103 protein-coding genes, 1 tRNA gene and 4 pseudogenes (1 of these 108 only partly in view) are annotated in these 114709 nt (G+C 59.4%); 51 read left to right on the forward strand and 57 right to left on the reverse strand.

What is annotated here, in order from left to right:
* On the forward strand, nucleotides 1-734 hold a 734-nt coding region (locus BMS17_RS23640), incomplete at its 5' end, for a dipeptide ABC transporter ATP-binding protein (RefSeq protein WP_077431893.1).
* A gap of 568 nt (nucleotides 735-1302) precedes the next feature.
* On the opposite strand, the pseudogene BMS17_RS30785 reads toward BMS17_RS23640, so the two are convergent.
* The 5 genes and pseudogenes from BMS17_RS30785 to BMS17_RS23665 all read right to left on the reverse strand — a co-directional run.
* Nucleotides 1303-1759: pseudogene (locus BMS17_RS30785) on the reverse strand (transposase); the annotation flags it as partial.
* A 185-nt stretch (nucleotides 1760-1944) separates the two neighbouring features.
* Nucleotides 1945-3288 carry an OprD family outer membrane porin gene (locus BMS17_RS23650; RefSeq protein WP_077431894.1) on the reverse strand — a complete coding sequence of 448 codons (1344 nt, stop codon included), beginning with the start codon at nucleotides 3286-3288 and terminating at the stop codon, nucleotides 1945-1947.
* A gap of 141 nt (nucleotides 3289-3429) precedes the next feature.
* A complete protein-coding gene (locus BMS17_RS23655; RefSeq protein ID WP_077431895.1) occupies nucleotides 3430-4698 on the reverse strand; it encodes an MFS transporter in 1269 nt (422 codons plus the stop codon).
* Between the two features lie 119 nt (nucleotides 4699-4817).
* Complete coding sequence (locus tag BMS17_RS23660; RefSeq protein WP_223524964.1) at nucleotides 4818-5891, reverse strand: M14 family metallopeptidase; 1074 nt, start codon at nucleotides 5889-5891, stop codon at nucleotides 4818-4820.
* Nucleotides 5888-6712: a gamma-glutamyl-gamma-aminobutyrate hydrolase family protein gene (locus BMS17_RS23665; RefSeq protein WP_077431897.1), complete on the reverse strand. Its 825-nt coding sequence runs from the start codon at nucleotides 6710-6712 to the stop codon at nucleotides 5888-5890. The genes BMS17_RS23660 and BMS17_RS23665 overlap by 4 nt, the downstream gene beginning before the upstream one ends.
* Before the next feature lie 108 nt (nucleotides 6713-6820).
* On the opposite strand from BMS17_RS23665, the gene BMS17_RS23670 reads away from it, so the two are divergent.
* Nucleotides 6821-7750, forward strand: a complete 930-nt coding sequence (locus BMS17_RS23670; protein WP_158283928.1) for a LysR family transcriptional regulator — start codon at nucleotides 6821-6823, stop codon at nucleotides 7748-7750.
* Nucleotides 7751-7885: 135 nt separating this feature from the next.
* Nucleotides 7886-8134 carry a DUF2790 domain-containing protein gene (locus BMS17_RS23675; protein WP_223524968.1) on the forward strand — a complete coding sequence of 83 codons (249 nt, stop codon included), beginning with the start codon at nucleotides 7886-7888 and terminating at the stop codon, nucleotides 8132-8134.
* Between the two features lie 302 nt (nucleotides 8135-8436).
* On the opposite strand, the gene BMS17_RS23680 is transcribed toward BMS17_RS23675, so the two are convergent.
* From BMS17_RS23680 to BMS17_RS23705, 6 genes are all read right to left on the reverse strand, one after another.
* A complete protein-coding gene (locus BMS17_RS23680; RefSeq protein ID WP_046030566.1) occupies nucleotides 8437-9996 on the reverse strand; it encodes an amino acid permease in 1560 nt (519 codons plus the stop codon).
* Between the two features lie 139 nt (nucleotides 9997-10135).
* Nucleotides 10136-11296, reverse strand: a complete 1161-nt coding sequence (locus BMS17_RS23685; RefSeq protein WP_077431899.1) for an iron-containing alcohol dehydrogenase — start codon at nucleotides 11294-11296, stop codon at nucleotides 10136-10138.
* A 3-nt stretch (nucleotides 11297-11299) separates the two neighbouring features.
* Nucleotides 11300-12691 carry an aldehyde dehydrogenase family protein gene (locus BMS17_RS23690; RefSeq protein WP_077431900.1) on the reverse strand — a complete coding sequence of 464 codons (1392 nt, stop codon included), beginning with the start codon at nucleotides 12689-12691 and terminating at the stop codon, nucleotides 11300-11302.
* A 7-nt stretch (nucleotides 12692-12698) separates the two neighbouring features.
* Complete coding sequence (locus tag BMS17_RS23695) at nucleotides 12699-14072, reverse strand: glutamine synthetase family protein (protein WP_046030559.1); 1374 nt, start codon at nucleotides 14070-14072, stop codon at nucleotides 12699-12701.
* 115 nt (nucleotides 14073-14187) lie between these two features.
* On the reverse strand, nucleotides 14188-14712 hold the full coding sequence (gene mug / locus BMS17_RS23700; protein ID WP_046030556.1) for a G/U mismatch-specific DNA glycosylase: 525 nt from the start codon (nucleotides 14710-14712) through the stop codon (nucleotides 14188-14190).
* Between the two features lie 8 nt (nucleotides 14713-14720).
* Nucleotides 14721-15344, reverse strand: a complete 624-nt coding sequence (locus tag BMS17_RS23705; RefSeq protein ID WP_046030553.1) for a TetR/AcrR family transcriptional regulator — start codon at nucleotides 15342-15344, stop codon at nucleotides 14721-14723.
* Nucleotides 15345-15572: 228 nt separating this feature from the next.
* On the opposite strand from BMS17_RS23705, the gene BMS17_RS23710 reads away from it, so the two are divergent.
* The 5 genes from BMS17_RS23710 to BMS17_RS23730 all read left to right on the forward strand — a co-directional run bounded on the left by BMS17_RS23710 (nucleotide 15573) and on the right by BMS17_RS23730 (nucleotide 21683).
* Nucleotides 15573-16709 carry an HlyD family secretion protein gene (locus tag BMS17_RS23710; protein ID WP_077431901.1) on the forward strand — a complete coding sequence of 379 codons (1137 nt, stop codon included), beginning with the start codon at nucleotides 15573-15575 and terminating at the stop codon, nucleotides 16707-16709.
* The gene (locus BMS17_RS23715; RefSeq protein ID WP_046030548.1) at nucleotides 16709-18193 is read left to right on the forward strand and encodes a DHA2 family efflux MFS transporter permease subunit; all 1485 of its coding nucleotides are present in this window, start codon (nucleotides 16709-16711) and stop codon (nucleotides 18191-18193) included. Before BMS17_RS23710 ends, BMS17_RS23715 begins: the two co-directional genes overlap by 1 nt.
* Nucleotides 18194-18212: 19 nt before the next feature.
* On the forward strand, nucleotides 18213-19685 hold the full coding sequence (locus tag BMS17_RS23720) for an efflux transporter outer membrane subunit (protein ID WP_046030545.1): 1473 nt from the start codon (nucleotides 18213-18215) through the stop codon (nucleotides 19683-19685).
* A 31-nt stretch (nucleotides 19686-19716) separates the two neighbouring features.
* Complete coding sequence (locus BMS17_RS23725) at nucleotides 19717-20667, forward strand: aldo/keto reductase (protein WP_046030542.1); 951 nt, start codon at nucleotides 19717-19719, stop codon at nucleotides 20665-20667.
* A 77-nt stretch (nucleotides 20668-20744) separates the two neighbouring features.
* Entirely contained in the window at nucleotides 20745-21683 is a 939-nt protein-coding gene (locus BMS17_RS23730; RefSeq protein ID WP_077431902.1) for a LysR family transcriptional regulator, read from the forward strand.
* Between the two features lie 51 nt (nucleotides 21684-21734).
* Here BMS17_RS23730 and BMS17_RS23735 read toward each other — a convergent pair whose 3' ends face one another.
* A complete protein-coding gene (locus tag BMS17_RS23735; protein ID WP_077431903.1) occupies nucleotides 21735-21998 on the reverse strand; it encodes a DUF2790 domain-containing protein in 264 nt (87 codons plus the stop codon).
* A gap of 226 nt (nucleotides 21999-22224) precedes the next feature.
* Between BMS17_RS23735 and BMS17_RS23740 the strand changes: the two genes are divergently transcribed.
* The 3 genes from BMS17_RS23740 (at nucleotide 22225) to BMS17_RS23750 (ending at nucleotide 26923) form a co-directional block, all read left to right on the forward strand.
* Nucleotides 22225-23235: a helix-turn-helix transcriptional regulator gene (locus BMS17_RS23740; RefSeq protein ID WP_046030534.1), complete on the forward strand. Its 1011-nt coding sequence runs from the start codon at nucleotides 22225-22227 to the stop codon at nucleotides 23233-23235.
* Nucleotides 23236-23389: 154 nt separating this feature from the next.
* The gene (locus tag BMS17_RS23745; protein WP_077431904.1) at nucleotides 23390-25237 is read left to right on the forward strand and encodes an amidohydrolase; all 1848 of its coding nucleotides are present in this window, start codon (nucleotides 23390-23392) and stop codon (nucleotides 25235-25237) included.
* Nucleotides 25238-25510: 273 nt separating this feature from the next.
* Nucleotides 25511-26923 carry a cytosine permease gene (locus BMS17_RS23750; RefSeq protein ID WP_077431905.1) on the forward strand — a complete coding sequence of 471 codons (1413 nt, stop codon included), beginning with the start codon at nucleotides 25511-25513 and terminating at the stop codon, nucleotides 26921-26923.
* A gap of 96 nt (nucleotides 26924-27019) precedes the next feature.
* On the opposite strand, the gene BMS17_RS23755 is transcribed toward BMS17_RS23750, so the two are convergent.
* The 3 genes from BMS17_RS23755 to BMS17_RS23765 form a co-directional block, all read right to left on the reverse strand.
* Nucleotides 27020-27421, reverse strand: coding sequence for a GFA family protein (locus tag BMS17_RS23755; RefSeq protein WP_077431906.1), 402 nt, complete (start codon nucleotides 27419-27421; stop codon nucleotides 27020-27022).
* Between the two features lie 161 nt (nucleotides 27422-27582).
* Entirely contained in the window at nucleotides 27583-28440 is an 858-nt protein-coding gene (locus BMS17_RS23760) for a TauD/TfdA family dioxygenase (protein WP_077431907.1), read from the reverse strand.
* A 249-nt stretch (nucleotides 28441-28689) separates the two neighbouring features.
* A complete protein-coding gene (locus BMS17_RS23765) occupies nucleotides 28690-29715 on the reverse strand; it encodes an AraC family transcriptional regulator (protein WP_077431908.1) in 1026 nt (341 codons plus the stop codon).
* 109 nt (nucleotides 29716-29824) lie between these two features.
* Between BMS17_RS23765 and BMS17_RS23770 the strand changes: the two genes are divergently transcribed.
* Complete coding sequence (locus tag BMS17_RS23770) at nucleotides 29825-30862, forward strand: alpha/beta fold hydrolase (RefSeq protein WP_218191600.1); 1038 nt, start codon at nucleotides 29825-29827, stop codon at nucleotides 30860-30862.
* Nucleotides 30863-30925: 63 nt separating this feature from the next.
* Here the strand turns inward: BMS17_RS23770 and BMS17_RS23775 are convergent, their stop codons facing one another.
* The gene (locus tag BMS17_RS23775; protein ID WP_046030525.1) at nucleotides 30926-31405 is read right to left on the reverse strand and encodes a 2,4'-dihydroxyacetophenone dioxygenase family protein; all 480 of its coding nucleotides are present in this window, start codon (nucleotides 31403-31405) and stop codon (nucleotides 30926-30928) included.
* Between the two features lie 107 nt (nucleotides 31406-31512).
* Complete coding sequence (locus tag BMS17_RS23780; RefSeq protein WP_218191607.1) at nucleotides 31513-32385, reverse strand: TauD/TfdA family dioxygenase; 873 nt, start codon at nucleotides 32383-32385, stop codon at nucleotides 31513-31515.
* Between the two features lie 502 nt (nucleotides 32386-32887).
* On the opposite strand from BMS17_RS23780, the gene BMS17_RS23785 reads away from it, so the two are divergent.
* From BMS17_RS23785 to BMS17_RS23795, 3 genes are all read left to right on the forward strand, one after another.
* Nucleotides 32888-33547: a hypothetical protein gene (locus BMS17_RS23785; RefSeq protein ID WP_046030522.1), complete on the forward strand. Its 660-nt coding sequence runs from the start codon at nucleotides 32888-32890 to the stop codon at nucleotides 33545-33547.
* Nucleotides 33548-33624: 77 nt separating this feature from the next.
* Nucleotides 33625-35415, forward strand: coding sequence for a SulP family inorganic anion transporter (locus BMS17_RS23790; RefSeq protein WP_046030520.1), 1791 nt, complete (start codon nucleotides 33625-33627; stop codon nucleotides 35413-35415).
* Between the two features lie 202 nt (nucleotides 35416-35617).
* Nucleotides 35618-35881 carry a hypothetical protein gene (locus BMS17_RS23795; RefSeq protein WP_052961888.1) on the forward strand — a complete coding sequence of 88 codons (264 nt, stop codon included), beginning with the start codon at nucleotides 35618-35620 and terminating at the stop codon, nucleotides 35879-35881.
* A gap of 128 nt (nucleotides 35882-36009) precedes the next feature.
* Here the strand turns inward: BMS17_RS23795 and BMS17_RS23800 are convergent, their stop codons facing one another.
* The 3 genes from BMS17_RS23800 to BMS17_RS23810 all read right to left on the reverse strand — a co-directional run bounded on the left by BMS17_RS23800 (nucleotide 36010) and on the right by BMS17_RS23810 (nucleotide 39263).
* Nucleotides 36010-37305 (reverse strand): OprD family porin, encoded by a 1296-nt coding sequence (locus BMS17_RS23800; protein ID WP_139348119.1) that lies wholly within the window; start codon nucleotides 37303-37305, stop codon nucleotides 36010-36012.
* Nucleotides 37306-37451: 146 nt separating this feature from the next.
* Entirely contained in the window at nucleotides 37452-37892 is a 441-nt protein-coding gene (locus BMS17_RS23805; protein WP_046030519.1) for a type II 3-dehydroquinate dehydratase, read from the reverse strand.
* A gap of 15 nt (nucleotides 37893-37907) precedes the next feature.
* Entirely contained in the window at nucleotides 37908-39263 is a 1356-nt protein-coding gene (locus BMS17_RS23810; protein WP_046030518.1) for an MFS transporter, read from the reverse strand.
* A gap of 179 nt (nucleotides 39264-39442) precedes the next feature.
* Between BMS17_RS23810 and BMS17_RS23815 the strand changes: the two genes are divergently transcribed.
* Both BMS17_RS23815 and BMS17_RS23820 read left to right on the forward strand, forming a co-directional pair.
* Nucleotides 39443-40327 carry a LysR family transcriptional regulator gene (locus BMS17_RS23815; protein ID WP_046030516.1) on the forward strand — a complete coding sequence of 295 codons (885 nt, stop codon included), beginning with the start codon at nucleotides 39443-39445 and terminating at the stop codon, nucleotides 40325-40327.
* Nucleotides 40328-40409: 82 nt separating this feature from the next.
* A complete protein-coding gene (locus tag BMS17_RS23820) occupies nucleotides 40410-41801 on the forward strand; it encodes an MFS transporter (protein ID WP_077431910.1) in 1392 nt (463 codons plus the stop codon).
* Between the two features lie 57 nt (nucleotides 41802-41858).
* Here the strand turns inward: BMS17_RS23820 and pcaG are convergent, their stop codons facing one another.
* The 4 genes from pcaG to BMS17_RS23840 form a co-directional block, all read right to left on the reverse strand.
* Nucleotides 41859-42461: a protocatechuate 3,4-dioxygenase subunit alpha gene (gene pcaG, locus BMS17_RS23825; protein ID WP_077431911.1), complete on the reverse strand. Its 603-nt coding sequence runs from the start codon at nucleotides 42459-42461 to the stop codon at nucleotides 41859-41861.
* 12 nt (nucleotides 42462-42473) lie between these two features.
* Nucleotides 42474-43193: a protocatechuate 3,4-dioxygenase subunit beta gene (gene pcaH / locus BMS17_RS23830; RefSeq protein ID WP_077431912.1), complete on the reverse strand. Its 720-nt coding sequence runs from the start codon at nucleotides 43191-43193 to the stop codon at nucleotides 42474-42476.
* A 122-nt stretch (nucleotides 43194-43315) separates the two neighbouring features.
* Nucleotides 43316-44245 carry a pca operon transcription factor PcaQ gene (gene pcaQ, locus BMS17_RS23835; protein ID WP_077431913.1) on the reverse strand — a complete coding sequence of 310 codons (930 nt, stop codon included), beginning with the start codon at nucleotides 44243-44245 and terminating at the stop codon, nucleotides 43316-43318.
* Between the two features lie 91 nt (nucleotides 44246-44336).
* Entirely contained in the window at nucleotides 44337-44600 is a 264-nt protein-coding gene (locus BMS17_RS23840) for a hypothetical protein (protein WP_046030602.1), read from the reverse strand.
* A gap of 258 nt (nucleotides 44601-44858) precedes the next feature.
* On the opposite strand from BMS17_RS23840, the gene BMS17_RS23845 reads away from it, so the two are divergent.
* Nucleotides 44859-45200 (forward strand): hypothetical protein, encoded by a 342-nt coding sequence (locus BMS17_RS23845; RefSeq protein ID WP_046030500.1) that lies wholly within the window; start codon nucleotides 44859-44861, stop codon nucleotides 45198-45200.
* A gap of 247 nt (nucleotides 45201-45447) precedes the next feature.
* Here the strand turns inward: BMS17_RS23845 and BMS17_RS23850 are convergent, their stop codons facing one another.
* A complete protein-coding gene (locus BMS17_RS23850; RefSeq protein WP_046030499.1) occupies nucleotides 45448-46107 on the reverse strand; it encodes a MarC family protein in 660 nt (219 codons plus the stop codon).
* A 320-nt stretch (nucleotides 46108-46427) separates the two neighbouring features.
* Between BMS17_RS23850 and BMS17_RS23855 the strand changes: the two genes are divergently transcribed.
* Nucleotides 46428-47423, forward strand: coding sequence for a metallophosphoesterase (locus BMS17_RS23855; RefSeq protein ID WP_256577221.1), 996 nt, complete (start codon nucleotides 46428-46430; stop codon nucleotides 47421-47423).
* A gap of 51 nt (nucleotides 47424-47474) precedes the next feature.
* On the opposite strand, the gene BMS17_RS23860 is transcribed toward BMS17_RS23855, so the two are convergent.
* Nucleotides 47475-48335, reverse strand: coding sequence for a LysR substrate-binding domain-containing protein (locus BMS17_RS23860; RefSeq protein WP_046030494.1), 861 nt, complete (start codon nucleotides 48333-48335; stop codon nucleotides 47475-47477).
* 132 nt (nucleotides 48336-48467) lie between these two features.
* On the opposite strand from BMS17_RS23860, the gene BMS17_RS23865 reads away from it, so the two are divergent.
* The 5 genes from BMS17_RS23865 (at nucleotide 48468) to BMS17_RS23885 (ending at nucleotide 52941) form a co-directional block, all read left to right on the forward strand.
* On the forward strand, nucleotides 48468-49520 hold the full coding sequence (locus tag BMS17_RS23865; protein WP_077431914.1) for an agmatine/peptidylarginine deiminase: 1053 nt from the start codon (nucleotides 48468-48470) through the stop codon (nucleotides 49518-49520).
* A 4-nt stretch (nucleotides 49521-49524) separates the two neighbouring features.
* Nucleotides 49525-50433, forward strand: a complete 909-nt coding sequence (gene aguB / locus BMS17_RS23870; RefSeq protein ID WP_046030489.1) for an N-carbamoylputrescine amidase — start codon at nucleotides 49525-49527, stop codon at nucleotides 50431-50433.
* Between the two features lies 1 nt (nucleotide 50434).
* Nucleotides 50435-51538, forward strand: coding sequence for an extracellular solute-binding protein (locus tag BMS17_RS23875; RefSeq protein WP_077431915.1), 1104 nt, complete (start codon nucleotides 50435-50437; stop codon nucleotides 51536-51538).
* 70 nt (nucleotides 51539-51608) lie between these two features.
* Entirely contained in the window at nucleotides 51609-52733 is a 1125-nt protein-coding gene (locus tag BMS17_RS23880) for an agmatine/peptidylarginine deiminase (RefSeq protein ID WP_077431916.1), read from the forward strand.
* Nucleotides 52734-52866: 133 nt separating this feature from the next.
* Nucleotides 52867-52941: transfer RNA gene (locus BMS17_RS23885), tRNA-Gln, on the forward strand.
* Between the two features lie 74 nt (nucleotides 52942-53015).
* Here BMS17_RS23885 and lipA read toward each other — a convergent pair.
* From lipA to BMS17_RS23915, 5 genes are all read right to left on the reverse strand, one after another.
* On the reverse strand, nucleotides 53016-54002 hold the full coding sequence (lipA, locus tag BMS17_RS23890) for a lipoyl synthase (RefSeq protein WP_077431917.1): 987 nt from the start codon (nucleotides 54000-54002) through the stop codon (nucleotides 53016-53018).
* Nucleotides 54003-54054: 52 nt separating this feature from the next.
* Nucleotides 54055-55311, reverse strand: coding sequence for a serine hydroxymethyltransferase (glyA, locus tag BMS17_RS23895; RefSeq protein WP_046030478.1), 1257 nt, complete (start codon nucleotides 55309-55311; stop codon nucleotides 54055-54057).
* Nucleotides 55312-55353: 42 nt separating this feature from the next.
* Nucleotides 55354-55737: a glycine cleavage system protein GcvH gene (gcvH, locus tag BMS17_RS23900; RefSeq protein WP_007942957.1), complete on the reverse strand. Its 384-nt coding sequence runs from the start codon at nucleotides 55735-55737 to the stop codon at nucleotides 55354-55356.
* 407 nt (nucleotides 55738-56144) lie between these two features.
* The gene (locus tag BMS17_RS23910) at nucleotides 56145-57653 is read right to left on the reverse strand and encodes a sigma-54-dependent transcriptional regulator (RefSeq protein ID WP_046030474.1); all 1509 of its coding nucleotides are present in this window, start codon (nucleotides 57651-57653) and stop codon (nucleotides 56145-56147) included.
* Between the two features lie 79 nt (nucleotides 57654-57732).
* Nucleotides 57733-58647, reverse strand: coding sequence for a LysR family transcriptional regulator (locus BMS17_RS23915; protein ID WP_046030472.1), 915 nt, complete (start codon nucleotides 58645-58647; stop codon nucleotides 57733-57735).
* Between the two features lie 151 nt (nucleotides 58648-58798).
* Between BMS17_RS23915 and speB the strand changes: the two genes are divergently transcribed.
* From speB to BMS17_RS23955, 8 genes are all read left to right on the forward strand, one after another.
* A complete protein-coding gene (speB, locus tag BMS17_RS23920; protein WP_046030470.1) occupies nucleotides 58799-59797 on the forward strand; it encodes an agmatinase in 999 nt (332 codons plus the stop codon).
* Between the two features lie 67 nt (nucleotides 59798-59864).
* Entirely contained in the window at nucleotides 59865-61373 is a 1509-nt protein-coding gene (locus BMS17_RS23925; protein ID WP_077431919.1) for an aldehyde dehydrogenase, read from the forward strand.
* Between the two features lie 285 nt (nucleotides 61374-61658).
* Nucleotides 61659-63227, forward strand: a complete 1569-nt coding sequence (locus tag BMS17_RS23930) for a cytosine permease (RefSeq protein WP_077431920.1) — start codon at nucleotides 61659-61661, stop codon at nucleotides 63225-63227.
* 2 nt (nucleotides 63228-63229) lie between these two features.
* Complete coding sequence (gene betA / locus BMS17_RS23935; RefSeq protein ID WP_077431921.1) at nucleotides 63230-64918, forward strand: choline dehydrogenase; 1689 nt, start codon at nucleotides 63230-63232, stop codon at nucleotides 64916-64918.
* 218 nt (nucleotides 64919-65136) lie between these two features.
* Nucleotides 65137-65790, forward strand: coding sequence for a peroxiredoxin (locus tag BMS17_RS23940; RefSeq protein WP_046030465.1), 654 nt, complete (start codon nucleotides 65137-65139; stop codon nucleotides 65788-65790).
* 22 nt (nucleotides 65791-65812) lie between these two features.
* Complete coding sequence (locus BMS17_RS23945) at nucleotides 65813-66271, forward strand: N-acetyltransferase (RefSeq protein WP_046030464.1); 459 nt, start codon at nucleotides 65813-65815, stop codon at nucleotides 66269-66271.
* A 270-nt stretch (nucleotides 66272-66541) separates the two neighbouring features.
* Nucleotides 66542-66733: a hypothetical protein gene (locus tag BMS17_RS23950; protein WP_046030461.1), complete on the forward strand. Its 192-nt coding sequence runs from the start codon at nucleotides 66542-66544 to the stop codon at nucleotides 66731-66733.
* Entirely contained in the window at nucleotides 66723-66992 is a 270-nt protein-coding gene (locus BMS17_RS23955) for a type II toxin-antitoxin system RelE/ParE family toxin (RefSeq protein ID WP_077431922.1), read from the forward strand. Before BMS17_RS23950 ends, BMS17_RS23955 begins: the two co-directional genes overlap by 11 nt.
* Nucleotides 66993-67109: 117 nt before the next feature.
* Here the strand turns inward: BMS17_RS23955 and BMS17_RS23960 are convergent, their stop codons facing one another.
* The gene (locus BMS17_RS23960; RefSeq protein WP_256577263.1) at nucleotides 67110-68468 is read right to left on the reverse strand and encodes a M15 family metallopeptidase; all 1359 of its coding nucleotides are present in this window, start codon (nucleotides 68466-68468) and stop codon (nucleotides 67110-67112) included.
* A gap of 209 nt (nucleotides 68469-68677) precedes the next feature.
* Here BMS17_RS23960 and BMS17_RS23965 point away from each other — a divergent pair, with 209 nt between their 5' ends.
* The 5 genes from BMS17_RS23965 (at nucleotide 68678) to BMS17_RS23985 (ending at nucleotide 72724) form a co-directional block, all read left to right on the forward strand.
* Complete coding sequence (locus BMS17_RS23965) at nucleotides 68678-69655, forward strand: NAD-dependent epimerase (RefSeq protein WP_046030458.1); 978 nt, start codon at nucleotides 68678-68680, stop codon at nucleotides 69653-69655.
* A gap of 43 nt (nucleotides 69656-69698) precedes the next feature.
* Nucleotides 69699-70439 (forward strand): glycosyltransferase family 2 protein, encoded by a 741-nt coding sequence (locus BMS17_RS23970; protein ID WP_046030456.1) that lies wholly within the window; start codon nucleotides 69699-69701, stop codon nucleotides 70437-70439.
* Nucleotides 70436-70714 (forward strand): lipid-A-disaccharide synthase N-terminal domain-containing protein, encoded by a 279-nt coding sequence (locus BMS17_RS23975; RefSeq protein WP_046030454.1) that lies wholly within the window; start codon nucleotides 70436-70438, stop codon nucleotides 70712-70714. Before BMS17_RS23970 ends, BMS17_RS23975 begins: the two co-directional genes overlap by 4 nt.
* Before the next feature lie 3 nt (nucleotides 70715-70717).
* Complete coding sequence (locus BMS17_RS23980; RefSeq protein ID WP_046030453.1) at nucleotides 70718-72259, forward strand: glycosyltransferase family 39 protein; 1542 nt, start codon at nucleotides 70718-70720, stop codon at nucleotides 72257-72259.
* Nucleotides 72260-72394: 135 nt separating this feature from the next.
* The gene (locus BMS17_RS23985) at nucleotides 72395-72724 is read left to right on the forward strand and encodes a hypothetical protein (RefSeq protein ID WP_046030600.1); all 330 of its coding nucleotides are present in this window, start codon (nucleotides 72395-72397) and stop codon (nucleotides 72722-72724) included.
* 165 nt (nucleotides 72725-72889) lie between these two features.
* On the opposite strand, the gene BMS17_RS23990 is transcribed toward BMS17_RS23985, so the two are convergent.
* From BMS17_RS23990 to BMS17_RS24010, 5 genes are all read right to left on the reverse strand, one after another.
* Entirely contained in the window at nucleotides 72890-73291 is a 402-nt protein-coding gene (locus BMS17_RS23990; protein ID WP_046030451.1) for a heme-binding protein, read from the reverse strand.
* A 21-nt stretch (nucleotides 73292-73312) separates the two neighbouring features.
* A complete protein-coding gene (gene glcF / locus BMS17_RS23995) occupies nucleotides 73313-74530 on the reverse strand; it encodes a glycolate oxidase subunit GlcF (protein WP_077431924.1) in 1218 nt (405 codons plus the stop codon).
* 3 nt (nucleotides 74531-74533) lie between these two features.
* Nucleotides 74534-75598, reverse strand: a complete 1065-nt coding sequence (glcE, locus tag BMS17_RS24000; RefSeq protein WP_077431925.1) for a glycolate oxidase subunit GlcE — start codon at nucleotides 75596-75598, stop codon at nucleotides 74534-74536.
* Nucleotides 75598-77097, reverse strand: a complete 1500-nt coding sequence (glcD, locus tag BMS17_RS24005; protein WP_046030448.1) for a glycolate oxidase subunit GlcD — start codon at nucleotides 77095-77097, stop codon at nucleotides 75598-75600. The genes glcE and glcD overlap by 1 nt, the downstream gene beginning before the upstream one ends.
* Before the next feature lie 174 nt (nucleotides 77098-77271).
* Nucleotides 77272-79026 carry a caspase family protein gene (locus BMS17_RS24010; RefSeq protein ID WP_175648995.1) on the reverse strand — a complete coding sequence of 585 codons (1755 nt, stop codon included), beginning with the start codon at nucleotides 79024-79026 and terminating at the stop codon, nucleotides 77272-77274.
* Between the two features lie 619 nt (nucleotides 79027-79645).
* Between BMS17_RS24010 and BMS17_RS30875 the strand changes: the two genes are divergently transcribed.
* The 5 genes from BMS17_RS30875 (at nucleotide 79646) to BMS17_RS24035 (ending at nucleotide 85016) form a co-directional block, all read left to right on the forward strand.
* A complete protein-coding gene (locus BMS17_RS30875) occupies nucleotides 79646-81649 on the forward strand; it encodes an aminotransferase class I/II-fold pyridoxal phosphate-dependent enzyme (protein ID WP_046030440.1) in 2004 nt (667 codons plus the stop codon).
* Nucleotides 81650-81676: 27 nt separating this feature from the next.
* Complete coding sequence (locus BMS17_RS24020) at nucleotides 81677-82459, forward strand: transporter substrate-binding domain-containing protein (protein WP_046030438.1); 783 nt, start codon at nucleotides 81677-81679, stop codon at nucleotides 82457-82459.
* A gap of 132 nt (nucleotides 82460-82591) precedes the next feature.
* Nucleotides 82592-83305: an ABC transporter permease gene (locus tag BMS17_RS24025; protein ID WP_046030435.1), complete on the forward strand. Its 714-nt coding sequence runs from the start codon at nucleotides 82592-82594 to the stop codon at nucleotides 83303-83305.
* A gap of 5 nt (nucleotides 83306-83310) precedes the next feature.
* A complete protein-coding gene (locus tag BMS17_RS24030) occupies nucleotides 83311-84009 on the forward strand; it encodes an ABC transporter permease subunit (protein ID WP_046030434.1) in 699 nt (232 codons plus the stop codon).
* Nucleotides 84009-85016, forward strand: a complete 1008-nt coding sequence (locus BMS17_RS24035; protein WP_052961887.1) for a DMT family transporter — start codon at nucleotides 84009-84011, stop codon at nucleotides 85014-85016. Before BMS17_RS24030 ends, BMS17_RS24035 begins: the two co-directional genes overlap by 1 nt.
* Here BMS17_RS24035 and BMS17_RS30800 read toward each other — a convergent pair.
* Nucleotides 84972-85457: pseudogene (locus BMS17_RS30800) on the reverse strand (TetR/AcrR family transcriptional regulator); the annotation flags it as partial. The gene BMS17_RS24035 and the pseudogene BMS17_RS30800 overlap by 45 nt on opposite strands.
* A 173-nt stretch (nucleotides 85458-85630) precedes the next feature.
* Between BMS17_RS30800 and BMS17_RS24045 the strand changes: the two are divergent.
* Nucleotides 85631-86647: a succinylglutamate desuccinylase/aspartoacylase family protein gene (locus tag BMS17_RS24045; protein WP_077431927.1), complete on the forward strand. Its 1017-nt coding sequence runs from the start codon at nucleotides 85631-85633 to the stop codon at nucleotides 86645-86647.
* Between the two features lie 131 nt (nucleotides 86648-86778).
* Nucleotides 86779-87159 (forward strand): RidA family protein, encoded by a 381-nt coding sequence (locus BMS17_RS24050; RefSeq protein WP_077431928.1) that lies wholly within the window; start codon nucleotides 86779-86781, stop codon nucleotides 87157-87159.
* A 65-nt stretch (nucleotides 87160-87224) separates the two neighbouring features.
* Here BMS17_RS24050 and BMS17_RS24055 read toward each other — a convergent pair whose 3' ends face one another.
* A complete protein-coding gene (locus BMS17_RS24055; protein ID WP_046030430.1) occupies nucleotides 87225-88937 on the reverse strand; it encodes an amidase in 1713 nt (570 codons plus the stop codon).
* A 214-nt stretch (nucleotides 88938-89151) separates the two neighbouring features.
* Here BMS17_RS24055 and BMS17_RS24060 point away from each other — a divergent pair, with 214 nt between their 5' ends.
* Together BMS17_RS24060 and BMS17_RS24065 are read left to right on the forward strand one after the other, a co-directional pair.
* Nucleotides 89152-89583: a DUF1801 domain-containing protein gene (locus BMS17_RS24060; protein ID WP_218191601.1), complete on the forward strand. Its 432-nt coding sequence runs from the start codon at nucleotides 89152-89154 to the stop codon at nucleotides 89581-89583.
* A 115-nt stretch (nucleotides 89584-89698) separates the two neighbouring features.
* Nucleotides 89699-90034 carry a hypothetical protein gene (locus tag BMS17_RS24065; RefSeq protein WP_046030429.1) on the forward strand — a complete coding sequence of 112 codons (336 nt, stop codon included), beginning with the start codon at nucleotides 89699-89701 and terminating at the stop codon, nucleotides 90032-90034.
* 106 nt (nucleotides 90035-90140) lie between these two features.
* Here BMS17_RS24065 and BMS17_RS24070 read toward each other — a convergent pair whose 3' ends face one another.
* Complete coding sequence (locus BMS17_RS24070) at nucleotides 90141-90437, reverse strand: hypothetical protein (RefSeq protein ID WP_046030428.1); 297 nt, start codon at nucleotides 90435-90437, stop codon at nucleotides 90141-90143.
* A 92-nt stretch (nucleotides 90438-90529) separates the two neighbouring features.
* Nucleotides 90530-91099 (reverse strand): thioesterase family protein, encoded by a 570-nt coding sequence (locus BMS17_RS24075; protein WP_046030427.1) that lies wholly within the window; start codon nucleotides 91097-91099, stop codon nucleotides 90530-90532.
* A 105-nt stretch (nucleotides 91100-91204) separates the two neighbouring features.
* Between BMS17_RS24075 and BMS17_RS24080 the strand changes: the two genes are divergently transcribed.
* Together BMS17_RS24080 and BMS17_RS24085 are read left to right on the forward strand one after the other, a co-directional pair.
* Entirely contained in the window at nucleotides 91205-92170 is a 966-nt protein-coding gene (locus BMS17_RS24080) for a GlxA family transcriptional regulator (RefSeq protein WP_046030425.1), read from the forward strand.
* 36 nt (nucleotides 92171-92206) lie between these two features.
* Entirely contained in the window at nucleotides 92207-92596 is a 390-nt protein-coding gene (locus BMS17_RS24085; protein WP_077431929.1) for a cytochrome c family protein, read from the forward strand.
* A 20-nt stretch (nucleotides 92597-92616) separates the two neighbouring features.
* Here the strand turns inward: BMS17_RS24085 and BMS17_RS24090 are convergent, their stop codons facing one another.
* The 12 genes and pseudogenes from BMS17_RS24090 to BMS17_RS24140 form a co-directional block, all read right to left on the reverse strand.
* Entirely contained in the window at nucleotides 92617-93423 is an 807-nt protein-coding gene (locus BMS17_RS24090; RefSeq protein ID WP_077431930.1) for an alpha/beta fold hydrolase, read from the reverse strand.
* A gap of 118 nt (nucleotides 93424-93541) precedes the next feature.
* On the reverse strand, nucleotides 93542-94807 hold the full coding sequence (locus BMS17_RS24095) for a nitrate/nitrite transporter (RefSeq protein WP_046030414.1): 1266 nt from the start codon (nucleotides 94805-94807) through the stop codon (nucleotides 93542-93544).
* A 32-nt stretch (nucleotides 94808-94839) separates the two neighbouring features.
* Nucleotides 94840-95913, reverse strand: a complete 1074-nt coding sequence (locus BMS17_RS24100) for a sugar phosphate isomerase/epimerase (protein ID WP_046030412.1) — start codon at nucleotides 95911-95913, stop codon at nucleotides 94840-94842.
* 112 nt (nucleotides 95914-96025) lie between these two features.
* A complete protein-coding gene (locus tag BMS17_RS24105) occupies nucleotides 96026-97534 on the reverse strand; it encodes a PLP-dependent aminotransferase family protein (RefSeq protein WP_077431931.1) in 1509 nt (502 codons plus the stop codon).
* A 172-nt stretch (nucleotides 97535-97706) separates the two neighbouring features.
* The gene (gltS, locus tag BMS17_RS24110; protein ID WP_046030407.1) at nucleotides 97707-98921 is read right to left on the reverse strand and encodes a sodium/glutamate symporter; all 1215 of its coding nucleotides are present in this window, start codon (nucleotides 98919-98921) and stop codon (nucleotides 97707-97709) included.
* 272 nt (nucleotides 98922-99193) lie between these two features.
* Nucleotides 99194-100168: pseudogene (locus BMS17_RS31065) on the reverse strand (methyl-accepting chemotaxis protein); the annotation flags it as partial.
* A gap of 288 nt (nucleotides 100169-100456) precedes the next feature.
* Nucleotides 100457-100957 (reverse strand): annotated as a pseudogene (locus BMS17_RS31070) (PAS domain-containing protein); the annotation flags it as partial.
* Between the two features lie 49 nt (nucleotides 100958-101006).
* Nucleotides 101007-101303 carry a hypothetical protein gene (locus tag BMS17_RS24120; protein ID WP_077431932.1) on the reverse strand — a complete coding sequence of 99 codons (297 nt, stop codon included), beginning with the start codon at nucleotides 101301-101303 and terminating at the stop codon, nucleotides 101007-101009.
* A 108-nt stretch (nucleotides 101304-101411) separates the two neighbouring features.
* The gene (locus BMS17_RS24125) at nucleotides 101412-101912 is read right to left on the reverse strand and encodes a hypothetical protein (protein ID WP_077431933.1); all 501 of its coding nucleotides are present in this window, start codon (nucleotides 101910-101912) and stop codon (nucleotides 101412-101414) included.
* Nucleotides 101905-102789, reverse strand: a complete 885-nt coding sequence (locus BMS17_RS24130; protein ID WP_077431934.1) for a transcriptional regulator — start codon at nucleotides 102787-102789, stop codon at nucleotides 101905-101907. Before BMS17_RS24130 ends, BMS17_RS24125 begins: the two co-directional genes overlap by 8 nt.
* Before the next feature lie 133 nt (nucleotides 102790-102922).
* Nucleotides 102923-104047: a two-component system response regulator gene (locus BMS17_RS24135; protein WP_046030393.1), complete on the reverse strand. Its 1125-nt coding sequence runs from the start codon at nucleotides 104045-104047 to the stop codon at nucleotides 102923-102925.
* Nucleotides 104048-104231: 184 nt separating this feature from the next.
* Nucleotides 104232-107981, reverse strand: coding sequence for a response regulator (locus BMS17_RS24140; protein WP_077431936.1), 3750 nt, complete (start codon nucleotides 107979-107981; stop codon nucleotides 104232-104234).
* Between the two features lie 207 nt (nucleotides 107982-108188).
* Here BMS17_RS24140 and BMS17_RS24145 point away from each other — a divergent pair, with 207 nt between their 5' ends.
* The gene (locus BMS17_RS24145) at nucleotides 108189-108581 is read left to right on the forward strand and encodes a GFA family protein (protein ID WP_077431937.1); all 393 of its coding nucleotides are present in this window, start codon (nucleotides 108189-108191) and stop codon (nucleotides 108579-108581) included.
* 60 nt (nucleotides 108582-108641) lie between these two features.
* On the opposite strand, the gene BMS17_RS24150 is transcribed toward BMS17_RS24145, so the two are convergent.
* Entirely contained in the window at nucleotides 108642-109526 is an 885-nt protein-coding gene (locus BMS17_RS24150) for a ChaN family lipoprotein (protein WP_077431938.1), read from the reverse strand.
* A gap of 275 nt (nucleotides 109527-109801) precedes the next feature.
* Here BMS17_RS24150 and BMS17_RS24155 point away from each other — a divergent pair, with 275 nt between their 5' ends.
* Nucleotides 109802-110617 carry a hypothetical protein gene (locus tag BMS17_RS24155; RefSeq protein ID WP_077431939.1) on the forward strand — a complete coding sequence of 272 codons (816 nt, stop codon included), beginning with the start codon at nucleotides 109802-109804 and terminating at the stop codon, nucleotides 110615-110617.
* A gap of 48 nt (nucleotides 110618-110665) precedes the next feature.
* Here BMS17_RS24155 and BMS17_RS24160 read toward each other — a convergent pair whose 3' ends face one another.
* The 3 genes from BMS17_RS24160 to BMS17_RS24170 all read right to left on the reverse strand — a co-directional run bounded on the left by BMS17_RS24160 (nucleotide 110666) and on the right by BMS17_RS24170 (nucleotide 114170).
* A complete protein-coding gene (locus BMS17_RS24160; protein WP_046030386.1) occupies nucleotides 110666-112324 on the reverse strand; it encodes an arylsulfatase in 1659 nt (552 codons plus the stop codon).
* Nucleotides 112325-112610: 286 nt separating this feature from the next.
* On the reverse strand, nucleotides 112611-113060 hold the full coding sequence (locus tag BMS17_RS24165; protein ID WP_046030385.1) for a hypothetical protein: 450 nt from the start codon (nucleotides 113058-113060) through the stop codon (nucleotides 112611-112613).
* 159 nt (nucleotides 113061-113219) lie between these two features.
* Nucleotides 113220-114170: a LysR family transcriptional regulator gene (locus BMS17_RS24170; protein ID WP_046030383.1), complete on the reverse strand. Its 951-nt coding sequence runs from the start codon at nucleotides 114168-114170 to the stop codon at nucleotides 113220-113222.
* A gap of 168 nt (nucleotides 114171-114338) precedes the next feature.
* Here BMS17_RS24170 and BMS17_RS24175 point away from each other — a divergent pair, with 168 nt between their 5' ends.
* Nucleotides 114339-114709, forward strand: partial view of an alkyl/aryl-sulfatase gene (locus tag BMS17_RS24175; protein WP_077431940.1) — the 5' end (the start) only. It continues 1666 nt past the right edge of the window; only the first 371 of its 2037 coding nucleotides appear in the window; its start codon is at nucleotides 114339-114341; the stop codon falls past the right edge of the window.

The raw sequence follows: 114709 nt of genomic DNA on the forward strand, positions 1-114709 counted from the left end.
GTGCCGACAAGGCCCAGCGCAAGCAACTGCGCAAAGACGTGCAGATGGTGTTCCAGAGCCCGTACGCGTCGCTCAACCCTCGGCAAAAAGTCGGTGATCAGCTCGGTGAACCGCTGCTGATCAACACCAACCTGAGTGCGTCCGAACGTCGCGAGAAAGTCCAGGCGATGATGAAGCAGGTGGGCTTGCGTCCCGAGCATTACCAGCGTTATCCGCACATGTTCTCCGGCGGTCAGCGCCAGCGGATTGCCCTGGCCCGCGCGATGATGTTGCAGCCTAAAGTGCTGGTGGCGGACGAGCCGACCTCGGCATTGGACGTGTCGATCCAGGCGCAGGTGCTGAACCTGTTCATGGATTTGCAGCAAGAGTTCAACACCGCCTACGTGTTCATCTCGCACAACCTGGCCGTGGTGCAACACGTGGCTGATGACGTGATGGTGATGTACCTCGGTCGCCCGGTGGAAATGGGTCCGAAGAACGACATCTACGAGCGTCCGCTGCACCCGTACACCCAGGCGCTGCTGTCGGCCACACCGACCATTCACCCGGACCCGAACAAGCCGAAAATCAAAATCGTCGGCGAGTTGCCCAACCCGCTGAACCCACCGTCCGGCTGCGCCTTCCACAAGCGCTGCCCGTATGCCACCGAGCGCTGCAGCACCGAAGAGCCAGCCCTGCGCCCTCTCGATAACCGCCAGGTGGCTTGCCACTACGCGGAAGACATCAGCGACTGAGCCACCGGGGTTGACAGGCCGCGTCCTTGTCCACCCCCCCACGCCAGCCGACGGACTGAGCGCCCCGGGTTTCCTGGACAAATCTGACGGACAACCCTGCGAAAGGAGACCTCCGTCAACGTCCGCTATTGGCCCAGAGTGTGTAAAAACGCTCATGGCCTCATCGCTTTCGATCATCGACGTTCGTTGGCTGAGCGATTGCGCAGTCAACGCCGTGGGTCGCATAAGTCTCGACCTAGAACACGTCAACGCTGTTTTTACAGCCTCAGGGATGGGCCAAAACCAGCCTTTTTTATGCCAACAGCACCTTCATCAAACCGTGAGCACCGTTGATTTTCATGACCCGTTTCAGGTTGTAGGCGAGCACATTCAAACTCATCACCGCGCTCACCCCGGCCCGTTTTCGGGTCAGGGAGTGCGCCGCACCAGATCAGCGCCTCTCCAGCCGGGCAGATGTATTGGTTTTTTCCGCGTCATAGATGAACGCATCGTTATTAAAACGCCCGTCAGCCTTGGCTCCAGAGGTCATCGGTTTGGGCACATAGGCGGTGATGCCGGCATCGTGACAAGCGACCAGATTTTCTCCGAACAGTCCCAACTGCTGACACAGCACAACGAACTGGCGACAGAAGCCTCGGATGGCCTTGCTGTTGTCTTTTCGGAAGTTGGCGATGGTCTTGAAATCGGGTGCAAAACGCCCGATCAGCCACATTGGTTCGACGTTGCGCTGGGCTTCTCGCTCCAAACGTCGGCATCGACTGGATGCGGTTGAGATAGCCATAGATGTAGATCTTCAGCATGATCGCGGGGTGGTAAGCGGGCCGGCCAGTATCGGCTGGAACGGCACCTTCAAAACCCAGATTGACCAGATCAAGTTCGTCGACAAAGACGTCGACTACGCGCACCGGATTGGTATCGCTGATGTAGTCGTCGAGGCTCTCTGGAAGTAAGGTGCCTTGGCCTCGATGTTCACCTCGGATAAAGCGCTCATGGGCGATCCCTGCGATGAAATCCTCAGAAATCATAGCAAGGGTTCGCGAAGGCGTTTTGACACACTCTGGGCCGATTGCTGCCCTTGGCGAGAGACAGAAAACGGCCAAAAGCAGTGAGTGCTTTTGAATCAAAAGCTACCCTGTTTATACAAAACCAGAATAAGTCCGTACGCGCCTTATTCTCCTCCAGTATTGCTGATTACTGGCATTTGCTCGGGTTACAGAATTTTGAAGGGAACGTTGATAATCAAGCGGAACTCTTCGATATTGTTTTCCAGCTGGAGTGGGCTGGACCGGTGCCAGACATAGCCGCTCATCACACTCGCACCCTTGAAATTACCAGACTGCAAGGTGTAGCTGGCCAGCGTGCCGACTTCATACTCGTTTTCGTTGTCCTGTTTTTTAAAGTCGGCATACATTCCGTTTGAGCCACCATTGTAGTGGGTAGCATCGATGCCCCAGCCCTTGATGTACCAAATAGAGGTCTTCAAGCCTGGCAGGCCGTAAGCGGCAAAGTCGGTCATATAATTAACCTGGAACGACTTTTCGTTTGGCCCGTTATAGTTCGAGAGCCCGAGGTTGGGCAGGTTGATCGCATTCGACTCACCGACAAAGTCGAAGAATTCGTCGCCATCGATTTTCTGCAGTCCAAACTTCAGCGTATGGTTTTTCCAGGTCGGGGCGACGCTCAGGCCGTAGGCCTGCTGGTCGATATAACCCCCTTTCTCGGCTCCACTCGACTGAGTGTTATAGACATCCAACTGCATGTCGGTACTGATCGGGCCCCACTGGTATTTCTTGCCCAGACCGAAGTATTCACGGTCCCAGATATCGTCGAAGCGCGACAGGTAGGCACTGGCGCGCCATCCGCCTTTGGTCACGTAGTCTGCGCCACCGTAGGCAATGAAATCGCCGGTGACGTGCCTGTACGTATAGGTCGGGGTCAGATCCTGAGTGCCCGCGCCGGTCCTGGGGGATGCTCTGTCAAAGTACCCGGACTTGACCGTCAGACCGTCGATATCATGGCTTTCCAGCGAAACACCGTCGAAGGAAGCAGGCAGAGTCCGGGTGTCTGCGTAACCCATGACCGGCGTTCTGGACATCTGCTGCCGACCGACTTTGAGCGTTGTCTGCGCGAGTTTTACCTTCAACGCCGCCACGCCGATTTTGCTCCAGTCGTCGACCACATTGCCGTCCTTGTCCACCAGCACGCGGTTGCTGCCGCCAGCCGTTGCCAGCTGGCTGCGCTCCAGCGCCACTGCCGAATAGGTTGAGACGTCGAGACCAAACCCCAGGGGGCCTTGAGTGAAACCGGATATGTAATCCAGCTTGAAACCCTGCACCCAGGCAGTACGGTCTCGCACCGCGCGGGGGCCTTCATTGGTCTGTGCGCGGAAGTGCACAGCCTTGCTGCCGATTTCATGGGAATACCACTGACGGGTATTGAGCGTCAGGGTGCTGTCTTTGGCAAACCCATGTTCCTCTGCATAAACCGGCGACGCTGAAATAACAGCCGCGAGCATACCCGCCGACCATACTGGCAACTTTTCTGTGCGGTACATTGACTGTGCCTATAACTGTGGTGTTAACAGACAAACGTCTGAAATTATTGTTGTTGTTTTATAGGGAGGCCGAAGGCGCTTTTTGAGCGCTTTTCAAACTCCCTCTTCGCAAAAATTCAATCTTCCACGGGGTGCCAGCGGTTATTCCTGAACGTTGGTGTCACGTGATTCAGGCAGCATCCGCATGGCAATAAGGCTAACTATGCTGATACCGACCAAGTACCAGGCGGGGGCCATGGGGCTGCCGGTTGCAGCAATTAGCCAAGTGACGATGAATTGGGTACTGCCACCAAATATCGCGGCACCAATGGCATAGGTAATTGACAGGCCGGTGCTGCGCACAGCGATCGGCAACAGCTCCGGTACCTGGACGATACCCGCCGCGCCAAACATGGCAGTCAGGGCTGCAAGTACCGCATTAACGGTTAGCAACGTGACCAGGCTTGGTGAACCCGTGAGCCACAGGAACAGCGGGACGATCAGCAAGGTCAGCGCGACCCGAGGCAAAATGTTGGTCAGGCGCCGTCCGTAACGATCACTCAGGTGCCCACCAATCAGGGAAAAGGCAAAGGTCACAATCCCACCGATCAGCACGCTGCTTTGAGCAACCGCTGCCGGCAGCTTCAGGACCTGTACCGCGTAGCTCACCATGTAGTTGCCAATCTGCGATGCGACCGCGATCGAGGCGAACAGCATCATGCCGAGGATCAAAATCTTTTTGTGGTTACGCAGCACCTCGCCGACTATCGCGCTACCGCTGCGTTCTTGCGTGTCCTGATGGGTTTCGGGCAGGGACTTGCGCATGTACACCACCAGAGGGATCAGCACCAGGCTCAGCAGGAACGGAATCCGCCAGCCCCAACTCGCCAATTGCTCAGTGCTCAGGCTCAGGGACAGCACCACCCCGAGCATGCCACCCACGGCAACGGCCAAGCCTTGGCTGGCGACTTGCCAACTGGCGTAGAAGCCACGGCGGCCGGGGGGTGCAGCTTCAATCAACAGTGAGGTCGCAGGACCCAGCTCGCCGCCCAGGGCCAGGCCCTGCAGCAGACGGCAAAAAACCACGAAGATGGGGGCCGCGATACCGATCGCTTCGTAGCTCGGCGTGATGGCGACGCCCAGCGTGCCGAGGGTGATCAGGGCCGCTGTCAGGATCATTGCCGGTTTGCGCCCGGCCTTGTCGGCAAAGGTGCCGATCAGCACACCGCCCAGTGGCCGCGCGAGAAAGCCGACGCCAAAGGTCGCTGCCGCTGCCATCAGGCTGCCGTACTCGCCTGACACCGGGAAAAAGGCTTTGCCGATGTAGATTGCGAAATACGCATAGATGACAAAGTCATAGAACTCGAGCGCATTACCAGCCACCGCGGCGGCAACTGATTTCTTGCTGAGGGTGGGGTGTGGAATTGCCATTTCAGGACTTTCCTCACTCGGGTTCTCAGTGATCGATACTGTCGAGTAGTTCATAGATCAAGATCTCTGTATTTATTAGAATTAATCTTAAACAAGTCCCTGTTTTCCGATGTTTGCCCTTACCAGTTTTCCAGCCCTTGTAGTGCCTGAGTCACGACATGGCTGGCTTGCGTCCAAACGGGTGTTTTCCAGTCCGCGTGGTTGGGGTAGAACAAATCCTTGAGTCGTTGGGTGATCTCGCTGCTTTGCGCCGTGTTCTGCTTGCCGTGACGGAAAACCCAGTGATCGGCCCGCAGCGTCGTGATTATTTGCTCAATCGGGTAGGTACCAAACTCCAGGCAAATGCCGATGTGTTTGGCCGCTGGGCATTCCTGCGAAATGGCCACCTGAATGGGGCCGCTCATCGGCACGCTGGTAGAGCTGCCGGCATGTACGTCGGTGATCTCACCCCACCAGTTCCTGGCTTTCTCCAGGGTGCAGATGTCGCGGGTGGCGAATATTTTTTCCCCGTAGCCATAGGGGCCGAGTCCGGTATGGACGTCCACAGAAGCGATGACCGTGGCGTTTGCCGCATAGGTACGCAGGATCTGCCGGAAGGTGGTGTTGCTCCAGGTCGGCGTCAGTCCACCAAAGAACATGCCATCCGGGTAATGGTACTGGCCCAGGGAGATGGCGCACTGGAACTTCTTGTCACCGTGGGTCATACGGTATTGCTGCAATACCTGATCATCCTCGGGGGGCCATTGCGCAGGAAGCAGGGCCTCATGAATTTCGTGGTAACCCTCGTTTTCCGGAAGCGGACCGTCGAACTGAATAAAGTTACGGTTCAGGTCTACGTTTTCCTGGGTCACTCGGCGCAGGTGGGAAAAGCCGTGCGGGTTAATCGCGTGAACATAGAGAATCGCCGTGTCGTCCGGCTTGGGCGGATCGAGCTGTAGTGCGCCAGTCTGCACGGCCGATCCAGGGAAACCTTCCACGCCATGGACGCCACTGAGCACGATCAGCACCTTGGAAGCGTCCCTTGGACCGTCGAACACGACATCCGTTGCCAGCGTTTCGTCCCTGCCACCCTTGAGATTCAGCTCATAGCTGTCGATCGACAGGCTTCGCTGGTTGGCAGCCGCAAAAAACTTTTCGCGTGCTTGTGCATACGAATCACTGAATAGATCGTCGATGTGTTCTGCGTTCATCATGAAGTCAAAGTCTCGACGTGTGCAGCGTGTACGATTGAACGCAGGCGCGTTTCGCGGCGGCGTCGGCAGGCATCACCAAATGCCTCGAATATGTCGCGGGACAGTCGGTCATCGTGCACGCGCATCTCCGGATGCCACTGCACCGCCAGGGCGAAGCTGCTGGCGCCAGTGACCGAAAACGCCTCAATCAGCCCGTCCGGTGCGGTGGCCTCGACAGTCAGGCCAGTCCCAAGCCTTGCGATGCCTTGATGGTGCAAGGAGTTGACTTGCGCATCATCCGCGGCATGCAGTCGGGACAGTAGTCCACCCGCAGCAACCTTGATGCCGTGACTGTACTGATACCACTCGACAATGGGTCTGGAATGGTCACCTTCGCGGTGGTCAATGGCCCCGGGGCGCTGATGAACGGCACTGTCCAGCGTGCCACCCCAGGCAACATTCATCTCCTGGAAGCCGCGGCATATGCCCAATACCGGGACCCCTGCATCCACCAGCCTTCTGACGAGCGGTAGAACCGTTGCGTCTCTGGCCAGGTCCAGCGTCGATATGTCCGGCGTAGCGGTGCCGCCATAACGCAGAGGCGAAATATTTGACGGGCTGCCGGTGAGCACCAGCCCATCGACGTTGGCCAGCAGGCTGTCGAAGTCGATGGCATCGGGATCAGCGGGCAGCGCCAAGGGCAATGCGCGAGCTGTACTCGCCACTGCGTCCACGTAGCCGTGCAGCAAGGTATGCGCAGGATGGCCATAGCGATCCACGCGATCGGTGGCGATGGCAACAAGTGGTCTGGCACCGTCCGCGAATAGTGGCGATCTGGTCATGGTCAAGTCCCGTAGGGGTAAACGAGAACCCAGTCTATGAGATGGTTAAATCATGGTAAATTGCATAATAAATTCAGATTTCATGCATTAACTGCAAGTGAGAAACCCATGAACACCCGACAGTTGCAGCACTTTCTTGCCCTGATGAACACCGGATCGCTCAGCGCTGCGGCTGATGCGGTGCACCTGAGTCAACCGGCGCTCTCCAGAAGCATCAAGGCGCTGGAGGACGAACTGCGGGTGTCGCTCTTTGACCGGACTAATCGTCGCTTGCATCCCACGCCATTCGCGATGGAATACCTCGAGCGGGCAAAGCGCATCGTTTTCGAAGAGCGTGACGGGGCGCGAACGCTGAATCTGATGAAGAATGGGGCCTATGGTCCGCTCGCGTTCGGCTTGGGCTCCTCGGTTGCCCTTGACTTCCTGGCCTCGCTAATCCGGCAACTGCTTGCTACGGGCCCGGGCTTGAAGATCCAGGCTCAGGTACACAGTACCGATGTGCTGCTGGACGCCCTGCAAAAGGAAAAGCTCGACTTCTTCATTGGTGATGTTGGTGCGGCAGCCCGCTACCCGGAGCTAATGGCCGAGCCTTTGTACACATGCAGTTTTGGCTGGTTCGCCCGGGCCGGGCACCCACTGGCCGGGCGCAAGGGCCTGACCATGGATGACCTCAAAGAGTACCCGCTGATCGGCTCGGGATACATCAGTGAGATGTTGGCACTGAAGATGGCCCATCTCTATGGCATGCAGTTGCCCATCGAGACCAACTTTGCCGCGAGCATCAATAACATCGAGACGGCGCACGACCTGATTCTCAGTACCGACGTGCTTTTTCCCACCACCTTCCTCGCCATGATCAAACTGCTCAGGGAAAAGTCCGTCGCAATCCTTAATGTGCAGCCACCCTTTGAACTAGACCTGACCCTGGGCATCGTAACGATCCGGCATCGGACACTGACACCCGCTGCGAAGCAGTCGTTCAGTATCATCCGTTCGTACTTCCAGGAGGCGGAGCAGGAGATCGCGGCTTATCTATAGTCGCGCCTGATGGGGCGCGTTACCCATCACGGGTCCATACTGGTTGATTGCATCGACCACAAAAGTGACTCAGGCAGTCACTCGATCAACTGGACAGGGAATGCGAAGCGCTACAGAAATACTGAGGAAACGAAAATGAAAAAAACATTGTGTTTCGTCATGCTGGTGCTGACTACAGGTCCGGTGCTGGCCGTCAGCCCGTCACCTGTCGCCGACACTCAGTATAAGTATGGGATGCACCTGGATATCGCCGAGGTGGTCTCGGTGACGGCAACACCCGTCGAGGATGCAGTTTATCCGGTGACCATGGAATACATTGACCATCAAGGCCAGACGCAACGGCTTGCGTACATCGTGACGGACACCACCTGGGGTGGTAAGTAGTTCCAGTCAGGGCGCGCGTCGCGATTGATGCCGGGTGTGTGGAGTTGATCGGCAAGGTCGCGGCCGCTTTCTGCCCGTGCTGACCGGCAGCAATTGACCGGCAGCCGGCTGATACAGAGACCACGTCACCACCACCCTTGCGACGTTGCCTACGGGTACGCCAGAATCCGCCGGCTTTGCTAGCTTCCCCGGTCGACTAACCTGCGTACAGCTGCCTCCCTCTCGTTTAGTCATTGATCTATTTACTCGCATAAAAAACGGGACGTTCAGCGTCCCGTTTTTTATGGCGAAGGCGATCAGCTTCAAGCGCGCTTGTTCAACGCCGCCTCAGCTGCTGCAATTTCTGCCTGGCGCTTGACGATCATGTCGCCCACCGGCGGCCCCTGGAAGCGGCGGGCTTCAAAGCCGAACCAGACGATGGCCGTCAGCACCAGGAAACCAATAGTGATGTACAGCGCCCAATCGTTCGGTGGCTGGATACCGATGACGAAAATAATGATCATCGACAGAACCGAGAGCAGGGCAAACACGGTGTACCAGAAGCGCCCCATGTTCCACGGGCCCATGGTTGGCCATTTCGAGGTCCCGTAGGTGAACAGGCCCAGCACGATGGGAATGATGAACGAGAAGAACAGGAAGATCACCGTGCAGGACACCACGATCGTATAGACCGGCGTTGCCCCCACCGAGATCACCGACGATCCCCAGTCGAACAAAACGGCGAGGGTGGCACCGGTCCAGATCGCGGCCACCGGGCTGCGAAAGGTCGGCGAGACCGAGGCCAGCGCTTTGGAGCAGGGCAGGCCGCCGTCACGTGAGAACGCGAAGATCATCCGCGAAACCGAGGTGACCGTCGCCAAGCCGCAGAGGATCTGCGAGATGAAGATCGCCACATACAGCGCGATTTTCAGCGTCGGGCTGACCTGCGCGTTCATGGCCCAAAAAAAGACATTCCAGCCTTGTTTGGCCGCCTCGTCCATGTTCGGCAGCATCAGTACGAACGAGCTGAGCATCACCCAGCCGAACAGCAACGACCAGACCACCGACATGACCATGCCGCGTGGCACTGAAACGGCCGCATTGCGGGTTTCCTCGGAGGTGTGCGCAGAGGCGTCATAGCCGGTGATGGTGTAGATCGGCAGCAGCAGGCCGAGCATGAAAATCCAGCCGTTCGACACTTGTGGCCAGACACCGCCGCCGGCATCGCCGGAGTAATTGCTGAAGGTCCACAACCGCGCGACTTCATAGCTGGGCGCCGAGATCAGGCAAACGATGGTCAGCGCCAGCGCTGTGGCGAAAATCAGGTACCCAGAAAAGTCAGTCAGCTTGGCGGTCAGGCCGATCCCCAGGTGGTTGCACAAGGCCTGGAGGCCCGTCAGCACCGCGAGGAAAATCACCCGGACGGTGGTCGTGTCTTCCATGCCCAGTGCCGGTCCGAAGGCACCGAAAAAGAAGTAATAGGTGCCGACGTTGATCGCACCCAGCACGGTGACCAACCCCAAGAGGTTGAACCACGCGGTCAGCCATCCGGTAAAGCGGTTGCCGAGAATCGAGCCCCAGTGATACAGGCCGCCAGCGGTGGGGTACGCCGAGGAAATCTGCGCCATGGCCATGGCGAACACCCCGGAGATCAGGCAGCCAATCGGCCAGCCGATGCCGATGGACGCGCCGCCCGCGCCGGAGGTGCCCTGGGCGAGTGAGTTGATCCCGCCCGAGAGGATGCAAATGATCGAGAAGGAAATCGCGAAGTTGGAGAAAACCCCCATTCGTCGCGAGAGCTGCTGGGCGTAGCCCATGCTGTGCAGCACCTTGACGTCGTCGTCATGCGGCGTGTCGGTGCCGGGTTGGCTTGCTGGATTCATGTTGTGTGCCCCATCAGGTTTTGATACACATCCATCCGGGGTTCCGGACGGTCTGGCTTTCAACCCCTTGTCGTACTGCTCCTGTCTCCCACCTGTCCGTGCGCTGCATTCAAAAGTCGGGCGCCGACAGTCAACTGCTCTACAGGCGGCCGTGATACGCCGCGTCGAAAATTTCCGCCGCACCGGCCCGCGTCAATGGCAGCGGGTTGCCGCCGGCAGACGGGTCGACAATCGCCATGTCCGCGATCAGGTCGGCCTGTTGATCATCCACCCCCAATTCGACCAGCGTGTGTGGTACGCCGATGTCTTTGCGCAGTTTGAGGATGAAGGCCAGAAAACTGTCGAAGCTGGGGGAGGGCAGGCGTAAATACGCGGCCAGGCGCGTGATGCGTTCTTCGATGGCCGGGCGATTGAATTTCAGGACATACGGCATGAAGGTCGCATTGGTCATGCCGTGATGCGTGTCGTACAGCGCGCCGACCGGATGCGACAGGGCATGCATCCCGCCCAGTCCTTTCTGGAACGCGGTGGCGCCCATCGCTGCCGCCGCGAGCATCTGCGCGCGCGCCTCAAGGTCGGACGGCATGTGCACGGCGCGCACCAGTGCATTGGCTACCAGGCGCATGCCTTCCACGGCGATGCCATCGGCCATCGGGTGAAAACCTGGAGCGCAGTACGACTCCAGGCAGTGCGCCAAGGCGTCCATGCCCGTGCCGGCGGTGATTTTGGCCGGCATGCCGACGGTCAGGGCCGGGTCGCTGATGACCACGCGCGGCATCATTTTCGGGTGGAAGATGATGCGTTTGGTGTGGGTGCGTTCATCGATGATCACCGCCGCACGGCCCACTTCCGAACCGGTGCCCGCAGTCGTCGGCACGGCAATGACCGGGGCGATGCGGCTTTCGTCGGCGCGGGTCCAGTAGTCGCCGATGTCTTCGAAATCCCAGACCGGGCGCGTCTGGCCGCTCATGAAGGCGATGAGCTTGCCCATGTCCAGGCCACTGCCGCCGCCGAAGGCGACCACACCGTCGTGGTTGCCGGCGCGCCAGGCGTCGAGCCCCCCTGCCAGGTTGGCTTCCACCGGGTTCGGCTTGAGGTCGCAAAACAACGCGACGCCGAGGCCGGCAGCGCGCAGGGCGTCCAGTGTGGCGATGGTCATCGGCGCACGCGCCAGGCCGCTGTCGGTGACCAGCAGCGGTCGCTCGATACCCTGGCTGCGGCAAGTGTCGGCGAGTTCGGCGATGCGGCCGACACCAAAGTGGACGCTCGTGGGGTAATTCCAATTCCCGGTCAGGCTCATGGCTCAGATCTCATGGCGCAAATGGAAGGATTTGGCACGGGTCAGGTGTTCATAACCGAGGCGCGACAGGGTGACGCCGCGCCCGCTGTTTTTCACCCCGGTCCAGGCCAGGGCCGGGTCCAGGTAATCGCAGCGGTTCATGAATACGGTGCCGGTGTCGATTTCGTTGCCGATACGTTCGGCGGCGGCGAGGTCTTGGGTCCAGATCGAGGCGCTAAGCCCGAACTCGCTGTCATTCATCAAGGCGATGGCTTCGTCGTCGCTGGCCACCGGCATGATGCCGACCACCGGACCGAAGCTTTCATCACGCATCACCGACATTTGATGGGTGACGTCGACCAGAACCTGCGGCGCGAGGTAAGCACTGCCCGGCGCGTCAGCCGGGAACGTGGTCGGGTCGATCAGTGCCTTGGCGCCCAGGGCCAGCGCTTCGGCGATCTGACCACGAACGAACACCGCAGCGCCCGGTGTCACCAGTGGGCCGAGGGTGGTGGCTTCGTCCAGAGGATTGCCGAGCACGTATTGGCGAGTCAGCGCGGCGAAGCGCTCGACAAATACCGGGTAGATTTTCTCATTGACATAAATGCGCTCGACGGCGCAGCAGCTCTGCCCGGAATTGAAAAAGCTGCCGTCCACCAGGTTTTCCACCGCGTGGTCGAGGTGGGCGTCTGCCCGCACGTAGGCCGGGTCTTTTCCGCCGAGCTCCAGGCCCAGGCCGAGGAAGCGCCCGGTGGCCGCGTTTTCCATCGCGTGGCCGGCGCCCACCGAGCCGGTGAAGTTCACCTGCTGCACGCGTGCGGAACCGATGATCGCGGCGGTCTGGTCGTGATCGAGCAGCAGGTTATGGAACAGGCCGGCGGGCAGATGGGCGCGGGCCGCCGCTTGCGCAAAGCGTTCACCGACCAGCAGCGTTTGCGAGGCGTGTTTGAGGATGACGCTGTTGCCGGCCATCAACGCCGGAATGATCGTGTTCACCGCCGTCAGGTAAGGGTAATTCCAGGGTGCAATGACCAGCACCGTACCCAGCGGTTCACGCTGGATAAGCCGACGAAACCCCGCGACCGGTGTGGGTTCAATCGCGGCCAGCGCTTCGGGGGCAATGGCGATCATGTGGCGGGCGCGTTCTTCGAAACCACGCAATTCCCCAGCGCAATATCGGACCGGGCGGCCCATTTGCCAGGCCAGTTCCGGGACGATGTCGTCTTTCATCGCCAGCATTGCGTCCACCACGGCGCTGCACAGGGCGGCGCGCTCGCTCAGAGGCCGGCGTTTCCAGTGCGCCTGGGCGTCTGCGGCAGCCGCCAGCGTGTGTTCGATCTGCGTCGCGTCGGCGTATTGGCGTTCGGCATAAATCCGGCCATCGACCGGTGAGATGAGTTGGATCATGGCGGTCATGCTCTGCTCAATAGCGCTCGAATCCGCGCTGCAATTCCCAGTCGGTGATCCGCCGGTCGTACTCTTTCTGCTCCCATTCGGCGGTGTGCACGTAGTGGTCGATCACCTCATCGCCGAACGCTTCACGCAACATGGTGGAGGTCTGGAGCGCGGCGCTGGCTTCGCGCAACGTCTTGGAGACTTCAGGCAAGTGTTCGTCGAGGTAGGCGTCACCTTCAAAGGGCGGCGCAAGGTTGAGCTGCTCGTCGATGCCGGCCAGGCCCGCCGCGATCAGGGCCGCAAAGGCCAGATAGGGGTTGAGGTCGGCGCCGCCGATGCGGCATTCGATGCGGATGGATTTGCTGCTTTCGGCACACAACCGGAAGCCGGCGGTGCGGTTGTCGCGGCTCCACACGGCCCGCGTCGGAGCAAAGGTACCAGCCTGAAAGCGTTTGTACGAGTTGATGTAGGGCGCGAGAAAGCAGGTGATGTCGTTGGCGTACTTGAGCTGCCCGGCCACCCAGGATCGCATCAGTGTCGACATGCCGAACTCGGCCTTGGCGTCGAAGAACAGCGGCTTCTTGGCGTTCTTGTCCCACAGCGAGTTATGGATGTGGCTGCTGGAACCGGCGGCGTCATAGCGCCACTTGGCCATGAACGTGATCGCCTTGCCTTGCAGTTGCGCTATTTCCTTGCAGGCGTGTTTGATGATGACGTGGTGGTCGGCCATGGTCAGGGCATCGGCGTAGCGGATGTTGATCTCTTCCTGCCCCGGGCCCCATTCACCCTTGGAATTTTCCACCGGGATGCCGCAGGCCTGCAGATGCTTGCGAATCGCCCGCAGCACCGGCTCTTCGCGGGTGGTCTGCAGGATGTTGTAATCCTCGATGTAGTGGCCGGCGGTTTTGGGCTTGTAGTAGTTGCGCTTGTGGATGGACTCGTAGGTCTCGTCGAACAGATAGAACTCAAGCTCCGAGGCGAACATGCCGGTATAGCCACGCTCGCGCAGGCGCTCAACCTGCTTTTTCAGGATCGCCCGCGGGCTGTGCGGCAAGTCGCGTCGATGGTGGTGATCGAGCACATCACAGAGCACCAGCGCCGTGCACTCCAGCCACGGCACCTTGCGCAACGTGCTCATGTCGGGTTTGAGCACGAAGTCGCCATAGCCCTTGCTCCAACTGGCGGCGGCGTAACCCGGCACGGGTTCCATGTCGATGTCGTCGGCCAGCAGGTAGTTGCAACAGTGGGTTTCTTCATGGCCGCTGTCGATGAAAAATTCGACCTGGAATCGTTTGCCGACCAATCGGCCTTGCATGTCGACCATGCAGACCAGGACGGTATCAATTTCGCCGGACGCGGCGGCACGCTTCAGTTCATCAAAGCTGAGTTGGGGCTCGGTCATCACGTCAGTCCTGCGTGAATAGTGTGGGCCTGTCTGAAATAGCTGTTGCAGACGCTCTTCAGAAAAACCCAAACCCTGCCGGAGCGAGCATCGTGCGCAATAAGCTGCCCTTAGCTTAGCCTACTGTCGATTTGTGCAAGTTTTGATGGAGTTGGCGATATGCGCCCACCAGTTGATCAAGCGAGAACGCAAGATTTCGCCCGCTCGGATTGGGCAAGACCCAGACCTGTGCATGACCGAAGGTGTCGGGTTGTAGTCCCCAGGGAATGTCGCGCCGGCCCGATAGCGCGCAGTACGCCGCTTTGCCGAGAAACGCCACAACGCGCGGCCCGTAGCGGGCGATCTTCTGTTCGAAGCTGGCCGCGGCGGCCATGAACTCATCGCGCGACAGCTGATCTGCGCTCGCTGTGGGCCGTTCGACCACGGCGGTCAAGCCGCAGCGATACTGCAAAATCGTCCGGTCGTTTTCCGGGCGCACCTGCTCGGGGGTGAACCCGGCGAGATGCAGGGTGCGCCAGAAACGATTGCCCCGGCCTGCAAAATGATGCCCTTGGGCGGCGGCCGTCAAACCCGGATTGATCCCGCAAAAAATCACGTCGAGCTGTTCGGCCAGAATGTCTTCGAGTCTTTCGCCCGCCATAAAACCTCTCAACCGCAGATCACGTTGACTGCGTTGCGTGCCAGTTCAGTCAGTTCTTCGCGGGATTTTCCCGCCCGTGCCCGTATCGAAATGCTGTGCAGCAGGGAGGAGGCGAGGACGGCGAGGGCTGTCGGGTCGACGTCGTCTTTCAATTCTCCGGTGGTGATTGCGGTTTGCAGGCGTGCTTCGAGATCGGCATCGAGTCGGCTCAGGCGATCTGACAACACCTCACGGATTTCAGAATCTTCCACGGCTTCGGTCGTTGCGGTGCCGATCGCAAAGCAGCCACGGGGTTGGCCTTCGCCCGAGAAGTAGATCGACAGCTGACCTTCATAGAAACGCATCAACGCTTCACGCAAGGTCAGTTGCTGGTCCGTCAACGCCTCGTGCATGGCGGCGGCGGCAAATTCCCAATATTGCTCAAGCGCTTTGATGTAGAGCGCGTGTTTGTCACCGAAAGCGGCATAGAGGCTGGGGCGATTCATGCCGGCCGCGGTGGCGATGCTGTCCAGGGAAGCGGCGGCATAACCGGTACTCCAGAACACACCAAGCGCTTGCTGCAATGCGGTCTGCGGGTCATAGGCGCGGGGTCTTCCCCGGACTTTTGCTTCGGTAATCTTTTTTTGTGCCATGGCGTACAAAATCCTTGTGCGGAGGTGAGTCGAGGAATATTCTTACACCATCGCACAAAATTAAGGAACCAGAAGTTCCTGATTTCAAGGTTTGTTGTAGCGGAGCTCGAACTGGGTATTGCGGCGACGAAACACGGTGCGGCGGAGCGATCCTTCTGACTGCGCACGGCATGGCTGTTTCTTTGTGGGTATTAGCCCCCGACTTCCCGGTTAAAGGTGTATTCGATCATGACCAAACAGTTCGACATTCCAGCGACACAAACCTTTGAGCACCCAGGGCCGAACCCGACAGGCACGCCAGCCAAAAAACTGCTTAAAGCGACACTGCGCCCCCTGCTGATGGTGGGCCTGCCGGCGCTCTTTGCGGCGATTGGCTACGCACACTACATGGCCGGCCAGCCTTTCATGTCGACCGATAACGCCTACGCCCGTGTGGCGAAGGCCTCGATCAATGCGCGCACGTCCGGCCAGGTGATCGACATTGCAGTCGAGGACAACCAGCCGGTTCGCAAGGGCCAGGTGTTGTTCCGCATCGACCCCAAGCCATTGCAGATTTCCGTTGACCGCGCACAAGCGCAGTTGAGCGTTGCCCGGTTGCGCATCGATGGGCTCAAGGCCAGCTACCGCCAGCAACAGGCGGAACTGCAATCGGCCAAAGAGTCGGCCGATTTCGATCAAAAGGAGTTTGGCCGCAAGAAGGCGTTGGTCGCTTCCGAGTTCGTTTCGAAGTCCCTTTATGAACGTGCAGACACCGACCTGAAAGTGTCACGGCAACGAATCGTCTCCATCGAACAGCAGATCGCGAGCACGGTGGTTGCCTTGAACGGCAACCCGAACATCAACGTCGACAGCCACCCGACCGTTCGCGAGGCCCAGGCGCAGCTTGATGAAACGCAGCTCAATCTGTCCTACGCAACGGTGTATGCACCGGACGATGGCATCGTGGCCAAAGTCGACGATTTGCAGGTTGGCAACTATGTGAACAACGGTGCGCCGGCGTTTGCGCTGCTGTCTGATCGCCAGGTGTGGATCGAGGCCAATTTCCGTGAAACGCAGGTGGCGCACATGCGCCCGGGCCAGAGTGCGACGATCCGCATCGATACCTATCCGGATCACGAATTCAAAGCCCACGTGGTCAGCATGAGCCCCGGCGCCGGTTCGGATTTCGCACTGCTGCCGCCCGAAAACGCGACCGGCAACTGGGTCAAAGTGGTGCAGCGGGTACCGGTACGCCTCGAACTCGATGAGGTCGACCCGCAGATGCCGCTCTACTCGGGGATCAGCGCCACGGTCAAGGTCGATACCGGGCATCGCACGTCGTGGTGGTATCCAATCAAAGCATTGTTGACCGCAGGTGCCTCCTGATGAACGCCATTCCTGCCAGACCTCAAAATGCGGGCGCGTTAAGGTTTGCCGCGTTGCTTGCGACTTATATGCAATCGGCCAACCTGCCGTTGCCCAATGCCGTGCTCCGGTTGATCCAGGGCAGTATGTCGATGACCGACGACCAGGCTGGGTGGATCTTCACCTCGTACCTTGCCGCCAGCGCGATCACGATGCCGATTGCTCAATGGCTCGCCGGGCGCTATGGCTTGAAGCGGGTTTACCAAACCGCGTTGGTCATGTTCATGCTGGGCTTATGGCTTGCGACCCTGGCGACGACGCCGCTGGAATTCATCGGCGCGCGCATCATTCAGGGCCTGGCGAGTGGCGTGCTGGCGCCGCTGTCGATGGCGATTGCCATGGAAACGCTGCCACTGGAGAAACGCGCGAAGTTTGGCGCGACGTGGACCGCCATCGTGCTCTTGGGCATCGTCAGCGGCCCGAGCATCGGCGGCTGGGTGGCCGAACATTTCGACTGGCGCCCGATCTTCTACATCAGCCTGCCGCTGTCGGCGTTTATCTTCCTGGTGATGGCGCTGCTGCTTGCCGAGAAAAAGGCCGAGAAACGTCCCACGTTCGATTTCTTTGGTTTCGGCACCTTCACGCTGTCGCTGATCAGCCTGCAGATGTTGCTCGATCGCGGTGAACGCCTGGACTGGTTTGCCTCCCCCGAGATCTGGCTGGAAGCGATCGGCTGTGCACTGGGGTTCTACCTGTTCGTGGTGCATGTGCTGACCGCGAAGGTGCATTTCCTCAACAAGCGCTTGTTCAACGACCGCAATTTCATGCTGTCGACCGTGATCTTTTTCGCCGTGGGTTTCGTGCTGTTGTCGACCATGGCACTGACCTCGCCGATGCTCGATGAAATTCTCGGCTACCCGCCTGACACCACCGGTGCCCTGACCATCCCGCGTGGCATGGGACTGGTTGGTGCGTTTTTGCTGATGGGGCGGGTGCCCGAGCGTTTCGACCGGCGGCTGTTCGTCGCGGCAGGTGTTGCCATCGTGGCGTATGCCAACTGGATGATGCTCGGCTATTCGCCGCTGATGGACGCGTCGCCGGTGGCGGTGGCCGGGGCGGTGCAGGGCATTGGTATCGGCATCTTGATGCCGTCGTTGACCAAGGTCGCGTTCAGCACGCTCGACCCCGCGTTGCGCCCGGAAGGCACCGGTTTTTTCAATTTGTCCCGCGTGTACGGAAGCACCCTGGGTGTTGCGATTGTGCAGCTGTTTTTCTTCAACAACATGCACGCGATGCACATGGCACTGGCCAGCAATATCACGCTCTACGGCGCCGTCGCGCATTCCGCACCGGGCTCGCTGCAAGCACTGGCGGGGCTTAACGAAATGATCACCGGGCAAGCGGCGTTTATTGCCGTGATCGACCAATTCAAGATTTTGATGTTCGCGATGCTGGTGGTGAGCCCACTGGTGATCTTTCTTCGCAAGCCCGTTGCGACCAACTAGTTTTCGTGGAGTTTGCCTCATGAAATCCAATGCGCGCTTCATCAATGCACAGCCGTTGAAAACCACGTTTGGCGCAGTGTCGGTGCTGATGTTCCTGTCCGCCTGTGCGGTTGGCCCTGATTATCAGATGCCGACACCCAGCCAGTCGCAGCACTTTGACCAACAGGCCGAGCAGCGTCTTGGCCAGAGCGGCAACATTGATCTGGGCAAGAAGGTCACTGGCGATTGGTGGTCTGCGTTTCGCTCGCCAAAACTCGACCAGGTGGTGCGCCGGGCCATCGACGGCAATCTTGAACTTGTGGCTGCCGATGCCACGATCCGCCAGGCCGCGTCCTCCGTTGCGGCGGCGCAAGGTGCGCTGTATCCGCAGGTCGATTTCGGTGCTCAGGCCGGTCGCGTACGCACCCACAACGGGCCGGAGCCGGTTGTCTCCAACTTCTATGCCATCGGTCCACGGGTTGGTTTTGACCTGGACGTGTTCGGCGGTAACAAGCGACAGGTCGAACAACAAGAAGCGCTGACAGCCTTCCAGAAACATCGCTACGAAGCGGCGTACCTGACCCTGACGGGAAATGTCGCCAGCCAGGCTTTGTTGATGGCCTCTGCCAACGCGCAGATGCAAGCCGTGGAAAAACTGTTGGCCAATGACACCAAGAACCTCGAACTGGTGCGCATGGCGCATGCCAATGGCGCCACCACGCAGATCGACGTGTCGCTGGCCGAAACCCGGCTTGCACAGGACCGCACGCTGCTGCCGCCCCTCGCTCAACAGCGCGATTCGGCCCGGCATGCGTTGTCGATTCTGACGGGCAAAGGCCCGGCCGACTGGATCGCACCCGACTTCGACCTTGGCGAGTTTGCCTTGCCGTCGGGCGTGCCGGTCAGTTTGCCCTCGGAAATGGCCCACACCCGGCCGGACGTGCTGCAAGCCGAAGCGCAACTGCACATGGCCAGCGCCGCCGTCGGTGTCGCGACCGCCAACCTCTATCCCCATGTGGAGCTGACAGCGTTTCTTGCGCAGTCGGCATCCGGTAATGGCGGTGCCGCTCTGTGGGGGTTCGCCGCCGGGGTGGCGGGGCCGATCTTCAATGGCGGCACACTCAAGGCTGAGCGCCAGGCGGCGGTCGACGGCTACAACGCGTCGCTCGCTGACTACCAGCAAACCGTCATCACATCGTTCGGTCAGGTCGCCGACACGCTGCAAGCCATCAACCATGACGCCGAGGCAAACCTGGCCCAGGAGGACGCCTTACGTGCCGCCGACAGTAGTTTTCGCTTGAACCAGCAAGCGTATGCCCAAGGCGAAAACAGCATTCTCCAGGTGCTGGAAGCAGAGCGCGCCTATGAGCAGGCGTTGCTCGGGCACATCCGGGTGAAGACCGCCCAGTACCTCGACACCGTTCAGTTGTTTGTGGCGCTCGGCGGCAATTCCGTTGGCGTTTTCGAGCAACGGGTGGCCAGTCGTGAAGCACCGAAACGTTCATATCAGTAACGGCTGCGGCCAGAGAGAGTGGAGTCAAGACATGTCATATGAAGCCTTTCACGATGAACTTCGCGAAACAAAATTTGCGCTCAATCATGGATCGGTAGCGATGCCAGCCGTTGGGTTCGGCACATTGTTCCGGGACCTCAGCGTTACCACCCAAGCCGTCACTCACGCGCTGGAAACAGGCTTTCGTCATTTCGATTGCGCCGAGCGTTATCGAAACGAGGAGGGCGTGGGCGTGGCGATCAAAGCGTTCCTCGACACGGGCAAAGCCCGGCGCGAGGACTTGTTCATCACCACCAAGCTGTGGAACACCAACCACCGTCCGGAGCGCGTATTGCCGGCGTTCGAGGCCAGTTGCCGACGGCTTCAGGTGGATTACATCGATTGCTATCTGATCCATACGCCTTTTGCCTTTCAGCCCGGCGATGACCAGGACCCAAGGGACATCTACGGCCACATCATTTATGACGGGGGCGTGACGCTGATCGAAACCTGGCAGGCCCTTGAACGCCTGGTGGATGAAGGACGCTGCAAGACCATCGGCTTGTCCGACATCACCTTGCCGGCGCTTCAGAAGATTGTCGAAGTGGCGCGGATCAAACCTGCCGTGGTGCAGGTGGAAGCCCATCCGTATCTGCCGGAATGGGAGCTGCTGGAGTTTTGCAAGCAGCATGGAATTATCGTCCTCGCGTTTGCCCCACTCGGCCACGGCATGGAGCCCGCCGTACTCGAAGACCCGGTGATTACCGGCATCGCCAAACACGTGCAGAAAACCCCGGCGCAAGTCGCGTTGGCCTGGTCGGTACAGCGTGGCGTGGCGTTTCTGACCACCTCTGCAACACTGAGCCATATCCAGGAAAACTTTGATCTTTCCACGTTGCCGCATCGGGCCATGCGTGAAATTCAGGACGATATTACGACCCGGGTGCGCTTCAACTCGGTCGTTGAAACGGGAGTCCCCGGATTCATCCCGCGCCAAAAGTAATGCACGCCAAAGCGCCGGCCTGATGCCTGGCCGGCGCTATTATTCCTGCACATCAATCTTGCGCCGAGGCGAAAACGATGGACGTTTTCCAGACCATGCGATGTTTCATAGCCGTTGCCCAAAGCGGCAGCTTTACGGCGGCGGCCAAGACGCTGGACACCACGACCACCCATATTTCCAAAGCCGTCTCCAGCCTGGAGGCCAGGTTGCAGACACGCCTGATCAACCGCACGACCCGGCGCCTGGCCCTGACTGAGGCGGGGCTGCGCTATTTGCAACGCTGCGAGAAGATCATCGACGAGATGCGTGATGCCGATGAGGAAGCCGGGACGGCGAAAATCAGGCCCATGGGCCGCCTCAAGATTCATGCGATGTCCGCCATTGGCAATCACTACGTGATCAACGCCATCGCCAAATACAGAGAAACCCACCCATCGGTGATGTTCGATTTGACCCTGACCAATCGGCTGCCTGATTTGCTGGAGGAGGGCTATGACATGTCGATTGTGTTGGCACGGGATCTGCCCGATTCCGGGTTTGTCGCGCAGAGGCTGGGCATTACCTACAGCATCCTGTGCGCCTCGCCCGCGTACCTGAAAAAACGCGGCATCCCTGACGCGCCCGACTCACTGGGCGAACATGATTGCCTGCGGATCGTGAATACCGTGATGCCGACTGAGAACTGGGTATTTGAAGGGCCTGAAGGCGTGGTGACAGTGAGTACGCCGTTGTCTCCCTTTCACGTCAACACGGCCGATGCGATGACGGTTGCCATTACTCAAGGGATGGGCATCGGGATTCAACCGATTGCTTCTGCAGTAGAGGGTTTGAAAGCGGGGACGTTGGTGCGGGTGCTGCCTGAGTATCACTTTGAAGAGCTGAATGTCTTCGCCATTTACCCGTCACGAAAGTTCGTCGATGCGAAAATAAAAACCTGGGTAGAGTTTCTTAAACACTACATTCCGGTCTTGCTGGCCTCAGATGAAAAAATCGTCGGCTCGGCAATCAGCAGATAGTCGCCAGTGCCGTCGGTATGGAGTGTCGACCCTCCATCGCCTGTACCTGTCTCAACCGTTTGAACACCCGGTGCCCATCACTTGATATTGAAGGACGTGTTGTTGACCGTGGGAGTCTTCATACGTCATTTGCGCGGGACCTGGGCCGCACTGGTCTCCGACGTCGCTCACGCTAATCACCCGTTTGATGTCCAGTTGAGTGGCGTAGGTATAGGTTTCAACCGAGAGCCTGGTAGTTGAAGCGCTATCGTCGGCCCAAGCCTGTGTTCCGGCACTGGCAAACGCCAGCAGGATTGCGATTTTCGAAAGGTTCATGGTGTTCACCGTATCGTTTGAGGATGACCGGATTGATCATCCCTTTGCTACCTGTGAGCACAGGCTGAATGCTCATCGGGTAGGGACGATGCTAGGGGTTTGTCCAACCCCCAAACAGCGGCTCGCAAGACAAACACTGTTGCCGGATGGCGCATGAATACAGGGCTGCTGGACGCCATCGCGACCGCTGTGGCATGGTCGGCGAAAAACTAACGGGATCAAGATGATGGAGGAGGGTGTAGAGCTCGGCGGCACACCGTCGATGGCGATGCTCAAGGCATTCAATCGTTGTGTGTTGCACCTCGGGCGGCTGGCTCGGGAGCGCGGTGCCTCGCAATTCATCGAAGACGGGCTGCAAGCGTTTCGCCAACTGGTGCCATTTGCTTCCGCCTGGTGGGGCGAGATGTCCACGTCGCACGCCAACGTGGCGCCCAAAAGCTGGATGCACGGGCGCATCGACCTGCCTGAATCGTTTGCTGCTGAATGGCACAAGAGTGCGGGCAGCGACAAGTTTTCCCATGACACCTTGAACCAGCCCGGCGAAGTGGTGCGCGACAGCGGGTTCACCGATCCCGATGAAGAGGTCGACGCATTCGCTCGCCGTCACGATCTCTACCACCCGATGTGCATCACCTTCGAGCTGCCCGAAAGCGGCTTGATGTTTTTTGTCTGCCTCTATCGCGGTGCACACGCCCCCGGATTCAACGACAGTGAAGCCGCGTTGTTTTCAGCGTTCTGCGACCACCTGTTGCAGTTATGGCGATTCCAGGTGCAAGACATGATCCGCTTCGACACCGGTAACGGCGCCAGCGACTTCGGGGTCGCACGGCTGGACGGCACGCTGCTGTACGTGGGCGCCAATCTCTGCGCTGTCATTCAGCGCGAGGTGGCGGGGTGGCACGGTTCAATGCTGCCCGCGCCCGTGATCGCGCAACTGCAAAAGGCACCGTGTGTCATGCGTCTCGGGCGGTGTGCGCTGACCCTCACCCCGAATGCCGAGCACGTCATTCTGTCTCTCGAAGCGCAGTCGCGCGGGGCAGTACTGGCCCCACGCGAACGAACGGCGGCGATGCTGTTCGCCGCCGGGCACTCCTACAAGGAAATTGCCAGGATCCTGGGCTTGAGCCCCTCGACCGTGCGCACCTATCTGCGCAACTGCTATTTGCAACTCGGGGTGAAGAGCAAGATCGAGTTGGGGTCTGTCCTGTCAGTGCAGGCACGCCGCGAATCACCGTGACGCCCCCCGATTTCGCCTGATCAATCACTGACCCCTCCTCATTTGCAGAGGTCCATATAACCGCCGCGCGCTATAGGGTATGCCCTGCATATCAAGGGCTTGTGCGCAGGCTGTTCGGGCCACTTCGAAAACTATAAAAACAGAGGTGAGGCAGTTGAAATTTTCCAGGCTTTTTATCGCCATGGCGGCGACAACCGCAGTGTCCGGTATGGCGTTGGTGGGGTGCCAGACGCAGGGTTCCCATCCGGCCGACATGGTCATGCGCAACGGTTATGTCTACACCGTCGATGGGCAGAATTCGGTGCAGCAAGCGATCGCCATCACGGGCGGGAAGATTGTCTATGTCGGTAACGACGAAGGGGCGGCCTCGTACATCGGCCAGCAAACGCAGCTGATCGATCTGGCGGGGCGCATGCTGATGCCGGGCTTCATTGATGCGCACATGCACCCGGGGGACGGCGGCCGCGCCATGACCTTGTGCGACCTGAAATATCAGACCATGACCCGCAAGGTGTTCCAGGAAACCATCCAGGCATGCCTGGATGCCGACAAGGGCAAGGGCCCCGATGTCTGGCTTGAAGTGGGCAGCTGGGATCGCATGGGCATGGATGGCCTCGACGGTGACCCTGACAAGTCGACGCTGGACGCACTCAAGACGGATCGGCCGATTCAGGTCCGCTCCACCGATTTCCATACCGTGCTGACCAACTCTCGCGGCCTGGCGGTCGCCGGCATCAACAAGCACACGGCCAATCCAGGTGACGGCAAGTACGTGCGCGACAGCGCCGGCAACCCGACCGGCATCTGCGAAGACGGCGCTGCCGATGCCATGGCCGCCGTGGTGCCACCCGCCACCGACGCAGAAAAACTCAACCAGACCCGCGCCGCGCTCGATGCCATGCGCCAGCAGGGCATCACCAGTTTCTTCGATGCCTTGTCGGGGCCGGAGAATGGCAAGGCGTTCACCTCGTTGCAGCAGTCGGGTGAACTGACCGCGCGGGCCTTGCTGGCGATCAAACTGGACCCGGCTGCGGCAGCGGCGGATCCGGCCAAGACCATCGCTGAGGCCAAGGCAATGGCCGCCACCTACGATCAGGGCGAAGCCAACGTCGCGCCGGGTGTGAGCATGCGTCACGTCAAATTGTTCATGGACGGCATCATCAATGCCCCGGCGGACACCGGTGCGATGCTGACGCCCTACCTGAACAACGCCGGCACCGACAAGATGCCGAAATGGGCGCCGGGCAAAAACGTCGGCGAGCTGTATTTCCCGCCGCAAGTGCTCAAACCGTTGCTGTTGCAAGCCGTGCAGGCCGGTCTCGATCCGCATCTGCACGCCACCGGAGACCGCGCCGTGCGTGACTCGCTCGACGGCATTGAGTACGTGCGCCAGCAGTTGCCCGGCAACGGTTTTCGCCCGGCCATTACTCATAACGAGTCCGTGGACCCCGCCGATTATGGGCGTTTCAAGGCGCTCGACGTGACCGCCAACATGTCCTTTCAATGGGCGCAGCAGGCGCCGTCCACAGTCGATGGCACCAGCGATCACCTCGGCCCTGTGCGCTTTGCCCGCATGGAGCCATCGGGCAGCATCGCCCGCGCTGGCGGCCGTGTGGCGTATGGCAGCGACTGGCCGGTTGACCCGCTCGATGAGTTCCTGGCGCTGAAGATCGGTGTCACCCGTTCAGGCGACCCGCTGAACCCGCACAGCTATGGCCCCAAGTACGCCGGCCGACTGAACGCCGACCCGGCGCTGTCGCGTACCGAAGTGCTGCGCACCATCACGGTCAACGCCGCCGAGCAACTGAAACTGGAGAAAGTCGTGGGTTCGGTCGAGGTCGGCAAGTTTGCTGACGTGATCGTGCTCGACAAAAACTTCATGCAAGTGCCCGAGGACGAGTTGGCCCGTAACTCGGTGCTGATGACGGTAGTCGGCGGCAAGGTGGTGTGGGCCAAGGCGCCGTTCGCGGGACAAGTGGCCATGACCGAACAACAAAAATAGCCCATGCCGGCTAATGCCGATCAGCTAAGCAGTTTTTGCTGTAACGCAATGTCTGTAGCAGCTGGCGAAGCCTGCGTCCGGCTGCGAAGCAGTCGTTAATCTTGAGTTTGCGTTCTTCCTGAAACACCGCATCGTCTGATTTCACGACTGCTTCGCAGCCGGACGCAGGCTTCGCCAGCTGCTACGGATCGCGTCATGGCTTAGCTGTTCGGCATTACCCATGCCCACATTGGATTGTGTGGATGCCTTTTACCTTTGAAGAGAATAAAAATAATGACCCGGGTCCGCGATAGTCAGCAACGAAGTCCCCTGATCGAGACACGCTCGATCGATTACATTCCCGAGGCCGAGCGTCATGGCAGCCTCTACAGCCAGTTCACCCTGTGGCTGGGTGCCAACCTGCAAATCACCGCGATTGTCACCGGGGCGCTGGCCGTGGTGTTGGGCGGTGATGTGTTCTGGTCGTTGATCGGCTTGCTGATCGGCCAATTGCTCGGCGGTGCAGTTGTCGCGCTGCACGCCGCTCAGGGACCGAAGCTTGGGCTGCCGCAGATGATCTCCAGCCGTGTGCAATTCGGGGTCTACGGCGCGGCGATCCCGATTGTGCTGGTGTGCCTGATGTACCTCGGTTTCAGTGCGACCGGCGCGGTGCTGTCGGGGCAGGCGATTGCCCAGTTGATCAGTGTCAGTGACAGCACCGGCATCCTGATATTTGCTGCTTGCATCGCGTTCCTGACGATCTTCGGCTACCGGGTGATTCACCTGGTCGGACGGGTAGCGAGCGTGCTCGGCATCATCGCCTTCGCTTACCTGTTTACTCGGTTGATGACCCTCAACGACATCGGCCTGCTCCTGGAAAACCGCCACTTCGGTTGGAGCACATTCCTGCTGGCGGTGTCGTTGTCGGCCTCTTGGCAGATCGCGTTCGGCCCGTACGTGGCCGACTACTCGCGCTACTTGCCGAGCAAAACGTCGTCCTGGAAAACCTTCGCAGCCGTCGGCCTGGGAACCGTACTCGGCGCCCAGGCTTCCATGGTGCTCGGCGTGTTCGCTGCCGCGTTGGCCGGCGCCAATTTCCGCGGTCACGAGGTGGCGACTATCGTCGGCCTGGGCAGCACTGGGGTGATGGCATCATTGCTGTACCTGAGCGTGGTGTTCGGCAAAGTCACCGTGTCCACACTCAACGCCTATGGCAGCTTCATGTGCGTGGCCACCATCATCAGCGGTTTTCGCAGTCGCCTGGAAATCACCGCCCGCCAGCGCATGCTGTTTGTGCTGCTGATCGTCGCGGCGTCCACCACGCTCGCACTGGTCGGCCAGTACTCGTTCCTGAATTCGTTCAAGTACTTCATCCTGTTCTTGCTGACGTTCTTCACCCCGTGGAGCGCGATCAACCTGGTGGACTACTACTTCATCAATAAAGAGCGCTACGACATCCCGGCGTTGTCCGACCCGGCGGGGCGTTATGGTCGCTGGAACGTGTTGGGGATCAGCGTGTACGTCAGCGGCGTATTGATCCAGCTGCCTTTTGTCGACACGCATTTCTACTCCGGGCCGATGGTCGCGCAACTCGGCGGGGTGGATATTTCCTGGATCGTCGGGTTGGTGGTGCCGGGTGTTCTTTACTATCTGCTGGCCAGGAAGTCAGTGGTGGCGGTGCCGGTTGTACGCAGCACCAAGGCCTGACCGAGGGGCGACAGTGCATTGATCTACGCTGCACTGTCGCCGTTGCCTGAGGGCACTTTGATCTTTGAGGTACAGAGCATTTCCGACCCATTGCGATCACTGGTGTTGCGGCCATTGATCCAGAATTTCGTACCACGAAGCCTTGGACATCACCTGAACGTGTTTTTGTTTGGCCGAGGGCAGTGTTGTATCCAAAGTCCCTAGCGCTATCGAGATCCAGTCAGAGTATTCGCCTTGGCTCGCTGACCAGAACAGCGACGAGCCGCACTGATGGCAAAATTGCCGAAGTACGGATTCAGAGGACGGGTACGACTTGAGGCTATCGGCGCCTTGAATAAGTTGCAGATCATCACGCAACACACTGCCATAGCTGGCAAAGGCTGCCCCATGACTTTTGCGGCATTGGCTGCAATGGCAGTGAGACAGCGCTTTAGGTTGTGACAAGACCCGATACTTGACGGCGCCGCAAAGGCAGCTGCCCTGGAAGGCATCAGTCATTCAGGGGGGATACCTTGTATTGAGAAGGCCGCAAATTTAAACAGCCAGAGTTGTCGTTGTCGACCGACGCTTTCTGGCCGTTTTCTGCCTGTCGTAAAAGGCGATAGTCGGCCCAAAGTAGACACTCAGAAGCATCTCTCGTCTCTGGGCCGCTTTACTTGTCAGTAGGGTTTGTCGCCGATGATGGCCGCGCGCTCCATCTTGCGATGGCAGGGCGGATAGTCCATCACTGCATAGTGCTGGGTGCAACGGTTATCCCATATCGCCACGCTGTTTTGCTTCCAGCGCCAACGGACTTGGTACTCGGGGTTGTAGGCCTGGCTAATCAGGTACTTCAGCAGGTCGACGCCTTTTTGGTTGTAGTCCTGGCCGACACGGACGCGTCCCTGGCTGTGGTAGTTCACAAAGTGCGTCGCGTAGGCATTGACGAATAGCACCTTTTCGCCGGTTTCGGGATGGGTACGCACTACCGGATGCTCGGCATCGGGGTATTGTGCCTTCATCGCCAAGCGCTTTTCCTTCGGCATGGCGGCAGCGAAGGAAGCGTTGAAGCTGTGGCTGGCGATCAAGCTGTCGATTTCCTGCTTCACATCGATTGGCAGTTTTTCATAGGCCATCACCATGTTGGCCCACATGGTGTCGCCTCCGGTGGGTGGGCATTCGATACAGCGCAACACAGCGCCCATCGGCGGCGACTCCCGCCAGGTGGCATCGCAGTGCCACGCATTCTCGTAGCGATCCGCCGGATTCTCCGGGGTCTTGTAGATTTGCACGAGACCGGGGGCTTCCGGGTGGCTGGGGAGCATCGGATGGGTTTCGAGCTGGCCGAGGCGCAGGGCAAATGCTTCGTGATCGCGGCGTGAGAGCTTGTCCAGATCCTGATCGCGCAGGAACAGCACCTTGTATTTCAATAGTGCCGCATACACTTCGTTGAACAAGCCGTCGTCGCGCACTGCGTCGCCCAGATTCACGTTGTGCAGTTCCGCGCCGATGGCACAGGTCAATTGTTCGACTCGCATTGCGTCTCCATTTCGATGGTTCTTGGCCGGGTCGTGGGCAGGCAGGAGAAATCGTGCCTTGATAGACGGCGGCGCTTGTTATTGTTGATCCGGTCTTTGCAGGTGCGGCAAGGCGGGAGATGGGTATCCGGCGCATGTACTGGCCCCTCTCAGTTAAGAAGGGACCGCGGACCCATAGTAGGAAGCGCGAGAGTCACGCCATGGGCATGGCGGGACATTTTCTTCGCTTATTGGGACACAGCAGGCGGGTTAAAGCGGTGGTGTTGCCTTGCTCTCTCGATAGCGGGCAGCCCAATCGGAAGGTGTCTTGCCAAACTGACTGCGAAACCAGCGTGAAAAATCACCGGCAGAGGAAAAACCGAGAAGTTCGGCAACTTCATACAATCGGCGTTTGCTGTTAGCCAGATACTCTTCGGCGAGTTCAGCACGCACAGCATTGATGATCGTTGTGACACTCTCTCCCTCGGTCGCCAGGTGTCGGTTAAGGGTGCGTCGATGCATGCCAAGATGCTGGGCAACCCCGTCGACAGAACACAGTCCGCTTGGCAGCAGCATCTTGACGATCTGGCGTACGCGCTGCGCCGGTTCGTCGCGCAGGTTAGCCAATTGCATGTCCAGCGTTCGCTTCACCTCGCGATGCAACGCGGGGTCAGCCGCGGGAATGGGCATGTCCAGGTCGCGCGCGCGGCAAACAATGGCGTTGAATTCCTGGGAAAACTCGATAGCGGCACCCAGCACTCGTTGGTGCACTTCAAGGCTGGAAGGGCGCTCGTGAGTAAAACTGACCCTGACCGGGCGAAACGTATTGCGCGTCAGTACGCTCAACGTCCGCAGGCCAATGCCTGTCGACTGTTCGATAGCCTGGCGCCAGACACCGTGCCCACCCTGCATATTCACACCCACATGTAGCAGCACCAGGTCGCCTGCGTCTTCAAGTCGCAACTGCACCCCGGCGTTATGCAGACGCATGTACCGCGCACACGATTGCAAGGCGGCACGAAGTGTTGGTTCTTCGCGGATGAGCAACGCCAGCATGCCGAAGTTGGACAGGTGTCGCGTTTCCGCGAGCAACAACCCGAAGGCCTCCTGGCCGGACAGGCGGGCTGACTCCTCCAGCAGCCAACCCACCGAATCGATGCTGATCATGATATTCGGATCGTCGAGGACACTGGCCGGCAACTTGGCCAAACGCAGCATACGAAAGGGATCGAGCCCCACTGAACGGGCAACCTGCTCATAGTCGGTAAGGCTGGCACTTCGCGTCAGGGTATACATGTGTCCCCGTGTCCCAATTTCACAAGATTGTGTCCTGCGCAGCTTAGTGCAGGACGCCTTGTCACGGCTACCTTCAGGCCAACAACCAAAAAAGGATGGAGGTAGATAAATGAACAAGCGCCCCGCTATGCGCGTCTGTCAGAAGCAAGTGGCAATAGAGCGATCGGACGCCGACGATCCCGATGCATTCAATCACTGCTTTGCCGAACTCAACGGTATTCGCATGCATTACATCGACGAGGGGCAGGGCCCGCTCGTCATTCTGCTGCACGGTTTTCCTTATCTTTGGTACATGTGGCGGCGCCAGATCGGGGCGTTGGTCGAGGCCGGGTATCGAGTCGTGGTCCCCGATCAGCGGGGGTTTGGGCAAACCGATCGACCCGATGCCATCGAAGCCTATGACATGAGTCAGGCAGTCGGCGACATGGTGGGCTTGATGGCGACTCTGGGCGAAACGTCAGCGGTGATCATTGGGCACGACTTGGGTGCCTGGGTGGCCCAGGCGGCGGCCATGCTGCGGCCGGATCTGTTCCGTGGCCTGGTGATGCTCAATACGCCGGTGCCACCGCGTGGCAAGATCAAGCCGACCGTAGCTTTGCAGGCAATGGCCAAGGGCAGGGTGTATCACCACCTGTATTTCCAGCAGCTCGAAAAGCCGGATCGCGAATTGGCCTGCGACCCGCGCAAGACCTTGCGTAGTGTTTTCTATTCGATTTCCGGCAGTGCTGTCGGCGCTGAACGCTGGCGTCTGTTCGTCGAGCCAGGTGAGCCCATTCTCAACGCCTTCACGGAACCGAAGGGCGAGTTCCCTTCATGGCTGAGCGAGCGGGCGCTTGATTACTACGTCGCCGAATATTCCCGCACCGGATTTAGCGGTGCCCTGAACTACTACCGCTGTCGCGACCGGAACTGGGAAATCACCGCGTTTCTCGACGGTGCGGTGGTGCGCCAGCCAAGCCTGTTCATCGGTGGTGCTGCCGACCCTTCACTGGAACCGGTCGAAATCCGCGGTCTCTACGACCAGCTCGACACTTATTTACCCGGGCTGCAGAACAAGGTGCTGTTACCCGGCGTGGGTCATAGCGCCGCGGAAGAAAGCCCCGAACAGGTCAACGAACTGCTCCTAACGTATCTCGAACAGTTCTAACGACGAGGGCGAGCGCCTTGGCGCGCCCGCCCGATTCGCGATGTTCGCGGCAATACCTGTTACTCAGTTGAATGCCGTGAGGTCTTTCGGCGCGATGTCATGTTGCTCGCACCAAGCGAGATAACGCTTCAACCCGGACTTCCAGTTTTCGAGCGCGACGATGTTGTCGTTCCCGTCCAGGAACGCCAGATCGCCGGTCACGTGAACCAGCGTGAGCACATACCCATCTGCGCTTCCCGTGCTGACGACTTCAGGCGTGTGAGTCGATGCCGCCGTCTCGTACACGATGCTGCCAGGGCCGGCGATCCAGTCATGCTCCTTGTATTTCCACTGGCCTTCGATCGTGTAAACCATCACCGTCCCGGTGTGGTGATGCTTGGGCAGTTGCATGTCCAGCGGTGCCTTCATCATGACGATCCATTCACCCCGGATCGGGTCAAGTTTGAAGTACTTCAGCAGGACGTTTTCCGCATAGGGCGTAAAGGGTATCCACGGCAGCGATTCGCCATCGATGACTGCGGTGTCGACGTGTTCGTAGAGCATGTCTTTCTCCATTGATGCGGTTCAGGTCGAGTATTCGTCGGCAGCCAAAGCCGCCCGACCATCTCTGATGGTCGGGTGCTCCGGATTTTCTGAAGGGGGTGTCGGGATCAGGTGAGCGAGGTGCCCGCGAGAGTCGCGCGTAGCATCTTTCTTGGCGCATTGCCGTAGTCAGCAACTGCGTAGTGCTGGACTTGCAAGTTGTCCCACATGGCAATGGTGTTGGTTCGCCACTTCAGACGTACCTGGTACTCGGGAATCGCGGCCTGCGACGTCAGGTAGTTCATCAGGTGATGAGCCTCGGGCATGAAGTCCTGGCCGTAGCGGATATCCTCGAAGTTGAAGAAATTCGAGAAATGGGTGGTGAACGCGGAGTTGACGAACAGCACCTTTTCGCCTGTTTCGGGATGAACAAGCACCACAGGATGTTCAGCGGCGGGATTCTTCGCGGCCATGGCGTGACGTTGTTCACGTGGCAACTGGGCACCAAAGGAATGCTCGGCACTGTGCTTTGCGTACAGACCTTCGATCCGTTGTTTGACCGCTTCGGGCAGGTTTTCGTAAGCCATGACCATGTTGGAGAACAGGGTGTCGCCGCCGGATTCAGGGCCCTGCTCGCAGCGCAATATCGCTCCGCGAGGCGGCGCTGGCTTGAAGGTGACATCCGTGTGCCAGAGGTTTTCTCGGCTGGCCTTTTCGACAAAACTCTTGGGCTTGTTCGGGTCAAGGTTGCGATAAAGCATCAGCAACTTGTCCGCCTCCGGATGGCTCGGTGCCAGGGGATGACCTTCCAGTTCGCCGAATTGCGCGGCGAAGTGCTGTTGCTCCAGGGGAGAAATGTCCTGATCGCGAAAGAACAGCACTTTGTGCTTCAACCACAGCGCCCGGATTTGTGCGATCAGTTCGGGATCCCGGGTAGCGTCGGCCAGGTTGATGTTGCTCAGTTCGGCACCGATGGCGGGGGAGCAAATCTCCACCTTGATCGAATGCTGACGCACTGACGACCGAATAATGGCGGGTGCCGAGTGGGGATGTGGTGAAGGAGTGTCTTGGGTTGTGGCGACTGTTGTCATTGTTGTCTCCAATCCGGGCTTGTACAGCGGTGCGCAAATGTGTGCATCCGGCATAAGTAACTGGCCCCTGCCAGCGGGGCAGAGGTACCGGTCCTATAGTAGGTAGCGCGGGCGCAATGCCATGGGCTTGGCGGGACAGTTTCTTCGCATGCTGGGACACTGGCAGAGAGGACATCGAACAATAGTGCGAGGGAGGGCGCACGGTGTAGTTGCATTCTGCTACGCAGGGTGTCGCTTCTTGACTGATCGATATCAGGCAAGCATGCCGCCATTGGAGATTCGCACACGATGGCGGCGACAATTATTTTTGTCACTACAATGAAGTGAAATCGAAAGGAGCTCCGCCCGAACGCGTGGTGCTCTGGCCCAGGAAGTTTGCACCCCGCAGGTACTTTTCAGCGAGGAAGGACGTATGCCAACCCCCGTAGAACAGAAGCGGGCGCGGATTCTCGACCCCGTCGACCGCGTCACCGAGGTGATCTTCGGCCTGCTCATGGCGATGACGTTCACGGGGACGATCAGCGTGGCGACCTCGGGCCAGGAGGCCGAACGTACGATGATGTTCGCCGCGCTCGGTTGCAATCTTGCCTGGGGGCTCGCCGACGGGGTGATGTATCTACTCAGGGCATTGGTCGACCGCACGCGCAAAAGCACGTTATTCGAAAAACTCGCCAGGGCGGACGCGGCCACCGGGCAGGCGCTGGTGGCGGGGGCATTACCGTCGCACGTGGCGGCAGCCGCCAAGACAGAGACCCTTGAATTGTTACGCAGCCGCCTGGTCGAGTACCCGGCCACGTCAGTGCAGTCGGGCCTCGGCTGGGAAGATTTCAAGGGGGCATTGGGCGTTTTTCTGCTGGTGGTGTTATCGACCTTTCCACTCGTCATACCTTTCCTGTTACTCGAACAGACGGCGCTCGCCGTTCGTTTATCCAATTTGATCGGGCTCGTGGTGCTGTTCATCGCGGGTTGGATATTGGCGCGGTACGCAGGCGCAAAGCCGTGGCAAGGCGGGATTGCGCTGGCGGTCACTGGCGCATTGCTGATCGCTGCGATCATCGCACTCGGCGGATGAAGACGAGAGGCGGGCACGGCCAATCCGCGGCTGCCCACTAAGCCAAATTGTGCTGTACACCAAGGGGTTACAGTTCTATGAGCGATTCGAACTCTTCACCTTCCACCCCGGAACCGGGTCGTATTGCCCGTCGGGAAGCAGGCGCCAATCAGAGCGCCTGGATCCGCTGGCTGCCGGGGCTGAACACGCTGCGCCACTATCAAATAGCCTGGCTGCGAAATGACATCGTCGCCGGGCTCGTGCTGACCACCATGCTGGTGCCGGTGGGTATTGCTTACGCTGTGGCCTCGGGCGTCCCGGGCATCTATGGCCTCTACGCGACGATCATTCCACTGCTCGCCTATGCGTTGTTCGGCCCCAGCCGGATTCTGGTGCTGGGACCGGATTCCTCGCTGGCCGCGGTCATCCTTGCTGTCATCCTGCCGCTGTCGGGCGGCGACCCGTATCGGGCCGTCGCCCTGGCGGGAATGATGGCGATTGTGTCGGGGCTGGTCTGTATCCTGGCGGGCATAGCGCGCCTGGGCTTCATCACGGAGCTGCTCTCCAAACCGATCCGCTACGGGTACATGAACGGTATCGCACTGACCGTATTGATCAGCCAACTGCCGAAAGTCTTCGGTTTCAAGATCGAGTCCGCCGGGCCTCTGAGGAACCTGTGGGCGATCGCCTCCGGGGTGATGGAGGGAAAAAGCAACTGGATCACGTTCGCGGTCGGCGTCGCCACGTTGGTGGTGATCCTGTTGCTCAAGGGGCACAAACGCATTCCGGGTATTTTGATCGCCGTGGCCGGCGCAACCATCGTGGTCGGTGTGCTGGAGCTTGGCACGAAATACGGCGTATCGGTCCTCGGCACGCTTCCACAAGGCATGCCGGCGTTTGCCATTCCCTGGATCACCCAGGCCGATATCGTCCCGATCGTGATCGGTGGCTTTGCCGTGGCGATGGTTTCGTTTGCTGACACTAGCGTGCTGTCGCGCGTCTATGCGGCGCGCTCGCGTACTTACGTTGACCCGAACCAGGAGATGGTCGGGCTCGGCGTTGCCAATCTGGCGGCGGGGTTTTTCCAGGGCTTTCCCATCAGCAGCAGTTCGTCACGCACACCTGTAGCCGAGGCCGCCGGCGCTAAAACCCAATTATCCGGGGTCGTCGGAGCGCTGGCTGTGGCCTTGCTGCTGATGGTGGCGCCGAACCTGTTGCAGGACTTGCCCAACAGCGCGCTGGCCGCGGTGGTGATTGCATCGGCCATCGGCTTGATCGAGGTCGCTGACCTGCGCCGTATCTATCGCATTCAGCCCTGGGAGTTCTGGCTGTCCATCGCCTGCACCGTCGGCGTTGCTGTGTTCGGCGCCATTGAGGGTATCGGCCTGGCCATCCTGCTCGCGGTGATTGAATTCCTGTGGGACGCCTGGCGCCCGTACTCAGCCGTGCTGGGGCGTGCCGATGAGGTTCAGGGCTACCATGACATCACGCGCTTTCCCGATGCGCGACTCATCCCCGGCCTGGTCTTGTTCCGCTGGGATGCGCCTTTGTTTTTCGCCAACGCCGAGTTGTTCAATGAACGGGTGCTGGACGCGGTGGCGACGTCGCCGACGCCGGTGCGCTGGATTGTCATTGCGGCAGAACCGATGACCAGTGTGGACGTGACGTCTGCCGATATGTTGGCGGAATTGGACGAAACCTTGCGCAACGCGAGCATCGAGTTGTGTTTTGCCGAGATGAAAGACCCGGTCCAGGACAAACTGAAGCGATTCGGGATTTTCACGCAGTTTGGCGCCACCGCGTTTTTCCCCACGATAGGCACTGCCGTCAACAGCTACCTGGCGACGTATGCGGTGGATTGGGTCGTCCGCGAGGGCGAGGAACACTGAGCGTAACGCTTGATTTTGGCGGCTATCAACGACCGTCTCGCCTTGCGGGACGGTCTAAGTGGTCCTATCGTCGGATTTCAGGTGCTACACCGGTTGGGTGGTTGAGAATGAAGGATGCAAGAAGACTTTCCCCTGGACATCCTCGGCGAGCGGACTGATTGGCGAGCGAGACGACCGAGTGTTTTTGAATTGGAGGAACATCATGATTCGCAAGCACTGCTTGATGGCCCTGGCGACACTGGTCGTCGCCGCTGGTGTGCAGTGGGTGTCGGCGCCCGCGTACGCAACTGAACAGGGAGAGCAACGGCGCGAAGCGCGGGATACCAGGCAGACAGGGCGCTCCGATGCACGGCAAACCAAATATGATTGCCGCAAGGACAATGACAAGAGCAATGCAAACTGTCGCCAGGACAAGCGCAGCAGCAAACAGGACACGCGCCGCACGGCTCGAGACATCAAATATTGATGGCTGAGATAAATCCCGTTTTCATCGGGATTTATCAGGGATGGATTTATCTTTGCACCTGAAACGGCTGCTCTTGGCGGGTTTGGCTTGCCAAAACGGTCAGTTGCAGCGCGTTTATGTGAGTCGCCTTACAACAACGATATCGGGTAGCTGACAAAGAGCCGGTTTTCGTCAAATTCATTGGTGCTGAAACTTTTCCGGATACTGGAATTTCGCCATTTGACGCTCAGGTTTTTCAAGGCTCCAGACTGAATGACATAGGCCAGTTCCGACTCCCGACCCCATTCCTTGCCATCGGTGAAAGCACCCGTGTGCACGTTATCGCCACTCAAATAACGATTCATCATGGTGAGTCCGGGGATGCCGACGGTGGCGAAATTGAAATCGTGACGAACCTGCCAGGAATGCTCTTGGGCGTTATCGTAGCTGGAGTTGTAACTGTCGTTCGCCAGCGTGCCGCCACTGGCACCATTGACTCGCATCCACGCGGTATCTCCGGTCAGTTTTTGCAAGCCTACATAAAACGTACTGCCTCCCAGCTTTGCAGATAACAGGCCAAACATTGTTTTGTTGTCCATGTCCCCGGCCAGGCTGGCCCCGTTTTCCTTGCCGGTGAAAAAGCCCAGATTGGCGCCCAGTGTCCAGTCACCCACAGGTTGGCTGTGATTGAGGCTGAAGTATTGTTGCTGATAGATGTCCTTGAGTTCGTCGTACCAGAGCCCAACCGTAGTGCGCTTGTCGTTGAAGGTGTATTCACCGCCGCCGAAGTTAAAACGGTCGGAAGTGAACGCCGCTTTGCCGTTCATGGACATGTCTTCCATGCTGGCGTCGTTGCGCGGGCTGTTTTGCCTGATTTGACCGCCATACAACGCCAGCCCGCCGATTTCCTGGGAGGTGATCTGAGCGCCACGAAAGGTTTGCGGCAAGGAACGGCCATCATCCGAACGCAGGATGGGCAGCGTACTGACCCATTCGCCGACTTTGACCACCGTTTTTGAGACCTTGGCCTTGGCGGCAACGCCCAGGCGTCCAAAGTTGTCAGCGGGGCGCCCATCATCATGGATAGGCAGAAGCTGCGTGCCGCCCGTGCCTTTGCCCCCGTCGAGCTTTTGCGAATAAAGCCCCAGTACATCGACACCGAACCCTATGGGGCCTTGGGTATAGCCGGAGCGGGCATCGAGGATAAAGTTTTGCGTCCACTCCTCGGCTTTGTTCTGTGGCGCGGCCCTGTTTGGGTAGGCGGGATTGACGAAGTTGCGATTGATGTAGGCGTTGCGCAGATTGAGGGTAGCGGTAGCACCCTCGACAAAACCGCTATTTTCGTCGGCATGAACGACTGCTGCCGAGCCGGCGCTGAGTGCCAGGGTCAGGCTGATCAATGAGTAATGAGCAGGTACGTTGCAGCGAAAAATAGTGTGGCGCATGGTGGTTTTCTCGCAGTGAATTATTATTTTTTTTGGCGGTTTTTGTGGCCCACACCTGAATTTCAGGCGCAGGCGGCCCTGGCAACCATCAGCCGGGAGGCCGCCGTGTAAGCGTCTAGCGATCAGGTGTGTCGGGTCGTGGGCAACTAGCGACGCAGCAGGTCATTAATGGCGCGGAGTGCGAGGGGATAACCGTCCGCACCCATGCCGCAAATCACCGCGTTCACTACGCCAGACATGATTGAGTGGCGATGCAGTTCGTCCCGTGCATGGATGTTCGACAGGTGCAGTTCAATCAGTGGTGCGTCGATCAACTTCAGGGCGTCCAGCACCGGAATCGAGTGAAACGAAAAGCCGGCCGGGTTGATGATCAAGGCCGCGCCTTGCTCGAAGGCCTCCTGAATCCAGTCGACCATTACGCCCTCGTGGTTGGTCTGGCGAAAGTCGCATACCAGGCCAAGTTCCTCGGCCAGCATTTCTGTACGTTGCCGGATTTGATCGAGCGTGGTGTGCCCGTAAATGTGCGGCTCACGACGACCCAGCAAGTTCAAGTTAGGGCCGTTAAGGATGAAGACGGTGCGGTTCATGGTCGTCCTGGTGCGTTATTTGGAAAGAATGACGGCAGAAGTGGTATCGACAGCGTCTGATGCGGCGACGGCATTGAGGTCGACGCCGCGGGTTTCAGGGCCGATGACGATCATTGCCAGCGAGATCAGGTTGATCACGGCGCACAGCGTCACCAATGGCCACGGCGAGTTGTTCGACTGGCTCATCAGCCAGACCGCGATCATCGGCATCGGGCCACCGATCACCAGGTTGGCGCCGGTGTAGGCCAGGGCGGAGCCGGAGTAACGGACCTGGGTCGGGAATGCTTCGGCGAATGCCACCGGCTGGATGCCGCTCTGGAACTGGGTAAAGCCCAAAAACAGACCCATGATCGCCATGATCGCGGTGACGTTTTGCGTGTTGAGGATCGGGAAGTAGACGAACAGGATCAGCAAGGTCATGCACGAGCCCAGGGCCAGCGCCTTTTTACGGCCCCAGCGATCCGACAGATAACCACCGGCCAGCGCACCGAAAATCGCGCAGACGTTGGCGACCATGAGGGACATGAAGCCCATCGATTGGCTCATGCCCAGATGCTTGGTCAGGTAGCTCAGGGAAAAAATCACGATCAAATAGAACAGCGCAGCGGGCGAGCAGAAAAACAGCATCAAGCGCAGGATGGTTTTGTAGTGGCTGCCCAGTGCGGATTTGAGCGGGCTTTTTTCTTTCTTCGCTGGCGTCTTCTTCAGAGCCACGAACGCCGGGGTTTCATCGACCTTCAACCGGATGAAAATCGCGACCACCACCAGTACGAAACTCATCAAGAAGGGGATTCGCCAGCCAAAACTTTCAAACTGCTCACTTGAAAGCGTCGCTGCCAGGCCCATCAACACGCCGTTGGCCAATATCTGGCTGAGCGGTGAACACAACCCGAGCATGCCGGAATAACGCCCTCGGCGTTCGGGGGATGCGTGCTCCAGGGCCATCAGTTGCGCCCCGGTGGACTCACCGCCCAACGCGAAGCCTTGAATGATCCGCAGCAGCACCAGCAGGATCGGCGCCCAGATACCCACCTGGCCATAAGTAGGCAACAGGCCCATCAATACCGACGCCAACCCCATCATGGTCACTGTAGCCAGCATCAGGTTGCGTCGACCGAGTTTGTCACCCAGGTAACCGCAGGTGATGGCACCCAATGGCCGCGCGGCCAGGCCAACGCCGAACGTCGCCAGCGAAGCCAGCAGCCCAGCGGTCGGCTCCATGGCCGGGAAGAACAACTTGGGCAAAATGGTCGCCGACACCGCGCCATACAGCGTGAAGTCAAACCATTCCAGGGCGGTGCCAATGGTCGCGGCGGTCACTGCTTTGCGAGGCATGCGCAAATCATGAGTCTCGTTACTGGTCGTGCTCATAGAGGTGCTCGTCATTGTTTTTATGGTTATGGATTACCCACACGATCCTGTTCGGGCAAAGGCTTTGGCAGGACGCGTCGAAGTGAGTAGACGTTAGCGCATCCTGCTTGCAGAATAATTATCGAAATCCAGATAAATTAATAAGCCAGCCTTATGGATAAGCCTTATGGATAAGCCTTATGGAACTGCGTCACCTGAAAGCCTTTGTCGTGGCCGCCGACCTGCAACACTTCAGCCGGGCTGCCGAGCAGTTGGGCATTGCCCAACCGGCACTCAGCCAATTGATGCGCACGCTTGAGTCCGAACTGGGCCTGGCACTGTTTCGCCGGGAAAATCGCGGTGTGACGTTGACGGCTGCTGGCGAGGCGTTTCTGCCTCACGCGCGCCAATCCATCGATTCCAGTGAGCTGGCGGCGGCAGCGGCGCGACGTGCCCGGCGTGGAGAAGTGGGCGAGATCAACATCGGTTACCACTCGGCGTTGTTCGAGGCCAATTTGCCGCAACTGCTGCGCCATTACTTCAGCTCGTTTCCCGAGGTCAAAGTGTCGCTGGTGGATGCGGGTATTCGTATGCAGTTCGACATGTTGCTCGATCATAAACTCGACCTGGCCTTTGCCAGGGTGTTCAAGGATCACCTGCCCGACCGGTTGCGCACCCACCATTTCAGCCAGTCCAGGCTCGTTCTGTTGATCCCGGACAACCATGAATTGGCGGAAAATTTTACCGGTGAACTCGCGACATTGCGGCACGAGAAGTTCGTATTTCTTCAGGACGTTGCCGGCATTGGCCTGACGTCTCACACACTCCAGGCCTGCCGGCAAAATCAACTGCATCCCAAAAACATCATGTACGTACCGTCGCTGATGAGTATTCCTGGACTGGTCGCAGCCGGCATCGGCCTGAGCATCGTGCCGGAAACCATGACCCGGTTAACCATGCCTGGCATACGGATAGTGCCGCTGGATCAGCCGGAGATGGTCAGTGAACTGTCGCTGATTTCCCGAATTGACGAGCGTTCCAGTGCGGTGCTGCATTTTATCGAGGAGGCTCATGGGTGGGGGTAACCTTGCCCTAAGGGCCTTTCGACTTTCATTCGTTTTCGATAGTAAAGTGTCGGCCAATGCCTTGGCTGATCCGGGATGACCGATGTCTCAACGCCGCTCAACGTTGATTGCCCTGTTGGTAGCGGTCACGTTCTTTATGGAGAATCTCGACGCCACCGTGATCGCGACCGCGCTGCCTGACATGGCCAGGACGTTTGGTGTGCCGGCGGTGGATGTGAACATTGGCATGAGCGTCTATATGCTCGCGGTTGCGGTGTTCATCCCCATCAGCGGCTGGCTGGCTGATCGCTTCGGTTCACGCTTTATATTCAGTTCGGCGATCGTGCTGTTTTGTCTGTCTTCATTGCTGTGTGGGTTGAGTGACAGCCTGCCAACCTTTGTCGCCGCGCGCGTGCTGCAGGGAATCAGCGGAGCGATGATGGTACCGGTCGGGCGCCTGGCAGTGCTTCGTACGACCGAGAAGAAAGACCTCGTGCGAGCGATCTCTGTGATTACCTGGCCCGGTCTGGTCGCACCGGTTCTTGGCCCCCCGTTGGGTGGTTTCATCGTCACCCACGCTTCCTGGCCGTGGATTTTCTACCTCAATCTTCCGCTGGGCGTGTTGGCCATGATTGCCGCGCTCGTCTTGATTCCCAAGCGAGACCCTGTCATTGCCCGGTCTTTCGATTTCAGTGGTTTTCTGCTCGTTGCTGGCGCCAGCGCCGCGCTGCTGTTTGGTGTCGAGCTGCTGGGGCAAAGCCGTGCCAATGTGTGGCCGGCACTGTCACTCGGTTGCGCAGGCGTGATGCTCGGTGTCTTAGCCTGGCGACATCTGCGTCGGCAGGACCAACCGTTACTGGCGCTGGATGTCTTGGGAGTCCGCACCTTCAGTGTCTGTCTGTGTGGCGGGTCGATTTTTCGGATCGCCATCAGCACCTTGCCGTTTCTCCTGCCGCTGATGTTTCAACTGGCCTTCGGTCTTTCTGCGTTGGATGCGGGGTTACTGGTGTTGGCTGTCTTTGCGGGCAATCTGGCCATGAAGCCGTTCACCACGAGGGTGATGCAACGCTTCGGATTTCGCCCGGTGCTGATGATCAACGGCATCCTCGGCGTAATGGCCATTGCGGCCTGTGCGTTGCTGGATGAGCGCATGAGTTGGGCGTTGGTCTTGTTCATTCTGTTTGTCGGTGGCTTGTCACGGTCCATGCAATTCACCGCGTTCAACACGTTGGGTTTTGCCGATGTCCCAAAGGAGCAGATGAGCGATGCGTCGACCCTGTTCAGTATGTTTTTCCAACTGAGCATGGCGATGGGGGTTGCCACGGGCGCGTTGCTGCTACGGCTCGCGATGAGCATTCATGGCAATAACGGCCACGCAGAGACGGTCGACTTTCAGCTGACGTTCCTGTGTGTGGCGGTGATTGCAGCGATTGCTTTGCTGGACAACCGGCGATTGCCACCGAAGGCGGGTGAGTCGGTGTTGCAGCGAGCATGAACAGGGGAAAATGCCCACGGTGTTGAGCGTTTGCATCTCAACACCGTGCCTGCATCGTTAGAAGTCGAAGAACACCGTTTCCGATTCGCCTTGCACATGAATGTCGAAGCGGTAGGCCAACTTGCCATCAACGGTACAGCGCCTGGCAATCAGGGATTCGCGCCGATGGGGTTGTTCGATCAGATTCAATACGGGGTCCACGGCATTCGCCTCGGGTTCATCGTCGAAGTACAGGCGGGTCTGCAAGTGGATGTTGATACCCCGGGCAAACAGCGCCACGTTGATATGCGCGGCCATGGCAACGCCTGAGGCATTTTTCAGCGTGCCCGGCTTGATGGTTTTGATCGTCCATTCACCGATATCTGTCGTGGCGGTGCGGCCAAAACAGTTGAAGGGTTTTTCCAGGTCGTAAGCCGTGTCGAAGTCGCCTTCGTGATTCGCCTGCCAGAACTCCAGAAACGCGTCACGAATCAGGTGGCCGTTGCCGTCATACACCTGGCCCATCAATAAAATGTGCTCACCTGGCGCGTCAGGTTTAGCCATGTGGTTCCAGATTTCCTGTTCGCGCGGCGCGTTGCCGGCAGCCTCCAGCGCCAAGCCGATATGGACATAAGGGCCGGCCGTTTGCGACGGGGTTTCAGGCAGAAGTTGAACGGGCATGTGCAGGCCTCCTCAGCGGTTTTCGAAGTGGGTCTTGCGCTGGCCGCGCAGGACGATATCAAAACGATAAGCCAGGCAATCCATTGGATTGGCCATGCTCATATCCAGCTTGGCGATCAAACTCTGCACCGCTTCCTGATTCGAAATCGACTTGACGATGGGGCACATCGGGATGAGCGGATCACCTTCGAAATACAGCTGAGTAATCAAACGCGTGGCAATTGACGGGCCACTGATGGAGACGTGGATATGGGCCGGTCGCCAATCGTTGGGGCCGTTGCGCCATGGGTAGGGGCCGGGTTTGACGGTGCGGAAACTGTAGTTGCCATCGCGGTCCGTCAACGCTCGGCCAACCCCGCCGAAATTCGGGTCAAGGGGGGCCAGGTAACTGTCTTTTTTATGCCGATAACGGCCGCCGGCATTGGCCTGCCACATCTCCACCAACGTGTGAGGGATTGGCTTGCCGTACTGATCACACACTCGACCTGCGACGATGATTCGCTCTCCGATCGGCAGGCCACCATAATTGAAGTTCAACAGCAGATCGTTATCGTGCTGACCCAGCTTCAGATGGGAAAAATCCGGGCCGCTGGTTTCGGATAATGACTGGGGGATGCTCACCAGTGCCTGACGGGGAGATCGCAGGATGGATGTCTTGTAGTCCGGTGTCAGGGCTTTGGGATGCCAATTACGGTCACGGATGACGAAGCGGCTGTCGTGCGCATCAGACATGTCGTTTTTCCTATTGTTATGGTTGGAGGCAGAGACTGCGTTGGCAGCGACTCGACACCCAGTTTCCGCTGATGCGGCCCAACCCAAAATTGAAAAAAACGACCTTATCCATGTCCAAATGGTTATGGATATTCTCCGTCACGATATTCCTGGCCAACCTCGCGCAAGGCCTCCACGCACCACTGCGCCGCGGGTGTCACCGGCAACGCAGGGTTTGTGCATAGCCCCACGGAACCGCCTGGCTCACGCATCCCCAGATCCAGCTCCACCAACTCTCCTTGCCGCAAATCCTGCCTGACCGCATCAAGTGGTGCGACCCAGATGGCCTGACTGCATTGTACGTAGCGCCGGCTCAGGGCTATCGACAAGGTTTCCAGGCGTTGGCGTGAAGGCGTTATCCCGTGTTGCACAAACAGACTGTCGGCGAACTGGCGGATGGTGGTCCCCGCCGACGGCAATACCAGCGGATAGCGTTCGAGGTTTTGATGCCCTGCTGGATCGGCGAGCACCGGATGGCCAGTGCGAACCACCAGGGTCATGGACTCGCTGTAGAGATGTTCGAACGCCAGCCCGGAAATAAAGGGGCTATCGGTCATTCTGCCCACCACCAGATCCAGTTCACCGACACGCAGTCGGGACAGCAAATAGGCACTTGGCCCGGTCACGACACTGACCACCAATGCGGGGTGGCGGTCGTGTAAACGGCAGACAACTTCAGGCACCAACTGACTTTCGACGGTGGACAGTACGCCGAGCTGCACGGTAATGGGCTCATGCACACCGGAGCGCAAACTGTTAACCCCTTCGCGCAGCGATTGCACACTCGGTCCTGCGTATCGCAAAAAGGCCACGCCGGATTCGGTCAGCGTCGAGCCTTTTTTACCCCGTTCAAACAGTGTGGCTTCCAGCAGGGTTTCCAGTTCCTTTAGCGTCTTGGACAGTGCCGGTTGGCTGATTGCCAACTTGACGCAAGCACGTGCGAGGCTGCCCTGGCGCGCCACCTCGAGAAAACACACCAGATGACGGAATTTGATGCGGGTATCGATATTCAATCGGGGTGCTCTGCCTTCTTGGTATGGCACCCATTAGTGCTGGATGCGAAGCGTTAGAGCAGCTATACGGAGCTGCGCTGTTTTAATGTCGCTATTCGAGCCCGTGTTTGTCCAGTTGCTGAAGCCACGTATTCACCACCCTGCGATCCAGCTCCTCCCAATCCGCCATGCCCAACACCCGCATGGTGTTCAACCCGCGTAAATAACCGCGCAACTGATGGGCGGTGTCTCGGACAAGCTCCGGGTCGGACGCGTTTTCGCCCAACAGAACGCTTTCGTACTGGATCAGGTAGTCGGCCACCCGGTCACGGAAGTCGGGCAAAACGGCATCGCGAATCAGGTCAAAAGTTCTCAAGGAGAGATCCTCATCAATCTTTTCCAGTTGTGATTGAGTGCGCATTCGTCTGCCCGGCGCACAACTATTGTTAGAAGTAATAGTGACCATTACGAAACGCAAGTTCTGATTTGTCGGAAATAGTCGGAAAATCGCGTCCATCGAACACGCCGCTCAAGAAATTCAGGCGATGAGACATTGACCTGATGGCAATGGCGGCGCCCTTGAGGCTGTTCCGTTGCTGGATGAACTGAACCTTTTATTTTCAGGATGAGCCCGATGCGCCGTTTATTCGTACCCGTCATGGCGTTTGCCTCTTTGTTGCTCGCCGGTTGTGCGTCGGCGCCGAACGATCCGACGCTGACCTTGCAGACCAGCAAGACCCCAGCTCAATACGCTGACTGCGTCGTGCCGAAATTGCAGGGCAATGCGTTGACCCCGACTGTCTCGCAGACCCAGCGCAGCTACCGGATCGTGGTGCCGAGCAAAATCTCGACGGATAACGTACTGGAAGCCTACAAGGCCGGGAACGGCGGCAAGGTGTTCATCTACGAGCGGCATCTGCTGGCTTCGAACTTGCTGCCTTCGAGTTTTCAACGCGCTGCACAGGATTGCATCTGACCCTGACTCGTAAACGCTTTTCACCGTGCTCCTTTGGTTGGCCGCAACCAACCAATTCTTTGCCCCGCACCGCATTCGGTAGCGGGGCTTTTTTTTGTCTGAGAATGCTCATGGTGAGTTCAAACCAGTCAATTGTCTGTTGGGCCGAACTCAATGCTGAAGATTTTTGATGAACCGCTTAAAGGCTGTTTTGATCGTGACGGGGCGGGAAAGCTATGGATTAGATCAACGACCGCCAAGAACGTGCCTACTTCGCCACCGCATTGAGGAGCACGCCGTACGACTGGAGGAATTCCACCGTGCCGTGGAAGATAAGGCCCACGCCCATGGCCGAGACAAAAAAACCGACGATGCGGGTCGCGGCGTCGATGCCTTGCGGGCCGATCTTTTTCAATATGCCCTTGGCGTAGACCAGTGACAGGTAGGTGGTGAACATCGTGGCGCAGATGGCCAGGGCCACGACAGCGAACGACATCACCGCGCGATTGGAGTCCTTGATGGTGCTGGTCAAGCCAATAACGGTAGCGATGGCGCCGGGGCCAAACATGATCGGCATGGCCATCGGGATGAAGGCAATGTCCTGGTCACCCTTGACGCTGCTGGGAATCAGGCTGCTGTTGGGCGAGGGGGCGAAAAGCTCGAAGCCGATTTTCATCAGGATCAACCCGCCGACCACCCGAATCATGCTCAGGGGCACCTCGAACAGACGCAGCAGCAGGTTGCCGAAAATCAGAAAAAAGAACATCAACAACAGTGCATAGAGGCACGCTTTGCGCGCTACTCGGCGCAACTCGGCGGCGTCCTTGTCATGTAGCAACCCCAAGAACACAGGAATGGCCTCCAATGGATTGATGATCGCCAGGAGGGTGGTAAACATTCCGAAGAACAGCGTGAGGTACGAGTTCATGGGGGGTGCCTGAGAAGGGGCTTGCGATTCACCCTAGCTGATCGGGAGGCAACTCACCTCGAACGGTGCCGAAAAAAAGCCGGACTTGCGGACGGGAGGTCTTCCGAGAGGCGCGCAACGTCGAATGGAGGCGGGGTAGGGCGCAAAAGCAGACTTCAAAATGAATGCGGTACGAATTTTTAACGAAGTACCAACAACTGGAGTGATCTATTGAAGGGGAGGTTGAACCTGACTTCCCCGCCTGCCGATACCCAGTGAGTGACCGATTGAAACGCACGACTTCATCCTCTATTGCAAAACGTTCGGTGTTCAGGAAAGTAGTGATTTGCTCTGGCGTCACCATTGTTCTTCTGCTGATCGCCGGGGGGGATTGGCTGTATACGCCCCCATCGCCTTATGTTCCGTTGAGTGCGCTGGACCCTGCGTCGGTATCGATGATCGCCGTGGGCGATCAAGGCAGCGGTAACCTGCAGCAGTGGCGGGTGGGGCGGGCCATGGAACGAGTCGCCGCCAATGAGGGGCGACTGAACATGGTGGTGTTTCTGGGTGACAACTTCTACGGCAAGCCGTTAGCCAGCACCCACGACCTCAACTGGCAGACCCGATTCGAGCGTGTCTATTGGGGCCATTGGCTCAGTCATGTGCCGTTCTATGCGGTGCTGGGCAATCACGATTACCCGGCGTCGCAGCAGTATGAGATCGAATACGGACAGCAGCACAAGGGATCGGGCCGCTGGCAGATGCCGGCGAACTTTTACGTCAAGGATTTCGGTGACGTCGACGGGCGCCCCTTGGTGCGAATGGTGTTCCTCGACACGTCGGCACCGCGTGAAAGTTTGCAGCAGCAAATCGACATGATCGATCAGGCATTCCAGGCACCCGGTCCGGGTCCGGTGTGGCGGATCGCTGCGTCCCACCACCCGGTGCGCAATCAGGGGCAACATGGCGAGGAGTCGGATCTGGTTGCCAGGCTTCTGCCGGCCTTGCAACGCAACAATGTCGATCTGCTTTTGTCAGGCCATGATCACAATCAGCAATTACTGCTGCGCGCCGGGGAGCCCGCGTGGGTCATCTCCGGTGCGGGAGGGCAGAGACTTTATGCCCTGAATACACCTGCGCCGGACAGTGCGTTCGCCGCATCACGGGCCGGGTTTGCCAAACTCGACCTGAATGCCCGTCAACTGCGTTTGGCTTATTACAATGATCGCGGTGATCTGGAAACCGATTATCGCTGGGCCAGAGACTGCCCATGGATGGCCAAGGGCTGTTTACTGCCCGGGGCGTCGCAAGGGCGCATCGCGCAGTCGGCACAATGACGGAAAACCGGGGCGCCAGTCATTTACGAGGCGCCAGCGCAGTGGTATCGGTCACGAATCTGCCCCCTCCAACTGACTCACCAGCCACTCACTGAAACTCTTCGCATTGCTCTCGCTGTCACGGTGGGTCAACAACGCCCAGTTCGGGCCGCGAATGGTTTGTTCCACCAAGGGTTGCAACAACCCGTCAGCGCACGCCTGCCGGCTCAGTAACTGGCTGACCAGGGCGATGCCAAGCCCCGCGCAGGCAGCGTCCAGCAGCAGGCCGGGGTCGGAGAAATTCAGCCCCTGATCTTGCTGGCCGACATCGATCCCGGCTTCCACCGCCCAATGGCTCCAGTCCATTTCCCGCTCGCCATGCAGGGTGCTGCGCTGTTCGCTCGCCAGCGCCAATTGGCTCGGATGGCAGGCCGGGAAGAGGCGGTCGGCGTGCAGCACTTTGAAGCTGCATTCGGCCTGGGAGCTGATGTCGTCGCGCACCGCAATGTCGATGGTCTGGGTGGTCATGTCCGGGACTTCATCGGTGCTGTAAATCCACAGGTCCACCTCCGGATGCTGACGGCGGAAGTCCCCCAAGCGTGGCAACAGCCAATGACGCGCGAACGCCGGCGTGGTGTTGAGTACCAGTTGATTGGGCTTCTGGTATTGCCCGAGACGCCGAATGCCGACGGCCAATTGTTGCAGCAGTGCCTGGGTGGTGCTGAGCAGATCGTGGCCGGCATCGGTCAGGCTGACACTGCGACCGCTGCGAAAGAACAGGGGTTGTTCCAGGTACGCCTCAAGGCTGCGGATCTGCTGACTGATGGCCGACTGAGTGAGGTGCAACTCGTCGGCCGCCTTGTGAAAACTGCCCAAACGGGCGGCGGCTTCAAAGCCGCGAAGGGTGCCGAGCGGGGGCCAGTGCTTGAGCATCGATAAGGTTTCCTAATCAGTTTTCCACTAAATCCATCGTTTGTTCGCCCATTTTTACAGCCGTAGCATGCATGCCAAGACCGCCAAGGCAGTTTTCGTTGAACACAATGGCTTAACTTAAAGGTGCTTGTCATGCAGCAGAACGAAATTCGAAACAGTGGCTGGTGGATGCCGGCTGAGTGGGCTCGACACGCCGCGACCTGGATGGTCTGGCCGCACAACCAGGCACTTTGGGAATCGGGTTGGGGCGTGACGCTGGCACTGGTGCAAGAAGACTTCGCCCGTGTAGCCAATGCCATTGCCCGTTTCGAGCCGGTGAAAATGGTCGTCGATCCATCCGCCATTACCAGTGCCAAAGCCTTGTGCGGGCCCAGCATCGAACTGATCGCCCTGGCGGTAAACGACAGTTGGTGCCGCGACTCCGGCCCGAGTTTCGTCTGCCATCCGCAACAAGGTCTGGCCGGTGTGAGCTGGCGCTTCAACGCGTGGGGCGGCAAGTCGGTGCATGATCTGGACGAAAGCCTGGCGCGCCGCGCGCTCAATCATCTGGGCTTGCCGTGCTTTGGCACACCGCTGAGCAACGAAGGCGGGGCCATCCATGTGGACGGCGAGGGCACGCTGATCACCACTGAGTCGGTGCTGCTCAACCCTAACCGCAACCCGATTATGAGCAAGGCTGACATGGAGGAGATCTTCACGCGTTTGCTGGGCGTGAAGAAGACCATCTGGCTGCCGGGCGATCCGGACTATGTGACCGGTGACATGACTGATGGCCATGTCGATGGCGTCTGTGCATTTGCCCGCCCTGGTGTGTTGCTGGTCGACGCCACCCGCGATCAAGGCTCGGTGTATGCCGAAGTGGTCCGCGAAAACCGTCGTGCGCTGGAGCTGGCAACCGATGCCCAAGGGCGCAAGTTCGAGCTGATCGAATTGTATGAAGCCACCGATGCCGTCGACACCGACGCTGAAGTGTTCTGCGCTTCCTACACCAATTTCTACATCGCCAACGGCGCGATCATCATGCCGGCCTACGGCATCGATGCCGACCACGTCGCGGCCGACGTATTGCGCCAGGCGTTCCCCGGGCGGGAAGTGGTGCCGGTGCGGATCAATCATCTGGCCCATGGCGGCGGTGGGGTGCATTGCATCACCCAGCAGCAACCGGCATGGCCAGTGGAGGGTTGATCTGATGACACTTTTGACGATTGCCACCACCCAGATGCCTTGCACCTGGAACCTGCAACACAACCTCGATCAGGCCGAGCAGTTAGTGCGCGACGCGGCGGCCAAGGGCGCCCAGGTCATCCTGCTGCAGGAGCTGTTTGCCACGCCGTATTTTTGCATCGAACAAAGCCACAAACACTTGGCGCTGGCCGAAGAATATCGCGACAGTCCTGTGCTCAAGCGTTTCGCCGCGCTGGCCAAGGAGTTGGGTGTGGTGTTGCCGCTGAGCTGGTTCGAGAAGGCCGGCAACGCGTACTTCAATTCGTTGAGCGTGGCCGATGCCGACGGGCGCTTGTTGGGTGTGTATCGCAAGACCCACATCCCCAACGCCATCGGTTATCAGGAGAAGGAATATTTCAGCCCCGGCGATACCGGTTTTCGGGTCTGGGACACCGCGTTCGGCCGCCTCGGCGTGGGCATCTGCTGGGATCAGTGGTTTCCCGAGACCGCGCGTTGCCTGGCGTTGATGGGCGCTGAAGTCCTGCTGTTTCCCACCGCCATCGGCTCTGAGCCTGGCTGCACGACCCTGGATTCCCGGGACCATTGGCAAATGACCATGCGCGGTCATGCGGCGGCCAACATCCTGCCAGTGGTGGCTGCCAACCGCGTCGGCCGCGAAGTGGCGACCACCGATCCCGAGCTGCAAATGAGCTTCTACGGTTCGTCCTTTATCTGTAACCACAAGGGCAAGATGCTCGCCGAAGCCGACCGCGACAGCACGGGCGTGTTGGTGCACAACCTGGACCTGGCCGCGATGCGCGAAGAACGCTTGAGCTGGGGCATTTACCGCGATCGCCGCCCGGACATGTACGGGGCGTTGTTGAGTCAGGACGGTCGTCACCTCAATGCACGCTGGAATACTCAAGGGGTTTGACATGCAAATCGCCAACAAACGCGTGCTCGGCGCCTTGGGCCTGGCCCTGTGCTGCGTGATTCCGTCGCTGCACGCCGAAGAGAAAACGCTGCGGCTGTACAACTGGGCTGATTACTTTGCCGAGGACACGCTCAGCCGATTCACCGCCGAAACCGGGATCAAAGTGATCTACGACGTCATGGACGGCAGTGAAACGCTGGAAGCCAAGATGCTCGCTGGCGGCAGCGGTTACGACTTGATCTTCCCCGGCGACACCGTCGCCGAACGCTTGATGCGTGCGGGCAGCCTGCAGCCGCTGGATCAGTCAAAAGTCATCGCGCTGGATGACGTCGAACCCGGTTTGCAGAAGTTGCGTTCGCACTATGAGCATTCGAGCAAGGCCACCGTTCCCTACACCTGGGGCACCATCGGCCTGACCTACAACGCCGAGCAGATCAAGCAGCGCATGCCGGATGCACCGGTCAACAGCCTGGACATGCTGTTCAAACCGGAGCTGGCCGCTCGGTTCGCCGATTGCGGTATCTCGATGATCGATTCGCCGGACGAAGTGCTGGCGGTGGTGCTCAATTACCTGGGCAAGGATCCCCGTAGCGCCAAGCCTCAGGACCTTGCTGCGGCCAGTGACTTGCTGATGAAACTGCGACCGCACATTCGCAAGTTCCAGTCGCAACCGGTGACTGATCTGGTCAATGGCAACCTGTGTCTGTCGCTTGGCTACAGCGGCGACATGACACAGGCGCAACGGACCTCGGACAGCGCCGGCAAGAACACCACGTTCCAGTATCGCGTGCCCCGTGAAGGCACCACGGTGTGGATGGACACCATGGCGATACCGGTCGACGCCAAACACCCGGAGTACGCCTACGCGTTCATCAACTTTGTCATGCGCCCGGAGAACATGGCCGCCATCAGCAACTTCACCGGCTACCCTACGTCCAACGCGAAGGCGCGTCCGAGCGTCGATGCGGCCATGCGTAATAACCCGGACATTTACCTCGATGAAGCCACGTATGAACGGCTGATTCCGGGCAAGGACATCCCCCAATCCGATATGCGCGCGCGCATGCGCACCTGGACCAAGTTCAAGACCGCCACTGCCCAGTGACGTTCGGTCGGCACCCGGTGCCGGCCTTCAATCTTTCAGCAATAACGAACAGCTATTCAAGGATTCACACATGTCGACGCGTCGCCAGTTCATCAAACACGCATCAGTAATCGCAGGTATAGGCGCCGCTGCGTCCATGGGGTTCAGCCTCTCGCCGGTGTCAACACACGCTGCCACCGGGGGGCAATGGTTCATGCCGGACGAAGGCGACAAACATCAGCGTGCGTTCATTGCCTTTGGCGCGCAGGAGGCGATCTGGGAAGACTTTACCGCCGACGTGCAAGAGGCCCTTGGCCTGATCGCGCGCACCATCGCCGACTACGAGCCGGTGACCGTGTTCTGCCGCGCCAGCGAGCGGGAACTGGCCGAAGAGCACTGCGGCACGTCGGGCGTCACCTACGTCACCACTGAGCTCGACGATATCTGGATGCGTGACATCGGCGCCAACTTCGTCATCGACGGGGACGGCGGATTGGGCGCCGTCGACTTCAACTTCAATGGCTGGGGCAACAAACAACGGCATGCCAAGGACGCGAAACTGGCCGCGCTGGTCGCCAAAAACGCCAAGGCCAGCTACCTGCGCAGCGAACTGGTGGGCGAGGGCGGTGGTATCGAAGTGGACGGTCACGGCACCGGGATCATGACCGAAAGCAGTTGGATCAACAGCAATCGCAACCCGGACTGGAGCAAAGCCGAGGTCGAGCAAGAGCTGAAGGAACGCCTCGGCTTGCGCAAAATCATTTGGCTGCCGGGCATCAAAGGCAAGGACATCACCGACGCCCATGTCGACTTCTATGCGCGTTTCGTCAAGCCGGGGGTGGTGATCGCCAACCTCGACAACGACCCCGAATCCTACGACCGCAAAGTGACATTGGCCCACCTGGACATTCTGAAAAACGCCACGGACGCCGATGGCCGCAAGCTGCAAGTGCACACCGTGTCGCCGCCGCTGAACCCGCGCAAAAGCAAGTTCAACAAAAACAACCCGGATTTTGCCGCTGGCTACATCAACTACTTCGTGATCAACGGGGCGGTCATTGCGCCTGAGTTCGGCGACAAAGCGGCCGATACCAAGGCCTTCGACCTGTTGTCCGAGCTCTACCCGGACCGTGAGGTGGTGCAGCTCAACATTGATGCAATCTCGGCCGGTGGCGGCGGCATCCACTGTGTGACCAATCATCAGCCACGGGTTTAATCTGGCGTCGTGCCCGTTGTAACTAAACTTGATTAATGTTAAGTGGCTGTTTTAGAACAAAAATATGTTCGGTAAGGGCTTCCCATGTTGCGGGAAAGTTGATAAATTTCCGCCCGTTCGTAGCAATTGCTACAGGGGCGTCGCCAAGCGGTAAGGCAGCAGGTTTTGATCCTGCCATGCGTTGGTTCAAATCCAGCCGCCCCTGCCATATTTCAAGAAACGCCAGACCTGACCGGTCTGGCGTTTTTTTATGCCTGTGATTTTCTCTCCCGGCGATACACCTCAGCGTTCAACCGACTTCGCTCCTTGCACCTGTTGGTCGGCATGGTAGGACGAGCGCACCAACGGGCCAGACGCGACGTTCTTGAAACCCATGCGCGCACCTTCCTCGGCAAACCAGGCAAACACGTCCGGGTGCACGAAGCGCTGGACTGGCAAGTGACTGCGTGACGGTTGCAGGTACTGGCCGAGCGTGAGCATGTCGACATCGTGCTCGCGCATGCGCTGCATCACCTCGATGACTTCCTCGTCGGTTTCGCCGAGGCCCAGCATCAGGCCGGATTTGGTCGGCACGGACGGAACCAATACTTTGAACTTCTGCAACAGGTCCAGTGACCACTCGAAATCCGAACCCGGTCGCGCCGCTTTATACAGGCGCGGCACGGTTTCCAGGTTGTGGTTGAACACATCGGGTGGCTCAGTGGCGGTGATCGCCAGCGCGACGTCCATGCGCCCGCGATAGTCCGGGACCAGGGTTTCCAGTTGCACGCCCGGCGACAATTTGCGGATTTCGCGCAGGCAATCGACAAAGTGTTGGGCGCCGCCATCGCGCAGATCATCGCGGTCCACCGAAGTGATGACCACGTACTTCAGGCGCAGGTCGGCGATGGCCACGGCGAGGCTCATCGGCTCATCGGCGTCGAGCGGTTTCGGCCGGCCGTGGCCGACATCGCAGAACGGGCACCGACGGGTGCAGATGTCGCCCATGATCATGAAGGTCGCCGTGCCACCGGAAAAACACTCGCCAAGGTTCGGGCAGGACGCTTCTTCGCAAACGCTGTGCAGCTTGTGTTTGCGCAGCAGTTGCTTGATCCGGTCGACCTCGGGAGAAATCGGCATGCGCACCCGGATCCAGTCGGGTTTGCGAGGGAGTTCATCGGTCGGGATGATCTTGACCGGAATCCGCGCGACCTTTTCCGCACCGCGCAGTTTGATGCCAACTTGCATTTTTGCCGGGGCGGTGCCGGTTGGTTCCATCACTGTACTCATGTGTTTCTTCCTTTGGCGCGAGCGGGAGGGCGGTTAACCCTCCCGTGGCTGATCAGTCGCGGTAGACCGGGAAGTCACTGCACATTGCAGCGGCTTGTCGGGCGACGTGCGCCTCGACATCGGCATCACCAAGGTGATCAAGCAGGTCGCAGATCCATCCCGCCAACTCGATACTCTGCGCTTCCTTGAAACCACGGCTGGTGATCGCCGGCGTGCCGATGCGCAGGCCCGAGGTCACGAACGGCGATTGCGGATCATTGGGCACGGCATTCTTGTTCACGGTGATACCGGCGCGGCCGAGGGCGGCGTCGGCGTCTTTGCCGGTCAGGCCCTGGCGAATCAGGCTGACCAGGAACAGGTGGTTGTCGGTGCCACCGGAAACGACGTCGAAACCCCGATCGATAAAGACCTTGGCCATCGCCTGGGCATTGCGGATCACCTGCGCCTGATAGGTTTTGAAACCGGGCTCCAGCGCTTCCTTGAAGCACACCGCTTTGGCCGCGATCACGTGCATCAGCGGACCGCCCTGACCGCCCGGGAACACTGCCGCGTTGAGTTTTTTCTCCAGTTCCGGATTGGCCTTGGCCAGGATCAGGCCGCCACGCGGACCGCGCAGGGTTTTGTGCGTGGTGGTGGTGACGACGTCGGCGAAGGGGATCGGGTTCGGGTACAAGCCGGTCGCCACCAGCCCGGCGACGTGGGCCATGTCGACGAACAGGTAAGCCCCGACTTTGTCGGCGATCTGGCGGAAACGCGGGAAGTCCAACGTCTTGGAATAGGCGGAGAATCCGGCGATGAGCATTTTCGGTTTGTGCTCGACGGCCAAACGCTCGACTTCGTCGTAATCAATCAGCCCGGTGGCGGTGTCGATGCCGTACTGCACGGCGTTGTAGAGCTTGCCGGAAAAACTCACTTTGGCACCGTGGGTCAAGTGGCCGCCATGGGCCAGGCTCATGCCCAATACGGTGTCGCCCGCTTGCAGCAGCGCGAGGAAGACGGCGGCGTTGGCCTGACTGCCGGAGTGTGGCTGGACGTTAGCGTAATCGGCGCCGAACAATTGTTTGGCCCGGTCAATCGCCAGTTGTTCGACCACATCAACGTGTTCGCAGCCACCGTAATAGCGCTTGCCTGGATAACCTTCGGCGTATTTGTTGGTCAGGCCACTGCCTTGCGCTTCCATCACCCGTTGACTGGTGTAGTTCTCGGAGGCGATCAGTTCGATGTGGTGCTCTTGCCGTGCGTCTTCGGCATTCATCGCCGCTAGCAGTTCGTCGTCGTAGCCTTTGATCTGGTCGTGTTTGCTGAACATGGTGTGGTCCTTTTTCGGATTCAGGAAATGCGTGGGGGGGCTTCAAGCGTCGGCGTGTTCTGCGGTCAGGCGTTCATAGGCGTCTTGATCCAGCAAGTCGCTCAATGCCTCGACATCGACCGGTTTGAAGCGAAAGAACCAGCCTTCGCCCAATGGGTCTTCGTTGACCCGTTCCGGAGTGCTCTCGAGCGTCGCGTTAATCTCGACCACTTCACCGTCCAGCGGCATGCCGATACTGCTGGCCGCTTTCACCGATTCCAGTACCGACACTTCAGCGCCTGCATCGAAGGCGCCCAGTTCAGGCACCTGAACGAACACCACATCCCCCAATGCCTGCTGGGCAAACTCAGTGATGCCAACGGTGACCAGGCCATTGCTCTCAAGGCGCAACCATTCGTGATCGACGGTAAAACGCAATTCGCTCATAACAACTCCTCATTGTTCAGACTCATCCACTGCTGGTGGCGGATGACGTTTACAGGCTCGTGCGGGGCAGCGAGCGTGGCTGGAACAGAGATAGCAAGGGCGATGCCAATGTTGGTTAGTTGTTTAAAATCAAAGAGTTGTTATGTTATTGAAAGTGCCAATAGGGTTTTCCTGTATTGAAATCAATACGGACAAGAGGAGGGCAACGAGCAGGGCAGGAAAAAATGGGGTCGCAGAAGGTTGTCTTGAATTCGATACGCTGTAGCGATTTCAAGACGACTACAAATCCCTGTGGGAGCGGGCTTGCCCGCGATGAGGGAGTGTCAGTCAACATCAATGCTGAATGTCACACCGCTATCGCGGGCAAGCCCGCTCCCACAGGGTCCTTGTGTTGTTTGGGGCAGGGCTCAGGGCTTGGTGGGAATGCCGTACTTGCGCAGGCGAATGGCGATGGCGCTGTGTGACGTTTGCAGCCGCGCAGCCAGCAAGCGGCTGGAGGGATAACTGCGGTAAAGCTGTTCCAGCAGGTGCTTTTCAAAGCCTTCGACGGCAGCTTCGAGGCTGCCCACTTCACCGTCGTTTTGCCGCTCTACAGCGGTTCTGGCAATGTCCAGATCGTCGATGTCCACCAGCGGATTTTCGCAAATCGCCGCCGCCCGGAAAATCACGTTTTGCAGCTGCCGAACGTTGCCCGGCCAGCGGTTGCCGAGCAGGGCAGGAAAGGTGCTTGGGGCCAAACGGCACACCGGACGCTGGATCTGTGCGCAGGCCTGCTGCATGAAGTGGTTGGCCATCAACAGGATGTCGTGGCCGCGCTCACGCAGCGGCGGCACTTGCAGGTTGAGGACATTGAGACGGTAGAACAGGTCCTCTCGAAAGTGACCTTCAGCGACCATTTTTTCCAGGTCGCGGTGGGTGGCGCTCAGCACCCGAACGTTGACCTTGACCTCGCGATCGCCACCGACCCGACGGAAGCAGCCATCGCTCAAAAAACGCAGCAACTTGGCTTGCAGGTAGGGCGACATTTCACCGACTTCGTCGAGGAACACTGTGCCTTGGTCTGCCAGTTCCAGCAGGCCGAGTTTGCCGCCACGCTGGGCGCCGGTGAAGGCCCCGGCGGCGTAGCCGAACAGTTCGCTTTCGGCGAGACTTTCCGGGAGGGCTGCGCAGTTCAACGCCAAAAACGGCGAATCGCGCCGCGTGCTGATCGCATGGCAAGCGCGGGCCACCAGCTCTTTGCCGGTGCCGGTTTCTCCCTGGATCAACAGCGGCGCGTCGAGCGTGGCCACGCGCTGGGCACGGGCCTTGAGCGTGCGAATCGCCGGGGATTCGCCCAGCAAAGCATCGAACCCTTCGGCATGGTCATGGTGCAGCGCCGACAGGCGTTCGCCGATGCGGTTCGGGTGATACAGCGTCAGCAGGGCGCCGGCATCGGTGATCGGCATGGCGTCCAGCAGCAACGTCTGGCCGCCCAGGCTGACCTCGTGCATGGGCAGGCGGAAGTGGTGTTCGATCAGCGTCTGTTGCAGCGACGGATCATCGAACAACGCACTCAGCGATTCACCGGCCGGTTCGCGACCACACAAAGCGATCAGCGCCGGGTTGGCCAGCAATACAAAACCGCGGTCATCCACCGCCAATACCGCGTCGGTGCTGGCCGCCAGCAAGGCATCGAGTTGCAAGCTTCGGCGTTGCCCCGGAAGGATGTCGACCATCGTCACCGCTTGCACACCTTGTACGCCGAGAAACGCCTCGCGCAGCTCTTCCAGAACATCGACGCCGAGGGTCGGTGCATCGATGTAAACGTTCGGTGGCACCATCTCGACGGCGTCCAGATTGAACCGGCGCCCACCGAGCAGGGCCAGTACTTCCTGGGTGATGCCGACGCGGTCGATGAAGGTGACGTGGATGCGCATAACGGGCCTGCAAGGGTGGCGAACGGGGTGGTGGCGTCAATGAGTATGCCGGGCAGTGTTGACCTGTGGCGAGCGCAGATCAGCCATTGCCGGTTTTACGCGAGCACGCGGCCAGGTCTTCGAGGAACGCCTGGAGGATCGGCGGCGGGGCCGTACCGCGCCGGGTAATCACGTCGAACGGCGACATCAATTGCAAGCTGTTCGGCGCCAGTTGATGCATCTCCCCGGTCTTGATCCACTGGCTGGCGAAGTGCGCCGGGAGAAACCCCAGATAGGCCCCGGAGATCAGCAAAATGGCGAGCGCCTCGATGTTGTCGACGGTGGCCGCAGCTTTGCTGACGCCCAGGTGTTCAAGGTCGTATTGCTGCATGTAGCCGCGCACGACAATCCGGCTTGCGGCGATTTCTTCGAGCAGTTCATCACCTTCGGCCTTACTGCCATACAGCGGATGCCGCCGCCCGCAATACAACCCCAACGCTTCCTGATACAGCGGTGTGTGCAGCAGGCCCGGAACGTGGATCGGGAAGTGCCCGATGGCCAGGTGCAACCGGCCGTCGAGTACGCGTTCTTCGAGTTCGGCGGGGGTGCCCACGTACACGTTGAGGTGCACGTCGTGCCCCCTGGACACAAAGCGCTGAGTGGTGCGCGGCAGCGGCGAATCGGGGTCGGTGATGGTGGTGTCGATGATCCCCAGGTTGAGCTTGCCGCTGATGTGCTGCTTGAGCACGTCGGCGTCCATGCAGAAATTTTCCACCGCCGACAGCAGGCGCTGGGTGGCTTCATGAATGGCCACGCCTTGCTCGGTCAAGCGAAAGCCGCTGCGCCCGCGCTGACAGAGTTTGACCCCCAGTCGGGTCTCCAGATGAGTCATCTGTTCGCTGATGGTTGACTGGCCGGCGTTCAACGCCGCTTGCGCTGCGGAAAAACCGCCGCACCTGACAATCGTGGCAAACACCCTGAGTAATTTCAGATCGACATCGTGCAGTTGAATCACGTTGGATCTCCCGCGTGTGGATGCATCGGTAATGCCGATATGAGTATCTGATGTTTAGCATTTTTTCCACGAAAACCTGCGCCCATAGTCATTCCAACGGCGGTCGCCTTGCAGTCCGCCCAGCCGATAACAAAAAGTGGAGAGGCTTGAAATGTCGAACAACGGTTATGAATCCGGTCGTCTGAACCTGCCATTCGTGGGTCATTGCACCTTTGGCAAATCCCCGGTGTGCACCGATTGGGACGCGCTGGATGCCGACGTCGCGGTGCTCGGCGTTCCCAACGACATGGGCACCCAATGGCGCTCCGGCGCACGCTTCGGACCACGCGGGATTCGCGAAGCATCGACGCTGTTTTCCTTCGGCCATGCCGGCGCCTATGACCACGAAGACGACGTGATGTACCTGACCGCCGCCGACGTGCGCATGGTCGATGTCGGCGATGCCGATATCGTGCACACCGACATGGTCACCAGTAACAAGAACACCGAATACGCCGTGCGCAAGATTCTCGATGCCGGTGTCATGCCGGTGGTGCTCGGCGGCGATCACTCGGTGCACGCGCCGGTGATCAAAGCGTTCGAGGGCCGTGGCCCGATCCACATCATCCACTTCGATGCGCACCTGGACTTCGTCGATGAACGCCACGGTGTGCGCTACGGCCACGGCAACCCGCTGCGCCGCGCCTCGGAAATGAACCACATCGTCGGCATGACCCAGATGGGCATCCGCAACGTGTCGTCCTCCAACCGCGATGACTACGAAGCGGCCCACGAGGCGGGTTCGAAGATTCTCTCGGTACGTGATGTACGTCGCCTCGGCGTCGAGGGTGTGCTGGCGTTGATCCCGCAGAACATCAATTACTACATCACCATCGATATCGACGGTTTTGACCCGTCCATCGCCCCGGGCACTGGCACGCCAAGTCACGGCGGCTTCCTCTACTACGAAGTGCTGGAAATCATCCAGGCCCTGGCCAAGCGCAGCAAGGGCAACATCGTCGGCATGGACCTGGTGGAGGTTGCACCGGTGTATGACCCGAGCGGCATGACTTCGATTCTCGCCGCGCAACTGCTGCTCAACAGCATCGGTTTCATCTTCCACGAGCGGGCCAAGGTGCGTGCGGCCGAAGGCGAAGCCACTCCGGCCTGACGGCACGGATCGATCCTCGAACCACAGTGACCCGGCAGGACCTGACTGCCGGGCAGAGAGAATAAAAATGGACACGATCGTTAAGCAGTACCTGCAGAAATTTGGCGTCTCCGAAGCGACCCAGACCTTCCTCGGCAAGGTGCAGAAAATGTTCATCGGCGGTGCTTTTGTCGAGGCCAGCGACGGGCAGACGTCCGATGTCATCGAGCCGTCGACCGAAGGCCTGATCACGCGTATTCCGATGGGCACCACCGATGACCTGGACCGCGCCGTGCAAGCGGCTCGCGCGCAGTTCGACGGCGGCGCCTGGCGCCAGGCCAAACCGGCCGAACGCGAACGGCTGATCCAGCGCCTGGCTGACCTGATTGAACAGAACGCCGAGGAGCTGGCGCAAATCGAATCGATCGACATGGGCAAGTCCGTAGCGTTTGCCAAAGACGTCGATATCCAGGGCACAGTCGACACCCTGCGTTATTTCGCCGGTTGGGCGACCAAGCTTCACGGGCGCACCGTCGAGCCCTCGCTGCCGGGCAATTACCTGGCCTATACGCGCAAAGAACCGGTGGGTGTGGTCGGCGCTATCGTGCCATGGAACTTCCCGTTGCAAACCATGGCCTGGAAGCTCGGCGCCGCCCTGGCGACCGGTTGCACCGTGGTGGTCAAACCCGCCGAGCTGACCTCGCTGTCGGCCCTGCGTTTTGCCGAACTGGTGCAGGAAGCCGGCATCCCGGATGGCGTCATCAACATCGTGTCCGGGCGCGGCAGCGTGGTCGGCGCCGCCATGGCCACGCACCCTGGCATCGACAAACTGACCTTCACCGGCTCGACCCCGGTCGGCCAGACTGTCGGCCGCGCAGCGCTGGAAGACATGAAGCGCCTGACGCTCGAACTCGGTGGTAAATCGCCGGTCATCGTCTGCGCCGACGCCGACATCCCGGCCGCCGCTCAAGCGGTCGCCAACGGCGTGTTTTTCAACTCCGGGCAGGTATGCGACGCCGGTACACGGGCCTATATTCATAGCAGTGTCTACGACGAATTCCTGCGTGAACTGATCGCCTATACCCGCACGTTGAAAATCGCACCGGGCCTGGACCCTGACTGCTTCATCGGTCCGCTGGTGTCGGCGCTGCAAAAGCAACGCGTGACCGAGTACATCGAAACCGGCAAGCAGGAAGGCGCCGAACTGGTCTACGGCGGCCAGCCCGTCGATGGCCCGGGCTTCTTCGTCGAGCCGACCATCTTCGCCCATTGCCGCAACGACATGCGCATTGTCCAGGAAGAGATCTTTGGCCCGGTGCTGGTCACCGCACCGTTCGACGATGAGGAAGAGGCGCTGGCCTTGGCCAATGACTCGGTGTACGGCCTGGCCGCAGCCCTTTATTCCAATGACCTGGGCAAGGTGCACAGCCTGATTCCACGGCTGAAGGCCGGTTCGGTCTACGTCAATGCCCACGGCACCCTCGACCCGTCGATGCCGTTCGGTGGCTACAAGCAGTCCGGATTCGGCAAGGACCTGGGCGCCGAGCAGCTCGATTACCTGCTCGAAACCAAGGCCGTCTGGATCACGCTGCCCTGAGTCACGGCTGACGTCTTTCTGTCGGTTCAGCCGCAACGCAATCCGTAGCAGCTGGCGAAGCCTGCGTCCGGCGGCGCAGCCGTCGTAAAACCAGTGAGGGTGGTGTGTCTGGTAAGCCTTGGTCATCGGGTTTACGACGGCTGCGCCGCCGGACGCCGCCTTCAGCAGCTGCTACACGGTTCGCGGCATCTTCAACAACAGGGAACGGCAAGGATGCGCCCGGGCGTCGTTCACCCGAAAGAATGCAGTTATTCCGTCATGATCTTCCAACAATAAGAGTCCATCATGAACACTGACGCCAAAGCCGCTCCTAGCGTGTCGCTTCTCGATGACAAACCGATCGTCGAAAGCCATTCGATCGACTTCATCCCGGAGCACGAACGCACCGACAAACTGTCGAGCCAAGGCCCGTTCTGGTTCCTCGGCAATTTCACCTTCTTCACCATGACCATCGGCTTCGTTGGCCCAAGCGTCGGCCTGACTGCGCTCTGGACCACACTCGCCGGCACGCTGGGCATCATGTTCGGCACGCTGTTCATGGCATTTCACGGTTCGCAAGGCCCGCACCTGGGCCTGCCACAAATGATTCAGTCGCGTGCGCAGTTCGGCTATCGCGGTGTGATTCTGGTCCTGCTGGCGACGCTGTTTGTGTTTGCCGGGTTCAACATCGTCAACCTGGTGTTGATGATGCAGGGCTTGCACACCTTATTCGGGTTCGAACCCTGGGTGATCGCAGTGGCGGTGACAATACCGGCGGCGATCCTCGCGATTCTTGGTCATGACTGGATGCACCGCAGTTTCAAATGGGCGTTGTACTTGTCGATTCCGCTGTACGGGCTGGTCACGCTGGCGGTGATGATGGGTTGGGTGCCTGATGCGGCGATGCCAGTGCTCGCCGCCGGTGAGGTGGCGCCTGCTCCGTTGGGCTTCAACTGGACCGGTTTCATCGCCCAGTTCGCGGCGGCGGCCAGTTACAACATCGCCTACGCGCCTTACGTCTCCGACTATTCGCGTTACCTGCCGAAAAACACCTCCAGCGGCAAGCTGATTGCGGTGGTGTTCCTGGGCGCGTCGTTGTCCGGTGCGTGGATGATTTCCGTCGGTGGCTGGCTGGCCGATCACCTGCACTCCACCGATGTGCTGGTGGCCCTTGGACAAGTCGGCAACACCGTTTCACCGCTGATCGGTACGGCGGTGGTGGTGATCACCATTCTGGCGTTCCTGCCGGTGATTGCGATGAACATCTACAGCGCGAAACTGACCACGCTGACCTGCGTCGACTCCATCAAGCACATCGAGCCGACGCGCAAGGCGCGGATCCTGGCGATCGGTTTTGTGATCCTGCTGCAACTGGGCGTGGCCCTGAGCATCCAGAGTTCGGGCAAAGGCTTGTCGGTGCTGGGGATCTACCTGGTGGTGATGCTGTACTTCCTGGTGCCCTGGACCTCGGTCAACCTCACCGACTATTTCTTCGTGCGCAAAGGCCGCTATGCCATCCCGCACTTCTTCATGCCCCACGGCAACATCTACGGCAGCTGGGGCCTGCGTGGCATCGCCGCGTATGCCATCGGTTTCATCTCTATGATCCCGTTCTTCTACATCTACGACGGCGTTGAGCAGCGTGAGGTCTATGTCGGCCCGCTCGCCAAGGCGCTGGGCAGCATCGACATCGCCTGGCTGGTCGGGCTGATCGTATCGGGCCTGGTTTACTACTGGTTCAGCCGCTCGATCGACCTCAAGCGTGAAGAAGCCGTTATCCAGCACATCGAGAAAACCTCTCCTCAATACACCACTGGCGATTCGCTGACCCAACGTTCGACGCCGGTATTCAACGAATCGACAGCCGGGAGATAACCATGGCTACGCAAAATTACGACTACATCATCATTGGCGCAGGCTCGGCGGGTTGTGTGTTGGCCAACCGCTTGAGCGAAGACCCGGACACCTCGGTTCTGGTCCTGGAATTCGGTGGTAGTGATCGCAGTGTGGTGATCCAGATGCCCAGTGCGTTTTCGATCCCGATGAACACCAAGAAATACAACTGGCGCTACGAAACCGAGCCGGAGCCGTTCCTCAACGGCCGGCGCATTCACTGCCCGCGCGGCAAGGTGTTGGGCGGCTCTTCGTCGATCAATGGCCTGGTCTACATTCGTGGTCACGCCTATGACTTTGATGAGTGGGAATCGCTCGGCGCGCAGGGTTGGGGCTATCGTAATTGCCTGCCGTACTTCAAACGCGCCGAAAGCTACGAGTCGGGCGGCGACAGCTACCGTGGGCAAACCGGGCCGTTGCACACCACCAACGGCAACCACATGAAAAACCCGCTGTACGGGGCGTGGGTCGAAGCTGGCGCGGAAGCGGGTTACATCAAGACCGACGACTGCAACGGCTACATGCAGGAAGGGTTTGGCGCCATGCACATGACCGTGAAAAACGGCGTGCGCTGCTCCACGGCCAACGCCTATTTGCGCCCGGCCATGGGCCGTCCGAACCTGACGGTGATCACCCACGCGATGACCCGACAGATCATCCTTGAAGGCAAACGCGCGGTCGGCGTCATGTACGACCACGACGGTCAGACTCACCAAGTCTATTGCAACCGTGAAGTGCTGATTTCCTCGGGCCCCATCGGTTCGCCGCACCTGCTGCAACGTTCCGGAATCGGCCCGGCCGAGGTCCTGCGCAAAGCCGGGATCGGCGTGCGCCATGACCTGCCGGGAGTAGGGGAGAACCTGCAGGATCACGCCGAGGTGTACATCCAGTTCGGCTGCAAGGAACCGGTGACCCTCAACAGCAAAATGGACCCGCTGAGCAAGTTGATGATCGGTTTGCGCTGGCTGCTGTTCAAGGACGGGCTCGGCGCCACCAACCATTTCGAGGCGGGTGGTTTCATTCGCTCGGACAAGGGGTTGCGCTGGCCGGACATTCAGTTCCACTTCCTGCCTGCTGCGATGCGCTACGACGGCAATAAACCGATCAAGGGCCATGGCTTCATGGTGCTCACCGGGCCGAACAAACCCAAGAGCCGCGGCTTTGTGCGCGCGGTTTCAGCCGACCCGTATGAGCATCCGCAGATTCAGTTCAACTACCTGCAACGGGAAGAGGACCGCGAGGGCTTCCGCCGCTGCATCCGGCTGACCCGGGAGATCATTGGCCAGAAAGCGATGGACCGTTTCCGCGATGGCGAAATCGCACCGGGCGCACAGGTGACCAGCGATGAAGACCTGGATGCCTTCGTGCGTGAAAACCTCGAAAGCACCTACCACCCCTGCGGCTCGTGCCGCATGGGCGAGGACGACATGGCGGTGGTGGATTCCGAGCTGCGGGTGCATGGCATCGCCGGGTTGCGCGTGATCGACTCGTCGGTGTTCCCGACCGAACCGAACGGTAACCTCAATGCACCGACGATCATGCTCGCCGAGCGGGCCAGCGATCTGGTGCGCGGACGCACCATGCTGCCGGCTTCCGACGCGCCTGTCGGCCTTGTGCAAGATTGGGAAAACAGCCAGCGGTCGACGCTGCCGGGACGCAACGTCCGGGTTTGATGTGTTCGAAATGAATCAGGTCGCCGGTCGGGCGACCTGATTGGTTTTGCTCTTATGAAATCAAAGGCTTATTGATCCAGTACGGCGGTCACTGCCGTGTCTTGAAGCGTCTCCTATACTGATCCGCGTTGGCAGGTTCAACACCGATCCTGAATGCCGTTGGAGACGTCCCCCATTCCGACGGTTTTCCCTACGACCCCACAGTAAGGAGAACGAACATGGCAATCCGCATTGGCGACGAGGCACCGGACTTTACCGTCGAAAGCACCGAAGGCACGCTGAACTTCCACGAATGGATTGGCGACAAATGGGCCATTCTGTTTTCCCATCCGAAGGACTTCACCCCGGTATGCACCACTGAACTGGGCTACATGGCAGGGCTCAAACCGGAGTTCGACAAGCGCAACACCAAGATCGTCGGACTCAGTGTCGACCCGGTCAGCAATCATGCAAGCTGGGCCAAAGACATCGAAGAAACCCAGGGGCACGCCGTCAACTACCCGATGATCGGTGACGAAAACCTGGTCGTGGCGAAGCTCTACGACATGATCCATCCGAATGCCAGCGGCGGCGCCCGCACCGCCGTAGACAATGCCACCGTGCGCTCTGTGTTCATCATCGGCCCGGACAAAAAGGTCAAGGCCATGCTGATCTACCCGATGAGTGCCGGGCGAAACTTCGATGAGGTACTGCGTCTGCTGGATTCCCTGCAACTGAACGCCAAACACACCGTCGCGACTCCAGTGAACTGGCGTCCGGGTGAAGACGTGATCATCCCCACGTCGGTGTCCGATGAAGACGCACGCAAGAAATACCCCGATGGCTTCAAAACCATCAAGCCTTATTTGCGCACGGTTGCGCAGCCGAAGTAACGCATTGCAGAGGAACCTCAAAATGGTCGTACAAGCCCTGCGTGTCGACGCCACCCATCTCGACAAGGTGGCGCGTCTTTTCGACGCCTACCGAGGCTTTTACGGCCAGCCCTCGAACCTGACGCAATCGCGCGATTTCATCGCCGAACGTATTGCCCGGGACGAATCGGCGATTTTCCTCGCCGAAGACACCGCAGGCCACGCGTTGGGTTTTGTGCAGTTGTACCCGACGTTTTCCTCCATTGACGCCCACCGCACATGGTTGCTCAGCGACCTGTTCACCAGCCCCCAGGCCCGAGGGCGAGGGGTCGGGACGTTGCTGATGAACACCGCTCGCGAATTTGCGGTGTTGAGCGGTGCCAAGGGCATGGTGCTGGAAACGGCCACCGACAATCTTGGTGCACAGCGTTTGTATGAGTCATTGGGGTATGTGCGTGACGGGGGGTATTACACGTATTGCCTTGATTTGAAGCAGGGTTGAGAAGGAGCCGGGCCTTACGAAAGTGGCTGGGGCGGCAACCGCGCGTCATAAAACAGGCACCGTAAGACGTGCGACTGCTTTCAAATAATCGAAGAAATATCCCACAGGGTTTTAGGGTTGGCGCTCGGAAGCGAGGCGGGTAGCGTGGTCGCTGCAACAGGAAGGAGTGAGCGGACTGTCGGTAGCAGGCATGAACGCCCTTCATCTTGCCAGCGACGACAGCAAGCCACTTACCGATTAGACTGCTAAACATCAAATCCGGAGGTCACTATGAGCGCCGAACTTTCCCCCATCGTTTCAGAGTTTGAAACTGAAGAGCAGGCTGCCAGCTACGACCATTGGTTTCGTGCCAAAGTGCAAGCCTCGCTCGATGATCCACGCCCGAATGTCCCACACGATCAGGTGATGGCTGATATGCGAGCCTTGATCGAATCCAAGCGCAACAAGCGCGATGCTGGTTGAGTGGCGGCCCGAGGCTCGGGCTGAACTCTGGCAAATTCTGGATTATATTGGCGACCGTCACCTTGTAGCGGCTAGTGAGTTGTACCAAGCTATTGAAGTTGCTACCTCAGCACTTCCTCAACATCCCTACCTTTATCGATTTGGCCGTGTGCCCGGTACACGGGAAATTGTTGTGCACCCCAATTATCTGGTGGTCTATAGAGTGACGGATCGAATTGAGATCGTGACCGTTTTGCATGCCCGGCAGGAATATCCCTGACTTTTGATTGGGCTGTTCTGTACACGACGCTCCGCTTATTCAGCTCCTTTGTTTTGGCGGTTGGCGAGCTTTGGTAACAGTACCTTTCCAGTTGATCCAACCCAAGCGCCACCAACGTCACGGCAAATTCCAGCCCTCTTGAAACCGCTCGTATTGCGCCTGCGGCATTTGCACCAGCAACGGTGACTCGCGAGGGTCCAGCCATTTGAGCAGCGCGGCAATATCTCCCTGATCCATGGCCGTGCAGCCCAGCGTCGGTGAGGTCGGGCCGCGCCAGATATGGAAGAAAATGCACGAGCCCGAGCCCGCATTGGCCGGGGTATTGTGCTCGATGAAAATGCCTTGGCGATAACCTGGCTCGTTGCGCATGTGCTCAGAACTGCTCCAGTCCTTGGCAATCGCCGCGCCGTCGACCAGTTCGTTGTAGCGTCTGGACTGGCCGTCATCCACGCATTCGGTGCTCGGTGTCAGCGAGAGGTACGGTAATTGGGTGTCGGCCGTGGTGTCGTAACCGAATGCCGTTCCGAGTTTGAAGACCCCGGCCGGTGCCTTTCCGTCGCCTTCGCGTTTGACCGGGCCTTCACCGGCGTCAACGCTGGCAAGACCCTTGCCCCAACCCATGCCGTTTTTACCCACCATCACTGGAAACGCATCCCCAACTTTTCGAAAGGAGGTGCCGTCGCGCTCATAGCGCTGTGCGGTGCCCTGGATGTCATCCCAGTTTTTGCTGGTAACCACAATCAACTGGCCACTGGCAGCGATCGCGTCGCGGGTGCTGATGGGTGTAATCGGGAAGTCCATCACGTCCTTTGGCGCGCCTTCGCCACCGAACGTGAAGTGCCACCATTCCTTCGAATACCCGCTAAACCCTTCTTTCTCCATGGCGCTGCTCAGGCGCTGACGGTTTTCTTTTGCGGTGGCATTGATCGAAGGGTTGGCGGTGTGCGCGCGTTCATCGAAGCAATCGAACCCGGTGCCCATGTCGAGTGCGCCGTCATGCCAGCGCTGTTCATAGGGGGCAGTGCAATCGATGGGCGCGGCCAATGGCGTCCATTGGTCGGCGGGCAAGGCGTTCGGACCGGTCAGTGTCAGGTCCACGGTCGAGCCTCTGGAGTGCCCCGACACCCGCGCCACATAGCCCAGGCGCCAGAAGTCCTGTTTGTCCACCCGTGGATAGAACTCGGCCTTGCGTGGGTCGCCCGGTTCTGTCGCGAAGCGGCCCATGTCGGCGACGGCGCGGCTGGGTCGATAGCAATCGAATACCTTCAAACCGTAGCCCTGCAGGCGCAAGGCCGCCTGGACCCGGGCGAGGGCCTTGGCGGTGTCCACGAACAACAGGCATTCGGCTGCGTCGTAACCGTCGAGCCGGTGCCCGGTGAAGTTGTGAGCACCGGCATAACGCATATCCTGTTCTATGCTCGGGTCGATGGTGCGCAAATACACCATGTTCGCAGGCCTTTGTTCGGCACTGGCCATGCCGCAAATGACAAGGCTTATCAGTAGCGTCAAAACGCGATTGCGCACTCTTGTCGCCTTCATACAATTTAAATAAATATGTAACAAGATTTCACCATTGGACAGGCAGGGTAACGGTGGCTTCGTGTCAACGATGTCACGGGCCTCAATGACTTATCAATGGTGCAGGGCATGAAGTTGAAGCGGGTCTCGAATAATAATGAGGTGCTATGACTGTTCTGGTTACCGGCGCTGCCGGTTTTATTGGTTATCACACTGTTAAGCGTTTGTGTCAGCAAGGTCTTGAAGTGATCGGTATCGACAACCTCAACGACTACTACAGCGTAGAGCTCAAAAGGGCACGGCTCAAAGAGTTGGAGTCCTTGCGGGGTTTTCGTTTCCAGCGACTCGATATTGTCGACAAACCGGCCTTGATGACGTTGTTCAAAGAGCATGCTTTCACCGAGGTCGTGCATTTGGCGGCGCAGGCGGGTGTTCGCTATTCGCTGGACAACCCGGACATTTATGCGCAATCGAACCTGGTGGGTTTTCTGAATGTATTGGAAGCCTGTCGGCACCATCGCCCGGAGCATTTGATCTATGCGTCGAGCAGTTCGGTGTACGGCACCAACAGCAAAATGCCGTTCAGCGTCGAAGACGCCGTCGATCACCCGGTTTCGCTGTATGCCGCCAGCAAACGCGCCAATGAAATGCTCGCGCACAGTTATAGCCATCTCTACGGAATTCGTACCAGCGGCCTGCGCTTTTTCACCGTTTACGGGCCGTGGGGCCGGCCAGACATGGCCTTGTTCAAGTTCACCAAGGCGATCCTCAATGACGAGCCGATCGATATCTATAACCACGGCGAGATGGCCCGCGATTTCACGTATGTCGATGACATTGTTGAAAGCATTGCGCGCCTGCGGACAAAACCGCCGGTACAGGGCGATGACGGTGAAGCCGCCAACCGAATCTTCAACATCGGCCGGGGCGAACCAGTGCCGTTGCTGGCGTTCGTCGACTGTCTGGAAAACGTGCTGGGCATCAAGGCCCGGCGCAATTACTTACCGCTACAGGCGGGCGATGTGATCAAGACCTGGGCCGATGTGTCGGTGCTGGCGGACTGGGTCGATTTCCGCCCGCAAGTAGCGGTTGAAACCGGTGTGGCGGAATTTGTGAAGTGGTATCGCCACTTCTATCAGCTATGAAGCGTTCACCCTTGATGTCAACCAATAGCGGCGGGCGAACCCTGTGAGCCAAAATATTTTTGTATCGGTACTGATTCCGGCAAAGAACGAATCCAACAACCTCAAGCCCTTGATTGAGGAAGTGCGCGCCGCATTGGCGGATGAAGCGTACGAAATCGTCGTGGTCGACGATGGCAGCACCGACGCCACCTTGCACGAACTGCAACAGATCAAAAACAGTGGCCTGAGCACGCTGCGCATTTTGTGTCATGAGCGTTCGCTGGGCCAAAGCACCTCGCTTTACCATGCCGCGCTCGCGGCTCGCGGGCAGTGGCTGGCGACGCTCGATGGCGACGGTCAAAACGACCCGGCGGACATCCCCGGCATGTTGCAATTGGTGCGTGGCGGTCATGGTCCGGTCGACGTTCAACTGGTGGCCGGTCACCGGGTCAACCGCCGCGACACCGCGAGTAAACGCTGGGCGTCGCGTTTCGCCAATGGTCTGCGTCGGCGCATGCTCAACGACGCCACGCCGGACACCGGTTGCGGGCTGAAGCTGATCGAGCGCGCAGCGTTTTTGCGCTTGCCGTACTTCGACCATATGCATCGATTCCTGCCAGCACTGATCCAGCGTCACAACGGCCGAATGATCGTCCACCCGGTCAACCATCGTCCCCGTACGGCCGGGGTGTCCAAGTACGGCAACCTTGACCGCGCGCTGGTGGGCATTCTGGACCTGGTCGGTGTCTGGTGGCTGATCAAGCGCACGCGCCTCAATACCAAGGCACTGGAGATCGAAGGATGAGTTTCTCCCGCGAAACCCTGTGGCTGGCGGTCGGTTTCATTGGCCAGATCGCCTTCACCGGTCGTTTTGTCTTGCAATGGTTGTACAGCGAGTACCAGAAGCGCAGCGTGATTCCCGTGGCGTTCTGGTACTTGAGCATCATCGGCAGCGCATTGCTGCTGGCCTACGCGATTTACCGCCAGGACCCGGTGTTCATTGTCGGTCAGGCGTTTGGCTCGATTGTTTATCTGCGCAATTTGCAGCTGATTGCCAAAAGCAAACTGGTGAAGGAATGAGTCATGCGTAGATCGCTGTCGCCCGGTGTTGAATGCCTGGGCCTGATGTTGCTGGCGCTGCTGTTGATCGGCGCCGGATTGGGGCTGCGTCAGCCACAGAATGTCGACGAGGAACGATTCCTGGGTGTTGCCCTGGAGATGTTGCACAACAGTTCGTGGCTCATTCCGCACCGGGCGGCAGAGATTTACGGCGACAAGCCACCGATTTTCATGTGGACAGTGGCGTTCTTCAGTTGGTTGACCGGGAAACCGGCCATTGCCCTGTATATTCCGGGCCTGTTGTCGGGCGTGACGGTCACTGCAGTGGTCTACGATTTGGGCCGCCGTTTGTGGAATCAGCGTATTGGCCGGATCGCAGCGCTGCTGTATCTGGCCACGTATCAGACCTACAGCATTCTGCAGACCGGTCAGATCGACAGCTTTCTGGTGCTGTTCACCTCGGTCGGCCTGTACGGCCTGGCGCGGCACCTGTTGCTCGGCCCGGCCTGGCGCTGGTTTTACCTGGGCTGCGCCGCCATGGGCGTGGGCGTGATCACCAAAGGCGTCGGGTTCGTCCCTGCATTGATGTTGATTCCCTATGCCTATGCCGTGCGCAAAGACTGGTCCGGCGTGGTGGCGATGCCGGGCGAGGCGCGCAAGTGGTGGTTGGGGTTGGCGGTGATGTTGGGTGCCACGGCGATCTGGTTGCTGCCCCTGGCGTTGTCCATCGTGCTCAACGGTGGCGCTGATGAAATCGCCTATGCCAAGGAAATACTGCTGCGTCAGACCGCAGGGCGATATGCCGCGGCCTGGGACCATCGCGAACCGTTCTGGTACTTCTTCGTTTATGTGATCCCGCAATACTGGCTGCCGCTGGTGCTTGCATTGCCGTGGCTGGTGCCCGCGTGGCGTCGGCAGTTGCGCAAGCACGACGGTCGCGTGTTGGTGCTGCTGGGCTGGGTCATGCTGGTGGTGCTGTTTTTTTGCATCAGCAGCGGCAAGCGCAAGTTGTACATCTACCCGGCGCTGCCCGGGCTGGTGCTGGTGGCGGCACCGCTGATTCCCTGGTTGCTCAAACGCTGGTTCAGCCAGCGCCCGCGCGGTCGGCAGGTGTTCCAGGCGGTGGCCGTGATCTGGTTTGCACTGTGGTTCGCCCGAGGGTTCATCGAACCGGTCAGGGACGGTGCCAACCCGCATAACGCGATCATGGAACAGGCCGCGACAATGACCGGTGGCGCGGAGCTGGTGTTGGTCAACTGGCGTGAGGGGCACTGGTTATACGCCCGGCAACCGATTGTGCATTTCGGCATGGCCGGTTCCTCGGTCGAGCAAGCGGCCCAATGGTTGCGCGATCATCCCAAGGCGTTTGCACTGGTGCCCGACGAGGAGCTGGGCAAGTGTTTCAATGCCCAGACCGCCCGTGAGCTGGGCGAAACCTCGCGCGCGCAGTGGTCGATTGTGGGCGCCGATGCGGACAACGGTAAGTGTCATCCCTTACCGCCAGCCAATGTCTATCACTTCACCTGGAACGAGCGGGTGAATGAGATGAGGGCGGCGCTGCGCTGAGGGTGCGTTATCGGGCTCAGGGCTGATCCTGAGCCCGTTTACTGTTGTTTGATCAAATAAGGCAATTTGCTGGCCCCGCAAGCGCAAAACTATCGCCAAAATCACTTTATTTTCAGGTGGTTAGGGCTAATGCAAGTGCGCAACGTAGCTGTCACGATGATCTCGTTTGCCCTGGCAAGCACTGCCGGCGCTGTCCAGGCCAGGGAATTGATGCCCAATGACCGGTATATGTGCGACTGGGGTGCAGGAACGGCGGCGAGAGCGCAGGAACTCAAGCTGTCCGGGGTGTCGCTGTATGCCGCGCGCCAGAAGATTCAGGTTTATAAATTCAACAAATCGTGGATGCGCATGATGGCGATGGGCATTACCGAGCAAACCTACGACAGCCCTTCGCGCTACACGCCTGCTGCTGTGCGGCAGAGTTTCTATGAAGAATGCGTGCGGTTTAAGTTGGCGCGTAAATAACAACGCACGAGCGTGTAGCAGCTGGCGAAGCCTGCGTTCGGCTGCGTAGCAGTCGTAAATTCTGTACGCGCGGAGTTCCTGAAACACAGCATCGTAGGATTTCACGACTGCTACGCAGCCGAACGCAGGCTTCGCCAGCTGCTACAGGCTGCTTCGCTGAGGGTGTTACTTCAGGCATTGCGCGCCGGCCCTGGCCACTTGTGCATCCTGCTCGGCCTTGACGCCGGACACGCCGACCGCGCCAATCACCTGCCCACCGACAATGATCGGCACGCCCCCTTCAAGTGACGTCAGTAGCGGCGCTGATAAAAAGGCGTAGCGCCCACCGTTGACCATCTCCTCGTAACCCTTGGATTCGCGCCGGCCCAACGCCGAGGTGCGGGCTTTTTCGGTGGCAATGTAGGCGCTGATGGCCGCGCAACCGTCGAGGCGTTCGAGCGCCAGGGGATGCCCGCCGTCATCGACAACAACGATGGTCACGGCCCATTGATTGTTCTGTGCTTCGGTGCGGGCGGCGGTGAGGATCTGGCTGACCTCGATCTGGCTCAGTACGGCTTTACTCTTCATGGCAATGGCTCCAAAGGGTGATCAGGGCAGGGCGGCTTCCACCAGTTCAATCCAGTGCCGGACCGGGGTTCGACCGGCACCGTCGAGATGGGTCTGACAACCGATATTGGCGGTAACAATGACTTCGGGGTGCCCGCTTTCCAGCGCATTGAGTTTGTTATCGCGCAGTTGTCGGGACAGTTCGGGTTGGGTCAGCGAATAGGTGCCCGCCGAGCCGCAGCACAGGTGGCTGTCGGGCACGGGCGTGAGGTTGAACCCAAGGTTCGTCAGCAGAGCCTCCACCGCGCCACCGAGTTTTTGCGCATGCTGCAAGGTGCAGGGGCAGTGGAACGCCAGGCGCTGATCGCTGTGGATGCCGAGTTTTTCCAGTGGTTCATCGCGCAGCACTTCGACCAGGTCCTTGGCCAGGGCGCTGACCTTTTTCGCCTTGTCGGCATAGGCCGGGTCGGTGCGGAGCAAGTGGCCGTAGTCCTTGATAAATGCACCGCAACCGCTGGCGGTCTGCACGATGGCTTCGGCACCGCTCTCGATGCTCGGCCACCACGCATCAATGTTGCGGCGGGCACGGTCCAGCCCCGCCGCCTGGGCGTCGAGGTGATAGTCGACGGCGCCGCAGCAACCGGCCTCGCGGGCCGGTATGACGCTGATGCCCAACCGGTCCAGCACGCGTGCGGTGGCGGCATTGGTGTTGGGTGACAAACCCGGCTGAACGCAGCCTTCCAGGATCAATACCTGCCTGGCGTGGCGCACCGTCGGTCGTGGTTTCGCCGGGTACACACGGCGCGGCAGTTTGGCCTGCAAAGTGTTTGGCAGCAGTGCACGGAACACTTGCCCACTATTGACCAGCGCCTTGAACAGTCCGGGATTGGGCACGACGCTGCGCAAACCTTCGCGCAACAAGCGCTGCTCGAGTGAGCGCGGTACGGCCGCGTCCACGACTGCGCGACCGATGTCGAGCAAGTTGTGGTAATCGACGCCGGAGGGGCAGGTGGTTTCGCAGTTGCGGCACGACAGGCAACGGTCCAGGTGCTGTTGGGTTTTGCTGGTGACCTCGTGGCCTTCCAGCACCTGCTTGATCAGGTAGATGCGTCCCCTCGGCCCATCCAGTTCATCGCCCAGCAACTGGTACGTTGGGCAAGTGGCGTTGCAAAAACCGCAGTGCACGCACGTGCGCAGAATGCTTTCGGCTTCTTCGGCGCGGGGCAGTTGGCGGGCGTGTTCGCTGAGTGTGGTCTGCATGGTTCAACACTCCGCATACAGGCGACCGGGATTGAAGATGCCCCGTGGATCGAGCTGCTGCTTGAGGTTTCGGTGGTACAGCATCAGCGCCGCCGGCAACGGTTGGAAGGGGCTTTCGATCAGGCCGTGGCTGTAACAGGTCACATGCCCGCCGACCTCGCTCACGATCTTGCGAATGAACGATGCCTGCGCCTCGGATTTGAGCCAGCGCTGTGCGCCGCCCCAATCGATCAGTTGCACACCGGGCAGGGAAAGCCGAGGCGTGTTGTGAGGCAGGGACAAGCGCCAAAGGGGCTGGTCCTCATCGAAGAAACTCAGTCGATGCTCATTGAGGTCTTCCCAGTACGACGCGTCCAGCAACTCGCCGCCCAAACGGTCATGGGCCGCCGCCACCGAGCCTTCGCCTCCTTCCAGCCGCAGGTGCAGGCGTTGCCCGTCGTGGCTCGCCCCGCTGATCGGCAGCGGCTGTTGGCCCCATTCCGCCAGGAGCAGCAAGGCACGGTCGCTGTCCACTTCCAGGCTGATACTCAGGCACTGACGTGGTTTGGGCAGGACCTTGAGCGAGACCTCCGTCACCACACCCAACGCCCCGAAACTGCCAGCCATCAAGCGCGAGAGGTCGTAGCCTGCGACGTTCTTCATGACTTCGCCACCGAAGCGCAAATGCTTGCCTAGCCCGGTGATCACCCGCGTACCGAGGACAAAATCTCTGACCGATCCAGACCACGGGCGCCGTGGCCCCGACAATCCGCAGGCAATCATGCCGCCGACGGTGGCGTCGTCACCGAAGGAGGGCGGTTCGCACGCCAGCATTTGCTGCGCGTCGTCCAGGACGTTGGCCAATTCTGACAACCGCGTACCGCAACGGGCGGTGATCACCAGCTCGGTCGGGTCATAACTGACGATGCCTCTATGAGTGCGTGTGTCGAGGACTTCGCCCGCGACGATGCGCCCAAGAAACGCCTTGCTGTTGGAGCCCTGAATGCGCAACGGCGTGGCGTTTTGCAGCGCCTGATTGACCTGCTCCAGCAGGGCATCGCTGTCATCCATATCGTAGGGTTCAAGCATCAGAAACGCTCCAGATCAGGGAAGGGCATCTGACCCGAATGCACGTGCATGGCGCCAAACTCGGCGCAGCGGTGCAGGGTGGGGATGTTCTTGCCGGGATTGAGCAGGCCGCCCGGATCGAAGGCGGCTTTGACCGCATGGAACAGCGTCAACTCATCGCTGTTGAACTGCGCGCACATCTGATTGATTTTCTCGCGGCCCACACCGTGTTCACCGGTAATGCTGCCGCCGACCTTCACGCACAACTCAAGGATTTTGCCGCCCAGGGTTTCGGCGCGATCCAGTTCGCCGGGTTGGTTGGCATCGAACAGAATCAGCGGATGCATGTTGCCGTCGCCCGCATGGAAAACATTGGCGACCCGCAGGCCATATTCGACCGACAGCGCAGCAATCGCCTGCAACACGCCGGGCAGTTCGCGGCGCGGGATCGTCCCGTCCATGCAGTAATAATCGGGTGAGAGGCGTCCCACCGCTGGAAAGGCATTCTTGCGTCCGGCCCAGAAGCGCACGCGCTCCGCTTCGTCACGGGCCTGGCGGACTTCGGTGGCGCCGGCCTGTTCCAGCACTAGGCGCACGCGGTTGCAGTCATCGAAAACGTCGGCCTCAACGCCATCGAGTTCGCAGAGCAAAATGGCTTCGGCGTCGACGGGATAACCAGCGTGGATAAAGTCCTCGGCGGCGCGAATGGCCAGGTTGTCCATCATCTCCAAACCACCGGGGATGATCCCGGCCGCAATGATGTCGCCCACTGCGCGACCGGCCTTTTCGACGGAATCGAACGCGGCCAGCAGTACCTTTGCCGTTTGCGGTTTGGGCAGCAGTTTGACGGTGATTTCGGTAATCACCCCGAGCATGCCTTCAGAGCCGGTGAACAGGGCCAGAAGGTCGAAGCCCGGTGAATCGAGTGCTTCGCTGCCCAGCGTCAGGTGTTCGCCATCGACGGTCAGGATGTCGACCTTGAGCACGTTGTGCACGGTCAGGCCGTACTTCAAGCAATGCACGCCACCGGCATTTTCGGCGACGTTGCCGCCAATAGAACAGGCGATCTGCGAGGAAGGGTCCGGCGCGTAGTACAGTCCGAAGGGCGCGGCCGCCTGGGAAATCGCCAGATTACGCACCCCCGGCTGAACCCGCGCCGTGCGGGCGGCGGCGTCGATATGCAGGATGTTGTTGAAGCGCGCCATCACCAGCAATACGCCTTTTTCCAGCGGCAATGCACCGCCGGACAACCCGGTACCGGCACCACGGGCAACCACCGGGACGTGCCGTTCATGGCAGAGTCGAAGGATGCCCTGGACTTCGTCGAGGTGGCGGGGCAGCACCACCAGCAGCGGCGTGGTGCGGTAAGCGGAGAGCCCGTCGCATTCGTACGGTCTGAGTTCCTCCTGCTGATGCAGGATTTCCAGATCCGGCAACCGTGCTCGCAGTGCCTGGAGCAGGGCGGCTCTGTCGACCTCGGGCAAAGCGCCGTCGACGCGTTCATCGTAAAGAATGTTCATAGCCTGATCGCGACCCTCAGTTATTTTTATTAGAGGTCAGTTTCCGGTGATAGGTCCTTGGCAAACGTTAGCTCAGTTGCGCGCTTGAGCAGATTTGATTTTGACGCACCCATAAAAAAACGGGCGTCTTCAAGACGCCCGGTTGGATTTTCAGCGTTGCCGGGGAATAACGGCTTATGGAACAACTTTGCCGAGCAAATCCTTGGGTCCGACGATGGCCGGTTTCTGGTCATAACCCAGTTCGGCCAGGAGCTTGCCCGTCGCGCGAACCAGGGCATTGAACGTTGGCCGTTGTTTGGATGAGCGCAGCGTTTGGGCGAGTGCGTAAGTGAATGCACCGTACGAAATCACGCCGTGACGGTATTCATACGACAATTGGGATTCGCCACAGGCGTACATCAGGATCGGCAGAAACGGGCCGTTATGCTTATAAACAGCACGACGTTTGTTGTAGAGCTTGTCGTCGTACCCACGCTCGGCGATGGCTTGTCCGACTCGGCGAATGCCATTGCGATTGCTCACGGTATTGGCGGCTTCGGCCTGCTGTGCACTTTTGCGTGCCTGTTTGACCCAGTCGCGCTCGACCCACATCTGCAACTTGGCCTCCCAGCGCAGGGCGCGATGGCGGATGTCATCCGGCGGTGTCAATCCGCGGGCACGCCGTGCGCCTTCGCGCGTCATGCCGCCCGAATGGCAGCAATCGAAGATCGTAATGAACTGCGTGTCGTATGGCAGCTGGATGTATAGGTCGCGAAAGTCGTTGTCGACGATGGCGTGCTGCGGTGTCCAGTCGAAATCCCATGGGCACAGGCATTCGTCGATGCGATCGGCTTCGCCTGCGGCATTGGTATTGGGAATCTGCGCACCGTGCCCCGAGTAGAAGAGCACCCGGCGATCACCTGCCTGAGCATCGTCGAGCAGCCAGTGCAGGCGATCGCGAATGCCGGCCGTGGTGGCGCGGTCATCGAGCACCACGCGGATGTCATCCGGCGAGAAGTTCGATTCTTGCAGCAGCGAACTCATCAGAAACACGTCATTGACGCAGCCTTCGAGCCGGTCCGAAGGGTTGGGGTAATTGTTGATCCCGATCAGCAGGGCCTTGTCCCGCGAGCGACGGGCGGTGCGCGCCTTTGGCACTGCAAGCCCCAGTGACTTGTCGACAGCAAGCAGGCGTTTGTCGAATCCTCTGGCAAGGCCTGCCTGCAACAGGGGCCCCCATACATTGGACCGGGTTTCGACGTGGCCCAGATAGAACGTCGCATCGTGATTGAGCGCGTCGCCCGGCTTGTCGAACGGCGTCATGACCTGGGTGAAGTTTGCATCGCGCAAGTACAGCGGTGCGGTAAACACATGGTCGTGTTCGTTGTAGAGGTGATACCACTTGTACGCTGTCTCGATGCCTTCAATGCGCCCGCCGAACGTTTCGCGCACGGCGGGGTTGGCAATCTGCGAGCCGAAGGTGATCAACACACGATTGCTCATCAGTGACGAATCTCGCCGGAACGTGTCGTAGGCGACCAGCGTACCGAGGCTGTGGGCGCAGACGATGTCCGGCTGGAAATCATTGACGCGGTTGGCGAGGTCTTTACGCAATGTGGTTCGCAGCTTCTCGTCCGCCGTCCACTGCGCCACCATGCCGGCCGTCCAGCGCAGGCGATCGGAAAATTGCCCGATGCCGCGGTCGCGCCGGAACACGTCGCCAACCGAGTGGATCACGGAACTGGTCAGGAGTCGCAGCGTCGCTTCGGCAATTTCCGGCGCGCCGAGGCCGCTGTTTGCAAAACGCGCGTCATATTCGAAATAGTCCAGTTCGATGACGGCGTTCGGCGCCGCGCTCAGTACCGCGTTGGTAATGGCTCGCTTCCAGGATTGCTCAAAAGTCTCGTCCGCTTCCTCGTGGCCGATGCCATGCACGCACAAAATCTTCATTTCCATTTCCTTGTTGTCATGTTGAGTTTGCTGGCGTTTTTTAGGCAGGCGAACTTGGAGTCGTGGTCGAGGGAAGAGCGGTGCACGTTAATAACTAATCACTTGTTCGCATGTGGTGTTGAGCATATTAGATAAACAAAATCCGTCCGAAAGTTTTTATGAATATTCGGAATGAATGGTTTGTTTTTAATTTTGATAGTTGCTATGGGGGTGCAGGTCACGTTATTCGCTGCCTGTGGGGTCGGTAGGGTAGGGCTTTTGATATTCATGCTGGCGCGCCAAGTATCAATTTTTTATGGTGTATTACTTGCATTACAAATGCAGGATTATTTGTTTTAGGGCCGTTGTATTAATTGAAACTTCGACGGGGTGCTTGCGTTTTTTTTAAAACATTAACGGTTGTAATACACCCGCAAAGTCATCGGGGCTTCTACTCGCGACCCTTTTGTGTTCCCTTGCTGAAAAACGCCTCGACTGTCGTAAAAACGACCTGTTTACGCCGAACGCGAAGCATCGCGACTTTTCTGTTGAACGACTGTTCAGCTTCGACTATGTTGGTGGCCACCTCCCCGGCTGGTTGCGCGGGCTTGCGTTTCTTCATTTCGAACGAGGCACTGGCATGCGGTTTTCACCCTTTGTTGAGCGGATTTCAGGCGACGGTGTCGCCGCCTGGGATATTCACAATGCAGCCTTTGAAGCCCAGCGCCGTGGTGAGGATGTGATCATTCTCAGTGTCGGTGATCCGGATTTCCCCACACCCGATTTCATCACCGATGCCGCCATCGAAGCGCTGCGCGAAGGCGACACTCACTACACCGAAATCGCCGGGCGCCAGGCCTTGCGCGAAGCCATCGCCGCTCGCTACAGCCCGCTGTTCGACCGTGAGATGGCAGCGCCCAATGTCATCGTCGCGGCCGGGGCGCAGAACGCGCTGTTCATCACGTCGATGTGCCTGCTCAACACCGGCGATGAAGTGATTGCCCTCGACCCGATGTACGTGACGTACGAGGCCACACTCAAGGCGTCCGGTGCGACGCTGGTGCGGGTGCCGTGCTCGGCGGATTCCGGTTTCAGGCTCGATGCCGCTGTGTTGGCCAAGGCCATTACCCCGCGCACCCGGGCAATTTTCTTCTCCAACCCGAACAACCCCACCGGCGTGGTGCTCAACCGCGAAGAGCTGCAAGCCATCGCCGATCTCGCCATCGAGCATGACCTGTGGGTCGTGGTCGATGAGGTCTACGAAAGCCTCGCGTTCGAACGCGAACACCTCAGTCTCGCGGCGTTGCCGGGCATGGCCGAACGCTGCGTGGTCATTGGCAGTCTGTCGAAGTCTCATGCCATGACCGGTTGGCGCATCGGCTGGATCGTCGCCGCACCCGCCCTGATCGAGCACGCCGAAACCCTGGTGCTGAGCATGCTGTATGGCTTGCCGGGGTTTGTCATGGAAGCGGCGCTCAAAGCGGTGCAGGCCCACGACGACGTGACCCACGGCATGCGCGAGATCTATCGCCGTCGTCGTGATCTGGTGGTCGCGAGCCTGGCGGATTGCCCGGGCATTTCAGTGCTCAATCCCGATGCCGGCATGTTTGTGCTGGTGGACGTGCGCGACACCGGGCTGGCCTCGCTGGAGTTCGCCTGGCGCCTGCTGCGCGAGGCGCGCGTGTCGGTCCTCGATGCGGCAGCGTTTGGCGAACCCGCGCAAGGTTTTGTACGGCTCTCGTTCACCCTGGGTGAAGAGCGACTGGCCCAGGCTTGCCAGCGTATTCGCGATTTTGTCCTGGTGTTGAAAGGTGAGGTTCCACGGCCCGTAATCAGCCGCGTTACTTGTGAGGCAACCGTTGCACCGGTTGCGGCCAAGACCATGATCGAGGTCGATGGCCTGCACAAACGCTTCGGCAATATCGAAGTGCTCAAAGGCGTTTCCCTGACGGCTCGCGAAGGCGATGTGATCTCCCTGATCGGCGCCAGCGGCTCGGGCAAAAGTACCTTGCTGCGTTGCATCAACATGCTCGAAGTGCCGGATCAGGGGCGGATTCTGGTGGACGGCGAAAGCATCAAGCTCAACCACGACCGTCCCGGCGCGCCGCTGGTGTCTGACGCCAAACAGTTGGTGCGGATCCGTTCGAGCCTGGGCATGGTGTTTCAGAATTTCAATCTCTGGCCCCATCGCACGGTGCTGGAAAACCTCATCGAAGCGCCGACCCAGGTCCTGCGTGAAAGCCGTGCCGAGGCCACCGAACGGGCCGAAGCGTTGCTGGAGCGTGTCGGGCTGGCGGCCAAGCGCAACGAGTACCCGGCGTTTCTCTCCGGGGGGCAGCAACAACGGGTGGCCATCGCCCGGGCCCTGGCCATGCGGCCCAAGGTCATGCTGTTCGATGAACCCACCTCGGCACTCGACCCGGAACTGGTCGGCGAAGTGCTGCGGGTGATCCGCTCCCTCGCGGAAGAAGGCCGGACCATGATCCTGGTGACCCATGAGATGGCTTTTGCCCGCGATGTCTCTTCCAAAGTTGCCTATTTGCACCAAGGGCTGATCGAGGAAACCGGTTCGCCGGATGAAGTGTTCGTACACCCACGCAGTGAACGTTGCCGACAATTCGTCAACGCGCATCAGACTCGCTAATACATCATAAAAAGACGGGGAAAAATCATGGGAAATCGACGTTTGGCAAACTGGTTTACAGGCGCGGCCTGCTTGTTGCTGGCCGGCATGAGCGCGGCGCAAGCCCAGCCGATCAGGTTCGCGGTCGCGGCCGAACCGTATCCGCCGTACACCGAAAAGCAGGCCAACGGTGAATGGAAAGGCTTTGAGGTCGACCTGATCCACAAGCTGTGCAGCGAAATGAAAGCCGAGTGCGAGATCAAGGAAGTGGCGTGGGACGGGATCATTCCGTCGCTGCTGGCGAAGAAGATCGACGTGATTTTTTCCTCGATGTCGGTGACCGAAGAACGCGAAAAACAGATCGCCTTCAGCAAGGCCTACTACGACTCGGTGATCGCGATTGTCGGTCCGAAGGGCACGTCCGTTAAAAAGTACCCGGATGACCTCAAGGGCAAGACCATCGGCGTGCAGAACTCGACGGTCAGCGCCAGTTTCCTGAAGACCTACTACGAGAAAATCGCCGACGTTAAGTATTACGACACCCAGGACTCGGCCAACGCCGACCTGATTGCCGGCCGCATCGACCTGATGATGGCGGACGGCACGGCCATGGCGGCTTTCGTACAGACGCCGGATGCCAGCAACCTGGCCTACCTCGGCGCAGTGCCTTATGACCCGATCTTCGGCAAAGGTGTGGGCGCCGGCCTGCGCAAGGATGACACCGAGCTCAAGGCCAAACTCGACAAGGCCATCCAGGAACTGCTGGCGAGCAAGGACTATGACGACCTCTCCCAAAGCTACTTCGGTACCAGCGTAAAACCGACTTTCTGACCTCAACACAGATCCCTGTAGGAGCCGGGCTTGCCCGCGATGGGGCCCTCGAGGCCGCCCAAAAGCATCGCGGGCAAGCCATGCTCCTACAGAGGTAGGTGATGCCGTGAACGTCGCTAACTGGAGAGTGAAATGCCAGCAATGTTCGAGTTGATCAACTTCAGCGAGCAAGGATGGGGCGGTGCGCTGTTGAAGGGGCTCTGGATGACCCTGCAGATTTCGGCCGGGGCGTTTGTACTCGGGCTTTTGATCGGGCTGGTGGTGGCCTGCCTCAAGCTGAGTGCGCCCAAACCCATCGCGGCACTGATGCGCAGCTACACCACCTTGTTCCGCGCGGTTCCGGAGTTGTTGCTGATTCTCTTGCTGTACTACGTCGGCTCCATGCTCCTCAATTCGCTGATGACGCAGATGGGTTATGGCACCGTGGATGTCAGCGGCCCATTGGCGGCGATCGTGGTGCTGGGCCTGGTGCAAGGGGCTTACGCGTCGGAGATTTTCCGCGCGGCGATCCAGGCCATTCCGTTCGGCCAGATCGAGGCGGCCAAGGCGTTTGGCTTGAACGGCTTCGGCCTGTTCCGGCGAGTCACGCTGCCGATCATGGCGCCTTACGCAATGGCCGGGATGGCCAACTTGTGGATCAACCTGATCAAGGACAGCGCATTGATCAGCGTGGTCGGCACTAACGAACTGCTCTACACCGCCAAGCAAGGCGCGGGTTCGACGCGGCATTACTTGTTGTTCTACCTCACCGCCGCGGCGATGTATTACGCGGTGACACTGGTGTCCAACTACCTGTCTGGACGGCTTGAGCGACGCATCCGTCGCTGGATGCCTTTGGCTGAGTAAACGAAATGATTCCAGCGTGGATAATTGAATACGCGGCGCTGTTGGGCCGAGGGCTGCAAACGACCATCACCATCCTGTTGATCTCCAGCGTGTTCGGCTACGCACTGGCGGTGTTGGTGGCACTGGCGCGGATTTCAAAGAACCGGGTGATTGCCAAGGTCAGCCTGTTCTACACCAGCGTGACGCGCGGTACGCCGTTGCTGATCCAGATCTACATTTTCTACTACGGCCTCGGCAGCCTGTTTGCGCAGTTTCCGTTGATTCGCGGCAGCTTCCTCTGGCCGTACCTGCGTGACGGTTACTGGTACATCGTGTTTGCCCTGGTGGTGTCGGTAGGGGCCTATGTCGGCGAAGTGATTCGCGGTGGCCTATTGGCGGTACCCAAGGGTGAGATGGAAGCGGCGTCGGCCTTTGGCATGACGGCGCGCCAGTCCCTGCTTCGCGTGCGCTTGCCTCGGGCCCTGCGCTTGCTGTTGCCGACATTGGCCGGGGAGACCGTGATGCTCCTCAAGTCGACGGCGCTGGCCTCGACCATTGCCATTATCGATCTGTTGGGGGCCGCCAACGTGGTGCGGGCGCAGACGCTGCAAGTCTATGAGCCGCTGTTGCTGGTGGCCGGTGTGTATGTCTGCCTGACGTTCCTGATCGAGGCGCTGTTTGCCTTTGCCGAGCGGCGCGGGACGCCCGTGCGCAGGTCGGCGTAATGAGCACGACACGGATCGTCGACCGGTCGTTGCAAGGCATCGGCCTGTGCACGTTGGGTTATACGTTTCTGGCGTTGCAGGACGCCGCCATCAAATGGCTGGTCGCCGATTATTCGGTGGTCAGCATTCTGTTCTGGCGTGCGTTCGTGGTGGTGCTGGCCTGTCTGCTGGCGGGGCGGTTGCGCCTGGTCCAGCGCGCCTGGCACTCACCGAGCCGACGCTTGCTGGTGATGCGCGGGCTGCTGTCGATAGTGGCCTGGGTGTTGTATTACACGGCGGCCCGCGACCTGAGCCTGGCGGAAATGACCACCCTGTATTTCTCCGCACCGATCATGGTCACGGTACTGGCGGCGGTGATTCTCAAGGAGCGCGCCAGCGCGTGGCAGTGGGTCAGCCTGATCATCGGGTTTGCCGGTGTGCTCATTGCCTGTCGCCCCGGCAACATGACCGACCCGCTGCCGGTGGCGCTGACGCTGTTGGCCGCGGTGTGCTGGGCGTTCACCTACATTCAATTGCGCCAGGTGGATGAGCAGACATCCGTGCTGGAGCAGATGCTGATCACCAACGTGGTGTTTGTCATTTGCATGACAGTGGCCTTGCCCTGGACCTACACCCCGGCGCCGACCCCGGCCTGGCTGGGGATGCTCGGGGCCGGGCTGGTCGGCGGTATTGGTCAGTTTCTATTGTTCGCCAGTTTCCAGCGGGCCACCGCGACGTTGCTGGCACCGTTCGAGTACACCGGGCTGATCTGGGCGTTCCTGCTGTCGAGCCTGATCTGGGGCACGCTGATGGATGTGTCGCTGATGATCGGTGCCGGGCTGATCGCGGTCAGTGGCACCCTGGCGATGATCTTTGGTCGTCATCCCTCACACGACGTCGTCGGTGCTGAATGCTCCGTGACGCAGCCCCTTTATCCAGCAACGACAGATATGGAGGCCGTTGGCGGGGCTGAAGGTTTCGGGGTTCAGGCACCACTCGATCCAGAGTCCGTCGAGCATCGCCGATAAACCGATGGCGGCCAGGCGCGTGTCGTGGATCACGAACCCTTCGCTGGTTGCCATGTCATCGAGCAATTGGCGGAGCAGGTCGAGGTAGGCGCGATAGCTTTTTTCGTGGGACTGGCTGACGTGTTCGGAGTGACGAATCAGGCTCCAGAACACCACCCAGACGCCGAGCAGTTGCGGGTCCATGACCCGGGGCGAGAAGGAGCCGGTGAGGAAGGCGTCCATCTTTTCGGCAGGGGTGCCGGCCTGCTGGATTTCCTGGAGCAGGGCGGTGGTCAGTTCGCTGGCGATCTTTTGGTAGGTGTCGGCGATCAACGCATCGATGCTGCCGAAATGGTGATTGAGCAACCCTACGGACACGCCGGCTTCGGTGGCGATGCGACGCACGGAAATACCGGCGTGACCATCGCGCACCAGGCAACGCAGGGTCGCGGCAACCAGCATTTCGCGGCGTTCGTCAGGTTCGGCACGACGGTTTTTCGGGGCGGGGGTGGTCACACGCGAATCCTTGGGTGTATTGCCTGGTTCGCGAGCTTAGTTGAACGTGCGTTCAATCACCAGTCTCGACGCCGGCAATGCAGGTTTTTTAAACGTGGGTGACGCGGGAGGACAAACCGATGGCGCAGGATGTTTCGTTCAGTGTTCGCAACAATAACGGCGACGCGGTGCAGGTCGGTGCCTGGCGTTTCGAGGGCGATGGCAGTGGACCGACCGTGCACCTGCAAGCCGGAGTGCATGCCGATGAAATCGCCGGGATGCTGGTGCTGCATCTGTTGATGCAAAAGCTTCAGGTCGCCGATGCCCACGGTCGGCTCAAAGGCAGCGTGACGGTGGTGCCGCAAGCCAATCCGCTGGGCATCGGGCAGTTTCGCCAAGGCCGGCTTCTCGGTCGCTTTCATGACGCCACCGGGCACAACTTCAACCGTTCGTTCGACCAATCGGCGGCCATGGCCCAACCGTCGACCAGCGTTCAAGCGTGGCAAAAAAAACTGGTGCAACTGGCGGCGCCGGCACACATGGTGCTCGATCTGCACACTGATGACGAGGCGCTGCCCTACCTCTACGTTCACCGCAGTTTCTGGCCACGAGGCCGCGAACTGGCCGCCGCGATGAAGATGGAGGTGGCAATCATCTGGGATGACGGCGGCGATGGCTCCTTCGAAGAAACCATCATTGCGCCATGGCTGCGTGACGGCGTCACCGACCAGCGCATGGCCGCGACACTGGAGCTGCGCGGGCAGGGCGATGTCAGTGACCGGGTTGCCGAACAGGATGCCGACGGGTTGTATGCGTGGCTGTGCGGTTGCGGGGTCATCGACGAAGCGCTGACACCCGCTGACTGGCCCGTCGAGGCGATGGAAATGGGCCATATGGAAACCATTCTGGCGCCACAGCCCGGGGTGCTGATCTTCGAAAAAGAGCTCGGTGATTTCGTCGAGGAGGGGCAGCGCTTTGCGCGGATTCTACGGCGGCCGGGGGATCCGTCCTCCGAAGTGGTGCTGCACGCCGAGCAAGCAGGGCGAATGGTCACCCGCTATCGGGATCGGCTGGTGCCTCAGGGCATGGTGGTGGCGAAATTCACCGGCAGCCGGGTCTCGCGCAACTGGAGCGGCGGGTTGCTCGACCCTGACTAGGCCTCGTTGGCGAGTGTGGCGGCAACACCGCCCACTTTCACCACACGATCTTGAACAGCGGTGCGCCGTGGGGTTGTAAACTGCCCGCCTGATACGCGACAGCCCTTTACCCTTTCAAGCACGAGATCCCCATGGCAAACCAAGACATCACGTTCACCCCTGATCCAGACCAGGACTCCATCTCCTCCGACGTCGCCGGATTCGGCGGCCTGTTGGTCTCCACTCAGATTCCGACTCGCGCTGACGGCAGTCTGGAGTTGGGCGGCATCGTCGAGCAAAGCGAATGCACGCTGCAAGCGCTCAAAGTTGCACTGGAGCGCGCCGGCAGTTCGATGGATCGGGTGTTGCACCTGACCATCTACCTCACCGACATGGCCGACCGCGCCGCGTTCAACGAAGTCTACAAGCGCTTCTTCGCCAAACCGTGGCCGGTGCGTGCCGCTGTGGGTGTCGCCGCTCTGGCGGTCGAAGGCATGCGAGTGGAAGTCACCGCGATGGCGGCCAAGGCCTGATGCAGCAGAGAGTCTGAATGGTTGACCGGGGTTGGGGCGAGTACAGCCCCAATCCCGGTGTTCTTTTACGGGTGACCCGACAGCGGCGGGGTACGCGGGGGGATCATTCGCTTCGTCCCGGTCGCTTCAAACGCGGATGCCAGGCGCAGCAGCGACGAGTCGTCATAGGCGCGACCGGCAAAGGTCAAACCGACGGGCATGCCAATGTCCGGCATGACGCCCATCGGCACCGTGACCGTGGGAACGCCCAAGTGGCGGATGGCGAGGTTGCCGTTGGCGACCCAGACGCCATTGCTCCACGCGATGTCTGCAGACGCCGGATCGACATCGGCATTTGCCGGCCCAACGTCGGCGACCGTCGGAAACAGCACCGCATCGAGCCCCAGGCGATCCATCCACTCTTCAAGATCGATGCGCCGCGTGTGTTCAAGCCCACGCAAGCCATCCGGCACCGTGGTGATCTCGTTCCATGGCGTAATGCCGCGCTCGGCCATCCGCACATACTCGTCCATGCCGGCGGCAAGGTCGCCCTCGCGGTTGGGCAGGGTGCCGGGGTCGTGCGGGAAAATCAGCGGTCCGTCGACGTCGACCAGACGGTTCAATGTCGGGTCGCCGTTGGCCTGGAGAAAATCATCGAACGCCCAGGCTGTCAGGTCCCACAACTCGTGGTGCAGGAACTCTTTAGAGACAATGCCGCGATTGAACACGGTCGGCGCGCCCGGACGGTCGCCTTCGCAATTGGATACCAACGGGAAATCGACCTCGATGACTTCGGCGCCGGCGGCTTCGAGTGCCTGGCGAGCCGCTTCCCACAGTCCGATCACCGAGGCCCGGGTGTTGATTCGCTGCCCCGTTGGCCCGCCGATGCCCGGCGCTTCGCTGGTGCCTGCTTCCAGGTCCTTGTTGATGTACATGCGCGGCACGCCGAAACGCTTGCCGGCCAGTGCGTCAGGCTTCGCCGCCAGCTCGTGATAAGAGGCCGGGCGTACCGAGGTGACGCTCGGAATCGGCACCCAGGGCTGCATCCGCCACAGGTCGCCGCGGGTGTCGGGGTCTTCGGCCACGACCACGTCAAGCACTTCAAGCAGGTCGGCCATGGTTCTGGCAAACGGCACGACAACGTCCATGGTCGGGGTCAGCGGCCAGTTGCCGCGCACCGAAATCACCCCGCGCGATGGCGTGTAGGCGCACAAACCATTGTTCGAAGCGGGACCGCGTCCACTCGACCAGGTTTCTTCGGCCAGGCCAAACGCCGCGAAACTGGCAGCGGTGGCCGTGCCGGCACCGTTCGACGAACCCGAGGCGAACGGCGCAGTGAGGTAGTCAGCGTTGTACGGGCTTTCGGCGCGGCCATAGACCCCGCGTTGCATGCCGCCGTTGGCCATGGGCGGCATGTTGGTCTTGCCCAGGCAAATGGCGCCGGCACCGCGCAGCCGCTCGATGGTAAACGCATCGCGATAAGCGATCAGGTTGACGAAGGCCGGGCTGCCGGACGCGGCGGTCAGGCCCTTGACCAGATAACTGTCCTTGGCCGTGTAGGGGATGCCATCGAGTGGCCCCAGCGTTTCGCCTTTGGCCCGGCGGGCATCGGATGCCTGCGCTTCCTTGAGTGCGTCGGGGTTACGCACCACGACCGCGTTGAGGGCGGTGGGTGTGTCCGCACCGTCGTAGGCATCGATCCGGGCGAGATAAGCATTGACCAGCTCAACCGCGGTGGTCTGGCCGGATTCGAGCGCAGTGCGCAGTTGCGCAATGGAAACCTCGGTTACCTCAATCATGCTGTCACCGCCGACGGCTGGGAGACGTGGGATTTCGGAGCATCACTTGGCTGAAAATGGGTGTTCATATCAATTCTCGTTGCACTGCATTACGCGACAAGGGCTGGACGGGTGACCTGAGCGTCGCATTTTGGCATCAAGCCGGGAGCAGGGGAAACGCCCGGCAACTATCATGAGGCGGGTAAAAACCATCATGAAGAAGGTGACGACCATCATGAAGAAGGAAGCGAGCGCTGAAAAGGATGGCGAAGGGCAAGTGGCGGCCTCTGAGCTGATAGACGCGAGAATCAAGGAACTGAATGATTGGCGGGGCGAAACACTCGCCAGAATCCGGGCGCTTATTCGCCAGGCCGACCCCGAGGTGGTGGAGGAGTGGAAGTGGCGCGGTGTGCCGGTGTGGTCTCACGCTGGCATCATCTGCACCGGCGAGACGTACAAAAGCGTCGTCAAAATGACCTTTGCCCAAGGCGCTTCGCTGGAGGACCCTTCGGGTCTTTTCAACTCCAGTCTTGAAGGCAATACCCGACGAGCCATTGATGTGCATGAGGGTGAACAGCTGGATGAAACGGCATTGCAGGCACTGATTGGCGCCGCCGTGGCGCTCAATCTTTCGCGGGTGGCGGCTCGGCGAAAACCGGCCAAATGAACACGCGAGGCCGCTAAATCAAGTGTCTCATGGTGATACCAATTGGCCATCAACTCCGTTAGAGTGTGCGCCGCCCGAGAGACGGATCCCGGGCACATTCTTATGGAGTTTTTCAGTGAAGTACCTCAGCAAAGTTGTTGCCGTCGCTCTGTTTGGCCTGGTTCTGGCGGGTTGCACCGGCACCCCGATGAATACCCAGCACTATGAAAGCAGCCAATACACGGTCCTCGGCCATAGCGAAGCAACCGCCACTGGCCTGCTGCTGTTCGGCGTCATCCCGATCCAGCAGAACAACCGTTTTATCCGCGCGCAGGACGCCGCGATCAAAGCCAAGGGCGGTGACGCGATGATCAACACCCAGGTGCAGGAAAACTGGTTCTGGGCCTGGGTCCTGACCGGTTACACCACCAAGATTTCCGGTGATGTGGTCAAGCTGAAAAACGTACAGTAAGCGCCGGAGCCTGCCGTTTGGCGGGTCTGCGTTGACATGAAAAAGCCCGGCTTGGCCGGGCTTTTTCGTCTGCGGTGTTTGCCGATCTGAAAACCGGGCGCGGTGCTCAGCCTCCGGCCAGCAACCGCTCGATCTGCGTCAGTTCCCACGCGCTGAGAAAACTCACCGGGTCAGTGCCAAAACGTTGCCAGCTATCGAAGTCACCCTCGCGGCCATCGGGGCTGAGGCAATACTGGCAGCGGCGCAAATGAATGCCATCGACATCGAGCGTCAGGCGCCAGCCTTCGATATCGACCTGCACCTGAGCGGGTTCGGGCTGTTCATCAAGGCGCAGAAAAGGGCGGATGCCCAGTGCGGCGTCACGCAATGTCTGGTAAACCTCACGGGCGGTCAGCGGTGGCACAGGTGTCTCCAGTGAAAGGTCGGTCAGGCGCCGATGCGCGCGGCACAGGATAGAGTCTGCGCCCGAGGCTGTCAGCGGCTAACCCGCCGTTTTTATGCGACCGTCTGTGGACGCCGAATCGGCTGACCCTCTTCCTCGCGCAACTGAGCGCTCATGTCGTTGCAGCTTTGCGACCAGTCCGTCAGCCACGCCGGCATCGGCGGCGACTGCTCGTCCAATCCCAGCTCACGGGCAAACTCGCCGGGTGCCACCGTGCCTTTGCCTGTGCGGAACACACCGCGCATCACCACCACTCCGATCACACGCCCTTTGCTGACAAAACGGTGCTCCATGAAGCTCCACTTGTCGTCCCAGCCCAGCATCCGCGTGTGAATCTCGAACGCTTCGAACAGCTTCAACTCACGACGGAACTTGCCCCAGGTGTCCCCGACGATCGGCACGGCCTTGTTACGCAGCGCCACGCGGAATGCACCGCTGCGAAGCACGTAATCCATGCGCCCGAGATCGGCCAGGGTGAAATAGCGACCATTGGTGACGTGGCGATTGAGGTCGAGGTCGAGCGGCCAGACGCGCAGACGGATAACCGTGGTGGCCATGGCGTCGACCGGCTTGCGCCACGGACGACGAAACAGCATGAGGAGCAGTCGGAACCAGAGATTCATAAGTACGCCGATGATTGAATGATCGGTGCACTTTATGCAGCGGGGATCGGGTAAGGTAGGTGCACAAATGACTTTTTACATGCGATATACGCAATTGGATCATTTATGCACGTCACGCTTTTATTGACCAACCAATGTTCTGCCGCCAGCGCCACGATGGCGCTGGAAGTGCTCAGTGCCGCCAACCTGTTTGCGGACACGGCCAGCTCGCCGTTTGAAGTGGTCATTGCCTCTCTGGACGGTGAAGAGGTTGCCGCGTGGGGAGGGCAGACGCTGCGCGTGGACCAATCCACCCGCGAGATTGCGCAGACTGATCTGGTGCTGATTCCCGGTTTTCTCTTCACCCTCAAGGATGCCTTGCCGGCCTTTTCGGCGTATGGACCCTGGCTGCGTAAACAGCACGCTCAGGGCGCAGTGGTGGCGTCGATGTGTACCGCGGCGTTCATGCTGGCTGAAGCGGGTTTGCTCGACGGCGTTCGAGCCACCACGCACTGGGCGTTTGCCGACCTGTTTCGTCGCCGCTATGCCGACGTTTGCCTGGACGACTCGCAGATCATCTGCGAGGACAATCGTCTGGTCACCAGCGGTGGCGCGAGCGCGGCCATGGACCTGTTGCTGCACCTTGTGCGCCGGTTCGCGTCGCTGGAGCTGGCGCAGAAATGTGGCAAATATTTGCTGGTCGACAGTGTGCGCAGCGAGCAGTCGGTGTATGTGATGTGGTCACTGCCCAAGCAGCATGGTGATGCCGGCATCCTGCAGGTTCAAAACTGGCTGGAGCAGCACTTTGACCGTTCAGTGATGATTGATGACGTCGCCCGGCAGTTCGGATTCGGCATCCGAAACTTCAAGCGGCGTTTCAAGGACGCGACGGGGTACACGCCGATTACTTACCTGCAAACGCTGCGGCTGGAAAAGGCCAAACAGCTGCTTGAGACCACTCGCATGACCCAGGACAGCATCACGTATGCCGTGGGCTACGAAGATGGCAATTCTTTCCGTAGACTTTTCCGCCAGCGAGTGGGCTTGCTGCCTGCGGCTTACCGGAAGAAGTTTCAACCGGGCGCCCACTGATTGACGCGCCTGGCCTTACACCATTGGGAACAGAACATGCACAAAGCCGCCGTACTCACCTTGTCCTTGCTGCTTGGCGCAGGGGTATTGAGCCTTCAGGTACACGCGGCCGGCGATGCCGAAGCGGGGGCGACGCTGTTCAAGCGGATCTGCGGAGGATGCCATCAGGTTGGCGAATCGGCACGGGGTTCATTTGGCCCGCAGCTCAACGGCATCTTCGGACGACATTCCGCCAGCACCACGGACTACCAGTATTCCGATGCGATGAAAGCCGCCAATATCCTCTGGACCCGCGAAACACTGACCGCGTACCTCGAAGACCCGAAAAAGGTGGTCCCCGGCACCCGCATGATTTTCTGGGGGCTCAGCGATCCGGAAAAGATCGAAAACCTGTTGGCCTACCTGCAAACCTTTCAACCGCAGTAGTGCCTTGCAAGATCAGGCACTCAGCCGGCGTTCGATTCCAGGTGCTGTTTGACCACGTCCAGCACTTCGTTCGGCGCTTCACGATGGGGGACGTGATGACGGTTTTTCAGGATTACGCTTGTGCTCGACGCCGTTCCCAGCGTGGCAATCCGCTGCGGGTGCAACACGGACCCGTACTCGTCGTTCTCGCCATGTAGCACCAGTAACGGGCACTGAATCGAGGCTGCGCTGCTTTCGAGGGTCCATTGCTCGAAGGCCTTTGATAACCAGGTCTCTGTCCAGGCAGACAGCACCCAGGCGGCCTTGTCGCCGTGGTACTTGTGCAACCGCTCCATTTGCCCCGCCTCCTTGAACTGGGCCTTGGCAATGCGAATGCCGTTCAACGTCCGGTCTTCAACAAATGCTTGTGCCGACTCGGTGATCAACGACTGGCAACTGTGCGGATACAGCGCCGCGCACGTCGCCGCCATTGCCCCGCCAACGCTGTGACCGAAGGCCACGAACCGGTCGATTTGCCACTGCTGGCGCAGCAGCGGAAAGAAGCATTCAGCTTCATCCCGAATAAACCGGGTGGGCAGGTCACCGGGGTAGGCATCGGACTGCCCGAAGCCGAGCCGGTCGTAGGCGACAACTATGCGCCCCGTGGCCTGGCACAGTTGTTCTGGAAAATCCCGCCACAGTGCGACGCAACCCAGAGAGTCATGAAACAGAATGATCGGTGGCTGGGCCGTTTCGGCACGCTCGCCGGCAGGCGACCAGCGTTGGGAGAACAAACGACCGTGAGGCGTCTCGATCCAACGGGTTTCTTCACTGACAAACAACGGCATTGCTGACCTCGACCTGGCGCTCAAGCGGATAACAGATCACGCAGCGTACCCGTTTTGAACCAGCGCTTGAACAGCTGCCGGAAGAGAAGAGGGTCCCTTCCGGCAGCTCCGGAGCTGATCAGGCTTGTGCTGCGCTCACCCCGCCAGTCGCCGTGGATTTTTTGCGCACCGATTGATACAGCAGGCTGGACACCATGAAGCCGATAATGGCCAGCACGCTCATCAGGCTGAAGACATAGTTGTAACCCTGTTCACCGGGGAAGTGATCGAGGATGGCGCCATAGATGACGTAGGCGAACATGCCCGGTGCGTAGCCGATCAGGCAACCGATGCCGAAGGCCGAGCCGGTGATGTGTTGAGGAATGCCGACTTCACCCATGGGCGCCCAGAACACACCGCGCATCGAGAAAACGATCAGCGCGAACGACAGAGTGGCGGCCATGCCCGCGTAGATGAAGCTCGGGCTTTTCGGGATCAGCATGATGACGCCCATCAAGGGCAGCAGCGCCAGGAAGGCCCACTTCAGGTAGCGGCTGGTGCTCTTGAATTGTTTGTCGGCGATGAAGCCGCCGGCAGGGCCACCGAGGATCTTGAGGAAGTATTGGTTGATGATGCCGTAGGCGCCCACCAGTGCCACGGGCAACCCGTACATTTCCTTGAGGTAGGGAATGAAATAGGTCAGGCCGCAGTAGACGATGTAGACCATGAACACGTTGAGGCTGACCAGCCAGATACCCGGCACCTTGATCGCCTCGACCAGGTTCGCCAGGCCGTTTTTCGGTTTGGCCACCGACTGCGCGGTGCCACCCTTGAGCAGGAACCAGGTGACGGTCCCGGCGAGGATGTCGATCACCGAGTAAAACAGGATGGCCGATTTCAGGCCGGCTTCGCCCGACCCCATGGCGACGAACACGCCCAGCGCGGAAAAAGCCACCAGGGTATCGATCACACCACGTCCGCCTTCCAGCAGGCCGAACAACCGGCCTTGTTCCTGATCGTCACCCAGGTTGCGAATCGCCTTGAGCAGCGAAGGCCAGAAGATGCAGTCGGCACAGACCGCCAGCAGGCTGAACACGATCAGCAGGTTGCTGAAGGGTGGAAAGGTCGCCAGGTACAACCCCAGACCACCCGTACCGATCAGGCCGATGGGGATCAGTTTGCGGGTATCGTAGCGATCGGCGAGCAGCCCGCCGACGACGAACAACGCCGTGGCAATGATGGCGTTGGCACTCAGCAGCATGCCGATTTCAGTGTGGGTCAGGCCCATGAATTCCTGCATGGGCACATAGAAGGCGTCCTTGAGGTTCGCCAGTTTATAGATGGTACCGCCACCGAGGATGAGGATCAGGAATCTGAACCATTTGGCCTTGTTTTGAATTGTCATTATTGTTCTCCGGGCGTATCAGGTCGTCAGGTTCAGGCGTGGGAGGAGTGGGCCAGGGTCAGTTCGGCCAGGGTGCGAAGTTCGGCTAGCAGGCTGCGCACATAGGCCACCTGGTTGTTCGCCCAGCGGTGTTCATCGGCGAGCATTCGCTCAAGCGAGTAGCCATTGGGGAGCGGTGTGTCGCTCATTTCCCGATAGGCAATGAAGGGGTCGGTCGCCTCGTCGGTCTGACGAAAGGCCGGGGCCACATAGTGGTTTTCCTGCTCAAGAATGAACGCGATCACCTGAGGGGTGGCTGTGTCGCCCAGCATCAACAATTCGAACAGCATGCGGGCGCTCGGCAGGTCGTCTTCGTCGCTGCCCTGTAGCACGCCGTAGTGGCCGAAACCGTTTTGCTCGGGCACAACGCGCACGCCCTTGAGGTGGGTCTGGCGGATGTGTGGCGCCAGATTGCGCAGCGCCTGTAAAGGCTGCTCGCAGGCATTGATCATGTTGCCGAAGTCGAACAACGCGTGCAGGCGAGGGTGGTCGAGCCGCTTGAGCAATTGCGCGATCTCGCCGCTCTTGAGTTCTTCATGCTGCTCGAAATCGAAGTACAGGTCGTGCTCGTCGGCCTGCTGAGCGAGGTAGTGCAGGTCGGTCTCGATCACGTCCATGACGCGCGACAGCGCGCCCTCATAACGTGAGTAAACGCGGATGTTGCGTACTCCCAACGCCCTGGCGATGGCGATCACCTGGTCGACATCTTTTTTCAGTGTGCTGCTGATTTCCAGGTGCACATCCAGCCCCAGCGCCTTGGCCTTGTTGGCAAATGCTTGCAGTTGCTCGGGGGACATTTGGCTCAGGCTGTTTTCCTCACCGTCGAGCAAGTGCAGGCTCAGCCCCTGCAACTCGTGGCGATAGGCGAAGTCCAGCAGGTCGGCGGGGGTGACGCGGCCGTGGGTGAGGTTGGTCAGCAGCGGGTAGGCGTGGGCAAACAGGCGCATATGCCCCAGACGTTCGAGCAACTGCCGGGCCAGTGCTTCGGTCAGTACCGGGGCTGTACCGTCCTCGACCACGTTGTGGCTCAGCAAGGCGTTGAATCGTTCCTGGATCTTATTGTTCATTAGAGTCGTTCCTGGTTCAGACACCGGGTCTACCGGCGCAGCCTTTATCGCGCCAGTCAGGAACTCTCGATAGATCCATTATCAGTTAATTCATAAGACCACTTGCCTTGCTTCAAGTGATTTGCGGCAGGCACCCGATGGCGGACAAGGCCCGGGCCAGCGCTTCGACGCGTTCGCGGGCCTGGTTTTCCGGCGTGCCGGCAAAGCCGATCAACAGGGCCGGCGGCAAGACATGCGTGATGCGGTAGTCGCTCAGTGCATAGGTGTGGATGTTGTGTCGGGCCAGCGCCTTGGCGATGGCGTCGTCATTAAGCTCGGGCGGCAGCCAGGCGATCAGGTGCATGCCGGCCTCTACGGGGGTGATCTTGAAGAAGTGGCCGAGTTGCTTTTCGAGCTGCTCGATCAACGCCTGCTGACGAGCCTGATACAGCGCCCGCATGCGGCGGATATGCCCCAGGAAGTGGCCTTCGATCATGAAGTCCGCCGTCGTCGCCTGAAGCAGCGTGGGCGGGCTGCGATCCATGACTGCGCGCAGGGTGCAAAAGGGTTCGACCAGGGCTTTTGGCAGAATCACGTAACCCAGGCGCAGCGACGGGAACAGTACTTTGCTGAAGGTGCCGACGTAGATCACCCGGGCCATCTGGTCCATGGCGTAGAGCGCCGGAAGGAGGCGGCCGCTGTAGCGAAACTCACTGTCGCAATCGTCCTCGATGATCCAGCTCTGATGTTGCGCGGCCCAGTCAATCAGGGCCTGGCGTCGCGCATAGCTCAGGGTGACGCCCAATGGATGCTGGCGAGAAGGGGTGGTGAACACCAGGCGGGCGTCGGGGCACTCGTCCAGGCCTTGCTGGACATCGATGCCCTGTTCATCGATACGCAACGGCACCACGCGGGCGCCTTGGGCTTGCAAGGCAATGCGCGCGGCGATGTGGCCCGGGTCTTCCATCCAGACGCTGTCCTGCGGATTGAGCAGCAACATGCCCAGCAGGTTGAACGCTTGCTGCGCACCGGAAACGATCACCACTTGCCCGGCATCACAGTCGATGCCACGGGCGTCGAACACGTATTCGGCAATCGCCGTGCGAAACGCCTGCAAGCCTTGCAGCTCGCCATAGCCGAGCATGGCCTTGGTCGGCTTCAGCAGGTGACGGTTCATCAGGCGCCGCCAGATGACTTGGGGGAAGGCATCGTAAGTGCTGTGGCTGGGCAGGAATGAGGTCGGGGTCGCGGGGTCCCAGTCGGCATAAGACACCCCGCGAAAATGATCGCTGCGCAGTGACAACATCGACTGGCTCAGGTCGGACAGGCGCGGTGGCGGGCGCTGTTGCCCATCGTCGGTGATACCGCGATTTTCCCACTCGTTGCCGACATAGGTGCCGGCGCCGGTGCGCGAGGCCAGGAAACCCTCGGCAATCAGTTGATCGAACGCATTGAGAATGGTGATCCGCGACAGCGCCAGTTCCTTGCTCAGGGTCCGGGTCGACGGCAAGCGCACGCCGCCCTGGAGCCGGCCACTGAGTACCTGTTTGCGAATCTGCAGGTACAACTGGCGGTACAAGGGGATGGCGCTGGCACGGTCCAGTTCGATAGCCGACAGCAGCAAACCTGCGGGGGATTTCATGACATGGCTCGTCTGGGTGGAGGAGGGTTTTACCGTCGGGCGACGTGGCGTGCAAGGGTATCGAGCGACGCCGGATAAGTCATCCACCCCGGGAGTTTGTCATTTTACGCTCGCGGCTCAGGCGTCATGGGTCGACGCCAAGCCGGGCTTTGATCGATCGAAGGGGCCGTCGCTAAATACCACTGAACAGGCCGATGATCACGGCATTGACCAGGTCAATGAAGAAGCCACACACCAGCGGCACGATCAGGAAGGCTTGGTGGGCTGCGCCGTATTTTTGCGTCACGGTGGTCATGTTGACGATGGCCGTGGCCGTGGAGCCAAGGGCAATCCCCCCGAACCCGGAAGCAATCACGCTGGCTTCGTAATTGCGTCCCATAAAGCGGAACACCACAAAATACGTGTAGAGCACCGTCAGCAGAATTTGCAGGGTCAAGGCGCACAGAATGAACATCAACGCGCCGCTGAGTTGCCATAGCTGAAGCCCCATCAGGGCCATGGTCAGGAACATGCCCAGGCAGATATCGGAGATCAGTGCCAGCCCCAGGCTGGCGCCGCTCCAGGTTTTCAGCCGTTGATCACCGACCACGGCGAGAACGATGTGGTGAATGACGATACCCGCGAACAGGCAACTGACGAATTTGGGCAGGGTGATGCCGGCGTTTTCCAGCAGCAGGTTAAGTCCATAGCCGAGCATAAGGGTCAGGTTGAGCCACATCCACGCCCAGAGCACATCGTAGTAGTCCAGGCCCTTGCTCGGTTGTTGCTCGAGAATGCCGACTTCCAGCGTCGCATCCCCGGAAGTCTTCAGGTGATAACGGCTGATCAGTCGATTGGCGATAGGGCCGCCGATCACGCACGCGGCTATAAGCCCGACGGTGTTGCTGGCCATGCCCAGTTCATGGGCGTTACTGATGCCCAGTTTTTCGATGAAAAGCGGCGCCCAGGCCAGCGTGGTACCCGCCCCACCCGTGAGGGAAATGGAGCCCACCATCAATCCTGCCTTGGGATCTAGCCCGAATGCCTCGGCCACCCCCATGCCCAATGAGTTTTGCAGGACGATGAACACACCGGCGAGCAACAGCAGGACCAGTAGCGGGCGTCCACCCTTGAGCAGTTGGCGCATGTCCGATTTCAAGCCAATGCCGGCAAAGAAATAGAGCAGCAGGGTGTCGCGAACCTGCAGGTCGAATTCGATCTGGATCTTGAGTCCGAAGTACAGCAGGCTCGTCACCGCCGCACAGACGAAGCCACCGACAACCGATTCGGGAATACAGTATTGGCGGAGCAAGGTGCTGCGCTGGACAAGGGTTTTGCCGAGGAACAGCAGGAGGATGGCGAGGGTAAAACTCACGAGGCCGTGAACCGAAAAGAGCTGGGGAGTCATGTCAACCTGCCTAAAAATCTAAAAGCATTATCAGGATTCACCGTTCAATGTTCAGACCTTTATCAATGAACGGGGGATACAGCCAGGCAGTCTGGTCAGCGCCTTCCCGCTGCCCTCAATGCACGCCTGGCCAGTTCAGGTCGCTGCCCGATCACTCAGTAAACGCCTGATGCTTACACCCCAGTGTGTTGCATATTCCCGTTCCATTGATAGCCGATAGCTGCCAGTCAAGACCGGCAGCAGGCAGCCATGGAGATTAGTTGCTTTTTTGGCTATCGGTTGAAACGTTCGGCCAGGCTGTGCAGGTAATCGGCCATTCCCTCGAGATCGCGGCTGATCGCGGCGCCTTGCTCGGCCTGCCCGGCACTGTGGTCACACAGTTGCGCGATGCGCGTGATCTGTTGATTGATATCTTCCGTCACGTGACTTTGCTGCTCTGATGCCGATGCCATTTGCTGGCTCATGGCGGTGATGCGGCTGACGGCTTGACTGATGCCGACCAGCGCCGACTGCACCGCCTCGACACGCTGCATGCTGTCGCGGGAAATCTGCTCGCCCCGGGCGGCCGTGGAGACGGCGCGATCGGCTCCGTTGTTCAGCGACGCGATGAAGCCATGGATCTGCTCGGTGGAGGTGCGGGTGCGCTGTGCCAGGGAGCGCACCTCGTCGGCAACCACTGCAAAACCCCGGCCTTGTTCACCTGCCCGGGCCGCCTCGATCGCTGCATTGAGCGCCAACAGGTTGGTCTGTTCGGCAATGGAAGTGATGACATCCACGACACTGCCGATCGATTGCGTCTCGCTCGCCAATGCGTTCACCGCCAGGCCGATTTCGTTGACGGCCTCATTCATCGCTTCCATGGCGTGCAGGCTTTGCCGGGCCAGCTCACTGCCTTCTTGAGTCAACTGGTCGGCTTCGGACGCGGCATGCGCCGTCGTGATGACGTTTTGAGTCACCTCCTGATTCGTTGCCGCCATCTGCGCGATGGCGGCGGCGGACTGATCCGTTTCACTGCGCTGGCGATCAAGCGACTGCGCTTGCGAGCCGGACAGTTCGGATGACTGTGCTGCCTTGGCCTTCACGCTGATCCCGGCATCGACAAGCCGGCTCAACGCCGTTTGCAAACGGGCTTCCTCGCTGAGCATGGCCATGTCCAGCCGGCCTTGGGGGCCGTAGTTGTCGCTGTAGGTCAGCGCGACCAACGGGTCGGCAAATGCTTTTGGATGCTCGGCCAGGGTGCGCTCGATGGAGCTGCGATGTCGGGACTCGATGCGGTACCAGGCAAGACTCAGGCTCGCCACCAGGACACATTGAGCCGCCGTGTCCGGTAGCCAATGAGCACCCAGCAGTGAAAGCACGCCAGCCGCGAATAATGGAAAACCGTTTCGCAGTGGCCGCAGAATCCGCGCACTGCGCGCCACGATCGGCTTGCCGGCGCGCATCCTTGCATAGAGCGCTGATGCCCGACGGACCTGGTCGCGGCTGGGCACCGAGCGTACCGACTCGTAACCACTCATGCGCCCGTTTTCATACATGGGCGTGACGTAGGTATTGACCCAATAAAAATCGCCATTTTTCGAGCGGTTTTTCACAATCCCCATCCAGGGTTTGCCTTGCTTGAGGGTGTGCCACATATGAATGAATACCCCGGGTGGCATATCGGGGTGTCGAATCAGGTTATGAGGCTGGCCGACCAATTCGTCGGCAGTGAACCCGCTGATGGTCACAAACGCGTCATTGCAGTAAGTGATTCGGCTATCAAGGTCGGTCGTGGAGATCAAACGCTGGTTGGCAGGGAACGCTCTTTCTTGGTCGGTGACGGGCAGATTCACACGCATTAACGCGATCCTTTTGCGGATTATTATTCTGGTGTTGAGCGTGTAAATCGGAACCATGGCGCACGGCAAGCACTGAACAGTGCTTGTGCTACAACATCCCCTTGTACTCGTTTCAGCTTGGCACCGATTCAGCTCGCGATTCGTTCTACGCGTTTTTTCGGGTGGGCAGCCGTACATTGGGCGACAGTTTTTTTTCATTTCATGACAGCTTCACGGCGCTGATGTGGCGTGTTACGCCGCGTTCACGCTATTGATTTTTGCACTCCGACACCACCACTTGGCAGGTGTTGGGCGTGCCCCCGGACCGGCCGGCATAGCGCATGCAATTGTCCATGGATTTTTTCTGGGCGATGTTCAAGGTGGCGCCCCAGGCCAAGCCGCCCTCGCCAGCAGTGGGGAGCGATTTTGCGTAGCAATTTGAGCCGGCGACCTGATAGGGGTCCCTGGAGTGTTTACCTGAACATCCCGCCGTCAGCGCCAGGCTGATGGCGAGCAGGCAGGGGAGAACCCATGACCCGCATTGGCGCGCTGCTGTTTTGGTCATTGCGTTTCCCCCGATCAAGAGGCTGAAGGCGTGTCCTTCCTTTCAAAGATTAGACGCTCTCGCGCCTGCCTTTAGATCGGTTTAGCGGGTATGGGGCGTTTATCGCTGTCATCGTTTGCTGCACAGAATGAACATGTCGTTGCCATCATCGAACAGGTAACGCGTCTGTGAGAGCGAGCGCATCCAGTAACTCACGCTGGTGTCCGAGCGGAAGATAAACAGGCCGAGTGTCCCCGCCAGCTCAGGCGTTGCGCTGTCCGCTTCGCCCTTGGCGCTCCGTACGACAGTGACCTGCAAGCGGTGTCCCTGTTGTTGCACCCTAAAGGCACTATTGCGGCGCAGGGTGTCAATTTCAGCACCGGATCCGGTATCGATCAGTTGGGCCACCATGCGCATGTGACTGAGCCCGGTGGGCCTCAAGTCCAGTCTGAAGCGCGTCGTCAGCCACGCAGCAGGCAATGCCGAGGGCACTTGATGCGCGCTCTCCCCGGTGCACCAGAAGTCCAGGTTGGCCTTGTGCTCGCCCGTCAGGCGTCCCAGTGCAACACCCAACAGCCCCACGACGACGAAGGCCAGGTACCAAGCTGAGGTGGCGGCGCGTCTAGTCATGTTGTTGTACACCGATGCAGCGACTGCTCGCCGTTTCCAGCGCGCCATCGCAGAGAATCTGATCGGCCCCCCGACGCGACGGTAACAAGTACAGGTGCATGTTTTGCGTCGAAAGACCTAGAATCCCCGCCAGTTTTCGACTGTTCTCGACCATCAATTGCAAGTGGGGCGCCACTGGCGGCTGTACGTCCTGAGTGGGCAAGTGCACGAGCACATCATCCATCGTTACGGGAGCGGCGAACGCTGGCGGTTCCACCTCAAGCGGCGGTGCCAGCCAGATTCTTCCCAGCACAAATGCACAGGCTCCCCACACGGGCAATGCGAGCCACAAGTGCCAACGCCTTGGGGTTGCAATCGCAGACGTAGGTATCGGCCCGGGAGCGGGTTCCGTTGAGGCAGGGATTGGCTTGATCGAAGGCGGTTCGCCAGCTTCTCCCTCTGCATCAGCGATGGCCGATACGGCAGGCTCAAGGGGCAGGGGGGCTTCGTTGCCAGTGACCATCGTGCATGATGGCAGCGCCGGTTTCGGGTGCGCAGTCAGTTCTTCGACTGTCACCCCGTCGGCAAGCTTGTAGCCGATGCGTGGCAAGGTCTGGATGAATTCTCGATCAGGCTGCAGTTTTTCCAGCGCCAGCCGCAATTGGCGGACCACCTGGGCCAGGCTGTTGTCGGTCACTTCCAGCCCGTATTGTCCCCATGCCCCGGCCATCAGTTCGCGCTTGCGAACCACAGAACCCCCGGACCTGAGCAGCATGGCCAGGCATCGGCTGGCGATTGCACCCAGGCGCAAAGGCTCCTCATTGGCGGCGTCGACACGAAACAACAGGAAGTTGTTCTCGTCGAACACCAAGTGTTCATCAATCAGCAGTTGGCCCATGGCGAGCTTCCGTGCGTGGCAAGAAGACAAGTCGGATTCGTGTCGTTGGCTTCTAGAGTTAAGCGGCCATTCCTTGCTTTGGCCAACCTCTGCGCTGAATAGGTGGCGAGCTCAGTCGTTGTTTGCCAGTGGTCTACCCGGCCAAGGCCTCAAGGGCATCCTCGGCAGGGGCGTCGGCATAGCGCTCGGCGATCCGCTCAAACTCTTTTTCCAGGTCGATGAAGGCGGCCACCACATCCGGATCAAAATGCCGTCCGGCACCCTCGCAGATGATCGCGAATGCCTTCTCGTGGCACATCTGCGACTTGTATACCCGTCGGCTGATGACCGCGTCGTAGACATCGGCAACCGCCATCAAGCGGGCGCTGACAGGAATGGCGTCACCGGCCAGGCCATTGGGATAACCGCTGCCATCCCATTTTTCGTGGTGGCACAGGGCAATTTCCTTGGCGATACGCAGGAACGGCACTTGCGCGCCCAACAGTTCCTCGGCATGTACCAGGGCCTGGTAACCCAGCTGGGCGTGGGTCTTCATGATTTCGAACTCGGCAGGTTCAAAGCGCCCCGGTTTGAGCAGGATATGGTCTGCAATACCGACCTTGCCGATATCGTGCAGCGGCGCCGACTTGAACATCAGCTCAATGCTTTGATCATCTAGATGCACGCTGAATCGCGGGTGATCGCTTAATTTTTCTGCCAGTAGCCGAACATAGTGCTGTGTGCGCCGCAGGTGGTTGCCTGTCTCGTTGTCGCGAGTCTCGGCCAGCGAGGCAAGGGCCAGGATGGTCACGTCATGGGTGGCCTGCAGCTCACGGGTTCGCGCCAGGACTTCCTGGTCGAGGTAGGCATTGTGCGAACGCAACAGGTCCGTCGTCGCCTTGAGGCGCAACTGTGTATGCACCCGCGCCAGCAGAATGGCCGGATTGATCGGCTTGAACAGATAGTCGGCAGCTCCCAGTGCGAAACCCTGGCACTCATCCTCATGCTGAATCCTGGCGCTCAGAAACATCACCGGCACATCACGTGTCTGCGGATTTTGCTGGAGACGACGACAAACCTCATAGCCATCCATTTCGGGCATCATCACATCCAGCAGAATCAGGTCGGGTATTGTCCGATCGACGATCTTCAAGGCCTGGGCACCGCTGGTAGCAATTCGTACGTGATAAAGCTCACGCAACAGCTCACTGATCAGCTGCAGATTGGCCGGCACATCGTCGACCACCAGCACGATGGGTCTTTGGGTTGAGCTGTTCACGGGGTTTCCTTGTGACGGCAGTCACGGATGTGTCGATAAAGTACTTTCAGTAACGCATGCCACTTGCACCTCTGCTCTGAAATGGACTGAGCCTTTTCCGCCGGGTGCTGAAAAACGCTGAAAACTTCTGAACAGCCTGCTTATGAGGTCATGAAGTGCGCGTTGCCTCAGCGTTTCTATTCGTTCATTGCGCGGGTTCCACCGCCTGCATCGCCTCCTTCAGACAGACCTGCGCCCGCTCAAAATCGAAACGTTTCACCGCGTCGTCCAGTGGCTGGAAGCGTTGCGCGAACGCGCCTCGCAATACACCCGCATTTGAGGACAAATAGGGCACTGCCTGCGCATCAAAATCACTCAGCAGGGTTTCGAGATGTCGGCAGATCCGTCGTAACTCGACGTAGTCGACCGCTGTCGGTGCCGTCTCGATTTCACCGGGCAACCGCTCCCGCATTTGCCCCAGCAGGGCTTCCAAGGGTTCAGACAATGCCTGAAGAGCGATTTGCAGCGCTTCATTGGGGCGCTTTGTGCGAAGTGCTTGCTCCAACTCGTTTGCCGCCTGCGCGACGATGTCGGCACCGATGGTCGCTGACACGCCTTTGCAGCTATGGGCCAACAGTTCGGCTTTAGCCAGGTCACCCTGCATCAACGCCGTGCGTAACTGCTTGAGCAAGTGGCTCTGGTGGGTCTGGTAACTGCGCAGCAAATTCGCATACAGAGTGTGCCGGCCCAGTACCCGTCGCAGGCCCGCAACCGTGTCCACGCCGTCCAGTTTGAAGCTCGCCTCGGCGCAACTCTGCGTTGCCAGCGGCGCCAGCTCCGCCTCGCACGCAGGCTGGACCGATGTCTCAGGCTGCCAGCGACGCAACACCGCGTAGAGCGTCTGCGGTTCGAAGGGTTTGCTGACAAAGTCATTCATGCCGGCTGCCAGACAAGCGTCTTGATCACGCTGGCTCGCATTGGCGGTAATGGCAATGACGGGCAGTGTGTCCATGCCGGGCAACCGACGCAGCAGGCGGGTGGCCGTCAGACCATCGAGCACCGGCATCTGCATGTCCATGAACACCAGGTCGTAGCGCTCCTCGGCCAATCGATCCAGCGCCTGGCGGCCATCCGTCGCGATTTCGACCCGACAACCGGCCGCCCGCAGAAATTCGGTGGCCACTTGCTGGTTTAACTCGTTGTCTTCCACCAGTAAAACGCGGGTCCCTTCGGTCGCCTGCCAGTCGCTGTGATGCTCCGCTGCGCACAGGCCTTCAATGACCGTGTTGCGGGCCAACAACAGGCGCACCTCAAACCAGAAATGACTGCCTTCCCCCAGCACGCTCTGAACACCCACCTGACCGCCCATCAACTCGGACAGCTGTTTGGCGATGGCCAGCCCCAGGCCCGTGCCACCAAAGCGTCGTGTGGTGGAGGCATCGGCCTGCTGGAAGCTCTGGAACATGTGTTTCAACTGCTCGGACGACAGGCCGATGCCGGTATCGCTCACGCTGAAGCAAAGCAAGGCGTCATCGGCGGCGGCCTGGCGCAGACTTACTTCAATACGGATCTGCCCGCGTTCGGTGAATTTCACCGCATTACTCAGGTAGTTGAGTAATATCTGCCGCAGTCGCAGCGGATCGCCACACACGCGATCGGGTACGTCCGCCCCCATGTTGAGCCGCACATCCAGGCCTTTATCGGCAATACGCGCACGTACCTGGTCAAGGGCTTCCTCCAGCAGTTGGGTCAGGCTGAAGTCGCGGACCTCCAGTTGAAGCTTGCCGGCCTCGATTTTGGAAAAATCCAGAATATCGTCAAGCACGCCCAGCAAATGGCGGCTGGAGCTCTGTACCTTGTTCAAGTAGTCGCGCTGAGATTCGTTCAGCTCCGTCCTCAAGGTCAGGTGTGTCATGCCAATGATGGCGTTCATCGGCGTGCGAATCTCGTGACTCATGTTGGCCAGGAACTCAGCCTTGATACGCGCACTGTCCTCGGCCAGTTGCCGCGCCTGCTGCATCTCGTTCGCCGCGGCGTGCTGGGCAGAAATGTCTTCGATGATCCAGATCGAGCCTCGGGAGTTGTTTGCGGACGTGATGGCTCGCGCACTGACGCTGGCCCAGAAGCATCGGGCGTCCTTGCGACGCAGTTGCAGCTGCTGCTGATAGATTTCGCCACGGTCCAGCGCCTCGCGAATCTGTGCTTCCAGTGTCTGCACTGTTTGCGCCGAAATGACCTGATCCAGCCAGATCAGCGGGGAACGCTGCAGTTGCTCACCGGGTGCGTAACCCAGCAATTCATCCAGACGCGAATTGGCCTGTGCGATCAATCCACCCTGTACGAGTGCAATGCCATAGGGCGCCGAGCCGACAATGGCCTGCTGCTGCTCATGCGCTTCACGCAGGCAGCGCTCTTCGGCTTTACGCTGGCTGAGATCGCGTATCGCAATGCACAGGCATTGCCCACGATCCTCGCGCACGGGCAGCAGGCACAGGCGCAATTCAGCGGGAAACTCACTGCCATCGGCTCGTCGCGCAATCACCTCGGCGGTGTCGAGCACCTTGTTCAGGTGCACTCGCTCAAGCATGCGATCAACGGTCTCGAGCTGGCTGTCCGGCACCAGCGCGCGGTAACTCTGGCCAAGCAAGGTGCCGGGGGCATAACCAAAGGTTGCTTCGCTTTCCTGGTTGGCGAGGATCACGCCGCCCTCGTCGAACACCAGCAGTGCTTTGGGGGCAAACTCGACGATGCTGCGATACCAGCCCTCAGTGGCTTCCAGCGACTGTTGGCGTTGTTGCAGAATCAGCGCCTGGCGCTCCAGCAGCCGGGCCTGCAGGTGGGCCTGGTGCAGCAATCGCTGATTGTGCGTGCTCTGATCCAGCGCATTCAGGAGCGTGGCGAGTCGGTTGGGCAGGGTGTCGAGCAACTGGAGCTGAGCGCAATCCGGGCGATGGGCGAAATCGAGTTCAAGGCTCGCCAGCTGCTGCCCGTCCTGTTGCAGTGGCAAGCTGTAGTGCAAGTGGCCTGCCGGCATGTCGAAGGCCTCAGCATCGAATAGCAAAACCGCCTTGCAACCCAGGCACTCGCCCAGCTTTTGCTGCAACGTTGCGGCGAATGCCTCCCGACTGGTGCACAACTGCAACGCTTGGACCAGCTCGCCGAGGTGCCCCTTGACCCAGTGCTGTCGGTGCAGCTCTTCATTGACGTCGACATAGGCATCGAATGCCTCGGCCAGCGCCACCACTTCAGCAAGCCCCTGGCGCTGCGCCGGCTCACCAAGCGCTTCGCCGGCGTGCAGGCGGCGCATGCGCTCGGAAAGACGCAACAACGGGATCATCAACTGGCGACGCAGGACCACCAGAAATGCCAATAGACCTGCGCCCAATGTGATCAATTGCATCAAGACATTGATGTGGCTGGCCAACTGGGCTTTGTTTCGCGCGGCCTCGAAGTCGCTATTAAAACGTTGGGTCGTCGAGGTGGTCAGTTGATTCAGCGCGTCGGCAAAATTCCACTCGGTATTGATGTAAGTGGTGCTTGCAAGCTGTGTCGGACCGCCTCGATGAAAACTTTGTTTCATCGCAAGGCGCTCCATGCTCGTTTGCCTGAGATCCATGTCCTCGACCGTCGCCAGCAATCGGGCTTCCTGATCATTCAGTCCGACGGCTTGAAGCTCCAGTTTGGTGTCGTGGAAAGTCCGGCCTTTTTGCCACTTTTCGTTGTATTGGGTGAGAAACAGCTCGTCGCCCGTGCCGACATACAGGCGCGCCAGTTGGGTCAGTTCACGGTTGAGGGTCGCCATTCGGGCAACGGTGGTGATGGTCTGGTGCCGTCGATCCGTGGCGCGCGCGGCTTGGGCACCGTAATACTCATCCAGTGACAGGGTCAGCAGGCAAGCAATCACCGCCATGCCAAATCCTGCCGAAATGAGTTTGCTCAGACGTTCCAGACTCATGGGCTCTCCTGCGACAACCGCTCCGGACACGCGCCGGAAGCTTAGGTCTGCAGTAAACCGCCACGCCTGCTCCGGTGCTGTGAAAACACCTGATTCAGTGGGATCGATTCGATGAAAAACGCTGAAAAGTCGTGAAGCGGCCCCAGACTGGATCGCTGCTATTTTTAAAGGGCCGTTCCAACCGCTTGATTGACGAGGAGGTGCAACATGGAACGATTCACCGGTGGTTGCCTGTGCGGCAACGTCAGAATTGTGGCTTCAGGGCGCCCCTACCGGGTGGGCCTTTGTCACTGCCTCGATTGCCGCAAGCATCATGGGGCGCTTTTTAATGCCTGCGCGATATTCCCTCAGGAGGCGGTGACGATCGAGGGCGAAACGCGCGATTACGCCGGGAGGTTTTTCTGCCCTCGCTGCGGTTCGTCTGTTTTCGCCCGCACCGCCGACGAGGTCGAAGTCAACCTGGGTTCCCTGGATGCCCCTGACCAACTGCCGCCAACCTACGAAAGCTGGACCGTTCGGCGCGAGTCCTGGTTGCCGGTGTTTGCGCATACGCGGCGATATGAGCACGACCGTGAGGCCGCCGGGCGTTTCGAGGAGTAGTCCACGGAGCCCCTCGCTGGTCGACGGGCGGCCAGGCTTGTGCCTGACGCTAGCCGATCTTCAACGGCGCAACGTCGCGCAATAGTCCTGTTCCGGTTGTGCAGCGCTATACCACACGTAATCCGCTTGCTCGACGGTCACCGTCTTGCCCGCTTCAGCCAGGATCAGCACCGCGTTGCCTTCGCCAGCGTCGAGGTCCGTCAGGTGCAGTGGCACGCCCAGATCCTTGCGCACATGGAAAGCCCCGGCCAGTAACAGCGCCGGTGTCGGTGCAGCCATCAGGTGTTCGGCCATGCGTCGGTCACGCTGCTGTTGCACGGCGAGCATCGCGGGCATTTGCGCTTCAGGCAGCAATCCGCAATGGGACTCTCTGATATTCGCAAGCAAGGTGGCTTGCACGGCTTTCGTGGTGGACGCTGTACCCGTGAGTGCCGGGCGCTGTTTGTAGATTTGCATGATTTGCGCCCTGTCCAGGTTGGCCGCCAGCAGCGGATAGGGTTGGCGCAGCGCGTAAGTGACCAGCACGCCGTAGACGCTCCAGTCCCAATTAGCCTGCCAGGCCAGCGCCTTGAACGCGTCGGCCGGTGGTTGTCCGGCACGGGTGGCGGTTTGCGCCGCGTCGACCCTGGTTTGCTGATCGGGATTGAGCATTTCCATCAGCAGGCTGCCCTGAGGGCGTTGAATCGCCAGTTCACGCAACAGCCACAATTGCAGGGCGTGGTGATCCGGATTGTCATGCTGTTCGCCGACCAGCACACGCGGCGCAACGGCGAGACGTTCGACCAGTTCCTGTGGTGTCAGCGTTCGACCGGTGGCGAGTTCGCGGATGACGCCAAGGTCGGCATGGTCCCGTCCTTGCGGGGCGATGGGCGCCGGGGGCGGCGAGACGTGATGGGATTGGCAGGCAGCCAGCAGGCTGAACAGGCAGAGCAACAGAAGCCGCATCGTTTTTCCTTGGTAGACGGTGGCCTCCTCGATCAATAGAGGAGGAGGGATATCAGCGTGCGATGATCAAAGGGTGGCCGCGTTCCGGGTGCTGGTGAATCAACGCACGACCTGACAGCGCGCCGTAACGCTCGTGCCCACGCTGAATAAAGATGGAACGCGAGCGTCACGCGTCGCAAAAACACTCAGAAAAATCTCAACTAAGCTAATTGGGTTACAGGTCATTCACCTTGATTGGGGAGAGGTCTGTTCCCGATTTCTGATATGAGGTTCTGATGAATAAACGCTTTCAACTGGCTCCTGTTCTGGCGTGTGTGGTGGTTTGGCCACAAACCGGTTTCCCTGACGATAGTCAGGCCGAACTGGCCAAGCAAACACTGAATCCCGTGGCCGCGCTGTACAGCCTACCCATTCAGTACAACTGGAACCAGAAACTCGGCCCGAGCGGCGAGGGTTACCAAAGCGTCACCAACATCCAGCCGGTGCTGCCATTCAGACTCAATGACGAGTGGAACCTGATATCGCGAACCATCCTGCCGATCATTGATCAGCATGGCCTGGTGCCTGGCGGGCAGGCAGATAAATCCGGAACCGGTGATGTGACCCAGAGCTTCTTTTTCTCACCCCAAAAACCAACCGCGAATGGCTGGATATGGGGGGTGGGACCGGCCATTCTGGTGCCGACCGGCAGCAATGATCTTTTGAGCAATGAGCAATGGGGGTTAGGCCCTACGGTGGTGCTCCTAAAACAGAGCAATGGCTGGACCCGCGGAATATTGGCCAATCACATCTGGTCACTGGAAAACAGCCCGCCCGATGACAAGGAAAAGGTCAACGCGACGTTCCTGCAACCGTTTTTCAGCTACACCACCCACACCTACACCACCTTCGGCATCAACACCGAATCCACCTACGATTGGCAGACCCGTGAATGGTCCGTGCCGATCAACCTGTCAGTCACCCAGTTGTTCAAAGTGGGTCATCAACCCATGACCGTGCAAGTTGGACCGCGTTATTGGGCTGACAGCCCGAAAGATGGCGCTGAGGGCTGGGGGTTCAGGGTGGCGTTTACGCTGTTGTTTCCAAAGTAAGCGCCACCCTGATTATCCTTCCATGTATGAACAGCCGTGCCTGACTAGCTAATTGCCGGCTGGCATTGGCAGGTTAATGCCTTCTTTCTGCAATTCCTCGCGAACCGACTGGAATTTTTGATACTGGGACAACTCGATCGGTCCGTCATAGGTCATGCTTTGCATCTTGCGAGGTGGGTATTTGACATAGGTCTGCATGAGCTTGGATATCGCCTGGCTGATCGGCACCATCGTCCAGGTACGCTCAGTAAAGTTGTTCATGAACAGGTCATAGCGCTCTTGCGGGTCCTGCCACAAGTCAAAGACTTGCGGCACCGTGGCCACATATTTTACGGCGCCTTTCCAGCCCAGGTTGGAGTCCACCGCCAGACCACCGGTTTGCGCGCCATCATCGCCCCGCAGGTTGAACACGGCCTTATAGTTTCCAACACGGGCCGCACCCGGGGACAATTCGTTCTCGGTGAAGTAGAACCACTCTTTGCGCGGAGAGGGGCCGTTGCCGGTGAGAACTGGCGTCATGTCGTAACTGTCGAAGATGATCGGCTGACCCTCACGATCTTTCTCTGGCAGTTTCACGCCGGCAACAGAAGCGAACGTCGCCATCAGATCCAGGCCACCGAGAATCTCGTGATTTTTCGTGTCCGGCTTGATCTTGTCTGGCCAGACGGCGATGGCCGGTACCCGGTTACCGCCCTCACGCACGGTACCTTTGGTCCCTCGGAACGGGGTGTAGCCGGCATCCGGATAAACATCCTGCCAGGCCCCGTTGTCCGTGGTGTAAACCACCAACGTGTTCTTATCCATGCCAAGTGCCTTGAGCTTGTCCATGATGCGACCGATGTGGGTATCGAGCTCGACCACAGAGTCGGCGTACTTGGACTTGGACATGGACTTATGAATGAACTCCGGTGCTGGCAAGTTCGGCTGGTGCACTTTCATGAAGTTGATGTTGATGAAAAACGGCTTGTCCGACTTGGCCGCGGTGTCGAGAAACTCCAGTGCGGCTTTTTCCACATAGTTGTCAAAGAACGGAATGCCGACCACGCCGGGTTTACCATCCACGACGGGCGTGTCGACGTACTGGCCGTTGATCTTGAATTCTTCGACCGGTTTTTCGCCCGCCTTGCCGGACAACGCGCCCTTGGTCACCTTTTGAAACATCGCGCGGGTTTCCGGGTCCATGTCGGGGAACCAGGTCGGGTCGGCATAGGTGTAGGCATTGAGGTGATACAGGCCGACGTATTTCATCACGTCATAGCCTTGTGCATTGGGCAGGGCATAGTCGGCTTCACCCAAGTGCCATTTGCCGGTGAAATAGGTGTCGTAGCCACCGGTTTTCAGCACCGATGCCAGCGTCCATTCGGCGGCAGGCAAGCCGCCGCCCTGGCCCTGGAAGGCCACGGTGGTCATGCCGCTACGGTTGGGGATGCGGCCGGTTTGCATGGCTGCCCGGCCAGGCGTGCAACTGGGTTGCGCATAAAAGGAGTAAAAAGTGACGCCTTCTGCCGCCAGCTCATCGATGCTGGGCGTCGGCATGCCCCGGCCGACACCACCGCCATAGGGGCCGAGGTCGCCGTAACCGGTGTCGTCGGAGACGATAAACAGGATGTTGGTTTTTTCCGTTTGAGCGGCGTGGGCGAGTCCGTTCAGTGACATAAGTGCGGCGAATGCGATAGACAACTTGAAGCGATCCGATAGCTTATCCATACCAGCAATCCTCGTTGTTTCATTGTGTTGGCGGCTGACTAGCGCACAACTACATTGACACTTGGTGCGTTGACCACCGAGTAATAAGCCTGGTACTGCGTACAGAATCATTTCCCCCTTACTGCATGACCATGCACAACTCAAGGCGCAGGAAGGAGTCTAGTGCGGTTTTTCCGGTTGGACGTGGTGATTGCTATGTTTTGGACGGGCGCGTCATGACCTCCATGAATACGCCAGACAGCAAGGCAATCACCCGATGAGCCGATTCACAAAATCCATGGCTGCTTCATGGTTTCGCCTGCGCCACATCACCACAGAAAATATTGACATTGCCATCTTCGGGCGCAGTGCGCACAAGTACGGAGTACTTGCCGGCAAGCAGGTCTGGCAATTTGATTGGAGCGCTTCTGTAAAACATCCAGCCATTGGTACCTGAATTACGCTCGGTGTTGACCTTATCGTTCATGGCATAGGCCACTGGCCCTGGTTGCTGGCAGCTGCCTTTATTGACGAATGTGTAGATGCGCGGAGGCAAGTTAGTGCCGGTTGGAACGCCGCTGATGTAGAAATCAAAGTTGGTCTTATCGCCTACGGCGGTCAACGTGGTGTTGCCGATCTGGCCCATATTTTGGTGGGTGGCCGCCAGAGGAAGGTTCATTGAATGGTTTGAGGAGTTGGTGCAGCCGAAGAGACTTGCCATGACCAGTACCGCTGCCAGGGGGGTGCAGTGATTCATTGTCAATCTCCAGTAATGGAATAAGTGCAGGGGGAATATTGGGTATAGCTCATTAAAACGGCGTTGCATTCCCATTCGCTTATTTTCGGAGAAGTTCGGCTATCAATCGTCCCCTCTGTTGTTGGGTGGTCGTAAATTTCGACCCTTAATTCACGCCATCTATATCTTGGCTAAAAGGCTTTCACGCTGACGAAGTTCTTCTTCCATCGCCCTCACTTCCCTCATGTAAAGCTCTACAACGGGAGGTAGCGAGCGCGACTTGAGGTAGATGAAACCGTAATGGGTGCGTAGTGCGAGGTCTTGGAGGGGCAAGGGTACTAACTCACCCGTCCTGAACGCCTGTTCAAAGCTTGATAAGTTGCCTAAGGCCAAGGCATTACTGTTCTCTACGAACGCCGTAATTTGCATCGGCACATCTATTTCAATGGCCGGTACAAAATCGCCATTCACTGCGTCATAAGTGCCGGCGCAGCCCAATGTGGCGGGCAGTAAATGGCTGGCGATCCGCAACGGGATGCGCGAGGCCACCCACGGATAATCGAGTGTTTGCGCCAACTTCAACGAACGCTTTTGCGTGAGCAACGGATGCCCGGGGCGGCAAAACAGGCGCCCCTCATGTTCACCCAGCAGTTCACAGGTGAATTCTTCCCGGCCTTGCAACGTACTGATTTCGGCGATCCCCAGGTCCACCGCCCCGGTGGCAACCTGAAGGGCCACGTCACGCCAGCCCGCGACATGGGCCGTGACTTTGATGTGTGGATGCCGCGCATGCAATCGGGCGATGCTGGCATACCCGCTGCTGATGCTGGGGTAGGGGCCCAGCGCAACTTTCAACGCACCGATATCGCCACCTGTCAGCAAGGCCATGTCGCGAACCAGATCCTCTTGCGCCATCAACAGGCGCTGGCTCTTTTCCCGAAGCAACTGACCAAACGCCGTCAACACGACGCCTTCCGTGCGCCGGTCGAACAACGTGACCCCGAGTTCATTCTCCAGCAACTGGATGCTTTTGCTCAGCGCCGGCTGCGAAACCCCTAACGCCTTGGCGGCCCGACCAAAGTGGGCGTGTTCGATCAATGCCAAAAACTGGCGCAGACGGCGTGGTGTCATTACATAACCTTTATGTTATCGAATATCGACAAAACGGAATTTTTCGTAATCAGATCAATATGCTATTCATACGCCGACGGGTCAAGTTGACCTCGTATCCAGAACACGGAACCCCGCGCAATCATTGGCATTCATGCCTTTGACCCCCCTTAGGCGAAGGAACATTTCATGTACAACAAGACCCTTCATCTGGCACTGGCAATCACGCTGGGCAGCAGTTTCAGCCCCAGCGTTTTTGCAGCCGATGCAAACGGCGCAAGTCCTGTCCCGGCCACGACGCAAAACGGCCATTTCGATAACAAAGGCAAGCCGCCTTCCACCTACACGGTCGAACTGCAAAAAGGTCTGCGCAAGTCACTGCCGTTTTCTGACAAGCGCGATTTTGAAGAGGCGAAAAAAGGCTTCATCGCCGCACCGTCCTATAAAAAGATCATGGCCGAAGCCGGGAATGTTGCCTGGAACATGGGCAGCTACGACTTCCTTCTGGACGGCAAGGATTACGACAGCATCAACCCGTCCTTGCAGCGTCAGGCCGAACT

Source organism: Pseudomonas sp. C9 (assembly GCF_002000165.1).
GTDB lineage: Bacteria > Pseudomonadota > Gammaproteobacteria > Pseudomonadales > Pseudomonadaceae > Aquipseudomonas.

Bases quoted from the DNA above. Each gene is read 5' to 3' on its own strand.
- BMS17_RS23650 (WP_077431894.1), bottom strand. From the start codon at position 3,288: ATGTACCGCACAGAAAAGTTGCCAGTATGGTCGGCGGGTATGCTCGCG.
- BMS17_RS23655 (WP_077431895.1), bottom strand. From the start codon at position 4,698: ATGGCAATTCCACACCCCACCCTCAGCAAGAAATCAGTTGCCGCCGCG.
- BMS17_RS23660 (WP_223524964.1), bottom strand. From the start codon at position 5,891: ATGATGAACGCAGAACACATCGACGATCTATTCAGTGATTCGTATGCA.
- BMS17_RS23665 (WP_077431897.1), bottom strand. From the start codon at position 6,712: ATGACCAGATCGCCACTATTCGCGGACGGTGCCAGACCACTTGTTGCC.
- BMS17_RS23670 (WP_158283928.1), top strand. From the start codon at position 6,821: ATGAACACCCGACAGTTGCAGCACTTTCTTGCCCTGATGAACACCGGA.
- BMS17_RS23675 (WP_223524968.1), top strand. From the start codon at position 7,886: ATGAAAAAAACATTGTGTTTCGTCATGCTGGTGCTGACTACAGGTCCG.
- BMS17_RS23680 (WP_046030566.1), bottom strand. From the start codon at position 9,996: ATGAATCCAGCAAGCCAACCCGGCACCGACACGCCGCATGACGACGAC.
- BMS17_RS23685 (WP_077431899.1), bottom strand. From the start codon at position 11,296: ATGAGCCTGACCGGGAATTGGAATTACCCCACGAGCGTCCACTTTGGT.
- BMS17_RS23690 (WP_077431900.1), bottom strand. From the start codon at position 12,691: ATGACCGCCATGATCCAACTCATCTCACCGGTCGATGGCCGGATTTAT.
- BMS17_RS23695 (WP_046030559.1), bottom strand. From the start codon at position 14,072: ATGACCGAGCCCCAACTCAGCTTTGATGAACTGAAGCGTGCCGCCGCG.
- mug (WP_046030556.1), bottom strand. From the start codon at position 14,712: ATGGCGGGCGAAAGACTCGAAGACATTCTGGCCGAACAGCTCGACGTG.
- BMS17_RS23705 (WP_046030553.1), bottom strand. From the start codon at position 15,344: ATGGCACAAAAAAAGATTACCGAAGCAAAAGTCCGGGGAAGACCCCGC.
- BMS17_RS23710 (WP_077431901.1), top strand. From the start codon at position 15,573: ATGACCAAACAGTTCGACATTCCAGCGACACAAACCTTTGAGCACCCA.
- BMS17_RS23715 (WP_046030548.1), top strand. From the start codon at position 16,709: ATGAACGCCATTCCTGCCAGACCTCAAAATGCGGGCGCGTTAAGGTTT.
- BMS17_RS23720 (WP_046030545.1), top strand. From the start codon at position 18,213: ATGAAATCCAATGCGCGCTTCATCAATGCACAGCCGTTGAAAACCACG.
- BMS17_RS23725 (WP_046030542.1), top strand. From the start codon at position 19,717: ATGTCATATGAAGCCTTTCACGATGAACTTCGCGAAACAAAATTTGCG.
- BMS17_RS23730 (WP_077431902.1), top strand. From the start codon at position 20,745: ATGGACGTTTTCCAGACCATGCGATGTTTCATAGCCGTTGCCCAAAGC.
- BMS17_RS23735 (WP_077431903.1), bottom strand. From the start codon at position 21,998: ATGAACCTTTCGAAAATCGCAATCCTGCTGGCGTTTGCCAGTGCCGGA.
- BMS17_RS23740 (WP_046030534.1), top strand. From the start codon at position 22,225: ATGGAGGAGGGTGTAGAGCTCGGCGGCACACCGTCGATGGCGATGCTC.
- BMS17_RS23750 (WP_077431905.1), top strand. From the start codon at position 25,511: ATGACCCGGGTCCGCGATAGTCAGCAACGAAGTCCCCTGATCGAGACA.
- BMS17_RS23755 (WP_077431906.1), bottom strand. From the start codon at position 27,421: ATGACTGATGCCTTCCAGGGCAGCTGCCTTTGCGGCGCCGTCAAGTAT.
- BMS17_RS23760 (WP_077431907.1), bottom strand. From the start codon at position 28,440: ATGCGAGTCGAACAATTGACCTGTGCCATCGGCGCGGAACTGCACAAC.
- BMS17_RS23765 (WP_077431908.1), bottom strand. From the start codon at position 29,715: ATGTATACCCTGACGCGAAGTGCCAGCCTTACCGACTATGAGCAGGTT.
- BMS17_RS23770 (WP_218191600.1), top strand. From the start codon at position 29,825: ATGAACAAGCGCCCCGCTATGCGCGTCTGTCAGAAGCAAGTGGCAATA.
- BMS17_RS23775 (WP_046030525.1), bottom strand. From the start codon at position 31,405: ATGCTCTACGAACACGTCGACACCGCAGTCATCGATGGCGAATCGCTG.
- BMS17_RS23785 (WP_046030522.1), top strand. From the start codon at position 32,888: ATGCCAACCCCCGTAGAACAGAAGCGGGCGCGGATTCTCGACCCCGTC.
- BMS17_RS23790 (WP_046030520.1), top strand. From the start codon at position 33,625: ATGAGCGATTCGAACTCTTCACCTTCCACCCCGGAACCGGGTCGTATT.
- BMS17_RS23795 (WP_052961888.1), top strand. From the start codon at position 35,618: ATGATTCGCAAGCACTGCTTGATGGCCCTGGCGACACTGGTCGTCGCC.
- BMS17_RS23800 (WP_139348119.1), bottom strand. From the start codon at position 37,305: ATGCGCCACACTATTTTTCGCTGCAACGTACCTGCTCATTACTCATTG.
- BMS17_RS23805 (WP_046030519.1), bottom strand. From the start codon at position 37,892: ATGAACCGCACCGTCTTCATCCTTAACGGCCCTAACTTGAACTTGCTG.
- BMS17_RS23810 (WP_046030518.1), bottom strand. From the start codon at position 39,263: ATGAGCACGACCAGTAACGAGACTCATGATTTGCGCATGCCTCGCAAA.
- BMS17_RS23815 (WP_046030516.1), top strand. From the start codon at position 39,443: ATGGAACTGCGTCACCTGAAAGCCTTTGTCGTGGCCGCCGACCTGCAA.
- BMS17_RS23820 (WP_077431910.1), top strand. From the start codon at position 40,410: ATGTCTCAACGCCGCTCAACGTTGATTGCCCTGTTGGTAGCGGTCACG.
- pcaG (WP_077431911.1), bottom strand. From the start codon at position 42,461: ATGCCCGTTCAACTTCTGCCTGAAACCCCGTCGCAAACGGCCGGCCCT.
- pcaH (WP_077431912.1), bottom strand. From the start codon at position 43,193: ATGTCTGATGCGCACGACAGCCGCTTCGTCATCCGTGACCGTAATTGG.
- BMS17_RS23845 (WP_046030500.1), top strand. From the start codon at position 44,859: ATGCGCCGTTTATTCGTACCCGTCATGGCGTTTGCCTCTTTGTTGCTC.
- BMS17_RS23850 (WP_046030499.1), bottom strand. From the start codon at position 46,107: ATGAACTCGTACCTCACGCTGTTCTTCGGAATGTTTACCACCCTCCTG.
- BMS17_RS23860 (WP_046030494.1), bottom strand. From the start codon at position 48,335: ATGCTCAAGCACTGGCCCCCGCTCGGCACCCTTCGCGGCTTTGAAGCC.
- BMS17_RS23865 (WP_077431914.1), top strand. From the start codon at position 48,468: ATGCAGCAGAACGAAATTCGAAACAGTGGCTGGTGGATGCCGGCTGAG.
- aguB (WP_046030489.1), top strand. From the start codon at position 49,525: ATGACACTTTTGACGATTGCCACCACCCAGATGCCTTGCACCTGGAAC.
- BMS17_RS23875 (WP_077431915.1), top strand. From the start codon at position 50,435: ATGCAAATCGCCAACAAACGCGTGCTCGGCGCCTTGGGCCTGGCCCTG.
- BMS17_RS23880 (WP_077431916.1), top strand. From the start codon at position 51,609: ATGTCGACGCGTCGCCAGTTCATCAAACACGCATCAGTAATCGCAGGT.
- lipA (WP_077431917.1), bottom strand. From the start codon at position 54,002: ATGAGTACAGTGATGGAACCAACCGGCACCGCCCCGGCAAAAATGCAA.
- glyA (WP_046030478.1), bottom strand. From the start codon at position 55,311: ATGTTCAGCAAACACGACCAGATCAAAGGCTACGACGACGAACTGCTA.
- gcvH (WP_007942957.1), bottom strand. From the start codon at position 55,737: ATGAGCGAATTGCGTTTTACCGTCGATCACGAATGGTTGCGCCTTGAG.
- BMS17_RS23910 (WP_046030474.1), bottom strand. From the start codon at position 57,653: ATGCGCATCCACGTCACCTTCATCGACCGCGTCGGCATCACCCAGGAA.
- speB (WP_046030470.1), top strand. From the start codon at position 58,799: ATGTCGAACAACGGTTATGAATCCGGTCGTCTGAACCTGCCATTCGTG.
- BMS17_RS23925 (WP_077431919.1), top strand. From the start codon at position 59,865: ATGGACACGATCGTTAAGCAGTACCTGCAGAAATTTGGCGTCTCCGAA.
- BMS17_RS23930 (WP_077431920.1), top strand. From the start codon at position 61,659: ATGAACACTGACGCCAAAGCCGCTCCTAGCGTGTCGCTTCTCGATGAC.
- betA (WP_077431921.1), top strand. From the start codon at position 63,230: ATGGCTACGCAAAATTACGACTACATCATCATTGGCGCAGGCTCGGCG.
- BMS17_RS23940 (WP_046030465.1), top strand. From the start codon at position 65,137: ATGGCAATCCGCATTGGCGACGAGGCACCGGACTTTACCGTCGAAAGC.
- BMS17_RS23945 (WP_046030464.1), top strand. From the start codon at position 65,813: ATGGTCGTACAAGCCCTGCGTGTCGACGCCACCCATCTCGACAAGGTG.
- BMS17_RS23950 (WP_046030461.1), top strand. From the start codon at position 66,542: ATGAGCGCCGAACTTTCCCCCATCGTTTCAGAGTTTGAAACTGAAGAG.
- BMS17_RS23955 (WP_077431922.1), top strand. From the start codon at position 66,723: ATGCTGGTTGAGTGGCGGCCCGAGGCTCGGGCTGAACTCTGGCAAATT.
- BMS17_RS23960 (WP_256577263.1), bottom strand. From the start codon at position 68,468: ATGGCCAGTGCCGAACAAAGGCCTGCGAACATGGTGTATTTGCGCACC.
- BMS17_RS23965 (WP_046030458.1), top strand. From the start codon at position 68,678: ATGACTGTTCTGGTTACCGGCGCTGCCGGTTTTATTGGTTATCACACT.
- BMS17_RS23975 (WP_046030454.1), top strand. From the start codon at position 70,436: ATGAGTTTCTCCCGCGAAACCCTGTGGCTGGCGGTCGGTTTCATTGGC.
- BMS17_RS23980 (WP_046030453.1), top strand. From the start codon at position 70,718: ATGCGTAGATCGCTGTCGCCCGGTGTTGAATGCCTGGGCCTGATGTTG.
- BMS17_RS23990 (WP_046030451.1), bottom strand. From the start codon at position 73,291: ATGAAGAGTAAAGCCGTACTGAGCCAGATCGAGGTCAGCCAGATCCTC.
- glcF (WP_077431924.1), bottom strand. From the start codon at position 74,530: ATGCAGACCACACTCAGCGAACACGCCCGCCAACTGCCCCGCGCCGAA.
- glcE (WP_077431925.1), bottom strand. From the start codon at position 75,598: ATGCTTGAACCCTACGATATGGATGACAGCGATGCCCTGCTGGAGCAG.
- glcD (WP_046030448.1), bottom strand. From the start codon at position 77,097: ATGAACATTCTTTACGATGAACGCGTCGACGGCGCTTTGCCCGAGGTC.
- BMS17_RS24010 (WP_175648995.1), bottom strand. From the start codon at position 79,026: ATGAAGATTTTGTGCGTGCATGGCATCGGCCACGAGGAAGCGGACGAG.
- BMS17_RS30875 (WP_046030440.1), top strand. From the start codon at position 79,646: ATGCGGTTTTCACCCTTTGTTGAGCGGATTTCAGGCGACGGTGTCGCC.
- BMS17_RS24020 (WP_046030438.1), top strand. From the start codon at position 81,677: ATGGGAAATCGACGTTTGGCAAACTGGTTTACAGGCGCGGCCTGCTTG.
- BMS17_RS24025 (WP_046030435.1), top strand. From the start codon at position 82,592: ATGCCAGCAATGTTCGAGTTGATCAACTTCAGCGAGCAAGGATGGGGC.
- BMS17_RS24030 (WP_046030434.1), top strand. From the start codon at position 83,311: ATGATTCCAGCGTGGATAATTGAATACGCGGCGCTGTTGGGCCGAGGG.
- BMS17_RS24035 (WP_052961887.1), top strand. From the start codon at position 84,009: ATGAGCACGACACGGATCGTCGACCGGTCGTTGCAAGGCATCGGCCTG.
- BMS17_RS24045 (WP_077431927.1), top strand. From the start codon at position 85,631: ATGGCGCAGGATGTTTCGTTCAGTGTTCGCAACAATAACGGCGACGCG.
- BMS17_RS24050 (WP_077431928.1), top strand. From the start codon at position 86,779: ATGGCAAACCAAGACATCACGTTCACCCCTGATCCAGACCAGGACTCC.
- BMS17_RS24055 (WP_046030430.1), bottom strand. From the start codon at position 88,937: ATGATTGAGGTAACCGAGGTTTCCATTGCGCAACTGCGCACTGCGCTC.
- BMS17_RS24060 (WP_218191601.1), top strand. From the start codon at position 89,152: ATGAAGAAGGAAGCGAGCGCTGAAAAGGATGGCGAAGGGCAAGTGGCG.
- BMS17_RS24075 (WP_046030427.1), bottom strand. From the start codon at position 91,099: ATGAATCTCTGGTTCCGACTGCTCCTCATGCTGTTTCGTCGTCCGTGG.
- BMS17_RS24080 (WP_046030425.1), top strand. From the start codon at position 91,205: ATGCACGTCACGCTTTTATTGACCAACCAATGTTCTGCCGCCAGCGCC.
- BMS17_RS24085 (WP_077431929.1), top strand. From the start codon at position 92,207: ATGCACAAAGCCGCCGTACTCACCTTGTCCTTGCTGCTTGGCGCAGGG.
- BMS17_RS24090 (WP_077431930.1), bottom strand. From the start codon at position 93,423: ATGCCGTTGTTTGTCAGTGAAGAAACCCGTTGGATCGAGACGCCTCAC.
- BMS17_RS24095 (WP_046030414.1), bottom strand. From the start codon at position 94,807: ATGACAATTCAAAACAAGGCCAAATGGTTCAGATTCCTGATCCTCATC.
- BMS17_RS24100 (WP_046030412.1), bottom strand. From the start codon at position 95,913: ATGAACAATAAGATCCAGGAACGATTCAACGCCTTGCTGAGCCACAAC.
- BMS17_RS24105 (WP_077431931.1), bottom strand. From the start codon at position 97,534: ATGAAATCCCCCGCAGGTTTGCTGCTGTCGGCTATCGAACTGGACCGT.
- gltS (WP_046030407.1), bottom strand. From the start codon at position 98,921: ATGACTCCCCAGCTCTTTTCGGTTCACGGCCTCGTGAGTTTTACCCTC.
- BMS17_RS24120 (WP_077431932.1), bottom strand. From the start codon at position 101,303: ATGACCAAAACAGCAGCGCGCCAATGCGGGTCATGGGTTCTCCCCTGC.
- BMS17_RS24125 (WP_077431933.1), bottom strand. From the start codon at position 101,912: ATGACTAGACGCGCCGCCACCTCAGCTTGGTACCTGGCCTTCGTCGTC.
- BMS17_RS24130 (WP_077431934.1), bottom strand. From the start codon at position 102,789: ATGGGCCAACTGCTGATTGATGAACACTTGGTGTTCGACGAGAACAAC.
- BMS17_RS24140 (WP_077431936.1), bottom strand. From the start codon at position 107,981: ATGAGTCTGGAACGTCTGAGCAAACTCATTTCGGCAGGATTTGGCATG.
- BMS17_RS24145 (WP_077431937.1), top strand. From the start codon at position 108,189: ATGGAACGATTCACCGGTGGTTGCCTGTGCGGCAACGTCAGAATTGTG.
- BMS17_RS24150 (WP_077431938.1), bottom strand. From the start codon at position 109,526: ATGCGGCTTCTGTTGCTCTGCCTGTTCAGCCTGCTGGCTGCCTGCCAA.
- BMS17_RS24155 (WP_077431939.1), top strand. From the start codon at position 109,802: ATGAATAAACGCTTTCAACTGGCTCCTGTTCTGGCGTGTGTGGTGGTT.
- BMS17_RS24160 (WP_046030386.1), bottom strand. From the start codon at position 112,324: ATGGATAAGCTATCGGATCGCTTCAAGTTGTCTATCGCATTCGCCGCA.
- BMS17_RS24165 (WP_046030385.1), bottom strand. From the start codon at position 113,060: ATGAATCACTGCACCCCCCTGGCAGCGGTACTGGTCATGGCAAGTCTC.
- BMS17_RS24170 (WP_046030383.1), bottom strand. From the start codon at position 114,170: ATGACACCACGCCGTCTGCGCCAGTTTTTGGCATTGATCGAACACGCC.